This is a genomic window from Virgibacillus siamensis, assembly GCF_039522605.1.
In the GTDB taxonomy this organism is placed as follows: Bacteria; Bacillota; Bacilli; order Bacillales; family Amphibacillaceae; genus Lentibacillus; species Lentibacillus siamensis.
On sequence record NZ_BAAADS010000012.1, the window covers coordinates 149358 to 264700 of the forward strand.

The following is a 115343-nucleotide window of genomic DNA, read 5'->3' on the forward strand; positions in this document are numbered from 1 at the left end:
CCAGTGATTTCCGGGGCGATCCATCTTCTGCAATGCTGGAAGTTTTGGATCCCGAACAAAACAGTAATTTCAGTGATCACTTTATTGAGGAAACATATGATTTATCCAACGTGCTGTTCGTTGCAACAGCGAATTATGTTAACAATATACCGGGACCGCTATTAGATCGGATGGAACTCATTTCCATTGCGGGGTATACTGAAGTGGAAAAACTGCATATTGCAAAAGAGCACCTGCTGCCAAAACAATTGAAGGAAAATGGCTTAAAAAAAGGGAATTTGCAGGTACGTGATGATGCATTATTGAAGTTGATCCGCACCTACACGCGGGAAGCGGGAGTCCGCGGGCTTGAACGCCAGCTTGCAACAATTTGCCGTAAAGCTGCCAAAATAATTATATCAGGTGATAAGAAGCGTGTAATTGTAACGGAAAAAAGTATTGAAGATTTACTTGGCAAACCACTGTTTCGCTACGGAAAAATGGAAGAGCGCAATCAGGTGGGAGCAGCTACTGGGCTGGCTTTCACTGCAGCGGGCGGCGATACGCTGTCAATTGAAGTTTCTCATTATCCGGGCAAAGGCAAGTTAACACTTACCGGTAAACTTGGAGATGTAATGCAGGAATCGGCGCAAGCAGCCTTTAGTTATATCCGTTCACGTTCGGATGAGTTGAATATCGATTCCGATTTTTATGAGAAGTACGATATTCATATCCATGTTCCTGAGGGTGCGACACCAAAAGATGGTCCGTCAGCAGGTATTACGATGGCTACTGCACTTGTTTCGGCGTTGACCGGCAGAGCTGTTAAGAAGGAAGTTGCCATGACTGGTGAGATTACACTAAGGGGACGTGTGTTGCCGATTGGCGGCTTAAAAGAAAAGTCACTCAGTGCACATCGGGCTGGTATTACAACAATCATCATTCCGGAAGAAAATGAAAAAGATATTGAAGACATCCCGAAAAGTGTCCGGGACGATCTGACTTTTATTGAAGTTAATCATCTGGACCAAGTATTGAAGCATGCGCTGATGGAGGAGAAAAATGAAAGTAACTGATGCAGAAATTGTGATTAGTGCAGTAAGCAAGAAACAGTATCCATCTGAACATATTCCGGAAATTGCCCTTGCTGGTCGGTCCAATGTTGGGAAATCTTCATTTATCAACAAATTGATTAATCGGAAGAATCTTGCCAGGACCTCATCAAAACCTGGAAAGACGCAAACATTGAATTTTTATAAGATTAATCGGTCTTTCTATTTTGTTGATGTACCAGGTTATGGATACGCTAAGGTCTCTAAAAAGGAACGGGAAAAATGGGGACATATGATGGAGGAGTACTTTGAAACTAGGGAAATGTTAAGAGCAGTTGTCTTGATTACTGATATACGCCATGAACCAACAAGGGATGATCAGCAGATGTATGATTTTCTAAAGTACTATGATCTTCCTGTTATCGTTATTGGCACGAAACTGGATAAGATTGCAAAAGGCAAGCGGGTAAATTATTTGAACCGTACAAGGCAGGTGCTGGAAATGGAAGCAGAAGATGTTGTGATTCCATTTTCAGCCGAAACCGGCGAAGGAAAAGATGCTGCCTGGAGTAATTTAAAGCAGTATATTTAATCATAAAAAAACGAACCTTCCAGTATTAATGATGGAAGGTTCATTTTTTCTTTTTCAACCAATAAACTCCAAGTCCAATTAAAAATAATGGCCAAAAGGATTCCAAAACTGCAGTAATATCATAAACCCAATCGAACTTCCCCGGTAACTTAAATGAGAAAATGAACATAATTGCCAGACCAATCAGAATAACTCCCATTACAAACCCTTTTCTCGTCCGAATTGCTCTTACAATAAAGGCAATACCCACGATAAGCAAGTAGACAGCCCAGTGATCGATCCAGAATTCGTAGTGTGTCATCCCGTGGAAATGGATGCCGATTCCAAGAATTAAGGTTCCGCTGAACAAATGCTGATAATCGTTTGTTGTGTAACTGTATAGCAGCAATGCCAAGCCAATAATAATCAATAATGTTGGCCATGAATAAAAGTCGGTAATAATTGGTATTTCCAGTTTGCGAAGCAGAAAAAAGATACCCACCCCAATTAACAAATATGCAGCGAATGTATTTCGTTTTTTCATGTCAAAGCCCCTTTTCGTGGTGGTTGTACAGTAGTCAGATTGTTTGCTTCTGATAAATCCGTATGATAGAGTACAAACGAGTTATACTACATGATATACGAATTATCTTATCATTTTGTTTCAGTCTGTTCACAATTTTTGACGATAGACAGAGCTGTTCATGTTATAATAGGCAATGAATGTTTAAACGTTTTGGGGGTATTACTTTGCACATACTTAAAGTCGGAATTAATTACAAATCAGCCCCTGTAGAAATAAGGGAGAAGCTTACTTTTTCCGAAGAATCAATGGATAAAGCAATGCTGTTATTAAATGAGCAAAAAAGTATATTGGAAAATGTGATTGTTTCCACTTGTAACCGTACAGAAATTTATGCGGTAGTGGACCAGGTTCATACAGGACGTTATTACATTAAACAATATTTGGCAGATTGGTTCCAAATAGACAAGGACGAATTCACCTCATACTTGAAAATATCAGAAGGTGATGGTGCGATTGAGCACATTTTGCGTGTTGCGACTGGTCTTGATTCCATGGTGCTTGGCGAAACGCAGATTCTTGGTCAGGTGAAACAATCATTTTTAACTGCACAGACGATGGGGACAACTGGAACGGTATTTAATGAGCTGTTTAAACAGGCAATTACTTTTGCAAAACGTTCTCATAAAGATACAGCAATCGGTGAGCATGCTGTATCAGTAAGTTATGCAGCTGTTGAACTTGCCAAAAAAATCTTTGGTGACTTGCAGAAAAAGCATGTTGTTATTCTTGGTGCCGGAAAAATGGGTGAACTGGCAGCAAAAAATCTTCGCGGTTCAGGAGCAAATCGCATCACAGTTGTTAACCGGACATATGCAAAAGCAGAAGAATTGGCAGTGAAATTCGAGGCGAAAGCGGAACAAATGAACAAGTTACATGCAATTCTTCAGGATGCTGATATTTTAATCAGTTCAACCGGATCTGACTCTGTAGTACTGGAAAAAGAAACAATTAATTCAATTCAAAAGAAACGCAAAGGAAAACCGCTGTTTCTTGTGGATATTGCCGTACCAAGGGACTTGGATGCAGCGATTAGTGAATTGGATAATGTATTCCTGTACGATATAGATGATTTACAGCATATTGTGGACGAAAATCTGAGAGCACGAGAAACGGCAGCGGAAAAAATTGCGGTTATGCTGGAAGCTGAAATTGTGCAGTTTAATGAATGGCTGCAGACGCTTGGCGTTGTTCCAGTTATTTCAGCGCTTAGGCAGAAAGCATTGTCAATCCAGGCAGAGACAATGAAGAGCATTGAACGGAAAATGCCTGAATTAAGTAAACGCGAGAAAAAGGTCCTGAACAAGCATACGAAGAGCATCATTAATCAGCTTCTGAAAGAACCAGTTACACAGGCGAAAGAACTGGCAGCAGAAAAGAATAGCGATGAGTCACTGGATTTATTTGTACGGATTTTTGGTATTGAGTCTGAAGTGGAAGAAGAAACAGTTAAGCAGACACAAAAAAATTCAATGAAAACGGATAGTGTATCCTTTCGTGTATCAGAAAATAACCCTAGCACAGTAAAGTGAAAGGATTCCAATTATGCTTGAATCAAAATGGGTTTATGAAATTATTCTAATTATTTACGGATTAAGTCTGGTTGGATACTTTATAGATTTTATTCAGCGTAACCGGAGGGCAAACAGGATTGCCTTCTGGTTACTTAGTATGGTGTGGCTTTTTCAGACAATTTTTCTCGTAACAAATATCTTTTTTGAAAACAATTTCCCTGTTCTGACCCTGTATGATGGATTGTTTTTTTATGCATGGGTTCTCGTGACGTTTTCCGTAATTATCAACCGGTTGTTCCGGGTGCAGTTTATTCTCTTTTTTACCAATCTGGTTGGTTTTTTTGTCTTTCTATTGTATGTTTCTACGAGGGCACAGACATACTTGCAGGATCAGGGAATTCAACTTGTGCACGAAATACTGATAACCCATATTACCCTGGCGATTGTTTCCTATGGCTTTTTTACATTATCGTTTCTTTTTTCGTTGATGTATTTGATTCAATATAAATTTTTGAAAGAGAAGAAAGGTCTCAACTGGATGTGGAGACTGGGAGACCTGCAGCGGCTGGATTCTTTTTCGTTTATTGCCGTAACATTGGGTGTTCCCCTTCTTACAATCGCTATTATCCTTGGCGTTGTCTGGGCATATGTCGCAAATGCCGAATTTTACTGGTTTGACATGAAGACGATCGGATCGCTGTTCGTTTTAGCAGTCTATATCTTGTACCTGTTTCTCCGGCTTGGAAAGGGTCAGCAGGGCAAATCCATTTCCATGTACAGTACTGCGGCATTTTTAATATTGTTAGTTAATTTCTTTTTATTTAATGTACTTTCCAATTTCCATTTTAATAGTTTTCTTTAGGAGGATTCCAATGCGAAAAATAGTTATCGGATCACGAAAGAGTAATTTGGCATTAACCCAGACAAACTGGGTGGTAGAGCAGTTAATAAAAGCTGGTGTTCAAAATGAATTTGAAGTGAAAAAGATTGTAACAAAAGGTGACAAAATACTGGATGTTACCTTATCGAAAGTAGGCGGAAAGGCCTTATTCGTTAAAGAAATTGAACAGGCGATGTATAACAAGGAAATAGATTTTGCCGTTCACAGCATGAAAGATATGCCTTCCGAAATGCCTGAGGGTCTGAATATTTCAACAGTTCCTGTCCGGGAAGACCACCGGGATGCATATATTTCAAAGGATAATGTTGCATTAAAAGATCTGCCTGAAGGTGCAATTGTCGGGACGAGCAGTCTCAGGCGAAAGGCACAGATTCTGGCGGCCCGGCCGGATGTGGAAGTGAAATGGATTCGCGGGAATATCGAAACAAGGATAAGAAAATTGGAAGAAGAGGACTATGACGCAATCATTCTGGCAGTCTCCGGTTTAAAACGTGTTGGTTTGAGTGAAGAACTTATCACCGAATATCTCGAACCCGATGTATGTGTTCCCGCAGTTGGTCAAGGTGCATTGGCCATCGAGTGCCGTGAAGACGACAAAGAACTTCATCAGCTTTTGAGCGTCATTAATGATTCGTTGACCACGACAACGGTTCAGGCGGAACGTACTTTTCTGAATTTGCTAGAAGGAAGCTGTTCGGTGCCAATTGGCGGTCATGCCCGGATGGATGACGATGAGATTGTCTTAACAGCAATGGTAGGAACGCCGGATGGTCAAACTATTTTGAAAGAGGAAGTGCGTGGTAACGATCCGACAGCAGTTGGAAAGGAAGCTGCCGAAAAAATGATCAGCCGGGGCGCCAAGGATATTGTCGATGCTGTAAAAGAGGAGTTGGATAACTAATGTCGGCTGCTCTTCATGGAAAGAAGATATTGATTACCAGGGAAAAAAAACAGGCCAGGGAATTTTCCGAAAAAGTTTTACAAGCTGGCGGCATACCTGTTGAAGTTCCCCTGTTAAAAATTTCATGCATGGAGAATGATAGTACGAGGCAGCTTCTTGACGGTGTGACAACATACAACTGGATTTTTTTTACAAGCGCGAACGGTGTTGACTGTTTTTTTAAACGTGATGGCTGGAAAACAATCAAAGATGAAACCAGAATTGCAGCGGTGGGCAATAAAACAGCTGGTAAACTGGAAGACTATGGATACCGGGTTGATTTTATTCCCACCACATATAACGCTGAATCTATGACAAATGAATTTCTTGAACAAGACAGCTTGAATGACAGCCGGATGCTGCTTGTCCAGGGAACGAAATCGAGAGACATATTGCCTAAATGGCTCACTGAGCAGGGTATTCGGTTCGACACAGTGGTTGTATATGAATCGTTGTTTGAATACGGGAGCAAGCAACATTTAAGCAGGGCGCTAGCCGGGGACAGTATGGACTTCATTACGTTTACAAGTCCATCAACAGTTGATGCATTTTTGGAAATGAATGAAGGGCGCGTACAAAAGGGCAGTGTTTATGTCTGCATTGGGACGACAACCAGTGACCATGCGAAGGAATCAGGGTTTGAAAATATTTTAAGACCGGATGAATTTACAATTGATGGAATGGTACAATGTATGAGTGATTATATTGCAGTGAAAGGATAGGTTCAGATGACAGATAAATATGATTTTAAGCGTCACAGAAGATTGCGTTCATCAGCAGCAATGCGGTCAATGGTTCGTGAAACACAGCTGCAAATGGATGATTTTATTTATCCGATTTTTGTTGTGGAAGGAAATGATATTAAAAAAGAAGTACCGTCCATGCCAGGTGTTTTTCAAGTATCGCTTGATTATGTGAAGGCAGAGATGGAAGAACTGCAGTCACTGGGGATAAAGGCTGTCATGGTGTTTGGTGTGCCTGCAGAGAAAGATGAGCAGGGCACTGGAGCATTCGCTGACACCGGGATTGTCCAGGAAGCCACCCGGCTCATTAAACGCGAAGTGCCAAGGATGCTTGTCGTTGCTGACACATGTCTTTGCGAGTATACATCACATGGACATTGCGGCGTCATTCATAACCATGATGTGGACAATGATGCGTCACTTGAATTGCTTGCCAAAACAGCTGTATCACAGGTCGAGGCAGGCGCTGATATTATTGCTCCTTCCAACATGATGGATGGGTTTGTAACAGTTATCCGACATGCGTTGGACGGGGCAGGATATCCGAACGTTCCGATTATGTCTTATGCTGTTAAATACGCTTCAGCATTTTATGGACCTTTCCGTGACGCCGCGGACAGTACGCCACAGTTTGGAGACCGCAAAACGTATCAGATGGATCCCTCCAATCGCCTTGAAGCAATACGGGAGGCGGAGTCCGATATGGAAGAAGGAGCCGATTTTCTAATTGTGAAACCAGCCATGTCGTATCTTGACATTGTTCGCGATGTAAAAAACAATTTTAATGCACCTGTTGTTGCGTATAATGTCAGTGGTGAATATTCCATGGTTAAGGCAGCAGCACAAAATGGCTGGATTAATGAAAAAGAATTAGTTCTCGAAAAACTGACCGCGATGAAGCGGGCGGGGGCAGATTTAATTATTTCGTATTTTGCCAAAGATGTAGCCAAATGGCTTGGTGAATAAAATATTATAGTGTTGAGGTGATGGTAAATGAGCTTTGACAAGTCACATGATGCGTATAAAGAAGCAGTTGATCTCATGCCTGGAGGAGTGAATTCTCCTGTACGGGCATTCAAATCGGTTGGCATGTCACCTGTTTTTATGGAGTCAGGTAAAGGATCAAAAATTGTCGATATCGATAAAAATGAGTATATTGATTATGTATTAAGCTGGGGGCCCTTGATTTTGGGACATGCGGATGACCGCGTTGTAACCAGTCTGAAGGATACAGTGGAAAAAGGTACGAGCTTTGGTGCACCGACAATAATTGAAAACAAACTCACACAACTGGTGATTGATCGAGTTCCATCCATTGAAATGGTACGTATGGTAAACTCTGGTACAGAAGCTACGATGAGTGCAATCCGTGTTGCACGGGGATATACAGGACGTGACAAGGTTTTAAAATTCGAAGGTAATTATCACGGGCACGGGGATTCGCTTCTGATTAAAGCAGGGTCTGGTGTGGCTACACTTGGGCTTCCGGATAGTCCGGGTGTTCCTGAATCGATTGCCCAGAATACGATTACTGTTCCTTATAATGACATAGAAAGTGTTCGCTATGCATTTGAGCAATTTGGCGATCAGCTTGCTGCAGTAATAGTAGAACCGGTTTCAGGCAATATGGGAGTTGTTCCGCCACAGGAAGACTTTTTGCAGGAATTACGGAAGGTCACTGAAGAAAATAGCTCATTGCTTATTTTTGATGAGGTAATGACTGGTTTCCGTGTCGGCTATAATTGTGCACAAGGATTCTTCGGTGTTACACCTGATTTAACATGTCTTGGAAAGGTAATTGGCGGTGGACTGCCAGTAGGCGCATATGGCGGTAAACGGGAAATTATGGAAAGGGTTGCCCCGACCGGATCAATTTACCAGGCTGGTACGTTGTCAGGAAATCCGCTTGCAATGACAGCCGGTTACGAAACATTGCGTGCAATGGATGAGTCGTCCTACGAGCAGATAAGCGAAAAAATAGATAAACTGGTCGAAGGATATAAACAGGCAGCAATCGACTTTGACATTCCGCTCCATATCAATAGAGCAGGTTCAATGGTCGGATTTTTCTTCACAAATCAGCCGGTAATCAATTTTGAAACAGCCCAGACCTCTAATCTTGATTATTTTGCACAATACTACCGAAGCATGATTGACGAAGGAATTTTCCTCCCCCCATCACAATTTGAAGGGTTGTTTTTATCAACCGCCCATACGGATGAAGATATTGAAAAAACAATCGCAGCAGTCCGCAAGGCATTTGAAGCAATCGAAAAATAATACCGTTACGTATTCAGGCTATCCCAGTACGGGGTAGCCTTTTATATTGTCCTGAAAATTACCAGCCGCTGAATTCCTTGAATCCACCAAACATGGTCATGACCCCGCCGAATGAGAGTATGGCTCCGCTGAACAAAACCCAAAACCCGCCGTATGCCGTTACTAATTGCTGCTAATTCACGTGTTTTATCTTTGATAATCTTACAAAGATATTTTTAAAGTGGGTTAATTATTTCAGCAAAATGAATAACTGCAGAATATGTTTCATATAGATGAATAAGACATATAAGCATATGGAATATATGTTGAAGGGAGGAATTCACTTGACTGATGATCAAGCAGTGTTTCGTTTTGATTTGAATGAATCACTTTATTTTGAAAAAGGACAGGAAGTTTCAGAGATTATGGGAGTTTCACTGGAACCGGACATCTCCATCCAGCCGTTTCATGACTATATTTCAATTAGGGGAGTTATTGAACTCCATGGTACTTATAAGCGGGTTCCGCTTACAGAAGAGAATGATGAGACTTATAATCTGGATGATTATCATTCCAAGAGGTATGTTGAGAAAGTTGTGGAATTGGAAGATGATCAATCAGAGTTTCTACACAGGTTCCCGGTTGAAATCTCTGTTCCTGTTAATAGGGTTAACGATTTAAACGAAATTACCGTTGATATTGAATCTTTTGATTATGAAATACCGAATCAGACCCAGATGAAGTTAAGCTCAACGGTTGAAATTCATGGAATTGATAATCCGCAGCAGGAATCCACCATCCATGAGAAAGAAGAAACAGCTTTTCTGCAGCGGGAGGATGAAACATTTGAGTTTGACATAAAAGAAAAAGCAAACGATGAAGAAATGGCATCTGATGCTTCAGAAGATTTTGCTTCTGAACTTCCGCAAATGCCAGAGGAAGAACCGGCGAATGAAACCGAGGAAGAAGAGGAGCGCTGGAAGAAGAAAAAATCCCAGTCTCTCGCGGAATTTTTTAATAAGGAAACAAACGAGGAAACAAAGAAGGATAGCCAGCAGGAAGATACTGCACCGGATGTTGAAATTATGGAAACTGCCGATTCGTCAGAAACATCGGAAACACAAACAGAGGATCTGGAAGATGTACGCTATCTGGCAGATGTGTTTCGGACCGAGGAAGGGGAACAATATACAAGTATGCGCTTATGTATTGTTCAGGAGACAGATACGGTTGAAACAATAGCTGACCGGTATCAAATATCTGCCGGACAATTGTTGAAACGGAACCGTCTGAGTAACGAGGATCTGAAAGAGGGACAATTACTGTATATTCCATATCGAAAAAATTAGAATTCTGATGCCCCTTGCTGCTGCAGTAAGGGGTTGTTGCTTGCAGCTGGATATTATTGCAGTATAGTCAATGGTTTTAAAGTTTCCATTATTTGGTGGTGAAATGTAATGAAAAGCATTAGTAAAGCAATCAGTGCATACAACGTGTACCCGGATGATTTCACGAAGGTAACGGACCGTTTATATCAGGTGGGTACCGGCCGGCAAAAATATGCGTTAAAACAAAGCGGTATGAATAAACAAGCGTTATCCGTATGGAAGGATACGTATCGCCTTGCGTCTAAATATAATATAGAATCGATACTTCCTGTATACTTAACCAAGCATTCCGCCCCGTACACAATACAAAATGATGATATCTGCTATCTGTCCCCGTGGATTCCAAATAAATTGAAAGATGATATGGAAGTCATACGAATAATGGCTGAATGTATTGCCGAAGTACACGCCAAAACAAAAAAGGCCTATCGGGTGGAGACAGCACCAATTATTAAAACATTTTCCAACTACCGGAGGCAATGTTCCGCAATGCATCAGGATTTATTGAACTATGTGGAAATGTTTGAACAAAACCGGTTCATGTCACCGTTCGAATTACAAGTTTGTACCCATTACCGTCTATTAAACGACGGATTTCAGGAACTGGACTGGAAAATTGAACAATTTTGTTCTGAACTAGATGATACGAGTGAATGGAGTTATAGTCTGTGTCATGGGAACTTGAATGAATCACACACATTACACGGGGACCGACCTTACTTAATAAACTGGGAAAATGCTTTTTATGATAATGCAACAACTGATTTAAACCAATTTTTCAGTCACCATGTACGCTATGACTATTATTCCCCCGAAAAATTAATGGACTGTTTTTCCGTTTATAATTCAGGCAATCCACTGAAACAGCAGGAGATGCACTTGCTCGCTATATCCGCGTTGAATCCGCAACATTACATAAAGACGATTGCCGATTACCATGACCGTTCCTCTGAAGATACAATGGTTCACCAAACGAAGCAACTTGAAAATTCATTTCGTCAAATCAAATTCGGATTATATTGTTCAAAGTGGCTGGAAACACATAGTACTGGTGACATTACGGATGACAGTTAGATCCACTCAAGATAAAACGCGATAAATATACCGACCAGTATCCCAAGCAGGAATACATCAAATGTTGTTGGGAAAAATAAGGTCCGGATTAATTGGAAAATCAGAATTGGGAGTGTAACTCTTTCACAAATGATAATGCATTTCCTGGCCCAGGGAGGCAGCCGGTAACGATAATATCGTGCCATAATGATCACTTCTTTCGTATCTTTTTAATAGTATATGATTAACCATCGTCCGCTTGTGCATTTACATCCAAAACGATCGACTATGACTTCAATTTATTTCAAATTTTTATAAAACAAGGAAAAAGTGGCCGGTTAACGAGGGCAAAACAGTTGATTTTATTGGACATAACCGATAAAATAAAATGTAATAGTAAAATGCAGTGACAGGGAAGAGTACAGAATAGTTACTTTGCAGCGAGGGAAACAGCTGGTGAAAGTTTCCCAGGTTAATTATTTTGGAAGGTCGCCCTTGATGCAGCCTCTTTGAACAGTTCCTTACTAAATAGAAGAGTGCCGGCTATTGGCCGTTACCCATAAATGAAGTGCACAGACTTTCGTTTGTGAACAAAGGTGGTACCACGGAATATAAATCCTTTTCGTCCTTTTTATATGGATGAAAGGGATTTTTTTAATATCTTGACAAGGAGGCAGGTAAAATGAGTGATGAACCGAAAACATCGATGTCATCGAAGTATAACCCACAGGAAATTGAGAAGGGCCGGTACCGGTTCTGGGTTGATGGGAAGTTTTTTGAAGCTACGGGAGATGAGGCAAAGGAGCCATTTTCAATTGTTATTCCGCCTCCGAATGTTACCGGTAAGCTGCATTTGGGCCATGCTTGGGATACAACCATGCAGGATACAATCTCCAGAATGAAACGCATGCAGGGATATGATGTACTGTGGCTTCCAGGAATGGATCATGCGGGAATTGCAACCCAGGCCAAGGTAGAAGCGAAATTGAAAGAGCAAGGTAAAAACCGTTATGACCTCGGACGTGAAAAATTTCTGGATACAGTCTGGGACTGGAAGGAAGAATATGCTGATTTTATTCGCTCGCAGTGGGAAAAACTTGGCCTGGGCCTTGATTATTCCCGGGAGCGTTTTACATTGGATGATGGTTTATCAGCAGCAGTCCGCGAAGTTTTTGTAACGTTGTATGAAAAAGGGATAATTTATCGGGGCGAATACATTATCAACTGGGATCCGGATACGAAAACAGCACTTTCTGATATTGAAGTTATTTATGAAGAAGTTCAGGGTAAATTTTATCATATGCGCTATCCAATTAAGGACAGTGATGAGTCGATTGAAATCGCAACAACGCGCCCGGAAACAATGCTAGGAGATACTGCCGTTGCTGTACATCCGGAAGATGACCGTTACAAGCATCTGATTGGAAAAACCGTTGTACTGCCGATTGTTGGACGTGAAATGGAAATTGTAGCGGATGATTATGTGGATATGGAATTGGGGTCTGGTGCAGTTAAAATTACTCCGGCACACGACCCGAATGACTTTGAAATTGGAAACCGGCACAACCTTGAACGTATCCTCGTTATGAATGAGGACGGATCGATGAATGAAAATGCCGGTCAATATAAAGGGCTTGACCGATTCGAATGCCGGAAGCAAATTGTAAACGATCTGCAGGAGCAGGGTGTTTTATTCGAAATAGAAGATCATACGCACCAGGTGGGACATTCTGAGCGAAGTGGTGCAATAGTTGAACCATATTTATCAACACAGTGGTTCGTTAATATGCAGCCATTAGCTGATGCAGTTATCAACTTGCAAAAAGGCGAAGGGAAAGTTAACTTTGTTCCGGAACGGTTTGAGCGAACGTATCTTCATTGGATGGAAAATATCCGTGACTGGTGTATTTCCCGGCAGTTATGGTGGGGACATCGCATTCCGGCCTGGTACCATAAGGAAACAAATGAGTTGTACGTAGGCAAGGAAGCGCCCCAGGATATTGAAAATTGGGAGCAGGATGAAGACGTATTGGATACGTGGTTTTCATCTGCATTGTGGCCATTTTCCACGATGGGATGGCCAGCAGATACGAAGGATTTCAAACGATATTTTCCAACCGATGTTCTTGTAACAGGGTATGACATTATTTTCTTCTGGGTAGCAAGAATGATTTTCCAATCAAAACAATTTACCGATGAACGTCCGTTTAAAGATGTGCTGATTCATGGGCTGATTCGTGACGCGGAAGGCAGAAAGATGAGTAAATCGCTCGGTAATGGTGTTGATCCAATGGATGTCATTGATAAGTATGGTGCTGATTCACTGCGCTATTTCCTTTTAACCGGTTCCACCCCCGGTCAGGATTTGCGCTTTCATTGGGAAAAAATTGAATCAACCTGGAATTTTGCCAATAAAGTATGGAATGCTTCCCGTTTTTCCTTAATGAATATGGAAGGCTTCACATACGAGAATATTGACTTGTCCGGTGAAAAGTCATTGGCAGATAAATGGATATTAACAAGGTTAAATGAAACCATTGAACAGGTTACGAGGAATACGAATAAATATGAATTCGGTGAAGCAGGCCGGTATCTGTATAACTTTATTTGGGATGAGTTGTGCGACTGGTATATTGAAATGGCTAAACTGCCATTATACGGTGATGACGAAAAGCAGAAGCAAACAACTCAATCGGTTCTGGCTTATGTACTGGATCAGACGATGCGCATGCTGCACCCATACATGCCATTTATTACAGAAGAAATCTGGCAGCAGCTGCCACACCAGGGTGAATCGATTACGATAGCTGCATGGCCGGAAGTGCGGGAAGATTTCCATGATGAAGCGGCTGCTGAAGAAATGAAACGTCTCGTTTCCATTATTAAGTCAGTTCGTAATATCCGCGCTGAAGTGGATACGCCAATGTCAAAACAAATCAAGCTGTTAATCCAGACGGAAAATCCTGAAATCAAAGCAGAATTGGACAACAACCGTCATTATCTTGAACGCTTTTGTAACCCAAGCGAGTTATCCATTAGTACATCCGTGGATGCTCCTGAAAAAGCAATGTCAGCCGTTGTAACAGGTGCCGAGCTGTTCCTGCCGCTTGAAGGTCTGATCGATTTTGATAAAGAAATCAGTCGTCTGGAAAAGGAACTCGATAAATGGAACAAAGAGGTTGGCCGTGTTCAAAAGAAACTTGCGAATGAAGGATTTGTAAATAAAGCACCAGAGGCACTTGTTGAGGAAGAACGAACAAAAGAACGGGATTATAAAGAAAAGCAAGCAAAAGTAAAAGCACGACTTGAGGAGTTAAAAGCATAGAAATATATATGGGTTGTTTATGAGGTTTGGTTGGAAGTAAATCCTGTAAGAGCATGTATTGAATAATATTAATCAATACATGCTTTTTTGTTGTCCAGGAAATTATAAAATTTTGTAGATGTGGATAATGCACTTGCTCCTAATCAGCCACGTCCAGCTCCAGCGCCCAGTGACTAGCAAACTTCACACTTCCTCACTACGATAAGTCAACATCGGTTCGCTTTCAGCTCACCGTGTTTCCTTTATCTCATTGCGGAGTGCTCCAGTTTGTATTAAAGACACTTGAAGGAAAAACGGTAAGTCTTTCAGATTTTCGGGGCAAACGTGTTATTGTCAATTTCTGGGCTACATGGTGTCCGCCATGCCGAGCTGAAATCCCCGATTTTCAAAAGCTGTATGAAAAAAAAGATGTGAAAATTCTAGCGGTGAATTTGACGGATACGGAAAAAAGCAAAAAGGATGTAAGTACATTCGTAAAAGAATTTGAAATGACATTCCCTGTTTTGATGGATGTGGATTCTGATGTTGCTGAAATGTATCAGGTACAGGCATATCCGACTTCTTATATAATTGATTCCAGTGGTCACATACAATATAGGGCATTAGGTGCAATGAATTATGAACTTATGATTCAGGAACTTGCAAAGATAAAGTAGATAAACTTTTTATAGTAAAAAATTTGAATATATGTTTGACAAAATACATATGGGGGTATATAGTCTTACTAGAAGGGTTCAGCAAAGATGCGAGCCCTATTATTAAACAATAATAAATACCCATACAGGTATATGTAAGTGAAAGAGGGGGTGATCAATCAATAGAGGGTAATAAGAAAACTACATTTGTTCGCATATAAGTATAAAACCTTCTTCCTTATAGTGTGGTTGCAGCCAACGTTGGTGTGGCAGAAGAAAACAATGTCAGTTTATTTAATTACCCCTAGCCGTTTGTACTAACAGTTTAAAGTGGTCTGAAGATAGAAATATTTTAGGAGGATAATCAAAAATGAAAGAAATTAAAACAAACGAACTGGCAGAAAAAGTAAAAGGTGGAAGTGAAGTAAATATTATCGATGTACGGGAAAAGGATGAGGTCATACAAGGAAAAGTCCCTGGTGCAAAACATATTCCGCTTGGGGAGGTACCAAACCGTTTTGGTGAATTGGATAAAAGTCAACATTATTATTTGGTTTGCCGCTCAGGTGGTCGAAGTGGCAAGGCGTGTGAATTTCTTGAGAATCAGGGATTTGATGTGACGAATGTTGATGGTGGCATGCTCGCCTGGACGGAAGATGTGGAGTAATGAAGGAGGTATTGTTTATTGACACCAGCAGCAGATAAAATGTGTTGCCGGGTATGGCTGAACGGAATGGCTCGACAGAAAAATACACGAAATAATTCAAGGAGGAACAAACAATGAAAAATAATAATACACGAGTAGCGATAATAGCAGCAAATGGAGGTATGTTCGACGCTTATAAAGTATTCAACATAGCAACGGCAGCCGCAGCATCCGACAAAGAGGTGGGGATATTCTTCACATTTGAAGGACTGAACCTGATTCATAAAGAAACTCATAAAAAACTGCCGATGCCGGAAGGAAAAGAACACTTTCAGGAAGGTTTTGAAAAAACGAACGTTCCATCTATCAGTGAATTACTTGAAATGGCCCAGGAACTTGGAGTGAAAATGATCGGATGCCAGATGACTATGGATGTTATGAATTTGGAGAAAGACAATTTTGTGGAAGGCATTGAAGTCGGCGGTGCAGCGTCTTTTATTGAATTCGCTAAAGATGCTGATATTTCACTAACATTTTAAACAGCGGGAGGTTAATGGAATGACTAAGAGTATTACAACAAAAGAACTGGCAAAACGTATTGTCAACCGCGAAAAAATGCTTCTATTGGATGTCCGGAACAAGGATGAGTTTGATAATTGGAAAATAGAAGGGGACAGTGTTGAAATAATTAACGAACCTTATTTCAATTTACTCGATGGGGTTGATGCTATCGCGGATAAAATAAACAAGGACCAGGAAGTAATCGTGGTTTGTGCCAAAGGCGGATCATCAAAAATGGTCAGAGATCTGATGGAGGAAGAAGGATTCACCAACGTTTATGATCTGGAAGGTGGAATGAAATCCTGGAGTGAACATTTGGAGCCGATTAAAATAAAAGACTTGAATGATGGTGGAGCTCTTTATCAATTTGTCCGCCTGGGCAAAGGTTGTTTGTCATATATGGTTGTTTCCAATGAAAAAGCAGCTGTAATCGACGCTAATCGTATGACGAATATCTATGAAAAGTTTGCTGAAAAGAAAAATGTTTCAATTGAGTATACTGTTGACACACATTTGCATGCTGACCATATTTCAGGGAGCCGTCAGCTAGCAGAAAACTCCGGTGCAACGTATCTTTTTCCACCTAAGGATGCTGAAGAAGTGATGTTTGACTATACACCACTTCAAGAAGGTAATGATTTAGCAGTCGGTAAGACTACCATTGAGGTTCAGCCAATTTATTCACCGGGTCACACTTTCGGAAGCACATCTTTGATTATTGATGATAAATACTTGCTGACCGGGGATATATTGTTCGTGAAATCCATTGGACGCCCTGATTTGGCTGGGAAGGCTGAGGAATGGGTTGGCTATTTACACGAAACCTTATACAGCCGCTATAAGGAATTGTCAAAAGACTTGATTGTATTGCCTGCCCATTATTCTTTTGTGGAAGAGCTTGGTGAAGACGGCAGTGTTCAGGCGCGATTGGGAGACCTGTATGAGCGTAACTCAAGCTTGCGGGTGGAAGATGAACAGGGGTTTCGTAAAATGGTGACGGAGAATCTACCCCTTCAGCCAAATGAGCATGATAATATCCGTCAGACCAATATGGGTAAGATGAATCCGGAAGAAGAGAAACAGCGTGAAATGGAAACAGGACCGAATCGTTGTGCGGTGCACGGCTGATATATCATGGATGACAGCCTTGTATCGCTCGAAAATAGCAGAAACGAAGGAGGAAATAATGATGGAAGCAGTTAAAGTATTGGATGCTAAAGGAATGGCATGCCCGATGCCGGTTGTAAAAACTAAAAAAGCAATAGAACAAATTGATTCAGGTGAAATTCTGGAAGTGCATGCAACAGATAAAGGATCTAAAAGCGACTTGGCAGCTTGGACAAAATCTGGAGGCCATGAATTGGTCGATCAAACGGAAGAAGGAGACGTCCTGAAATTCTGGATTAAAAAAGCCTAGCGGGAGGATACTTTGTCAGGGCTCCCTTTTTTTGCGAAGGGAAGTTGGTTATGGAATACGGTTTAATGGTTATTATCATTATTTTTCTTATCGGCTTTGTCGGATCTTTTGCTTCGGGAATGGCAGGCATCGGCGGAGCAATTATTAATTTTCCAATGCTGTTGTATATCCCTGCCGCTCTGGGGGTGACGGATTTCAGCTCCTATGAGGTATCCGGAATCACTGCTGTCCAGGTGCTGTTTGCTACCATAGGTGGTGTTTGGGGATACCGAAAAGGAGGTTATTTAAACAAAATTGTCATTGCTTACATGGGAATCAGTATATTAATTGGGAGTTTTGCCGGAGGTTATATATCCTCCCATATGACGGAGGGAGGAGTTAATTTTGTATATGGCGTATTGGCATTACTTGCTGCCTTCATGATGTTTGTTCCTAATAAAGGATTAAATGAGACAGCTTTTAATACAGAGAATTTCAATAGGTGGATTGCTGCTGCTCTGGCATTGTTTGTAGGTGTCGGCGCCGGAATTGTTGGTGCCGGAGGGGCATTCATTTTGGTGCCGATTATGCTGGTTATTCTGAAAGTCCCGACGAGGATGACAATTGCATCATCATTGGCGATAACATTTCTCTCATCCATTGGCTCAACTGCAGGTAAAGTGTTGACCGGACATGTATTGTTTGTTCCGGCAGTTATTGTAATTATTGCCAGTTTAATTGCATCCCCGCTCGGTGCAAAAGTCGGTAGGCGGATCAGTACGAAATTATTACAGCGTATCCTCGCCATATTAATTCTGGCAACCGCTATTAAAATCTGGCTGGATTTTTTAAATTAGTTTTTTAAAACAAGCTGCGTTAATGGAAATGGTAAATGATGCATCATGAAAGGAGATTGAAGCTGATATAGAAAATAGACATAAAGGCTTGGCAACTGCCGGGATTTCTAATTAATATTAATACCCCTGTGTGTATAATGGAGTCTGTGAAAACCTTATGTTATGATGGGCTTAGCAAAATTCGTTTATGTGAAAAATAAATGAAGTCTGAAGAAATGGGGTGACCTAAAATGGAATATGATGATCAGGTGAAAAACAGAATAAAACGTATTGAAGGTCAAGTCAGGGGATTGCTAAAAGCAATGGAAGAAGGAAAGGAATGCCGAGACGTAGTGAACCAGATGACAGCCGCCAGAAATGCGCTCGATCGGACAGCCGCGTTGATTGTCAGCAGAAATCTGGAAGCGTGTATTCGTGAGGAGAAAGAATCCGGCAAAAGTTCAGAAGACCTTATTAAGGAAGCCGTAAATTTGCTTGTAAAAAGCCGGTGACTGACCGCTGAAAGAAATGGATAGCGTGAAAGGAGATAAAAAATGACTGATAAACGTTTTAACCCGGAAAAGGCACATAAGCTGATGAGTGCCGATCGCAGACAAAAGTTACCGCCTGAGGAGGTAATAACATACTTCAATTTAGATCGAAATGACAGGGTAGCTGATCTTGGTGCAGGTACAGGATACTTCACCATTCCTATGGCAAAACGAACAAAAGAGGTTTTTGCAGTAGATATTGAACCAAAAATGTTGGGACTGTTGAAGGACATTGCTGGGGGAGAGCAGGTTGATAACATTCACTATGTTGAAAGCGACTTGGATCATATTCGACTGGATGACAATTCTGTCGATAAAGTTATGATTTCATTCGTTATTCATGAGGTGCCTGATATCAATCAGACACTCCGCGAAATAAAACGGATTTTGATACCGGGAGGACAGCTGTTCATGATTGAGTGGGAAGCCGTTGAAACGGAATCTGGACCGCCATTGGATCACCGAATTCCTTCTGAGGATATGCTAAGGTCATTGGATAATAGTGGCTTCGAGGCGGAATCGATTCAATTGAACCCGGAAAATTATGCATTCAAGGCTCTGTCCAAATAAATATCTGATAGGCAATGGAGGCAGTTGATTTAATCACGCCTTCATTGCCTTTTTCTTTTAAAACTATTATATTCATCAAATTTTCACATTGGCCGTGTAATATTTGGTATGAGTACGATTGGGAGGAATTATTCATTGGTGATAGCAAGTAAATTAATGTCAATCGGGATCATGGTTTTCAGTATCGGGATTGGATTTATTACGTTGATTATTTTTGGCGGTTTGATAAAGGAGCAACGGAAACTTTATCTGGAGGAAATGCTTTCACAGTTTATTAATCTGATTCTCTTTGTCTGGGCAGGAAAAATCATATTAAACTTTTCTGTTTTCATTACGGATCCTATGTCTGTACTGGCATATCCCAGTGATTCAAATTCATTTTATCTGGCCGTATTTTTCAGTGCAGTTCTGTTTTTTTATAAGTCTTCAAAGTGGGATTTGGATACGCTGTTATTCCTGGAATCTATCCTGCTTGTCTTATTGATGGCGTCATTTACATATGAATTTATCCAATACATATGGTACGGCAATCAATTTGCATTCGGGTATCTGATTTTACTGGCTGTTCTCTTGCTGGTGTTTATTTTTTCCCGGAATCGTTTCACACCGGCTGCGTTAATCCTTGTTATATTGACGGTCTGGTGTCTTGGAGTGTTCTTATTGTTGTTTATTCAGCCATTTGTTACCGTATTTGGATACATGATTACGCCATGGTTCTTGGGTCTTTTATTCGTTGGCGGTTTTTCATATATTTTTATTGTAAAAGAAAGAGGAGATAATAATGGGTGGAATTGAAGCAGATACAATGTTAGTTGTCGGAATGTTTTTGGCGGTAGGCGCAGGTGCTTTGTCCTTTTTGTCACCATGTGTGTTACCTATTTTCCCGGCTTATATGTCGTATATTACCGGAATCAGTGTGAAAGAATTGCAAGGCGGCAAGAATACGAAAGTACGCCAGAAGCTGTTAACTCATTCGCTCATTTTTCTGTGTGCAGTTTCCCTGGTATTTATCAGTTTGGGCGCAAGCGCTTCCTTTTTAGGACAATGGGCGCAGGACTTGCTTGTGGGTGAATCCGGACTGCTTATTCAGCGAATTGCAGGAATCTTAATTATTGTGATGGGATTTTTTGTTGCTGGCTGGATTACCATTCCATCACTGATGAAAGAAAAACGATATCAGTTTTCCAAAAGGCCGGCCGGATATCTCGGAACATTTTTTATTGGATTGGGTTTTGCGGCAGGGTGGACGCCATGTATAGGACCGATTTTCGGATCAATTTTGCTTTTGGCTGCAAGTAATCCCGGTCAGGGAGTGTTTTACACGATCATGTATGTAATTGGTTTTTCGTTACCGTTTCTGTTGTTGACGTTTTTTCTTGGTTCAACTAAATGGATTGTCAGACACAGCCAGATGATCATGAAAGTAGGGGCAGTAATTATGATAATTATGGGTCTGGTGCTGTTTTTTGGACTGATGCCGCGTATTACTGGTTTTCTGCTTGATCTGGTGGAAGGTACATGGTTATCTGAATTAGGATAATAAGGAGGACAATGATTCGTGAAAAAATCAATTTTTGTTGTGATAATTGTTGGAATGTTCGTCTGGGCAGTCTATGATTTTGCAAGCTCTACGGAAGAAACAGCTGAACCATCAACTGAAGAGGCTGCATCTGGTTACCAATCTGAAACGGATACCACTTCGTCGAGGGAATCTGCAGAAGGAGCTGAAGAAACCGGTGTAGTCGGCCTTGATGTGGGAGATATTGCTCCGGATTTTCAGTTGAAAACACTGAAAGGGAAAAAGGTAAAACTGTCTGATTACAGGGGCAGTCCAGTCATGCTTAATTTCTGGGCTTCGTGGTGTCCTCCTTGCCGCGCGGAAATGCCGGATATGGAAAAACTTCATCAAAATAAAGACGTAACCATTTTAGCAGTTAATCTTACAAAATCGGAATCCGGTAGGGGGGACGTGAAGGATTTTGTACATAAATATAATGTAACCTTCCCGATTTTGATGGATGAACAGGTAGAGGTTGCGGCAATGTACCAGATTCGACCGATTCCCACTACTTTTATGATTGATTCTGAAGGAATAATCCGGTTTAGAGCATTTGGTGCAATGAATTATGAATTTATGGTTCAGGAGCTTATGAAAATGAATTAATTCCTGATTATAGTACAATTGAGCTTGAGGTGGTCTGGTGAAACAAACGATTTTGGTGATTGAGGATGACAAGATGATTCGTGAACTAATAACGATTTATCTGAGAAAGGCGGGATATGAAGTTGTTGAAGCTGCTGATGGAGAAAAAGCCAGACAAGTTTTTTTGACGTATCATCCATGTTTGATTGTGCTTGATTTAATGCTTCCGAAAATGAGCGGTGAAGCATTCTGTGAATGGGTGAGAGAGCAGGAGCGGAATGAAGTGTCCATTATCATGGTTTCCGCAAAGGCGCGCACAAATGATAAAATCAACGGATTGAAAATGGGGGCGGATGATTATATTACGAAGCCTTTCGATCCGGATGAACTGGTTGCACATGTTGAAGCTGTCTTACGAAGAACGGGACAATTTTGCCAAAAAATAGCGTATGGGGGACTATGTATAAAGCCGCGCAAAGGCGAAGTATTGCTTTTTAACAAACAAGTGCAGTTGACGAAACACGAATTTAATTTGCTCTACTTTTTTATGGAGAATCCAAATGTTGTCCTATCAAGGGAAGATTTGATTAACCAGTTGTATCCATATGCCGATAAGTCAATACTGGACCGTACAATTGATGCACATATCAAAAAACTCCGGGAAAAAGTTGAAGACAAGCCGTCGCAGCCTAAACGAATTCTGACTGTAAGGGGAATGGGGTATAAATTTGCCGATGAATAAATTTGGAAAATCGTGGTTGCCAAAACAATTCCTGTGGCGGTTGTCCATCACCAATATGATTGTGATAACGGCATTCATCTTACTTAGCGGATGGTCCATTTATAATGCGGCCTGTTCGCTGGCTGATGGATTGGGCGCGATGAATGAACAAAAGCAGGAAAGGTTTAACGCCATCCTTTTTCAGTATCTGTGGATTTTCAGTGCTGCTGCAATCGTAACAGGAAGTTTGATTCATTTTTATATCACAAGAAAATTAATTGGGCCAATACGAAAACTGATTGAGTCCACCAAAAGTATGAAAACAGGACACTATCCGGAACAAATCGAGGTGAAATCCAAGGATGAAACCGGACAGTTAGTTGGACATTTTAATGATTTGGTTCATCAGTTAAAAATGAATGAACAGCATCGCCAAAAAGTTATTTCAGACTTGTCGCATGAGTTCCGGACGCCATTATCTAATTTAAATGGTTATTTGAATGCATTAAGCAAAGGTGTGATTGACGGCGATGCAACATTATATCAGTCACTCTATGAAGAATCAAATCGGCTTGCTGGCATGGTTAAGCAGTTGGAGCAATTAAAGGAGTGGGACTATATTTCAAATCAAACATTTTTGGAAAAAAAACCAGTTGACATGAATCTTACTCTCACACAATCAGTTGAAATGTTTTATTGGAGACTGGAAAATGCGGGCATTTCAGTGGATGTGCATGCAGATCATGGTGTTGTCAATGTGGATAATAGTGGTATATCGCAGGTTATCGATAACCTGCTTGATAATTCTGTTCTATATTATCATGGGACTGGTCCGATTTTTGTTGAAGGGAAAAAAATGGACACGGAGTACAGGGTGTCAGTGGCTGGTCCGGGCCAATCGATTTCTGTTGAAGACCTGGACAGGATTTTTGAACGGTTTTACCGGACAGATAAATCCAGAAGTTATTATACAGGCGGAACGGGACTGGGTCTTGCTATCTCAAGGGAAATAATTGAACATCACGGCGGAAAAATGGGCGTACAGTCAAAGGAGGATGTCCATACGTTTTGGTTCAGACTCCCCCTTTGGAATCATTAGTCGTTCGTACGCAGCGTCCTTTGCGGCGATAACCCGTTTTTAATATGGGAAACATACTTTTCCAAAATGTTACGATCACTGATAGCACTCAACGTACGTGATCCGACTACATCTTCTATTTCATTGAACAGCAGACTTCCACTTTTGGTAATCAAAAAGTCAATCCCGACCATTCCGAAATCAAAGTAATTAATTATAGTTTGAATCATTTCCAGTTCATTAGTCCTTAATGGGTACCAAGAGGCAGATCCACCCAATTTGAAGTTTGAACGAAAGTCTGTGGAACTTTCCCGCAATACGGCGCCAACTACCTCTTTACCGACCACAAAAACCCGGACATCCTTGCCAAATTGAATGGAATTGGTTGACTGGACAATGGTCTCACTTGATAGAAACGTTGAAAAAGCAGCTTCCCATTCCCGTCTGTTGTCAATCTTATATACCTGCTGGCCGCCACGTCCGTCAGCCTCTTTTAATACAACCGGAAAGGAAAAAGGTGACATCTGGGGCTTAATTCCCTTCTTAAAGAAGACGGTATCGGTCATAGGAATCGAAAGTTTATTTAGGTGAAAATGGGTTCGTGCCTTATTGTTGCATATTTCTGACACTGCCGATGAATTATGTACCTTTATTCCCAATGATTCCAGAAATTTGCTGAGTAACGGATCTATTGTACGGACAACGGCAAAATCCGGAATTTGTACAGGTTTATAATTGACTAGAACCCTTTGATGGTTATCGATAATACCTGTAGTAATCTCTTCCCGCATAATTAATCGTAAAGATAAATCCTGTTTGTTTGATTCATGAATAAACCATTCAATAAACGGTTTATTCTGATCAGCATCCTGTTTGCGGTAAATTAACCAGCCCTGTTTATTCATTTTTTCCCCTGCTTTCTATGTCCTTAAGAATATGATCCATCATTGAGTCGGCAACATTAATACCGGTACAATCATAAATATTGCGAATGTGGGCATTTGAGTTTATCTCACAAATGAGTGGATTTTCATTGGGTCCAAATAGTAAGTCGATCCCGGCAAACGCTGCACCGATAGCTCTTGCGGCAGCAACCGCCAATTTTTTTTCTTGTGCCGATGGTTGATATGACCGCATTGTTGCCCCAGCGGTCACATTGGCACGGAAGTCGTCCTTTGCATGTCTGGTCATAGCCGCGACAACTGTATTACCAGTAACGTGAATTCGAACATCTTTACCATAACTGGTTGAGACGAACTCCTGCAGAACAAACGGTTTTCCTTGCAGTTCCGTTAATTTAGTATACATTTCCTGTTTATTATGTACGAGGTAAACCTGTTCACCGAATGATCCAAAGGCCTCCTTAATAATCATGGGATAACCCAATTTGTTGATCGCTTCATTATAATCATTTGGGTCAAAAGCCGCCGATTGTGCAAACATTTTTGGTGCAGTAACAGTTTTTGGAATCGGCAATTTGTGAGCAGCCATTGTTTGATATGCAGCAATTTTGTCGTCACTGATTTCAATTGTCCGCGCACTGTTAAACACACGGATACCCATTAATTCAAGCTGCCGTGCCAGATAGATATCTTTATCCGTGAAAATAACAAATTCAGGCAAATCTATAGTTGAATGGCGGATAATTTCCAGAGTGTTGCGGGTTAAATATGTTAGTACCTCATTATTTTTGATGATTTTTGTTTGGACTTCCCGTCGTGCTGCAGCGGCCTGAATCCATTCAGCAAAGTCAAGAAACTTATTTCCTGGTAAATACCCATTGTAAATAATCCATCCCCGTGGGTTCATCGTAAAATTTTCCTTTCTCATATTCAATTTGATTTTTTTCATTGATATACTTATTCTAGTGTTTATGATACTAAAAGAAAAGCGGTGTACATTTATGTTCAGTGACTTTCAGCAGGTAGAGGACTTTTTTGACGAAAGAAAAATATATGGAATGAAACCGGGCTTGGATCGCATACGAAAACTTCTTCAAATGTTGGGGAACCCGCAAAATAAAGTCAGGGCAATACATGTTGCAGGTACTAATGGGAAAGGTTCGACAGTCTATTTTTTAAAAAATGCATTAATCGCGAATGGGTATAATGTCGGTGTGTTCACATCCCCAAGTCTGGAGGGAATAAGAGGACATATTATGAAAAATGATGCGATACTCCCGGAAGCTGATTTTATTGAGGTAATGAATATAATCCTTCCGTTTGTTGAAAAATTGGATCAGGCAGATAATTACCCAACAGAATTTGAGATTATTACAGTCGCAGCATTGATTTACTTTGCGGATAATGTTGACATCGCACTGATTGAAGCTGGAATGGGTGGCAGAATGGATACGACAAATTGTTTTATCCCGATGATATCTGTGATAACAAATGTCGAAGAAGATCATATGGCGTTTCTTGGCAAGACAAAAAGTTCCATTGCCTATCATAAAGCAGGAATTATTAAGGAATTTAAGCCAGTAGTAGTCGGAGAAATGGATACGGATGCCTTGAAAGTTATTGAGAAAGAAGCAATGGAAAAAAAGGCACCGGTTTATCAGTTTTTGCGGGATTTTAATTACTTACTTACAGAACACCACCTGGCCGGAATGTCATTCGAATGGATTAAAAATAGTGGATCCAAATGGAACGTAACGCTAAATATGGACGGCGAACATCAGGTGAAGAATGCATCTCTCGCCATCATGGCGCTTACCGAGCTTGAGCAGTGCGGGTATGAACTGGATTGGCAAAGATGTCTGCTGGGACTTTCCCGTACAAGGATTCCCGGCCGTTTTGAGCATATCTGTCCATCGATGGTACTGGATGGAGCACATAATCCTGCAGGTATAGATGCGTTTATCAGGACGCTTTCGAAAGACAATACGGAAAACAAACATCTGATATTTGCAGCTTTTCGTGACAAAGATTTGAGTAAAATGCTTGGAAAACTCAGCGCTCACTTTTCGACAGTGACAGTAACAACCTTTGTTCATCCAAGGGCAGCTTCTTGTAATGAACTGCTGACAGCTTCCCATCAAGACAATTTGAAAGTGATGGGAAACTGGAAAGAGGCTATTGACTTAATACCGGAATCGGATCCGTCTTCCTGCTGGTATGTGACCGGGTCATTACACTTTATTGCCAGCGTACGAAATTATGTAGTTCATAAGCAGGAATATCAGCAAAGATGGCAGAATGTATAATTTGTCCATTACAATCATATTCTGTTGAGAAGTTTTTTGGTAGAGTGACAAATATCATCTTACTTTTTATACCTCCTGTGCTAGAGTTAAACAAACTAGCATATGGAGGGGAATTGATTGGGTAAAGATAAACCAATAATCATATGGATGAATGGAAAAAAGACGCGGATGGCACGTAAAGATAATTCTGCAGAAAATGAGACAGACAGACAACTCCATAAAAAATATGCTGCTGCGGCTTCTGAGGACTCAGACGAAGCAGACCAAATCCCTGCTCTTGTCCGTAAGCAAACTCCGGAACACGGACATTTCTTTCAGCACAAGAACAAGTTCAGCGCTTTTAAACCTTTGCTTATTGCTATATTTTCTGCATTGTTAATAGGAACTGGAATGGGGATTTTTATGCTGAATATGTTTGTCGATATTGACAATAGCTTGGCGCAGCAAAATGACGGAAATTCCATGCATGGCTTGGCAGCAGGAGATAATGAAAATGGAAGTGAAAGTGCCGACACGGCAGGTACTGTAGAGACAGTTAAGCCAATTAGTGCCTATGTATTGCAGGCGGGGGTGTTCAGTGACAAGGAAAATGCCCGTGTAATGGCTGAATCTTTCAAAGAGGCCGGATTTGCTGCCATGATCTGGAAAAAGGACAGCCAATACTTTGTGTTTTCAGGGATTGCAAGTTCTGAAAGTGAGGGTGAACAGATTGCGGAAAAATTAAAGTCGAATAATCTTGAGGTCTATGTAAAAAAATGGACTACTGATGAATTTAAAATCACAATGAGTGATTCGACAGCTGATTGGCTGCACAAGTTCCGACAGCAATGGAACTCGTCTGTGGAGGCGTTAAGCACAGGGAAAACCGTATCAACAGCTAAATGGAATGATCTAATGGCAGCGGGTCCGGACAATAAATCTGCTGTTGGTAAGTTTGTGCAACAGGCTGGGAAGAATCTTGACTCATTATCAGATGGTGACTGGGGAGGACATGCAGCAATGCTGCGTTTGTGGGAGGGGCTTGCTTCCTTGCCGCAATAGGTTCAGTTTTTGTCAGTTGTTTGTACGAATTGGTATATTTGTATTTTGGCAGGTGGGAACGGTTCGAAAACGCTTTTTCCTTCCTGAGAAATTTTCGTTATGGCCAGCTGCTTATTACTGGAAATCCTAAAATCATAATTTGTCCGGGGTGTGCAAAATAGGTACTATTAAGCTAACCATACGCGAGGAGGATAAATTATGACATCATCAACGATTATGATCAAGGATGTACCAAAAGAAGACCGTCCCAGGGAACGAATGCTGAAATTGGGTGCAGGTCATTTATCAAATCAGGAGCTTTTGGCTATTTTATTGGGGAGCGGGACAAGGGAAGAGTCCGTCATGACTTTATCCAATCGGCTGCTGATGCATTTTGAAGGGCTAAACTTATTAAAAGATGCAACGATTGAAGAGTTGACGTCCATCAAAGGGATAGGAGCCGCCAAAGGGGTCCTGCTATTGTCAGCAATGGAACTTGGCAGAAGGATGAGTCAATATAAACCTAACGAAAGATATGTGATTCGCTCACCTGAAGATGGCGCAGATTATATTATGGAAGAAATGCGCAATCTTAATCAGGAACATTTTGTTGTCCTTTTTCTAAATACTAAAAATCAGATCATTCACCGGCAGACTATTTTCATCGGCAGTTTAAATGCTTCCATTGTTCATCCCCGTGAAGTATATAGGGAGGCGGTAAAACGCTCCGCTGCCTCTATTATTTGTGCGCATAATCACCCTTCCGGCGACCCCAGCCCCTCCCAGGAAGATATTCATGTTACAAGACGTCTTGTCGAATGCGGTAAAATGATCGGTATTGAATTACTTGATCATTTAGTGATTGGCGACCGGAAATTTGTATCTTTAAAAGAAAAAGGTTATCTGTAAACACTATCTATTTTCGTGATTTTTTCGTATAATTGAATAGAGTAATGACATGATGGCGCCAGTTTTCTGAGGAAAATGAAATTGGCGCTTATTATGATTGAAATTATGTCTGTTATCATGTGTTTATAAAAATGTCATATATCGATTCCGGATTGCATCGATCAGGATTAATAGATATAGTAAACATTACATAAAACTAACGAATTCGTTTTTTGGAAAGGAAGATTTTTTTTGGGAAGATTCAGTTTATCTCAGGATCTTGGGATTGATTTGGGAACAGCCAATACACTTGTGTTTGTTAAAAATAAAGGTGTTGTTGTACGAGAGCCTACTGTTGTGGCGAAAAACATGCAGACTGGTGATATTGAAGCGGTGGGAAGTCAGGCACGAAACATGATCGGAAGGACTCCGGGGAATATTTCCGTTGTGCGTCCGATGAAGGATGGCGTCATTGCTGATTATGATACAACAGCAATATTAATGAAATATTATATAAAAAAAGCGATGAAGAACCGCTCATTTTTCGCCAAAAAGCCGAATGTTATGATATGTGTTCCATCAGGAATAACGATGGTAGAAGAAAGAGCAGTTATTGATGCAACAAAACAAGCTGGAGCAAAGGATGCATTTCCCATTGCGGAACCTTTTGCTGCAGCTATAGGTGCGGGGCTTCCTGTTTGGGAGCCAACCGGCAGTATGATTGTTGATATTGGTGGTGGGACAACTGAAGTAGCCGTTATTTCACTGGGCGGAATTGTGACAAGCCGTTCAATCCGCAAAGCCGGTGATAATATGGATGAAGCAATCACTTTTTACATCCGAAAACATTATAATTTGATGATTGGAGAGCGCTCAGCAGAGTCAATAAAGATGGATCTTGGTACTGCTGGTGAAGTGACGGAAGATATTGAAATGGATATTAGAGGTCGTGATTTGCTTACGGGACTTCCAAAGACGATTACGATCACTGCAAAAGAAATTGCAGTTTCGTTGCGGGATACAGTGGAATCGATTGTCAATGCAGTCAAAACAACCCTGGAAAAAACACCTCCAGAATTGTCTGCGGATATTGTGGAACGCGGTATTGTATTATCTGGAGGCGGGGCTTTATTGCGAAACCTGGATAAAGTCATCAGTGAAGAAACAGAGATGCCGGTATTTGTTGCCGATGATCCATTGGACAGTGTAGCTATCGGAACAGGTAAATCTTTGGAATACATTCAGCACTTCCGCTCCCATCCGAATGTATCTTCGCGCACGACAGAGTAGGAAGGTGTCTGTATGCCATTTTTTCAAAAAAAACGATTATTCATCCTGCTTATTGGTATTATTGTTCTTGTTGCACTAATCGGATATTCCTTGCAGGACAAACGGAATTTGACAACTCCGGAGCAGTTTATAAAGGACACTGTTGGATGGGCACAAAGTGTAATACATACACCGGTGAATTTTGTAACAAATATTTTTACCAATATAGACGACCTAAAAGACACGTTTGAGGAAAATAAGGTATTGCGTAATAAACTGGCACAGTATAAAACGCTGATTTTTGAGGTGCAGGAATTAAAAAAAGAAAATAAAGAACTCCGGAAGATGCTCGATAAAACGGAGTCGGGTTCAATCAGGGACTTTAATCCGATTCAGGCAACCGTCCTTTCACGCTCTCCTGAACGATGGATTGAGCATGTCACCATTAATAAAGGTAAACAGGACGGTGTAAGGGAAAACATGGCAGTGGTTACTGCCGGTGGAATGATTGGAAAAATACAATCTGCATCACAGTTTACCTCTACGGTACAGCTGTTGACCGGTTTTGATCAGTTTAACCGGATATCAGCAACCATATCACGTAAAAAAGGTAACGATGTTTTTGGTCTGATTCAGGGGTTTGATAAGGAATCAGGTAACTTGCTGTTTAAAGTTATCGAAGAATCTGAGAAGAACCTGAAAGAAGGAGAAAAAGTGGTCTCCTCAGGTATGGGGGGAGTGTTTCCGGCTGGGCTGTTTATCGGCACAGTTCAGGAGGTCAAACCCGACAAATACGGGTTGACCAAAACTGCTTTGGTTAAGCCGGCTGCTGATATGTATGAAATTAATAATGTCATTGTTGTTGATCGTGTTCTTGAAGAACATGAAAGTTCCAACCAATCAGGAGAGGAGGAGGAATAATGAAACGGTTAATTATTCCTTTCATCCTGTTTCTGCTGTTTATAATGGAAGGTGTAGCTTTGGAGTTGCTTCCTGCTTCTCTCGTAACAGGTGATATTGTAATTGTACCTCACTGGATCCTGGCTTTTCTGGTGATGATGGCTGTTTTCCATGATCGGGAGAATACGTATATGTCCATCTTGTACGGTCTGATTTTTGGATTTTTGATTGATATAGTTTATACAGGTGTATTAGGTGTTTATATGTTCACGTATGCTGTTGTAATCTATATCGTTCATGGCCTGACCAAACTGCTGCATGCTAATATATTCGGTGTAACGGTGCTTGGAATAGTAGGGCTGGTACTTGCGGAGGCCTTGATAAATGTTGTTTTTTCATTTGTAGGGCTGTCTGAAATGGAGTGGAGTATGTATTTAGTATATCGGATGCTCCCGACAGTATTGGCCAATTTGCTGTTTCTGCTGCTCGTGTACCCTTTTATGAGTAAATGGCTTGTTGATTGGCAGCAGGACAACTTACGCGGTAATTCCGTTTATTTATGACTGACCAGGTCTTTAATGAGGTGAAATTGAATGCCGGAAAATAGGCAAATGATATCGATTAAAGGAACCAACGAAGGACTTACATTATTTATAAATGATTCGTGCTCCTTTGATGAAGTAATGGATGAACTGAAAGAAAAACTATCGGTTTATCAGCCAAATGATGATGAACCGGAAGTAGCTGTCACAGTAAAGTTAGGTAATCGCTACCTGAACGAACAGCAAAAAAACCAAATAAATGAATTAATCAGCAAAAATAATAATTTTATCGTCCAGGCTTTTGATTCTGAAGTTGTTCGGAAAAATGATGCCATCAGCTGGAAGGAAGAAAGTGATGTCAAAACAGTCCACCGTATTATCAGATCCGGACAGGTTTTAGAGGTAACAGGTGATTTATTGTTGATAGGGGATGTTAATCCCGGCGGCAGTGTGGTGACGACCGGTAATGTTTTTATTATGGGAAACTTGCTGGGAATGGCACACGCTGGGGCAAATGGTGATCAAAATGCGGTGATTGCGGCATCGTACATGAAGCCTGGACAATTGCGTATTGCTGATTATATAAGCCGAGCTCCGGATTACGAAACGGAGGGTGTATATATGGAATGCGGTCTTATTGATGAAGTCCAGGACAAAATAGTCATTGACCGGCTGCAGGTTTTGTCGCGAAAACGAAAAGATTTAAGCGGGTTTGAAAGGAGAATTCAGAATGGGTGAAGCAATCGTTATTACTTCCGGTAAAGGCGGAGTCGGTAAAACGACGACAACCGCCAATATCGGTACTGCATTGGCGTTGATGGGCAAAAATGTTTGCTTGATTGATACGGATATCGGCCTGCGGAACCTCGATGTTGTTATGGGCTTGGAAAATCGAATTATCTATGACATAGTCGACGTTATTGAGGAAAGGTGCAGGCTGAAGCAGGCTTTAATTAAGGATAAACGGTTTGAGTTTTTGTCACTGCTTCCTGCTGCACAGACAAGTGATAAATCTGCAGTAACATCGGACGGCATGCGAAAGGTTGTTGATCAGCTTAAACAGGAGTATGATTATATCGTAATTGACTGCCCGGCGGGAATTGAGCAAGGGTTTCAAAATGCGATTGCCGGTGCTGATCAAGCTATTGTAGTAACAACACCTGAAAAATCCAGTGTCCGGGATGCGGATCGTATTATTGGATTACTGGAAAATGCAGATGTTGAATCTCCAAAACTGGTAATCAATCGAATCCGAAATCATATGATGAAAAATGGAGATATGATTGATATTGATGAAATTATCCAAATTTTATCAATCGATCTAATTGGTATCGTTGTTGATGATGATGAAGTAATAAAGGCATCCAACAGCGGTGAACCGATTGCATTTCAACCCAATTCAAAACCCTCTATCGCATATCGGAATATTGCGAGGCGGATTTTGGGAGAAACTGTCCCGCTTCAGTCCCTCGAAGAAGAAAAGGGAATGTTTAAAAAAGTAAAAGAGTTTTTCGGGATACGTTCATAATAGAAATGATGAAGGTTTGGGAAAAGATCTTTATTAAAAGAGAAATCGACTTAGCTTGAAATGGTTTATCAAGCCGCTTCGGAAATATAATTCGCTTTTACTGCCAGCATAAGTGGGATATTAGCTCAAGAAAAATCACTTTCGCTGTGTTTTCATTTCCGGGGGCGGCTGCTGAACCTTCTTGTGCTCTCATGTTGGCAAAGGTTTTGGTGAAGCAGCACTTCACACTGACACACTGCGAAGTCTCATCTAGACGTTAGCCCCCTCCGTGTTTCCTCAGCTAAATTTTAGTATAGTCTGTTTTTTTAGGTTACACATTTTGGTTTTTCTCCATTGTATGTTTTTCTATCATATCTTATTTGCTTGTCTCATAAACTTTACAAAAGCTTGGTGAGGGTTGTGAGGAATATGAGCAAAGGGATTAAGCAAGTCAGAAAATCGATAAACCAGCGTAAGCGGATGCGAGGGCTGAAGCAACAAGACGGGGTATCATCAAAACCGGTTGTTCCGCCATTTCCAGAGGAGGAAGAGAAACATGGGTATCTCCCGATGTTTCATGATAGCACAGCGAAAAACTGGTCATCGGGGAAGGCTGATAAGCGGATTTCGGCCTTTGTTGTGAAAGCGATGTTTTCTGTTATGCTGTTTATGGCGGTTGCCTTGTTATTTAGGGTAGAAGGTGAATGGTTAACCGAACCAAAAGAATGGACAAGCAGTGTCCTGACCGAAGAATTTCCGTTTGCCAGTGTAAATAACTGGTACCAGGAAACATTTGGCCAGCCTATGGCGGTAGCTCCAAATCAGCAGACGGTGGAGTCTGGAACATTACCACTTGCAATGCCTGTGGCTGGAAGTGTTTCTGAGTCATTTCGGGAAAATGGGACTGGCATTATGATTAAACCCGGTGAGCAGACGGAAGTTAGTGCCTTACGGGAAGGAGTGGTGATTTTCGCCGGGAATGATACCGAAACAGGGAAAACGATCATTGTTCAGCATGCAGATAACAGTAAAACAACGTATGGGTATTTGAGCGAAATAAATGTTCATTTATATGAACCTGTGGATGCAAAGCAAAAACTTGGAACATTTAAACCGACCAGCGAGAAAAAGACAGTTTACTTTGCTATTGAAAAAAATGATACATTCATTAATCCGGTACAGGTGATTAAAGTTGACGAGACTTCATAACTTATTTCCGGAAATAAGATTGCATCCAATTTTATTAGTCTTTATTATTATTTCATTTCTGACTGGTACATTCGTTTCGTTATTTGTTATTATGACAATCGTTTTGATCCATGAACTGGGTCACTACTTGATGGCGGTCTTTTTTAAATGGCGGATCAGGAGGGTGATGATCTGGATATTCGGTGGCGTGATGGACACGGATGAACATGGAACAAAACCATTGTATCAGGAAATACTTGTGACTATCGCGGGTCCTTTTCAGCATGTACTTATCTATTTGCTGCTGCTGTTGTTTTCACAACTGCAATTCATACCACATTCACTTGTTGAATTGGCGTCTTTTTATAATACCATTATCCTGTTATTTAATTTACTCCCGGTCTGGCCGTTGGATGGTGGAAAACTTTTATTCCTGTTCCTCTCATCCGGACTTCCATATCGGAAAGCATACAATTGGGTAATACTGTTTTCCATGTTTGTATGTATTCTTGGAATAATTGTTCAATTGTTTTTGGTTTCTTTTACGCTTAGTTCCTTCGTGTTGTTTCTGTTTTTGCTGATGGAAAACAGAACAGACTGGAAACAGCGGTATTATGTATTTATACGATTCTTGTTAAGAAGGTATTATGGTCAAGCCTATGTGAACGGAGTTTTGCCGATTGAAGTCCCGCACACTTGCGGGATGATGAACGTCTTCAGCAGGTTTCACCGTGAAAAAAAACATTCCATCTATATTACATATCCTGGGTCAATGCGCAGGTCAATTGATGAAATGGACTGTCTGTACAGTTACTTTCATGAACGAAACTTTCGTAAAACGATCGGGGAAGTGACCAGCAATCATAGTTAAATGATTGCGTGCTGCATCTTGACAAGTGCTTTCACAACATGGTAATATCAATACGTTATTCATCGTAGTACCAGTGCTACAACCGCACAAAGCAGGTTATTAAATTCGATGCTTCGAATACCTGTAATGGCGAGTCTGAGTTAATTAAGGAGGTGCAGGTATGTACGCGATTATCGAAACAGGTGGTAAACAGGTAAAGGTTGAAGAAGGACAGGAAATTTACGTTGAAAAAGTTTTAGCTGAGGCAAATGACGCTGTAACTTTTGATAAAGTTCTTTTCATCGGTGGAGACGATGTGAAAGTCGGAGCTCCTTACGTAAGTGGGGCAACTGTCACTGCTAAAGTTGAAAAACATGGCCGTCAAAAGAAGGTTACTGTTTACAAATATAAGCGCAGAAAGAACTATCATCGTAAACAAGGTCACCGTCAGCCGTATACTAAATTAGTAGTTGACAAAATTAATGCATAAAGGTTCTCACGTATGATTAACGTAACTGTATTTCGAAAAAATAACCAAATATCAGGTTTTGAATTATCGGGACATGCTGACAGTGGCCCATATGGTTACGATCTCGTATGCGCAGGGGTCTCAGCGGTTTCGTTTGGTGCGGTGAATGCAGTTATGGAAATGACCGGTGTTGAGCTGGTAATTGACCAGGGAGCTGAAGGTGGGTATCTCCAGGTTATTATTCCTGCAACAATTACGACAGAACAAATGGGAACCGTTCAGCTCTTATTTGAGGGGATGATTATTTCCCTGGAAGCAATTGTACGAGAGTATCACCAGTTTATTGAAATTCACAATAATGAAGGAGGTACACCAAATGCTACGTCTTGATTTGCAGTTTTTCTCCCAGAAAAAAGGTGCCGGCAGTACTAAAAACGGTCGGGATTCGGAATCAAAACGCCTTGGTGCCAAACGTGGCGATGGTCAGTTTGTAACAGGTGGATCGATTCTTTTCCGTCAACGCGGAACAAAAATTTATCCAGGTACAAATGTAGGCCGTGGCGGAGATGACACACTGTTTTCCAAAATTGATGGTGTCGTTAAATTTGAACGGTATGGACGCGATCGCAAAAAAGTCAGTGTCTACCCGGCTGCTAAAGAAGCATAGTTTTAAGAAAAACGTAAAAAACTCCAGCCAGATGGTTGGAGTTTTTTTACTGGGCCCTTTTAGTTGATAGTGCTACATTTGCTCAAAAAACTATCGCAGCGCCTTCTTTTTATCGCGGGTAAGTGCCGAGCCTTCTCAGCTCGCTCCTCGCTTAGCTTTTTTCACGCAGAAGTCTCGCATATTCCAACGGCTGGTTAAAAGGGTTTGACTTCTTACTTGTACAATTTAAATTGATTTTGGTACGGCGGGTTTTTCCAAATGTACGGCGGCAATTTGCCTTTATACGGCGGTTTCGTGCCAAAGTACGGCGCGATTCCACTTTTGTTCGGCGGATTTCCGGCAGAGTACGGCGGTGGATAAATGAACAAGTTCCAGCGCAGGTGATTTCACACAATCAGCATAGCTTTACTTTTGCGTTTTATAAATATTGTTTAATAACAACATCTTTTTGAAAACTAGCCGTTTACAATAATCAGCATTTATTAATTTATTGATTTTCATTTCGTTTATTTTCTGCTATACTCATCATACTATTGGGGGACGAAAAATGCATGAGGAAGATGTAGTCAATATTTTACGGCATTACCGGCATGATCTGATGAATCATCTTCAGATTGTACAGGGATATTTAAGTATGGATAAACCGGAAAAAGCAAAGTCGAAAATGGAAAAATTAATGAAACTTTTGGAAGAAGAACATAAGCTTGTTAACTTAAACCTGCCAAAGTTTGCTTTATGTCTGCTTCAGTTTAATACCAATTATCAGAATTTCCGTTTAGAATACCAAATACATACGAATAGACAAGATTTACGTTTACTGGATAATATTCTTGTTGAGCAATGCCAGCAAGTTATGGCCAAGGCTGTTGATGCAGCTGATGAAATGGAACTTTACACGGTGAATTTGCAGTTGAGTGAGCTGAACAAGCAAGGCCAGTCAGGTGTTGAAGTGAATTTTTCATTCCAGGGAAACTTTAAAAAGGAAATACAAATAAAAGGTACAGAAACTATGGATCTGACTATGAGCCGGACAGATGAAGGCGTTGTATGCACGTTTCAGATTCCATGCGATTGAGGTGATCATCTATGTTTGTCGATCAGGTTAGTGTATTTGTGAAAGCAGGTGACGGAGGGAACGGCCTTGTTGGTTACCGTCGCGAGAAATATGTTCCTAAAGGTGGACCTGCTGGCGGAGACGGTGGAAATGGCGGTGATGTGATGTTTAAAGTCGATGAGGGATTAAACACATTAATGGATTTCCGTTATACGAAACATTATAAGGCGAAACGCGGAGAAAATGGCATGAGCAAAAATCAGCATGGTAAAAATGCGAACCCGTTAATTGTTTCTGTGCCACCAGGTACCACTGTTTTTGATGAAACTACCGGGGAAGTAATTGCTGACTTAACCGTTCACGGCCAAGAAGCGGTGATTGCCAAAGGTGGTCGTGGCGGTCGTGGCAATTCAAGGTTTGCCAGCCCTAAGAACCCAGCACCGGATTTTGCTGAAAATGGTGAACCAGGGATTGAACGAAACATAAAAGTAGAGCTGAAATTAATTGCAGACGTTGGACTTGTTGGCTTTCCAAGTGTTGGAAAATCAACCTTGCTGTCAGTTATGAGTGCAGCAAAACCTAAAATTGCGGATTATCATTTCACAACATTATCACCGAACCTTGGTGTTGTTGATGCAGGTGATCAGCGGAGTTTTGTCATTGCCGACCTTCCCGGATTGATTGAGGGTGCACATCAAGGAGTTGGTTTAGGCTATCAGTTCCTGCGTCATGTGGAACGGACAAGGGTTATTCTTCATGTGGTGGATATGGCAGGTACTGAAGGAAGAGACCCTTATGATGACTATTTGAAAATCAATGAAGAATTGTCAGCCTACGATCCGAAGTTATTGGAACGTCCACAAATTATTGCTGCCAATAAAATGGAAATGCCCGGCGCAGAGGAAAATCTTTCTGCGTTCAGGTCAAAATTATCCGAAAACTATCCTGTTTTTCCGTTATCCGCTTTTACAAAACAGGGATTGCGCGACATGATATATACAATATCCGATACACTGGATACTATTCCGAAAAAAGCGCCTGAAGTGGATGATACAGATGAAAAAGTTGTTTACCGGCATAAGAAAGAAGAAGTTCCGTTTGTTATTTCACGAGATTCGGATGGAGCATATGTGTTATCCGGGGCTAAGATTGAGAAATTGTTTAAAATGACCGATTTCTCTAGAGATGAAGGCGTACAACGGTTTGCCAGACAACTTCGCGCAATGGGTGTGGACGATGCGCTGCGAAAACAAGGCGCAAAAGATGGTGATACCATTCGACTGATGGATTTTGAATTCGAGTTTATCGAGTAATATTACACATGGTAAAGAGGGGAACAAATTGGAAAGTATAGGATACTTAGGTCCAAAAGGGACATTCACAAAGTTAGCGGTCGATTCAGCTTTTAATGGGGGAGAAAAATTTAGCTTTGAAACAATTCCTGAATGTATCGATGCTGTCGGGAATGGTCAAATCGATATTGGTGTCGTTCCACTTGAAAATGCGATAGAGGGTACGGTTCAATTAACGGTTGATTATCTCGTTCATCAAGTGAGATTACCAATTTTTGCAGAAATCGTTGTACCCATCCAACAGCATTTACTTGTTAATTCAGAATTTACCGGTGACATGGATGATATAACGGAAATTCATTCGCACAGTCATGCCATTGCTCAGTGTCATCAGTTTATTCACAGCTTCCTGCCTGATGCTAAGCTTAATTTTACAACATCAACAGGCAGCGCAGCCGAATTAGTAAGCCATGGCAACGCGAATATGGCAGCTATAGGAAATAAGCTGGCAGCTCAGGAATACGGTCTTCAGCTGTGGAAGGAAAATATTCATGACTATCCGAATAACCATACAAGGTTTGCGGTCATTGCAAAAGATGAAAATCTGGTACGAATAAATCATGAAGTGGATGCCGAAAAAACCAGTATGCTGATTACCCTTCCCAGTGATTATGCAGGAGCTTTATACCAGGTTTTGGCGGCGTTTGCCTGGCGAAAAATGAATTTGTCCAAAATTGAATCAAGACCGATGAAAACCGGTCTGGGAAATTATTTCTTTATTGTCGATGTTAATCAGCCGTACGATGATGTGTTATTTACTGGGGTGAAAGCCGAACTGGAAGCGCTGGGATGCAAGGTGCAAGTCCTTGGTACCTATCCGGTTTATGAAATGAATTTATAGGAATTGAGCGCCGTTTGCTCCATTAATTGGAGTAAGCGGCTTTTTTTGCTCATAAAAATCAGTTAGTGTTTTAAAGTTAATCTGGCATCTCTGTACACGTTTTCATATATGGATAAATTTAAGTTCAACATTTATCACGAAATGCATATGTTGGTAATGAGTGTTTTGCCTAATGAGACAGATTTTGAAAGGAGTATGGTTAAAATTGAAAATTCATATCGTTCAAAAGGGAGATACACTGTGGAATATTTCCCAGCAATATGGAGTAGATTTTGAAGAAGTGAAGAGGCTTAATCCACAGTTATCCAGTCCCGACATGATTATGCCTGGTATGAAAATAAAAATTCCCGGAACATCGAAGGCAGTAAAAAATGACAGTGGAAAAGGAACTGAAATGCCCGAAACGAAACATCCTTTTAAGGACACATCCCCCATGCCAAAACCCGTAATGAACAAGGGGACCGAACAAGAGCAGGCAAAGATGAAGCCGGAAATACCTAAAAAGCCCGAAATGCCTGAGGAGCCTATGATGCCAACAAAGCCGATGAAACCAATGCAAATGATGGATCAGGATTTTTACAATTATACCACGATTAATTTTCCGGAGATGTCCGAAAATCCTCAGCCTAATAATCAGCCAAAACAGAATGCTCAAATGCATATGCCTCCTCAGCCAATGCCAATTCAAGTGGTTCCGGTTTGTTGTTATTGTCATCAGCCATGTTGTCCACCGCCACCAATGCAGCATGGACCACAGCATGGACACAAAAAAGGTGGTTGCGGATGTGGTGGACCAAAACCACCCCATTTCAGGAATCAAATGGAATCATATCATGTTCCAAATGAAAGGAAAATGCCAGTAGGTCCAATGGAAAATCCTTATATGAATTACAATAATTTATACGGGGCACCGTTTGCTTCACCAGATGATCGTAATTATACGGATTTAAACAAAGAAAATATGCAGCGTGATCCAATAGGCCCTAATGGAAATATGCCAGTTCCAGAGCCGCCTGAATTTGGAACAATGGCAGCATATAATTTCCGGGAAGATATGAATGAACCTGAAGAATAAATGGATATGCTAAGGAGACGAACCGTTTCAAATCGTCTCCTTTTTTAGCAAATAAGAAAAAGTAAAGCGTTCTTTATTGGGCTGGTGATAACCACGGTTTCTAATGTTCAAGGGCTAATATATTTTTAAATACACAGCTTGCATGCTAAAATTATGATAATCACAAATTATGGTAATAGGGGAGTATGGATAAGTGGAACAAAATGTGGAAGCAATTGTGCAATGGTTAAGATACCAAATAAATGAAACTGGTGTGAAAGGTTTGTTGGTGGGTGTCAGTGGCGGTCTTGATTCAGCTGTGGTAGCTGCCCTGATTCAGCGAGCTGCACCGGACAATTCTTTGGGAGTACTTATGCCATTAAAAAGTAGTCAGGAAAGCATAGAACATGGTAAAAAGGTAATTGACAGTTGTGGTATTAACCACCTGACAGTTGACCTTGCCGAAACGCATAACGTACTGTACTCTTCCATTAAGGAACAGGTCCAAGAAAGAAATGAGTTTAATAAAAAAAATGATCAGCTGGCTGATGCGAATTTAAGAGCCCGTCTGCGAATGAGTACGTTATATACCTTGGCAACAAATTATAACTACCTTGTGGTTGGAACGGATAACGCCTCTGAGTGGTATACAGGTTATTTCACAAAATATGGTGACGGCGGTGTGGATATTTTGCCGATTGTTGAGTTTACCAAGCAGGAAGTACGTGAAATGGCATCATATCTGGAGGTACCTGAGGAGATTGTACACAAGCAGCCAAGTGCTGACTTGTGGGAAGGCCAGACTGATGAGGATGAAATGGGTACATCCTATGACACTATTGACGCTTATCTGCGGGGGGAAGAAATACCGGAACAGGATAAAAAAAGAATTGAACAAATGCATATCCGTACCGAACATAAACGCAGGGGTGCCAAACAGTTTCATTTAAAAAAATAATTTAACGTGTATGAAAAAATTTCTCTTATACAAACTGATGATAAGGGAGGTTTTTTTATGTGGATGAAAACTCTAAGCACGCTATTACTTGCAACCATTCTTGCAGGCTGTGCTGGAATAACTGATAATGCAGCTGATAATGAAGATGACTTAAGTTCAGAACCTATTCATTATGAAACGGAAAATGAACGTAATGACCGACTTAATAATGGACCGGACAGCATTGCTGAGCAGGGAGGTTATGAACAGAGTGACCAGGACAGGTTGAATATGGGAGACAGGGATGCCCAGACAGATTTATATACAAATGAATTTACAATGTCGATTTCTGAGCAACTGAAGCAGAATAAGAATATAAAACAAGCTCAGGTAACAGCTACAGATAAAAAAATCGTAGTTGGTGTTCTGCTAAATGAATATGCTCCTAAGGGGATGAAGCAATCCATTAAAAAAGAGGTTAAACAAATGGTGCCTGAGCGAAAAGTAGTTGTTTACACCGATCGGATATATTGGGATAAAATGCGGGATGAAGATGCAGAGCCTGATCAGCTGAATGGTGACGTGGAAGAATTTATAGATGAATTTTTCAACAGGGAACGCGATTGATCGTACGCATTTTTCTTTCGTGCAGGCATACGGGTCATAAGGCGGCAAAAAAGAGTTGCTGCCTTTTTTAATTTGCCCTTTTGATTATGATGGAAATAAGCCACCTTTATTGATTGGCATTTTTTTGGTATAGTATAAAAAGAATTTATCCTCGGTTTACAGTTTGATTCCTGCTTCTGAATAAATTGGAAAGATGGAGCAAGTTACGAATTAATCAGGGATGAAAAACCCGTTCAGGGAAGCTTCACTTTAATTAGAGAGGAGAATGTCCAATGGCTGGTCATTCTAAATGGAAGAATATACAAAGAAGAAAAAATGCCCAGGATGCAAAAAAAGGAAAAATTTTCATGCGTCATCAGAAGGATATATATACAGCAGCAAAACAGGGCGGTGGAGATCCGGATACGAACCCCTCATTACGCTTGGCTGTTGATAAGGCAAAAGGTGACAATATGCCGAATGATAATATTGACCGTGCAATTAAAAAAGCGACCGGGACACTTGATGGAGCTAGTTTTGAGGAATTAAACTATGAAGGATATGGTCCGGGAGGTGTTCCGGTTATTGTTCAGGTTTTGACCGATAACAAAAACAGAACTGCTGCAGAAGTCAGACATGCATTTAAGAAAAATGACGGAAATCTAGGGGAAAATGGCAGTGTGTCGTTTATGTTTGACCGGAAAGGATACATTGTCATTACAAACGAAGCTGGTGCCATTGATGAGGATGAGATCAGTCTAGAGGCAATTGAAGCTGGTGCAGATGACATTGTCACACAGGAAGACGCATATGAGATTTATACGGAACCGGAAAATTTTTCCGATGTGTGTGATCAGTTACGTGGAAGCGGCTATGAACTCGAGGAATCGGAAATCACAATGTTCCCCCAGACCTTCAGCACACCTGATGAGGACGACTACAATAAGATGCTTCAGTTAATTGACATGTTGGAAGACAGTGAAGATGTCCAGGATATCTTCCATAATCTGGAGGACACAGAATAAATCTAGATGAAGACTTCCATTTTTTATCGCGTGATAGGAGATGGAAGTTTTGATTTATTACAATATCCAGAGAGTAAAAGTTATGCTTAACCTTATATGGGATACTTTTGTTCCGCTATAAGACAAGGCGGGTGCCGAGTTTTTTAAATGATGGACAGGAATAGTTATGTTAAACTGAAGTTAGGAATGTAAAAGGGGAAGGTGTCATGATAGCATATATACGAGGTGTTTTAACAGCTGTCCACGATGAGGCAGTGATTGTGGATGTACATGGGGTTGGGTACGAAATTGTCTGTGCCAATCCTTTTGTGTTTCAGCATTCTTTAAATAATGAAATAACTATAAATACATATCATTATGTCCGGGAAGATATTCAAATGCTGTACGGATTTAAAAACGAAGATGAAAAATATTTATTCACCAAACTCATTTCTGTGTCCGGAATTGGACCAAAAGGTGCATTAGCTGTTCTGGGAAGTATTGATGTCGGTGGTTTTGTTGAGGCAATTGAGCGTGAGGACGATAAATTTCTGACAAGCTTTCCGGGAATTGGCAAAAAAACAGCACGGCAGATCATTCTTGATTTAAAAGGAAAACTGCATTCCTTTGTGACAGCTCCTGTTCATTCGACTGAAATGGAACAGCCGTCAGAAGCAGGCTCAAAAGGGTTAGAGGAAGCGCGGGAAGCCTTAAAGTCATTAGGGTATACGGACAGGGAAATAAAAACGGTTATTCCAAAATTGCAGTATGAAAATGATCATAACACCGATGAAATTGTCCGAAAAGCATTGGCACTGTTAATGAAAAATTGACAAAGGGGGAGATGGTGATGGATGAACGTATGGTAACTGGTGAATTACAAAATGAGGATTCAACTGTCGAGCTCAGTCTCCGTCCTGTCAATCTTAATCAGTATATTGGCCAGGAAAAAGTCAAAGAAAATTTAAGCATTTTTATCCAGGCAGCCCGAATGCGGGAAGAACCATTGGATCATGTGCTGCTATATGGACCGCCCGGGCTTGGGAAGACTACACTTGCGGCAATCATTGCCAATGAGATGGGGGTTCAGTTTCGTTCCACTTCCGGTCCAGCTATAGAACGTGCTGGCGATTTAGCAGCAATCCTGTCGTCGCTGGAACCTGGAGATGTCCTGTTTATTGATGAAATCCATCGTTTACCAAGATCTGTAGAGGAAATCCTATATCCGGCAATGGAGGATTTCTTTTTGGATATTGTAATCGGAACAGGACCAAGCGCACGATCGGTTCGGATTGATCTGCCGCCCTTCACGCTTGTAGGAGCAACGACCCGGTCAGGATTACTGTCGGCACCGTTGCGTGATCGATTTGGGGTCCTCAGCCGGCTGGAATTTTATGAAACAAAAGATTTGTGTGCCATTGTTGAACGGACAGCAGAAATATTTGATACAACCATTACAAAAGAAGCAGCATCTGAAATTGCACGCAGGTCAAGAGGTACACCAAGAATTGCCAATCGGCTCTTGAAACGAATCCGGGATATTTCACAAGTGAAAGGTGAAATGGAAATTAGTCTGGAAACAACAAGTGTTGCATTGGAGATGCTGCAAGTGGATAAAGCAGGCCTTGACCATATCGACCATAAACTGTTGAACAGTATTATTGACGGATTTCAGGGCGGCCCTGTTGGTTTGGACACAATTGGTGCAACGATTGGTGAAGAATCGCAAACAATTGAAGATGTATATGAGCCGTATTTATTACAAATTGGTTTTTTGCAGCGAACACCAAGGGGAAGGGTCGTAACAATAAAAGCGTACGACCATCTTGGAATTCAAAGGAACGATGCATAATGCAGGCTGGAAAGCTGTTTATTATTCTTGGCATTGTTTTTTTACTGATCGGAATCATTTGGACGTTCATCGGGCGTTTGCCTGGTGACATCAGTTTTAAAAAAGGAAATGTTTCCTTCCATTTTCCAATTATGACTTCGATAGTTGTCAGTATTATACTGTCACTGATTTTTTACGTTTTAAGTAAATTTCGTTAAGAAGGTAAGGAGAACAGCATGAACATAGAAGATTTTGATTTTGATTTGCCAGAAGAACTGATTGCACAGACGCCGTTAAAAGACCGGGCATCATCACGGCTGCTCGTATTACACCGTAATGATAAACGAATGGAACATCAGCATTTTACAGATATCAAAAAGTATTTAAATCCGGGAGATTGTCTCGTATTGAATGATACGCGGGTGTTGCCGGCAAGACTTTATGGTGTGAAAGAAGATACCGGAGCTAAAATAGAGATATTGCTTTTGCATCAAAAAGAAAATGACACTTGGGAAATACTTGCGAAACCAGCCAAAAAGGTGAAAGAGGGGACGACTCTTATCTTCGGCGATGGAAAACTTCGTGCAACATGTACCGGCATTTTGGAACATGGCGGCCGTATGATGGATTTCGAATATGAAGGAATCTTTTACAGGGTACTTGATGAGCTGGGGGAAATGCCGCTTCCGCCTTATATAAAAGAACAGTTACCTGAAAAAGAACGGTATCAGACGGTTTATGCAAAAGAGGAAGGTTCGGCTGCAGCTCCAACTGCAGGCTTGCATTTCACCAATGAGCTTTTGGACGAGCTGGAAAACAAGGGGATTGTCATAACGTTCATTACACTTCATGTCGGATTAGGCACCTTTCGTCCGGTAAGTGTTGATAACATTGATGATCATACCATGCATTCCGAGTATTATCACATGACAGAGGAAACGGCAGATACACTGACAGAAGTAAGGGAAAATAATGGCCGGATTATCTCAGTCGGTACTACGTCAACCAGGACATTGGAAACCATTACGCGGGACAATAACGGAAAATTTGCTGAATCGAGCGGATGGACAGACATTTTCATTTATCCACCATATGAATTTCAGGCCATTGATGGTTTAATCACCAATTTTCATTTACCGAAATCAACCCTGATTATGATGGTAAGCGCACTTGCGGACCGGGACAGTATTCTGCACGCGTATAATGAAGCGGTAAAAGAAAGATACCGATTTTTCAGCTTCGGTGATGCGATGCTAATTTTATAGGAAAAGGAACGAAATGACATGACAGCAATTACGTATGAACATATCAAAACATGTAAACAGACTGGAGCCAGGCTTGGTAAAGTCCACACCCCGCATGGATCATTTGATACGCCGACTTTTATGCCGGTTGGTACACTGGCAACGGTCAAAACGATGAGTCCGGAAGAATTGCAACAAATGAATGCCAATATTATTCTTTCCAATACGTATCATTTATGGCTGCGTCCCGGTGAGGATATTATCAGGGAAGCTGGCGGGCTTCATAAATTCATGAATTGGGATGGTGCAATTTTAACGGATTCCGGCGGTTTTCAGGTATTTAGTTTAAGTGAGATGCGTAATATTAAAGAAGAGGGTGTTCATTTCCGAAATCATTTGAATGGCGAGAAATTATTTTTGTCTCCAGAAAAGGCAATGGAAATCCAAAATGCCCTCGGTTCTGATATTATGATGGCATTTGATGAATGCCCCCCATACCCTGCGTCATATGATTATATGAAGGCATCAGTTGAAAGGACGTCACGCTGGGCTGAACGCTGTTTGGAAGCACACCAGCGTCCGGAAGACCAGGGGTTGTTCGGGATTATACAAGGAGGTGAGTATGAAGAGCTGCGAAGGCAGAGCGTGGCCGATTTGACGTCGATGGATTTTCCGGGCTACGCGATTGGCGGATTGTCGGTGGGTGAGCCAAAGGATGTCATGAATCGAATGCTGGAATTCACCACGCCGCTGATGCCGTCGGACAAGCCAAGATATTTGATGGGGGTGGGATCACCTGATTCATTGATAGATGGTGCGATCCGCGGGATTGATATGTTTGATTGTGTGCTCCCGACACGTATTGCGCGAAACGGGACATGTATGACGTCAAACGGAAGACTAGTCGTTCGTAATGCAAAATTTGCCCGTGATTTCAGCCCGATAGATGAAAATTGTGATTGTCATGTATGTGAAAATTATTCACGGGCGTACATCCGTCATTTAATTAAATGTAATGAAACATTCGGATTCAGGCTTACCACTTACCATAACTTATATTTTCTGTTAAAATTAATGGAGCAAGTACGAACAGCAATTTCTGATGATCGTCTTGGCGACTTTAAAGAAGCATTCTTTGAACAATATGGCCTCAATCGGCCGGATGCAAAAAACTTTTAGGAAAGGGGGAATAGATACGATGGATATGCTTATATCACTATCACCAATTATTTTGATGTTTGTGATTTTTTATTTTCTGTTGATTCGTCCGCAGCAAAAGCGGCAGAAGCAGGTAAAGCAAATGCAAACTGACCTGAAAAAGGGGGATGAAGTCATTACAATTGGCGGATTCCACGGGGTAGTACATGCAATTGATGAAAATACAGTGGTAATTCAGGCTGCGGGGGAAAACACTAAACTCACGTATGACCGGACTGCTATCAGAGAGGTAAAAAGCTAATACTTTATGATCGTACGTACATAAAGGAGATAAAAAAAGCGCAGCGACTGTTCACATATGAATGTTGAACATGCACTGCGTTTTTTCTTGGTTGATAAAAAGGTGGTAAGCTTTAGGACATGTATGAAATGTTTACTCTTCCTGTCCGCTGGTCATATTCACGCCAATCATTCCACCAAGTAAAGCTGCTAAAATATAACCAAGGTGATGAAGTGTTTGCTGCAATGAAAATGACTGCTCGTAACCAAGGTATTGAATTAGAAACGTGAAAAGGGTAAATCCAAGACCGGTTATCCCACCAATCACCCAGCCTTTTTGCTTGCTCTTAATACCGGATACGATCCCGCCGATAAACAGGCAAATCAATCCGGCAATTAAGGTGGTCCATGATAATGCCGCTCCATCCATTTCCGTAAATCGAAGCAGTAATGCAAGAATTACACTTGTTAAAAGAATCAGACCAAGTACGACGACCCATCCATACAGCAGTGCTGTAAATTGCCGTTTTCGAATATGAGTAACCCCCTTTTAATATTCTGTATAAAATAGAGACAGAAGAATCTGTCCATTTATTAAATTTTATTCGGACAAGTGAAAAATAGACTGAAATTTTTTTGGACGTCCGTGCATATATATGTATGAAGCAATGATCCTATTATTGAAAGAGGATGCTCTTATGGACGTTCTGCTCGCAACAGTTATCTTTATAATCAGCTATGTTTTTATCATGACGGAGAAGTATAACCGCGCAGTTATTGCAATGTCAGGTGGTATCCTGCTGCTTATATCCGGTATTTACTCGTTGCATGATATGTTTCAGACCTATATTGACTGGAATACGATTGCGTTATTATTTTCCATGATGGTTCTTATTTCCATTACGGAACGAACAGGGTTGTTTTCGTTCATGGCCATTCGTTTTGCCCAAAAAGTCCGTGGATCCCCTGTACCGCTGCTGATTGGTGTCGGAATGTTAACCGCATTTGGTTCAGCTTTGCTGGATAATGTCACAACAGTACTTATTTTTGTCCCCATCATCCTGAAAATCACTAAAGAATTGCAGCTGCCATCATTTCCTTATCTGTTGATGATTATTTTCAGTTCCAATATTGGCGGAACTGCTACCCTAATAGGTGATCCGCCGAATATTATGATTGGACAGGCGGTTGACCATCTTACTTTTTTATCATTTGTAAATCATTTGGCTCCGGTCGCCGGTATTATCTTTGTCGCAATGGTTTTTATGCTGTATATGCTGTTCAGGAAGTCACTGAATACCGGAAAAGCTAATGTGAGGAAATTGCTGGAACTTGATGCATCAGAATATCTTGTCAAGTCACCGATGCTTTATCAATCGATAACAGTATTGTCGATGACACTGCTTGGATTTCTTCTCCATTCCTTTCTTCATATCAATTTGACGATAGTAGCCATCAGTGGAGCGGTATTATTGCTGTTGTTGACGGAAAAGGAACTGGAGACGGAACAGATTTTCAAACAGGTTGAGTGGGTTACTTTATTTTTCTTTATTGGTTTGTTTGCATTGGTGGGCGGACTTCGCGAGGTTGGAATTATTGATGAATTGGCCAGGTTAATTGTATTGTTTACGGATGGTGATTTTTCAAAAACTGCACTGTTGATTTTATGGGTCTCGGGATTGTTTTCCGGTGTGGTGGATAACATTCCGTTTGTTGCGGCAATGATTCCGGTCATTCAGGAATTTGAAACATATGGACTCGTCTACCTTGATCCCATTTGGTGGTCGTTGGCACTAGGGGCCTGTCTAGGGGGGAATGCAACGCTTGTCGGTGCATCCGCCAATATTGTTGTAGCAGGCCTTGCGGAAGGAGAAGGCGAAAAAATTTCATTTATCCGCTTTATGCTGTATGGAATCCCGTTTGTTATCTTTTCACTGGTTATATCAACGGTTTACATTCTTGTCCGGTACTTAATTCCGTATATGTCTGGCGGGGTATAACATCGGGTTATGGGTCAATTTGAAAACAAAGCAATGCTCGAATTAAAAGCAAAGCGTATGTGAGGTTGTGTGGAGCGATGCAATAATCCATTAGACAATAAAACGGTGGATGATCGCAGTGTTTTAGAAACAAAAATAACGCCATCTGCTGGCGTTATTTTTTACGTGAACCATTTTTGCAGTAGGGGAATTTGTTTTAACTCTTCCTTGGTTATAAACTTTAGTGCAAACAATAACCCGATATAAACGAACCCAAGAACTGTAATAATAATAATAAACAATAGCAGGTTCGACTCAAGTCCGGAATAAATGTTCTTCAGTGTATTGCCTGCGAACCAGGTTAAAAATAGCAACATAGCCATTTTCAGTAAATCTATTATAGGTATTTTAAATCTGATCTCTTTATACAGGCTGGCGAGATGCAGAAGTGTTACCAATACGACGCTGACTGACATGGCAATCGCTGCTCCCATAATGCCAAATTTCGGATTGGATGCAAGAAAAAACAACACCGTGAATTTTATTGCTGCTCCAATCAGACTGTTCCACATAGCCGGTTTTGCCAAATCAAGTGCTTGCAGTGCGGATTGCAATGGCGGCTGGAGATAAAGTAAAATGAAAAACGGCGCCATTAAAATAAGAAACCTGCTCGCGTCACTGGTTCCATACATAAACGTCAAAATCGGAATGGAAAATAGTGATAATACAATTGTTGCGATCGCCCCCGAGGCAAATGAGATGCGGATTGATTGATGGATCCGGTAATGAATCAGAGTTTTATTATAGTTGGCATCTGCCTCTGAAATGGCTGGAATCAGCGCAATGGAAAGTGACCGTGTTATAAAAGTCGGCAGCAATAATAAAGGCAGTACATACCCCGTTAACTCACCATATTGTTTGGTTGCCAGGGCGGTTGATATCCCTGCCAGCATTAAACTTTGGGAAACGATGATCGGCTCCAGAAAATTGGAAACGGAATCAATGATTCTGCTGCCTGTGCTGGGCAGTGCAATTGAAAAGAGTTCTCTAACCGTTTCTTTGCTGGATTTTACGTATTTCATGAATTTGTGGCGTACCTTGACGATCTTCTTGCGCCTGAATAAGTAGATCATGAATAATAAGGAGGCCAGTTCGCCGATAATGACACTGAACATTGCTCCCGCGGCGGCATATTCAACTCCAAAAGGCAACAGTAGTTTTACAAACAATGCAACACAGGTTATCCGGACAACCTGTTCAATGACAAGTGCATAGCTTTGGGGTTTCATGTTTTGTCTGCCTTGAAAATAACCCCTTAATACAGAAGAAATGGCTATGATTGGGATAATCGGACTGATTGCTAATAAGGGTAACAACGTACGTTCATCAGTTAATAAGGTAGACGCGATAAAAGGTGACGCCAGAATCATCCCGATTGTAAAGATGATACTGGTGATACCCGTTATTACCAATGAAATGACCAGGATGCTTTTTATTTTCTGTTTATCCCCCCGTGCCTCCGCTTCGGCAATTCGTTTGGAAATGGCTACGGGAAGTCCAAATTGTGTCAAGGTAATGACTAGAAATAGGGTCGGCAGTGCCATCATATACAGGCCGATACCTTCTTCTCCCATTAATCGGGCAACCACCAGACGATTGATGAATCCAAGCAGCCGGGTAATCATACCGGCAATTATTAAAATAATTGTTCCCTGTAAAAAAGTTTGTTTGGTCAATATTGCCGCCCTGCCTTCTCAAAAAATAAATTTTCATATACAATGATATATATGCAAAGAAGTGGGCCAAGCATGACAAGCTTTAATTATTTGCTGTGGGAGGGATTGGATGGAAACCTTGAAGACGGTGCGTGAGTGGAGAAATGAACTGGAAATGGCACTTGAATGTAAAAAAAACGAGTTTCAGATGATGGGGTATCAGCAAGCTTCCACGAACGATATTTGGAAATGTCTCGAGGAAAAAGTGTGGAAAGGTAATCCACAAAAGCGGTTATATGAAGTGGTTCAGGATATTTTCCATTTGGCGTCCAACATATACATGAGCTATTTGACCGTTAATGCGTATCAGGATGATGATTTAATGGCGTCGATTGCAGCTGTTACCAACGTAAATAACGATGCAAATAAGGAATGATTACATACTGACGTTTGACCCGCGTGGATTTTAAGGGAGGCATTTAACAGATGAAGAACAGAGGCAGAATCGTTGCCTTTTTTCTGATCGTTATCGTGTTTTTGGGTACGATTGGAACAACGATAACCGGAATAACGAAAGATATAAAGCTGGGCTTGGATTTGCAGGGCGGTTTTGAAATCCTGTATGAAGTTGAACCAGTTGAAGATGGAGAAGAAGTGGACAGGCAATTGCTTGAATCAACAGTCCAGATCCTTAATGAACGTGTTAACAGTTTGGGTATCAGTGAGGCAAACATAAATATTGAAGGGGAAGATCGGATTCGTGTACAGCTTGCCGGTATCAAGAATCCGGAAGAAGCACGGGACATACTTTCCACTTCAGCCCGGCTCTCGTTTCGTAATGTTTCTGATAAGGAATTGCTGAATGGATCGGATATAAAAGAGGGCAGTGCCCAGCAAGACTTCAGTCCCCAGACGAATCAGCCGATTGTTACGCTGAAGCTGAAGTCGGCTGAAAAATTTGGCAATGTCACAAGTAAGCTGAAAGGCAACGCTAATCCAAAAACGCCTTATCCGGATAATCTGCTCGTGATTTGGATGGATTATCAGAAAGGGGACGCTTTTGCGGATGAATGGAAAAAAGAAGATTCGAAATACGTCTCCGCACCGGCAGTTGACCAAACACTTAATACGACAAATGTCATGATTAGCGGCGATTTCACCGTTGAGGAAGCACAGCGGCTGGCTGACATTATTAATGCCGGTTCACTGCCGGTAAATATGAAGGAATTATATTCCACCACAGTTGGTGCGCAGTTTGGTGAACAGGCATTGGATAAAACCGTGTTTGCCGGTATTATCGGCGTAAGTATTATCTTTTTATTTATGATGATTGTGTACCGCTTCCCTGGTGTGATCGCAGCGATTAATTTGACAATTTACATCTATCTTATTTTACTGTTCTTTGAATTAATGAACGGTGTTCTGACATTGCAGGGTATTGCTGCCCTCATACTTGGTGTCGGTATGGCGGTGGACGCAAATGTCATTACCTTTGAGCGGATTAAGGAAGAATTGCGTGAGGGTAAATCTGTTCTTGCATCATTTAAAGCGGGAACAAGCAACTCATTAAGGGCAATTATCGATGCCAATATTACGACAATGCTTGCGGCAGCCGTGTTATTTATTTTTGGTACAAGCTCCGTTAAAGGGTTTGCTACCATGCTCATTCTCAGTATTCTGGTGAGTTTCCTGACAGCAGTATATGGCACAAGACTGCTGATGGGATTGTGGATGAGAACTAAACTGCTGAAAAACCGACCAGGCTGGTTTGGTGTCAACAAGAAAGATATCAAAGATATTTCCGATACGAAAGAAAGAGAACCAAAATTGTTTAATCGCGAATTAAACCCAGTGAAGCATCGTAAAAAGTTTTTTATTGCTTCATCGATTATGGTTATTCTTGGGGCGATTTCACTTGGAATTTTCCAGCTGAATCCGGGGATTGATTTCACAGCAGGTTCACGGATCCAGATTAATGCAGATAATTCTTTAAATGCGGAGAATGTGGAAGAAGATCTGGACCAATTGGGAGTAAACCCTAAATCTGTTGTACTATCCGGTAACGACACAACGGCTGTTGCACGGTACGATATAGTTATTAATGAAGATAAAATTGCTGAGATTCAGGATATGTTCAGTAAAAATTACAATGCAGATACAAGTGTCAGTATTGTTTCGCCGATTGTCGGGGAGGAACTTGTTAAGAATGCATTGTATGCACTTGGAATTGCAGCAGTCGGTATGATTATCTATGTTGCATTCCGATTTGAAATGTTTTTTGCGGTGACTGCAATCATCGCCCTGTTGCATGACGTCTTCTTTATTTTGGCGATATTCAGCTTTACCAGGATTGAGTTTGATGTCACCATTGTAGCTGCGGTATTGACGATAATCGGGTATTCGATCAACGATACGATTGTAACTTTTGACAGAATACGGGAAAATTTACAGAAAAAGAAACGGGTCAAGTCATTTGGCGAACTTGCAAAAATTGTTAACAGGAGTCTTGTTCAGACACTTACCCGAAGTATCAATACAACTGTTACCACAATGATTGCTGTACTTGCCTTCCTGTTCCTAGGCGCACAGTCGATATCCGGTTTTGCGATTGCACTTGCAGTCGGGTTAATTGCCGGTACGTATTCGTCACTGTTCATTGCATCACAACTATGGCTTGTATGGAGAGGAAAAAATATAAAGGAAAAACCTGTTGTTTTTGCCAAGAAAAAACGCACAGAAGGACCTCAGGTATAATAAAGATCCCGTGTCATTTATTCGTGACACGGGATTATTTAAATTGAGCTTAACCAGCCACGTCCAGCGACAGCGATTAGCGGCAAGTTATTTAGATTAATTCTGAAGCGGCGTTTTCAGATTAGATTCCATTCAAAGCGGGTAATTTAGTAAAATAGCTTGTAAGTGAAGGAGGAACTTCAGATGAGGGGACAATCGTATGTTATTCTAGCCATTATTTTCGTCATTATCATTGCAATTTTTGCCGTTATTAATGTGGAACCGGTGGAAGTGAATTATCTCTTTGATACCGGACAAGCACCGTTAATTTTAGTTATTTTATTTTCGGTACTGATGGGTTGTGTGATTGCAGCTGCTGTTGGTCTGGTTAAAATCATTCATCTGCAGCGGGAGAAAAAATCATTACAGCATGAAAACAATCAACTGAAGGAGACGTTAAAACAACATAACCTTTTGGATACGGATAAGAATGATACTACTAAAGAAAGAAAAAACGAAAAATAAACCTGATTGCTACCCTTGACTTACTTTTGTATAATAGGAAAAGTCAGGGGTGAATGTATGTTACAGAGCATGATGAAATGGAAATATAGAGAAATGATTGATGTTCCAGCAAGCTTGGAATCAAATAATATCTCCCCGCTCATTAAGGAACTGCTTGTACAGCGAGGGATTACAACTGATGAATCAGCACAGGAGTTTTTATCTCCTGACCTGAATCAATTAAACAATCCACGGAATCTGGCCAATATAGAACAGGCAGCTGATCGTGTCCATCAGGCAATTGCACATAACGAACGAATACTAATTTATGGTGATTATGATGCGGACGGTGTCAGTTCCACAACACTGCTTCTAAAAACGATGGAAGAACTTGGGGCAGATTTCGATTATTACATACCAAATCGCTTCACAGAAGGATATGGACCGAATGAGAAAGCCTTTCGTGAAGCTGCCCGTAATGGTGTTCACGTCATTATTACGGTTGATACAGGAATTGCTTCAGTAAATGAGGCAATGGTTGCTAAAGAATCAGGTATTGATTTAATCATTACTGACCACCATGAACCACAGGAACAGCTTCCGGATGCATTTGCCATCATTCATCCGAAATGTTCACCTGACTACAAGTTTAAGGAGCTGGCAGGTGTTGGCGTAGCCTTTAAATTTGCACAGCAGCTTTTGGGATATTTCCCCAACCAATTTCTTGATCTGGTAGCAATCGGAACTATTGCAGATCTTGTTCCGCTAAAGGATGAGAACAGGATTTTTGCATATTACGGCTTACAGTCACTGACGACTGCCAAACGTCCAGGTCTGAACGCTCTGAAGCGTGTGTGCAATATAAATGGTGATGTAAATGAAGAGGATGTTGGTTTCTCAATTGGACCAAGATTAAATGCGGTTGGAAGGCTTCAGGATGCTGAGCTGGCTGTTCAATTGCTGCTGACAGACGAACCGGATGAAGCGGACGACATTGCTGACATGGTGCAGTCGCTAAACAGGGAACGCCAGAAGATCGTAAGTAATATTGTCCAGGAAGCTAGACAAATGATTGATCCAATGGAAGATCAGGGAGTAATTGTTGTTGCGAAAGAAGGCTGGAATCAGGGTGTTTTGGGAATTGTAGCATCAAATCTGGTTCGGAAATATGACCGCCCGGCAATTGTTTTATCTATTCTACCGGAAACGGGACAAGCAAAAGGATCAGCAAGAAGTATTCCCGCTTTTAATTTATTTGAAAACTGTATGGAACTCCGGGAATTGTTTGCCGCTTTTGGAGGTCACTCCCAGGCGGCAGGAATGACAATTCGGACAGAAAATGTACAAACGCTCCGTGATGAATTAAATCGATTAATAAATCAGCAGCTTTCGGAAGAAGACTTTACACAGGAACTGGAAATCAGTAAAACGATCGCACTTCCTGAGATGAACGAACTGCTTGTTAATGAGATTTCCCAGCTGGCCCCTTTTGGCATGGGTAACCCGAAACCGATTTTTCAATTAGACCATCTACCGATAGACGCCAGACAAATTGGCAGCAGAAAGAACCATTTGAAAGTTCAGTTCAGACAGGAAAATATGTCGATTGATGGTATCGGGTTTGGACTTGGCCATTTGTATCCGTTTATTTCATCCGGTACTGATATTTCTGTGGCCGGGGAGATTGGGATCAATGAATGGAATGGGAATAGAAAGGTTCAATTAGTCATAAAAGATATGAAAATTGAAGGTAAGCAGCTGTTTGATCACCGGGGCAGGAAGCAGATTGATATTGCGCCATTCGTCGATGGCAAGGCTTCTCATCTAGCCGTATTTAATAAAATTCCTGATGAGAGAAATTATATACCGGAAGAGATCAGGTGTATTACATACGAAACAGATATAGACAGTCTCGGTAAAGAAGATACGGTCTACTTGTACGATCTGCCGGAAAATTTAAACACACTCCGGCAGTTAATTGAAAAGATTGATCCGAACAATTTACATGCATGCTTTTATTTGAACAATAGTGCATACATGAATCATTTTCCGACCCGGGATGACTTCAAATGGTTCTATGTGCTTGTTATGAAGAAAAAGGAAATAAATCTGAATGATAATGTTGATATGATTATGCGCGCGAAAAATTGGACGAAAGAACAAGTTCTGTTCATGTCTGACGTGTTTTTTGAATTAGGTTTTGTTAGAATGGAAAAAGGTATTATAACGATTAATTCCAATCCGGTAAAACGTGATTTGACGGAATCAAGTGCGTATCAAAAGCGGATAAACCGGGCTGAAATTGAGAAGGTACTGTACTATTCCAAATACGAGGAATTAAGAAATTGGTTTTTGAGTTGTGTACAGGGTTGCGACATATCCAGGGAGGAAGTAGCAAATGGACTATAAAAAATATATTAAAATTGTGGAAGATTGGCCGAAAGAAGGAATTCAATTTAAGGATATCACGCCATTAATGGATAATGGTCCTGCATATAAATCTGCAGTGGATGAGATTGTGAAATATGCCCGTGAACGGGATATTGATCTTGTTGTAGGACCTGAAGCTAGAGGGTTTATTATCGGATGCCCTGTATCCTACGCATTGGAGAAAGGTTTTGCTCCGGTTCGAAAAGAGGGCAAATTACCGCGTGACGTAATTAAGGTTGATTATGGATTGGAATACGGACAAAATGTACTGACCATCCATAAAGATGCAATTAAACCTGGGCAGCGGGTGCTTATTACGGATGACTTGCTTGCAACAGGTGGTACAATAGAAGCAACCATTCAATTAGTAGAAGAGCTTGGAGGCGTTGTTGCCGGCTGTGCTTTTCTTATTGAACTATCCTATCTGAACGGTGCGGAAAAGCTTCGGGGCTATGATGTATTGACACTAATGAGCTATTAAATCAGATAGTGAACAGGTCTGACATATTGTCAGGCCTGTTGCTTAACTTTATAAAGCCAGAAAGTTGAATTTTTTAAATGACCTTATGAGTAAACTTGAACTTTTGCCATGATTGGTGAAAAGCTTCTAATATTATTTGTTTTTTTGTTTCATTTATGTAAAAATTTCGATACAAGAAAAATGTATTCTCTGCATCAGGTTAAGGTAAGGTGATTATATGGCAAAGGAAGATATTCTGACAATTGAAGATGTGTTGAACAAGGCTCGCCGTTATCTTGCCGAGGATGATGTGAAATTTCTCCAGCGTGCATACAATTATGCTGCGAAAGCACATGAAAATCAGTTCCGAAAATCCGGTGAGCCTTATATTATTCATCCTGTTCAGGTTGCCGGAATCCTGCTTGATCTGGAAATGGACCCGGAAACTGTAGCAGGCGGATTTCTGCATGATGTCGTAGAGGATACTGATGTCACAACGGAAGACCTTGAAGGGTATTTTAATCATGAAGTCGCTATGCTGGTGGATGGTGTAACAAAACTCGGGAAAATTAAATACAAATCAAAAGAAGCCATTCAGGCTGAGAATCACCGGAAAATGTTTGTGGCAATGGCAAAGGACATACGGGTTATTCTGATAAAACTTGCTGATCGTTTGCATAATATGCGTACATTGAAACATCTTCCTCCCCAAAAACAGCGTCGGATTTCCAATGAAACATTGGAAATTTTTGCCCCGTTGGCACACAGGCTGGGAATATCCACGATAAAATGGGAACTGGAAGATACGGCATTGCGTTATTTAAATCCGCAGCAGTATTACCGGATTGTCCAGTTGATGAGACAGAAAAGGGAACAACGGGAATCTTATATTGATGAAGTTATGACGGAGGTCGGGCGCCAGCTGAAAGATGTCAAAATTGAAGCTGACATTTCCGGCAGGCCAAAGCATCTATACAGTATCTATAGAAAAATGGCAAAGCAGAACAAACAATTTAACGAAATCTATGATTTGCTGGCTGTACGGATTATTGTCAATAATATTAAAGATTGCTATGCCGTTCTGGGGATTATTCATACATGCTGGAAGCCGATGCCTGGCAGATTTAAAGATTATATTGCTATGCCTAAACCTAATTTATATCAATCGCTTCATACAACGGTAATCGGACCTAAAGGCGATCCGCTCGAAGTACAAATCCGTACGAAGGAAATGCACGAAATTGCGGAATATGGTATCGCGGCACACTGGGCTTATAAAGAAGGGAGCCGTGTGTCAAAGGATAAAAAATCGTTTGAAGAAAAGTTGACTTGGTTCCGGGAAATACTCGAATGGCAAAGTGAAACACATGATGCTGAAGAATTTATGGAGACGCTAAAAGTGGATCTCTTTTCCGATATGGTCTATGTTTTTACTCCTAAAGGTGATGTGATTGAACTTCCATCCGGTTCTGTTCCGATTGATTTTGCCTATCGGATTCACACGGAGGTAGGGAATCAGACGATCGGGGCGAAAGTAAATGGAAAAATGGAGCCGTTAGACTATCAGCTTCATAATGGAGACATTATAGATGTAATGACTTCGAAACATTCGTATGGTCCATCACAGGATTGGCTGAAAATCACGCAAACTTCCCAAGCCAAAAGCAAAATTAAACAGTTTTTTAAAAAGCAACGCCGGGATGAAAATATCGGTAAGGGCAAAGAGGCGGTTGATAAGGAAATTCGGGCTCTTGGTGTTGAGCCTAAAGAAGTGTTAACGCAGGAGAACCTCAACCGTGTATATGAACGTTTTAATTTTGTAAATGAGGACGATATGTACGCCGCTGTTGGTTACCAGGGAATAACGGCAGCTTTAATTGCAACACGTCTCACCGATAAACTTCGCCGGACGAAACAGAAGGAACAGAATCTGGAAGAGACGCTGGAAGAAGTGAAGAGCGAAACCACGTTTAAAAGGAAACAAAAACGGGATTCCGGTGTCCGGGTTGCGGGTGTCGATAACATGCTTGTACGTTTGTCAAAATGCTGCAATCCTGTCCCCGGTGATAAGATTGTTGGATACATCACGAAAGGCAGAGGGGTCTCTGTTCATCGGTCTGACTGCCCGAATATTCAATCAGAGGAGGCCCAACAGCGTTTTCTTCATGTGGAATGGGAAAATAATCAAATTGAGAAAAAACAATATCATGTGGACCTGGAAATTTCAGGTTATGACCGGCGAGGGTTGTTAAATGAAGTTTTGCAGGCTGTAAATGAAACAAAAACAAATATTACCCATGTTAATGGCAAATCAGATCGGAATAAGATGGCAACCATTCACATTACAATTCTTATTCATAATACGAGTCATTTACGAAGGATTGTTGATCGCATTAAGCAAATTAAAGATGTTTATACGGTTACACGTACAATTCAATAAACAAAGTACTTTAGACAAAGGGGTACCATGCAATGAAGGCAGTAGTACAATTGGCAAATCATGCAAACGTTTCTGTTGAAGATAAACTAACCGGAAGTATTGATTTTGGGTTTGTTGTTCTGTTAGGAGTGACACACGATGACACAGAAGCGGATGCGCAATATTTAGTGAATAAATTAGTTCATCTGCGGATTTTTGCTGATGAAAATGGAAAAATGAATCGATCATTGAAAGATGTCAATGGCGATGTTTTGTCCATTTCCCAATTCACACTTTTCGCTGATACACGTAAAGGCAGACGGCCGAGTTTTGTACAGGCAGCGAAGCCGGACCAAGCATTAGAACTTTATAATTATTTTAACCAACAGATTGAGGAACAGGGAATTCATGTCGAGACAGGTGAATTTGGTGAAATGATGGGCGTGCAATTGACAAATGAGGGACCTGTCACGATTATTCTGGACAGTAATGAAAAATGAGAAGTTAAGTTCAATAAAAAGATGACCACTATTTTGTATATACAAAGTAGTGGTCATCTTTTTATGTTGGACGATAAGTATCTTTTTATTTAAAAGCATTAACCGCTGCTTCGGCTACTTGGACATCCTGTGGGACTGCTCCGCCGCTGACGCCTACAGCACCTACCACTTTTCCGTCCTTTTTCAGTGGGATTCCACCACCGAAAACGACAATTTTTCCCTGATTCGTTGTGTTAAGGCCCCAAAGCTCTGCATTAGGAACGGTTGCTTCTTCCAGGTTCGATGTAGGCATTTTGAGGGCTACTGATGTCCAGGCCTTATTCCAGGCAATATCCACACTTGCAAGCCATGCATCATCCATTCGGTGAGCTGCGATCAGATTTCCGCCATCATCAAGTACTGAAATGACCATTTGCACCCCAATTTTATCCGCTTCTTTTTCAGCGCTGTCAATCAGCTTTTTTGCTATTTCTAAATTTAAATTGTCCATTTCAACCATCCTTTCTGTCATAAACTTGTTCCTTTTCATTGGAGGGTTTTCCCATTTTATTATGAAACAAAACAAGATTCTATTAAATTTTGGGAATAAATTAAATTTTTTAGTTTTATAAGTCAATATCAGGGTAGAGGATGAAGAGGGTCTTTGTGACCTGTTTACACATAACACATGAAGGAGGTTTTTTTGTTGGCGGATAATCGTGGTGTAGTCTACACAGGAGAGGGGAAAGTGGAAGTACAGGATATCGCATATCCTGATTTGGTGCTGCATGAAGGACCGGGAGTGCCAAAGTCCAATGCGGGCAGGAAATGCGAACATGGGGTAATTCTCAAAAATATCGTTACCAATATTTGCGGCAGTGATCAGCATATGGTTCGCGGTCGTACTACTGCCCCGTCAGGTCTGGTATTGGGACATGAAATTACCGGTGAAGTGATTGAAGTTGGGCGTGACGTGGAATTCATCAAAAAAGGCGATATTGTTTCTGTACCGTTTAATGTTGCTTGTGGGCGTTGTAAAATGTGCCAGCGTCAGGATACACATATCTGTCTGAATGTTAATCCGGAACGACCGGGCGGTGCATATGGTTATGTTGACATGGGCGGCTGGGTAGGCGGCCAGTCTGAATATGTGATGGTTCCGTACGCCGATTTTCAGCTGTTGAAATTTCCGGATAAGGACAAAGCCATGGACAAGATTCTTGATCTTACCATGTTATCGGATATTTTTCCCACGGGCTACCATGGTGCCGTCAGTGCCGGTGTGACTACAGGTTCAACCGTTTATGTTGCAGGTGCAGGGCCGGTTGGACTGGCTGCAGCACATTCAGCGCAATTACTTGGTGCAGCAGTGGTTATTGTTGGTGATTTGAAAGAAGAACGGCTGAAACAGGCAAGAAGTTTTGGCTGCGAGACGATTAACTTACAAGAACATGACGATGTTGGCGAACAAATCGATCAAATTCTTGGTGTTCCTGAAGTGGATTGTGCCATTGATGCAGTCGGTTTTGAGGCATACGGACATGGAACAGATCATAAAGATGCGCCGGCGACAGTACTTAATACGATGATGGATGTTGTTGAGGCGGGTGGAAAATTTGGGATTCCAGGTTTGTATGTGACGGAAGATCCAGGTGCAAAAGATGCGGATGCAAAACAGGGATCATTAAAAGTCCGATTTGGATTGGGATGGTCAAAAGCACATTCATTTACTACGGGACAAACTCCTGCAATGAAGTATCAACGTCAATTAATGAATGCCATTCTCGGTGGAAAAGCGGATATCGCAAATGTCGTGAATGCAACTGTAATATCGCTTGATGAAGCTCCACAAGGTTATGCAGATTTTGACAGCGGTGTTGCGAAAAAGTTTGTCATTGATCCCCATGGAACGTTAAGCAAACATTGATAAAAAGTTTAATTAGAAATACACTTTACTTTGAATAAGAAAAGGAAGCCGTGGCCGATTCTGTACGCTCGGATGGGCCGCAACAAGCAAAGGTTTTGTCCAAAATTGGATAAGCCTTTGCTCGATTTTTGGCGAGTACCGTTATGAAAAAATGTCATGCATTCATACCATCCAAATCAGCAGTAAATCGACTAATATATCGTCGCTCTCTTTTGAGGAATGCCAGCAAGTTCATAATTTCAGTTTATTGATTTCTGAAGTACCGGTTCAGTCCATTGACAATGCCGGAAACAATTTTTTTCTGATAGGCACTCGTTTGCAACAGTTTTTCTTTTTCTGAGTTGGAAATAAAACCCAATTCTAATAATGTGGCAGGTTTGAAATTTTGCCTGATAACCTGGTAATCCGCAAACTTACTGCCCCGGTTTCGCGCCCCCGTTTCCTTACTCACTTCCTCTATTACATAACGGGCAAGATCCTGATATTGATCATGGTAGTAATAGGATGAAATACCAGTAACACTTGGCATTTCTGGGAAGCTGTTGTAGTGAATACTGATGAAAGCGTCTGTTTGATTCAGATTCGAAAGGCTTGTCCTGCTTGCCAGTGAAACAAATTCATTTTTTCCCCTTGTCACCTTTACCTTGGCTCCAAGCACTGTCAGCTCATGTTTCAATTCTTTCATGGTTTTGTATGTGAAACGTTTTTCATATGTTCCGTCTGCTCCAATAGCCCCTGTATCCCGCCCACCGTGTCCGGCATCGAGGATAATGGTTTTGTTTTTAATGGAGTCGTGTGAATCAGAATGTTGGCCATTCAGGATATCCTTCAGTATGAAACCAGTTAAGCCGTCATTGGAAATCTCATACCATTTTTCTGTTTCCGATATAATTTGAAACTTCTCATTTTGTTCAGCAAATCCGACAATATCAAAGGTGGTGGCAGGACCACTGCGAAGATGGACATTTTCTTTGGATAAGGTAACTGTTTTTCCAGTCTGGATGGATTGTTTCTTGGCTGAGTAGGATTGAATCGTGACATATTGTGATGCAATCCAGCCTTTTTGACCCTGAAGCCTGATTTGTATCCATTTATCTTGTTGCTGAATCATGGGGTAGACATCTCCTGAATGGACTTGTGTAATCATTTCATGTTGTGTTCCCGGCCCGTTACGCACATTCAGGATATCCGAGTTAACAACCACAGAAGCATTTTCTTTTGATGCTGCCATTGAAAAAATAAGCAGACCTGTAATGGACAAAACGAAAATCAATTTTTTAATTGGCAACGAACCTCCTCCATCTGTCTGTTTTACCTATGATAATAAATATTTGATAAATAGGCAAAACTAATGGAACCAAGGGAGGAATGTACTGTGCGTTATCACGAAAAACAATGGAATGCAACAATGAATAATCATGATATGTTTGGTGTCAACTTGCACCATTTTATGGAATTGGAGAAAGATCATAACCACATGGAAATAGCTGAAGAGTTCGGAATTTCAGTGGGTGAAGTGAAAATGTTGAAGAAAAAGATTGTTCGCTCTTGACATTAACATGCCAAGCAATTATGATAATAGTCATATTAAATGATCAATGAATAAAACCGGTGATGGAAAGAGTAATTGAAACCCACGTGGAAAGAGAGAAAATGTCCCAGGCTGAAAACATTTTTGCACGATGCTTCAATGAAAGACATTCCTTAGGCTTTGTACTGAAATACGGATGTAGGTACAAACGTTTTGCAGGCGTTAACTGTGCAGAGTGGATGCAATGGCATCAACCAGGGTGGCAACGCGGGTAACTCCCGTCCCTTTATTATAAGGGACGGGAGTTTTATATTGGTAATTAATTTGTGTATAGGGGATGATGAAATGAGTTTTAAAGCGCCAAGAGGTACGGTTGATATTTTACCGGAAGAATCGGTTAAATGGGACTATGTTGAAAAGCAAATTAAGGATATATGCAGAAGGTATCATTTTGAAGAAATACGAACGCCGCTGTTTGAACATACAGAAGTTTTTCAGCGCGGAGTCGGTGATTCCACGGATATCGTCCAAAAGGAAATGTACACGTTTGAAGATCGCGGCGGCAGAAGTCTGACATTGCGCCCGGAAGGAACTGCTTCTGTCGTCCGGGCTTTTGTTGAAAATAAATTGTTCGGTAATCCGATTCAGCCGGTAAAATTATTTTATTTCGCTCAAATGTTTCGCTATGAACGACCGCAGAAAGGGAGAATGCGCCAATTAAATCAATTTGGTGTCGAGGTACTGGGCAGTGCGAACCCGGCAGTTGACGCAGAAGTAATTGATTTAGCCATGACTTGCTACAAAGAGCTGGGGTTAACATCATTGAAACTTGTTATCAATTCACTAGGTGACCAGGAAAGTCGATCCGATCATCGTCAGGCGTTGATTGACCATTTCACACCGCACAAAGACGAACTTTGTAAAGATTGTCAGACCCGCTTGACCCAAAACCCAATGCGGATTCTTGACTGCAAGACGGACCGTGATCATCCGGCAATGAAAACAGCTCCGTCGATTCTTGATTATTTGAATGATGAATCAAGAACGTATTTTGAACAGGTTCAGGGGTATTTAACAAGTATGGGAATTGAGTATGAAGTGGATCAGAATCTCGTTCGCGGATTGGACTATTACAATCATACTGCGTTTGAAATTATGAGTGAGGCAGATGGATTTGGGGCTATTGCAACGCTGGCAGGCGGTGGCAGGTATAATGGTCTTGTTGAGGAACTTGACGGACCGGCAACCCCCGGAATAGGGTTTGGTATGGGACTTGAGCGTTTATTGATGGCATTGGAAGCGGAAAATCAGGATATCCCGATTGATAAAAGTCTGGACTGTTTCCTTGTTGCCGCGGGAAGTGAAGCTGATAAACAGGCAATGAAGCTTATGCACAGCTTGAGAGAAAATGGGATTCAGGCTGATAAAGATTATCAGGGGCGTAAAATGAAGACCCAATTTAAAACAGCTGATCGCCTAAAAGCAAAATTTGTGCTGGTTATCGGTGACGATGAACTCGAAAAGCAAATCGTTACTGTAAAAGATATGATGACAGGTGATCAGAAGGAAATCCCTATGGAAAAACTGGATGAAACGATGCAGCAGTTATTGACAGGAGGCAAATGATATGACGGAACGTATTTTAAGTGGAACATTAACCCAGAAAAACGTGGGCGAAAAAGTGCTGTTAAAGGGTTGGGTGCAAAAACGACGTGATCTTGGCGGATTAATTTTTATCGACTTGCGGGACAAATCTGGTCTCGTTCAGGTAGTGTTTAACCCTGACAATTCCAAAGATGCCCTTGAGACAGCTGAAGCCGTACGAACCGAATATGTGGTTGAAATAACCGGAGAAGTAGTGAAACGGGATGAGAGTACTGTCAATGATGTAATGGCAACCGGGGAAATCGAGGTAATGGCAGATCGGCTTATTATTTTGAATAAGGCGAAGACACCGCCATTTCTTATCCAGGATCAATCTGATGTAACCGAGGACATGCGCCTGAAGTATCGTTACATTGATCTGCGCAGAAATGTTTTGCAGGATACATTTAAATTGAGACATCAAACTACACAATCAGTAAGGAAGTTTTTGAATAGCCAGGAATTTTTGGAAATGGAAACGCCCATTTTAACGAAAAGCACACCTGAGGGGGCCCGTGACTATCTAGTTCCAAGTCGTGTGCATGAAGGTGAATTTTATGCATTGCCACAGTCTCCGCAACTGTTTAAACAGCTGATTATGATGGGCGGATTTGAAAGGTATTATCAGATTGCCCGCTGTTTCAGAGACGAGGATCTCCGTGCTGACCGTCAACCGGAATTTACCCAGATTGATATTGAAACATCTTTTATGACCAGTGATGAGATAATGGAAATGACGGAAAAAATGATGAAACAGGTTATGAAAGAGGTTAAAAATATCGATATTGAGACACCATTTAAACGAATTCCATATGACGAAGCAATGGCACGGTTTGGTTCGGATAAACCGGATACGAGGTTTGGAATGGAGCTGATTCATGTTTCTGATATACTGGCAGATTCATCGTTCAAGGTTTTTCAGAGAGCCATCACTTCCGGCGGGAAAGTCTGCCTGTTGAATGTAAAGGAGCAGGCTGATAATTATTCGAGAAAAGACCTTGATAAATTGACCGATTTTGTGAAAGTTTATGGTGCCAAAGGATTGGCTTGGCTGAAGACAGAAGGAAATGATCTGAAAGGTCCGATTGCGAAGTTTTTGACCGAAGAAGAGAAGGCCGGCCTGATGGAACGGGCAGATGCATCTGATGGTGACCTGCTGCTGTTCGGTTCAGATAACACATCTGTTGTATATGATGCGCTGGGAGCGTTGCGTCTTAAACTTGGCCGGGAACTCGGTCTCATCGATGAGAGCCAATTCAATTATTTATGGGTGACAGACTGGCCGCTGCTTGAATATGATGAAGGTCTGAATCGGTATACTGCCGCGCATCATCCTTTCACAATGCCTGTGGATGAGAATATTGAAAAACTGAAATCCAATCCGGAAAGTGTTCGCGCGAATGCATATGACCTCGTATTAAACGGATATGAGCTTGGTGGAGGATCATTGCGGATTCATAAACGGGAGCTGCAGGATACCATGTTTGATGTTTTAGGGTTCACGAAAGAAGAAGCTGCAGAGCAATTCGGATTTCTGCTGGAGGCATTGGAATATGGAGCGCCGCCACATGGAGGGATAGCGTTGGGACTGGATCGGATTATTATGCTGCTGGCTGGAAGATCCAATTTACGGGATACGATTCTCTTTCCGAAAACCGCTTCAGCATCTGATTTACTTACTGATGCTCCCGACGAGGTCAGCCCAGCACAACTGGAAGAACTCGCTATTCAAGTTGACTTAAAAAATGATTAGAATGTGGCAATGTTGTATGAATGTAATTTTTGTAATCAATCCATTAAATTTAGAATATTGAAAAACGAAAATTACTATGGTAAAATGGATTTACAGTTAAAGAATGACGATAAGAAATCCTGATGTGTGCGTCTACTAAAATCGTTTTGACCGAACATCTATATACACGGGAGCCTGCAAAGTTTCCGTATTGCGTGCACGCCTCATTCGAGGAAGCATAATAAATATGGAGCAGGGCACCCACCTGCCGAGAGCGGGATCAAAACTTGAAAGGACGGCACGATTGGGATATGAAAAAACTCTTCTGCAGATAGAAGAGTTTTTTCTTTGCAGTTAAAAAAGAATAAAATCCATTCTTACTGCATAAGTGCAACTATGGCTGTCACCTAAAGGCTTTGAGATTCACTTTGACTTTCGCCATTATTGGCGATAAGTCAAGTTCATCTAATCTCATTGCGGATTAAGGAGGATCGGCTAACACCGCCGCGTTGCGCGGCAACGCCGACCCACACTAAATGGCAGGGCGCAGTTTGTACGTCGCTAAACGGGCGTTTCCGCTTTTGTTCTTGCATAGGAAACTATAAAATTTAATGCTTGTGGATAATTTTTATATTAATGAAAAGCCACGTCCGGCTCCAGCGCCCAGCAACTAGCAAACTTCACACTTCCTCACTACGATAAGTCAACATCGGTTCGCTTTCAGCTCACCGTGTTTCCTTTATCTCATTGCGGAGTGCTCCAGTTTGTACGTTGCTAAACGGGCGCTTACGCCTTTGTTCTTAGTATGCTATGTTTTCTAGTTATTGGAACTGTTTGCGACCTGTTGAAGATTGCCGTTCTTGTCCATTTTAAATGATGGTGATGTGAATGATCCCTGGTCCTCTAAAACTGTCATTTTTCTGGCGCGATCCATAATTTGCATGAATACCTGATAATCCTCTTGTACAGCTGCAAATTGTTTTTCTGTTTCAGCCAGTTTATTTTCCAGTTCCTCTACATGGTCCCGTAACATTTGGTTTTCTTTTTCAGTCTGTTCCAGTGATACTTTCGATTGATTGGAAGCATGATAGTCTTTTTTCAGTTTGGTTAAATACTGGATGACAGTATCCATGCTGAGTTCCGGTGTTTCTGATTTCTGTACGTCATTGTTTGTGACAGCAGTACGATGCGGAATAGCTGCAACTGTTTGTTTTGTGTTTGTTGCACTTACAGCCTGCGCACGTTTTTTCTCCTTCCGCTGACGTTTTGCTAGGTCGATAGCATTTTCATATTTTTCCCGGACTTCTGCGTTCCATCGAAATCCGCAGGCGGCTGAAGTCCTGTTCAGTTGATCTCCTACTTCTTCAAATGCATTTAATTGTGTGCTTCCTTCTCGTATATGGCGTAAGACCGTTTCTGCCAGTAACAGGTCATCTTCGTGTGACCAGGCATCCTGTCTGACTTTAACCATTTTTTCATCTCCTTTTCCAAATCGGCATGTATACATAGATTTAAATCTTTATGTCTATTGTGACCGGTATGAAAAGGATTTATACGTCTACTATCTAGTATTTGTTTGAGTCCGACTGAATTTTATCATAAACCTGTTTGAGAGCCCGTTCAAATTTGCCTGAGTCCTTTGGTTGGTAGTAGTGTTTGTTTTTTATAGAGTCAGGCAGATATTGTTGTTTCACCCATCCATTATCGTAATTGTGCGGATATTTGTACTCAACTCCCCGTCCTAATTTTTTGGCGCCCTGGTAATGGGAATCTTTCAGGTGGGCGGGAACATCGCCGCTTTTACCATTGCGGATATCGGATAACGCTTCGTCAAGTGCTTTATATGCCGTGTTCGATTTAGGTGATAGGGCCAGTTCGGTAATAGCTACCGATAAAGGTATCCTTGCCTCAGGAAAACCTATCCGTTCAGCAGCCTGGACAGCGGCAAGTGCGCGCGGACCAGCCTGTGGGTTCGCCAGACCGATATCTTCATAAGCGCAGACAATCATGCGCCGTGCGATACTGTCCAGATCACCAGCTTCAATCAGCCGTGATAAATAATGCAATGCCGCATTGACATCGCTTCCTCTGATGGATTTTTGGAAGGCTGATAGGACGTCATAATGTGCGTCACCGTCCTTGTCATGGGAGAAACTCTTTTTCTGCATACATTCTTCCGCAATGTCCAGGTTAAGGACAATCTTACCGTGTTCATTTTCAGGTGTTGAATAAACAGCAAGTTCCAGGCCATTGAGCGCAGCGCGCAGGTCGCCGGCTGAGGCAAACGCAAAGTGATCGAGTGCTTCATCTGACAGGTTAATAATGCGGGATCCAAACCCGTTTGTCTCATCGGTTATGGCACGCTGAATTGCTGTTTTAACCTGTTCGACAGTCAGCTTATACACCTCAAAAAGATGGCATCTGCTTCGGATTGCTGGGTTGATCGAATGGTATGGATTACTCGTTGTACAACCGATTAAGGTAATTAAATTACTTTCGATATGGGGCAACAGAAAATCCTGCTTTGCTTTGTCCAGTCGATGCACCTCATCCAGAACCATCACGGATTGTCCCGTCATTTTCGCTTCTTCGACTGCAATTTCCATATCCTTTTTTTTGTCTACAACGGCATTCAGTATTTTAAATGGAATATTCAAGCTTTTAGCAAGTGCAACGGCCATGGAAGTTTTGCCTGTGCCTGGCGGGCCGAATAAGATCATGGACGCCAGACGATCCGCCTGAACCATACGATGTAATATTTTGCCTTCATTAACCAAATGTTCCTGGCCGATAACGTCATGGATACTGGCTGGACGCATTTTATATGCAAGTGGTTGTTGACTCATTCTAAATCTTCCTTTATTTGAGAATAATAGTTTGTACATCAGTGTATTGCTGAAATTCCTGAAATGCAAGGTGGTTGTCATTCATGCTATAATAACATGTATTGTAATATAGAAATAATGAAAGCAATTGGATTATCTTAAATAAGAGGTGTCATTATGAAAATTTCAACAAAGGGAAGATATGGGCTCACCATCATGATCGAATTGGCCAGAACGTATGGTAATGGACCAATGTCATTAAAAGCAATAGCACGGGAGAAGCATTTATCGGAGCATTACCTGGAACAGCTGGCAGCGCCACTCCGCAATGCCGGTCTAATTAACAGTGTCCGTGGGGCCTATGGCGGATATGTTTTGGCAAAGAAGCCTGGGGACATTAAAGCTGGAGATGTTATCCGTGTACTGGAGGGCCCTATCTCACCGGTTGAAGGAATAGAGGATGAAGAACCCGCGCAGCAGGCGTTGTGGATCCGGATACGGGATGCTGTACGGGATGTTTTGGATACAACAACATTGGACGATTTAAAAAAGCATCAGGACGACAAATTGCAGGATGCTTACATGTTTTATATATAATTACTTTGAAATGGAAAGGGATTGGAACGATTGGACTATATTTATTTGGACCATGCTGCAACAGCTCCAATGGATTCACGCGTTACGGAGGCGATGGTTCCCGTTATGGATGGGGTTTTTGGAAATCCGTCTAGTGTTCATTCTTTTGGAAGAAAGGCTCGGCAGCAGCTGGATGAAGCACGGCGGGTCATAGCCGGAAGTATTCATGCGAATGAAAAGGAAATCATTTTTACCGGTGGTGGCACGGAAGCTGATAATCTGGCACTGATTGGAACTGCGCTTGCCAACCAGTATAATGGCCGTCATATTATCACGACAGAACAGGAGCATCATGCTGCATTGCACACAGCTCACTATCTGGAAAGCAGAGGGTTTGATGTGACATATCTGCCGGTAGATGCATCAGGTGTGGTTTCACCGAATGCTGTGAAAGATGCACTTACAGATGAAACGATTCTGGTATCGGTGATGTATGTAAATAATGAAACGGGTATGATTCAGCCTGTTAAAGAAATTGGTGAAATCGTGTCCGGGCATCAGGCATATTTTCATACGGATGCTGTACAGGCCTATGGTTTGCTTGATATTGATGTCAATGAAACTGGCATTGATATGCTTTCGGTATCGTCACACAAAATAAGCGGTCCAAAAGGAATTGGCTTCTTATATGCTGCGGATGATGTAAAGCTTGATGCGATACAGTATGGCGGTGAGCAGGAGCGTAAACGCCGGCCGGGAACGGAGAATGTTGCCGGGGCTGTCGGGTTCCAGAAAGCAGTTGAAATTATGATGGATAGCAAGGGCGATCGAAACAAACTGTACGCTGAATTTAGAGACCTGTTCATAAATGAATTGACCGAATCAGGTGTACAATTTGAAGTGAATGGTACCGCTGAAAATGCAATTAATTCCATTATGAACATCAGCTTTCCGGGAACAAATGTTGAGTCCATGCTGACCAACCTTGACCTCGAAGGAGTTGCAGCATCAAGCGGGAGCGCATGTACAGCGGGATCGGTTGAACCTTCCCATGTTTTGACTGCTATGTACGGAGAGAATGATAAACGCACAACAAATTCGATTCGGTTCAGTTTTGGAATTTATAATACGAATGAAAATGTGAAAAATGCAGCTGGACGTGTTGCAAAAATTGTTGAACGATTGACAGCAAAGGAGGTGTAACAATGAAGCGTAAAGAAGATACACGAGTAGTTGTCGGTATGAGCGGGGGAGTGGATTCTTCGGTTGCGGCACTATTGCTGAAAGAACAGGGCTATGATGTTGTTGGAATTTTTATGAAAAACTGGGATGATACGGATGTAAATGGTGTTTGTACAGCAACCGAAGATTTTGATGATGTAGTCAGAGTCTGCAATCAGTTGGATATTCCATATTTTGCGGTTAACTTTGAAAAGCAGTACTGGGATAAGGTGTTCACGTATTTTTTGAATGAATATAAAGCGGGCAGAACGCCGAATCCGGATGTGATGTGCAATAAGGAGATCAAATTTAAAGCATTCCTTGATCACGCATTATCCCTGGGCGCGGATTACCTGGCGACAGGACACTATGCACAAGTAAGGAAAAACAATGGCAGATATGAAATGCTTCGGGGCATTGATGACAATAAGGATCAGACATATTTCCTGAATCAATTGACGGAAGATGTTCTTGAAAAAGTAATGTTTCCCCTTGGACATCTGCAAAAGCAAGAAGTACGTGAAATTGCCAAAGAACATGACCTGGTTACGGCAACAAAGAAAGACAGTACAGGAATTTGTTTTATCGGAGAACGCAATTTCAAGGAATTTCTGAGTGAGTATCTGCCAGCACAGCCAGGACTGATGAAAACTTTATCAGGAACTGAAAAAGGCCGTCACGATGGATTAATGTATTATACTATTGGCCAGCGTCAAGGCTTGGGAATAGGCGGTTCCGGGGATCCATGGTTTGTGGTTGGCAAGAACTTGGAAGAGAACGTGCTTTATGTTGAGCAAGGTTTTGAGAATGATAAGCTTTATTCAGACGGGCTGTTGGCGACGGATGTCAACTGGATCGGTGATAAACCAGCCGAATCGTTTACATGCACCGCTAAGTTCCGTTACCGGCAGAAAGACAGTGAAGTTATCGTATATCCACTTGATGATGGTAACGTGGGCGTACAATTTAAAGGTACGCAACGAGCTGTTACACCTGGACAGGCAGTCGTATTTTACGATAAGGAAGTCTGTCTGGGCGGAGGTACTATTGATGAAGTAATCAAAAATGATATTTCATTGGATTATGTTGGTTAACATTTGAGGTTGGGATAAAAGTGCGTTATCAAATAAATTCGAATTAACTTGAAGTGGTAAGCCCAGCCACTCCGGAAATTTCTTGTATAATTCGTCTTTTGGGTTCTATGTCCCAGAATGTATTTATGATTGATTAAGTAGAGCCTTTTTTAACAGAAAATCAATTCAAAACCGGAAAGGGCTGGATATGATGGATAAGACAGAGCGAGCAATTGAACTGATGAAGGAACAAAAATATGAGGAAGCGGCAGAAATTTTTAATCAGGTGATCGAGGAAGATCCGGAAGAACCGCTTGGCTATATTAATTTTGGCAATCTATTGCTGCATATTAACGATTTGGAACGGGCGCAGCGTTTTTTTGAAAGAGCAATTGAACTGGATGAGTATGCTGCAACAGCCTATTATGGGCTTGGTAATATTTATTACGAAGAATCATTGTATCCTAAAGCTCAGGAAAACTTTCAAAAGGCGATTGAAATCGGATTATTGGAGGCCGACGCCTATTTTATGCTTGGGATGACCTTTTACCATCAGGAGCATTTCAAACTGGCACTGCCATATCTGCAACGGGCGACCGAACTTGACCCGAAAGATGAGGAAGTACTGTTTCAGTATGGATTGTCACTTGCACAAAGTGATCATCTCAAAGATGCTAAAGGGGTTTTTGAAAACGTACTGAAACTGGGAGCGCAGCATAGCGATGCACACTATAATTTAGGTGTGATTGCTTTATATGATGAAGACCTTACACAAGCTTTGGAGCATTTTGATGCAGCATTGGAAATCCAGCCGGAACACACATTGGCAGCCAACGGAAAAAAACAAATTGAAGCATTATTAAACGATTTGTAAGATAGCGGGGTAATGTCAATGGCAGCAGACAGCCAATTAGATCATGAAAAAGGATATATCAAGGGAGAGCTCCTGTACACGATTTTTCAAAATGAGCAGGAGCATTTTTCGATTGCAAAAATAAAGGTGCATGAGACAAATGAGGATTTTCAAGCGAAAGACATCGTGATTAAAGGCTATTTCGCTAAATTACAGGAGGCTACAGTCTATCTTTTTTATGGCACGTTCGAACATCATGTGAAATTTGGCATGCAATATAATGTGCGTTCCTACCAGACGTTTATTCCGGATACGAAAGATGGGCTTACTGCCTATCTTTCTAGTGACTTATTTTATGGAATCGGCGAAAAAATCGCTGAGAAAATCGTTGGAAAGTTAGGTGAGAGTGCAATTTCTAAAATCCTGAATGATGCAGATGTTCTAAAGGATATTCCTGGTTTGAAGCCGGATAAAAGGGATTTTTTGGTCAAAACACTGCAGGAAAATCAGGGGTTTGAACATGTTGTTGTATATCTCGCTAAATATGGCATCGGGCTGAAATTGGCGCAAAAAGTGTTTCAGGAATATAAAGAACGAGCAATTGAGGTGTTGGAAAATGATCCATATCAATACGTGTTTGATATTGAAGGTTTCGGGTTTCGAACAGCCGATCAGATTGCCCGGCAAAATGGTCTGCCTCTGACACATCCCAACCGTATTTCGGCAGGATGTATTTATGTGTTGCAGAAAAATATTCAAAATGGACATGTCTATCTTCCGCTTGATATCTGTATTGATCAGGTGATGGAATTACTTTTTGACCGGCACCAGCCGCTTACATATGAAAACGTTTCGGAGTTATTGATGGAATTGAACAAAACGAAAAAGGTCATCATTCAAGATGGCAATGTCTATCTGCCATCACTTTACTATGCTGAAGATGGTTTTGCTTCAAGTATCAAACGATTGTTGGAAAAACCGGTTGAATCTGACACGACAACGGCAGAATTGATGAAAATAATCGGCGACATTGAGGAAACGGAAATTTTAAGTTATGGCAAGGAACAATATGATGCGTTAAGCAAAGCACTGGAATCAAAATTAATGATCCTGACTGGTGGTCCGGGGACAGGTAAGACCACCGTCATCAAAGGAATATTAAAGGCCTATGCATCGATTCATCAGATGTCAATGGATACAAACGATTATGATGCCGAAACAGATTTTCCTTTTGTTTTAGCAGCCCCGACAGGCCGTGCTTCCAAACGATTAAATGAATCTACCGGACTCCCAGCTGTTACGATTCATCGTTTGCTGGGCTGGGATGGACATAATGGATTCAGTAAGAATGAAGATGAGCAGTTGTCCGGTAAATACCTGATTATTGATGAGTTTTCAATGGTTGATATCTGGCTGGCTAACAGTTTGTTTAAAGCAATTCCGGATGATATGCAGGTATTGGTTGTGGGCGATGAAGATCAGCTTCCATCGGTTGGACCGGGTCAGGTGTTGTCAGATTTGTTAAGCAGCGGATTGATTCCATTTGTGAGTCTGAATGACGTGTATCGGCAAAAAGAAGGGTCAAAAATTATTCAGCTTGCACATTTAATAAAGCATGATCAATGTAATACTGATTCGTTGGCCAATGATAAAGATTTCAGTTTTATTGGATGCAGGGAATTTCAAATGATTGATGTTATTACGAAAGTGTTCACCAGCGCCCAACGGAAAGGAATTGATCCAAAAACTATCCAGGTTCTTGCTCCGATGTACCGTTCACAAGCGGGAATAAATGTGATAAATAGACACCTGCAGGAACTTATCAATCCCAGAAAGGCAACGAAGCGGGAAGTAAAAGCAAATGATGTGATATTCCGGATTGGTGATAAAGTCATTCAGCTAGTAAACCAGCCGGAAGATGGCGTATTTAATGGGGACATTGGTGAAGTTGCTGCTATTTTTGAGGAAGATGAGAATAAGGATCATGTTGAACAAGTGGTTATTACGTTTGATGGAAAAGAAGTGGTATATGAGCGCAAGGATTATATCAATTTGATGCACGCTTATTGCATATCTATCCATAAATCCCAGGGCAGCGAATTTCCCATCGTTATTTTGCCGGTTGCATCCGGTTACAACCGCATGTTAAGGAAAAATTTGTTGTACACAGCCATTACCAGGAGTAAGCAATCATTGATTATCTGCGGTGAACAACACGCATTTCTAAAAGGTGTTCGTACAAAAGACACCAACAAGAGGTTTACATCTTTAACATATTTACTGGAAACTAGACTGAATGACAGTCTGCCAGATCCGGAGAACGAATCGGCGGAAGAAGAAATAACGCCGTATGATTTCATGTGAAAGTGAGGTATATTTTTTTTGTTTCGGGCAACGCTAATTAGAAAATCTTGGCATTCGCCCCGTCTTATAGCGAGTGCCGAAGTTTTTCTTATAAGGTCGACCATGACCCAATAGTTTTTGACGTTATAAAATAATGGTCAAAGGAGCTTTATTATGTTCGAATGCCCGAATTGTAATGGGAAGGATTTAGGTAAAATCGGTACACAGCAATATTATTGCTGGAATTGTTTTATAGAGTTGTCTGTTTATGAAAATGAACTTATGGTTCATCAGGTGGAATCAGATGGATCGCTAAGTTCATTGGATGACTTGTTTACCGAAGATGAACGGAAGATTCAATGGTAGCCCTTGGCAATGAATATTGTTTTTATTTATGCTGAGGAGGAATTGCATGCGTATAACAAAACTGTTGAATTTATTTCTGGCTTCCTTGACTGGAATAATCATCCTATTATTTGTCTTTCTGGTTATTAAACTGTTCCCATTTATTGGAGCTGTTTTATCTTTTCTTTGGCACATTACCACTCCGTTTTTGACAGCTGGACTTATAGCTTATCTGCTGTTCCCGGTCATCCGCAAAATGAATCAGTATAATATGCCAAAATGGTTGGCAATACTGGTGATTTACGTGGTGTTTTTCGGTGGAAGTGCATATTTGATTTACCGAGTTTACCCTGCAATTGTACATCAGCTGGGCGAGTTGAAAGAACAATTGCCGCATCTTTTGAAAATGTATCGTGAATTTGTTTATTCACTGTATGAATATACGGCTTTTTTACCAGAACATGTCCATGATAAAATGGATGAGCTTCTGTTTGAAATGGAAACTTATGTTGAAAATCTGCTTACCAATCTGGTTCGGGGATTCACAAAAATTTTTGACATGATCATCCTGTTAACTGTAATTCCAGTCCTGGTATTTTACTTTTTGAAGGACTTCTCAAAAATGAAGGAATTTATGAAAAGGTGGGTTCCAGAAAAATACAGAGATGATTTGAGTCAATTTGTCCATTCATTGGATGATAGTCTTGGCAATTATTTCCGCGGACAGCTTCTCGTTTGTCTAGTTGTATCAATCGTTGCATTTGTATTTCTCTATTTTTTAAATATTAATTATGCCCTGCTGCTTGCTGTTTTCATTGGCATAACGAATCTAATTCCTTATTTTGGACCCATTATTGGGGCAGTGCCTGTAGTTGCGATCACCGCTGCGACAGCATCGGAACTGGTGCTTGTGGTTATTATCGGTTTATTTGTCATCCAAATTATTGAAGGGAATTTGCTGACCCCGTATGTTATGGGGAAAAGTATTCAGATTCATCCGGTGGCAATTATTTTTGCCTTACTGGTTGGGGGTGAATTTTTTGGGATTATCGGAATGATTTTGGCTGTTCCAGCTCTAACCATTCTGAAAGTGTTTTTTGAACAGATGACAGTTCTCAGTCGAAACCATTGACATTTCCGAATTGTTTTCTTATAATATCGCATAACTGATAAATACAGGAAGACGTTGAAGACAAGAAGTACATGATACCATTTTACAGAGAAAGACTTCCATTCGGCTGTAAGAGGTCTTAAATGAAAGATCATGGAAAGCTATGTCGGAGTGCGGTTAATCCCCGCCGGTTTCAAACCGTTAGCATGGTTAAGCGATGAACAATTATTTGTTCATAATTAGGGTGGTACCGCGATCAATCTCGTCCCTGCAACATTGCAGAGAGGGGATTTTTTTAATAGCTTCAGAAGTCTTTTACGGATGGTTTACCTTTAAAAAACTTTGACACTCGCTATAAGCCAAGGCGCATGCCGGTTTATACCAATGGAATAAACTGCAGAAATGGAGGATGAAATGTGAAACAACTAACATCAGCTCAAGTAAGGCAAATGTTTTTGGATTTCTTTAAAGAAAAAGGTCATGGCGTTGAACCTAGTGCATCACTTGTGCCAAAAGAAGACCCGACGTTACTTTGGATCAATAGCGGTGTTGCGACGCTTAAAAAATATTTTGATGGTCGGGTAATCCCGGAAAATCCGCGCATTGTGAACGCACAAAAATCAATCCGGACAAATGATATCGAAAACGTCGGATTTACCGCACGACACCATACGTTTTTTGAAATGCTCGGGAACTTTTCAATCGGTGACTATTTTAAACAAGAAGCTATTGAGTGGGCATGGGAATTCCTGACAAATGAAAAATGGATTGGCTTTGACGCTGACCGCCTGTCGGTTACGGTTCATCCGGAAGACGATGAAGCGTACGATTTATGGAAGCATCATGTCAAAGTTCCGGAAGAACGAATTATTCGCCTGGAGGAGAACTTCTGGGATATTGGGGAAGGTCCGAGTGGTCCCAACACCGAAATTTTTTATGATCGCGGTGAAAAATATGGGGCCGATCCAAACGATCCCGAGCTTTATCCGGGTGGCGAGAATGAGCGGTATCTGGAAATATGGAACCTTGTATTTTCCCAATTCAACCATAATCCGGATGATACGTACACACCATTGCCAAAAAAGAATATTGATACGGGTATGGGACTGGAACGGATGGTTTGTGTTATTCAGGATACCCCGACAAATTTTGAAACCGACTTGTTCATGCCGCTTATTCGAAAAACTGAACAACTTTCAGGCACATCATACGGTCGTAGTGAGGAAGCGGATACTGCTTTTAAGGTAATCGCCGACCATATACGGACGGTGACATTTGCCATTGGGGATAATGCAGTCCCATCAAATGAAGGCAGGGGTTATGTGCTAAGAAGGTTATTGCGCCGCGCAGTTCGTTTTGCCAAACAAATCGGTATTGATAAACCATTTATGTATGAGCTGGTTCCAGTGGTGGGGGAAATCATGGAAGATTTTTATCCTGGGGTTGTGAAACAGCACGAATACATCGAAAATGTTGTAAAGGCTGAAGAAGAACGCTTCCATGAAACATTAAATGATGGCTTGGAAATTTTAACAGCAATTATGGAAAAAGAAAAACAGAAAGGAAGCAATGTTTTTCCTGGAACAGAAGTGTTTCGGCTTTACGATACGTATGGTTTTCCAAAAGAATTAACGGAGGAATATGTGGTCGAAGAAGGGTTTACCATTGATGATGAAGGATTCCAGCGTGAAATGGAATTGCAGCGTGACCGGGCCCGCAAAGCCCGTCAGAAAACGGATTCTATGCAGGTTCAAGATGGTGTCTTAGGTGAGTTGGATACAGAAAGCTCCTTTATTGGTTATGCATATGGTGAAGCAGAAACTTCCATCACCGCCATCGTCTCAGGAAATCAATTCGTGGAATCGGCAACTTCGGGTCACAACATCCTTGTTACGTTGAAGGAAACGCCTTTTTATGCAGAAAGCGGTGGTCAGATTGCCGATCAGGGTTGGATTTATACTGATCGTTTTTCAGGATATGTTGAGGATGTACAAAAAGCTCCAAAAGGCCAGCACATTCACAAGGTAAATGTGAAAGATGGTGAGATTCATGTAGGGGATTCAGTCAGGGCTATTATTGATGATGATTTCCGCAAATCAATTATTAAAAATCATACGGCAACACACCTTCTGCATCAGGCATTAAAAGATGTTCTGGGTGATCATGTCAATCAATCCGGGTCGCTTGTTACGCCGGATCGGCTTCGCTTTGACTTTTCTCATTTCGGCACGGTGGAGCCTGAACAGCTGGAAGAAATTGAACAAATCGTAAATAATAAGATTTGGGAGTCCATTCCCTTGGTAATAGAAAATATGAAAATTGATGAAGCCAAAGAAATGGGCGCAATGGCGTTATTCGGTGAAAAATATGGCAATATTGTCCGTGTTGTGCAAATAAGTGATTACAGTATTGAACTGTGTGGTGGTTGTCATGTTGCGAACACAGCGGAAATCGGACTGTTCAAGCTTGTAACCGAAACCGGTATTGGTGCAGGAACAAGACGAATTGAGGCTGTATCAAGTAAAAAGGCGTATGAATATGTGAATCGTAAACTTCATCTGCTTCGTCAAACTGCACAGTTGCTGAAAACAAACGAGGAGGATGCACCTAGTCGTGTGGAAGGGCTTTATCAGGATATTAAGACCTTGCAGAAAACAAATGAATCTTTGAGTGCTAAATTATCCAATGCAGAAGCGTCATCCATCCTTGATAAAGCGGAGCAGATAAATGGTGTTAGCGTATTGGCTCAAAAAGTCAGCGTTAAAGATATGAATCAGCTGCGGAACATGGTGGATGATCTGAAGCAAAAAATGGGATCCGGCGTTATTCTTCTTGCGGCTGAAAGTAACCAGAAAGTACAGTTGGCAGCAGGTATATCCAAAGACCTTATGGAGCACGGACTACATGCCGGTAATCTGATTAAGCAGGCTGCGAAGCTATGTGGCGGTGGTGGAGGCGGCCGCCCGGATATGGCACAGGCAGGTGGGAAAAATCCCGAAAAGATTGATGAAGCACTTTTATTTGTTCAAAAATATGTTAAAGATAATACAGAAGAATAATCTCTTACTTTTAATCTGATAAAAAAACATATAATATTAAGGATAAACATGTTAAAATGATGGATGAAGGTAAATTATGGAACGAGGTGTCACTATGAGCTCTACTGATAAAACAATGAAGTTTAACTTTTCAGAAGAACCTTTTGATCAGGATATCAAGGAAATACTGCTGACTGTCCATGGTGCCCTTAAGGAAAAAGGTTATAATCCGATTAATCAGATTGTCGGCTATTTATTATCCGGTGATCCTGCATATATACCGAGATATAATGACGCCAGAAATTTAATCCGTAAAATTGAACGTGATGAGGTAATTGAGGAACTGGTTAAATTTTACCTTGAAGAACAGCGCGGGGAAAGCTGAATGAAAATCATGGGTTTGGATGTCGGCTCCAAAACGATTGGTGTTGCTGTCAGTGATGCGTTTGGCTGGACCGCACAGGGTTTAACAACAATCAGGTGGGATGAACGGGATATTCATTCCGCAGATAGTGAGCTGAAGCAAATTATAGCAGAACACAATGTTGAAAAAGCTGTTGTGGGATTACCCAAACACATGAATGGAACTATTGGTGAACGTGGAAAAGCTTCAGAAGGTTACGCCAAACATTTCGAGAAAGCACATGGTATCAGTGCAGTTCTATGGGATGAACGGCTAACGACGATGGCTGCTGAGCGTGTTTTGCTGGAAGCGGATGTGAGCAGAAAGAAAAGGAAAAAGGTAATCGATAAAATGGCAGCCGTAATGATACTACAAGGGTATCTTGATCAAGCCCAGGAAACGAGGTGACAAAATGCCACTGGATGAACAAGAACGCATCATTATTCCCGATGAAAATGGGGAGGAGCATCTTTTTGAAGTATTGTTTTCATTTGATGTTGACCAGACGGAAAACTCCTATATTGCTGTAGTGCCGGTTGAGCAAAAAGATGATGATGAAGTTGAAGTGTATGCATTCCGGTATGAAGAAAAAGAAAAGGATGACGATGATCTTTCACTGTTTGCCATTGAGTCCAACGAAGAATGGGAAATGGTGGAGGAAATGCTAAACACACTGGCCGAGGAAGAAGACAAAGATCAGTAATTGCAGAAACCAAATAACTGATTACTTAGCCGACGTCCGGTAAAGATGTCGGCTCTTCTATTATTTCTAGATATTTTCTATTTTTTTTAGTATAATTAACCGGGTGAAAGGGGGATACCCAATGAGCAAGGATAAAAAGCCCCGGAAATATAGAGACAACCTTATAATGCGCAGTGAAGAATCACGGCTTGTCCGAAAAATTGTCGTTCTCATAATTGTGGCAGTAATTCTTATTCTGGTTGTTGGTGGTATATCAGGTTATATGTACATTAAGTCAGCATTGCAGCCAGTAAATCCTGATAGTGAAGAGAAGGTAAAAGTGGAAATACCAATGGGTTCCTCAACCTCCGATATTGCATCTATTTTAGAGGAAAACGGTATTATTAAAGATGGTCGGGTATTTCGTTTTTACATAAAGTTTAATAATGAATCCGATTTTCAAGCAGGTAACTATACGTTTTCACCTTCAATGGAAATTGATGAGATCATAACGGCGCTTAAGAAAGGCAAAGTTATGCAGGAGCCGCTGGTAAGAATCACAATTCCTGAAGGTCAAACGATTAAACAAATGGCTGAAATTTATTCGGAAAAGCTTTCATTTAGTAAAAAAGACTTTTTATCGAAAGTTAATGATCGGGATTATATTGAATCATTAATTGACAGATATCCCTCAGTATTGACCAAGGATATACTGAACCCGGATATACGAACTCCACTGGAAGGTTATTTATATGCGGCAACCTACAATTTCTATACGAAAAGCCCAAGTGTTGAATCGATCGTGGAACGAATGCTGGAGAAAACTGTTGCTGTTGTAACGCCATACCTGAATGAAATCTCAGAACAGAACTTAACCGTGCATGAAGCAATGACAATGGCGTCGCTAATCGAAAACGAGGCCAGTTCGGTGAAACAACGCAAAAAAATCGCTGGCGTATTTTATAATCGACTTGATAAAGGCATGCCGCTTCAGACTGACCCGACTGTGTTATATGCGTTAGGTGGACATAAAGAAAAAGTATTATATAAGGATTTAAAAATTGAATCTCCGTATAACACCTACCATGTTGATGAATTACCGGTTGGACCAATTTCCAACTTTGCCGAAAGTTCGTTAAAGGCAACAGTGAACCCGGAAAAATCAGATTATCTGTATTTCCTGCATGACGATAAGGGGAATATTCATTACGCCGAAACGATAAAAGGGCATAAAAAACATAAGAAGAAATATATAGATTAAAATAATACAGGTCTAAACAAAAGACTCTGGTCTTAGTGGCATTGTACAGCTGCAAATACAGTATGTTCGCAATGTTCGCAGCTTAGAAAGTATAAAACTTGCTTACTGCATAAGTGCAACTAAGGTTGTCACCTAAAGTCTTGGTGACAACCATGTTTTCTAATAACGGATTATCCGATACAGGATGAGACAAACAATCGAGGGAAGTGTGAAGTGTTTTCACATTTCCAGTTTTTTTAAACATCTTTATTTTTGAATCAAGGAGTGCGGCTGACCATATGGATGAGAAACAAGTACAATATTTACAGCGAATGCTGCCACCTGCAGATAATTGGGTTCGTGACCTTGAAGAAGAGGCTATAACAGATCATGTTCCAATCATGGACCAGGTTGGAATGAATTTTGTGATGCAGCTTATCCGGCTGACTAAACCAAAGCGAATTTTGGAAGTGGGCACTGCCATCGGGTATTCGGCGATGCGTATGGTGGAAGCAAATCCGGAAACTTCGGTCGTAACCATTGAAAGGGATGAAGTTCGGTACAACCAGGCTATTGACAATATTAATAAAATGGATATGGGAGACAGCATTCAAGCAATTAACGGGGATGCACGTGACGTAATAAGAACACTAATTGCTGATGAATCCTTTGACATGGTATTTATTGATGCAGCAAAGGGTAAATATAAATGCTTTTTCGAATTGTCAGCACCGCTTCTTTCTGAGAATGGATTCATACTCTCTGATAATGTATTATTTAAGGGGTATGTTGCAGATGCGGAAAAAGAGCATCCCAAATTTCAAAAGCTAGCCCGGAAACTTCGGGATTACAACGATTGGCTGATCCGTCACCCGGATTTTGTTACATCCATTGTACCGGTTGGTGATGGGGTAGCTATCAGTTATAAAAAGTGATGGAAAGGAAATGAAAGGTTATGTCTGAAAAACCTGTTGTTATAGGAGTCGCAGGTGGAAGCGGCAGCGGAAAAACAACTGTTACCCGTTCTATCTGTCAGCGATTTGCTGATAAGACCATCCTTGTTATTGAACAGGATTATTATTATAAAGATCAGAGTCATTTGCCGTTTGAAGAAAGACTGAATACAAACTATGATCATCCGCTCGCATTTGATAATGATTTGCTGATTAGTCACCTGCACGATTTAATGAATCAAAAACCAATTGAAAAACCTGTTTATGATTATAAAGTTCACACGCGTTCCGATGAAGTTATTCCGGTGGAACCAAAGGAAGTTATTATACTGGAAGGAATTTTAATCTTGGAGGATCCACGGCTGGTTGACTTAATGGATATCAAGGTGTTTGTGGATACCGATTCCGATGTACGTATCATCAGGCGCTTGCTGAGAGATATTAAAGAACGCGGAAGAACACTGGACTCGGTTATTGATCAGTATATTAACAATGTACGACCAAGTCATCTGCAATTTGTTGAGCCAACAAAGCGGTATGCAGATATCATTATACCGGAAGGCGGACAAAACCATGTCGCGATCGATATAATGGCAACGAAAATAGAAAATATCCTAACCAAAAATCGGCAAAATAAAGAATGAAAAGGTATTGAAAACTTAAATAAAATCTGCCATAGTAGGGTTTAGTAAGTATTGTAGGAGTAATACTGGTTGTATTAGAAAAACTTGGTATTCTTCAAGCTTTATGGTGAATGTCATAGTTGCGCATGCAGGAAGAACGGACTTTATTTTTTCCTAATAAAAAGGTGCTGCTATTTCTTTACTTGCATCGAATATGTATTTGCTTATTCCAGGTTTATGTAAAGTTAGGTGTATGATGATAAAGGAGTGTATAATATTATGGCTACGGAAAAAAGTTATTATATGACAGCTGAGGGAAAAGAGAAACTCGAGAATGAATTGCACTATCTAAAAACAGATCGCAGACAGGAAGTTGTGGAAAGGATAAAGGTTGCGCGCAGTTTTGGTGATCTATCCGAGAATTCCGAGTACGATGCAGCGAAGGATGAACAAGCATTTGTTGAAACACGCATCTCCCAAGTTGAAACGATGATTCGAAATGCGGTTATTATTGAGAATGACAATGAGAATCCAAACATTGTTTCACTTGGAAAGTCAGTCACTTTTAAAGAGCTTCCGAATGGTGAAGAAGAAACATATACGATTGTCGGAAGCGCAGAAGCAGACCCTTTTGAGGGAAAAATTTCAAATGATTCACCAATGGCTAAAAGTTTATTGGGGCATGAAATCGGTACGGAAGTTTCAGTAACAACACCAGGTGGCGATATTCAGGTGGAAATAATTAAAGTTGACTAACGCAATCTTAAACGGAGTGAATCATTCATTCCGTTTTTTCGTTTGTTAATAAAGTGTTATCGTATATGCTAGGGGCGAAAATTCATCCCTGGCATATAATTTTTTGTGCGAAATATGATATTATAGTAATGTGCAGTATGGGAGGGAAGAAACCATGTCTGAAAATGATAATAATTCACGAGTTGACAAATTTGATAAACGAAGAAAAAATACTAAATCGCTGACTATCTTTACGGTGTTTGGAAGTATTCTCCTGGTAGTTTTTATAGCATTGCTGGTATTCGGCGGCGGAGATAACCAGGATATGGCAGATGAGAGCGAGACAAATCAGGCCGCAAATGATTCAAGTGAAAGCAACAATAATAACGATGGTTCCACTTCGGACGGGCAGAAGGAAAACAGTGCAGGGAATGACAGTAATTCCGGGGATGAAAACAGTGATGAATCATCATCAGATAAGGATGAACAGCAAACAAATAACGATGAAGTGAAGAAACAGGAAGTGGAATCATCAGACGATAATGTGGTTAAAGCATATACCGGGAACTGGCAACCGGTAGGAACAGAACAGACAGGACCACATACGACGAATTATAATGAAGGGTCACAGGATAGGGTTGAAATGCGTAAGGCCATTTCAGTGGCAACTGACCTGAATCAGGACAGCTTGACCATGTGGTGGATCGAACGAAATGGTGATCAGAAAGTAGTGGTAACTGCTTCTGATGCGAATGAAACAAAAACATATCGCGTTTATATGACATGGGTTAATGATGAAGGCTGGAAACCGACAAAAGTGGAAGAGCTGAAAGAAAATGATCAGAAATACAGATTTGAATAATCAACCGCTGTGAAATGGGGGCATACAATGACGATTGGAATTATTGGCGCAATGGATGAAGAAATAGAAATGTTGAAAGATCATATGACAAACAGGCGGGAATCAACGGTCGCTAACTGTCTGTTTATTGAAGGGAAATTGCTTGGGCGGAATGTTGTACTGCTTAAATCGGGAATTGGCAAGGTGAATGCGGCGATGGCTGCAACTATTATGCATGAAAGGTTTACCCCGACCCATGTTATCAATACTGGGTCAGCCGGCGGATTTGCGGATTCGCTTCAGGTAGGTGATATCGTCATATCTTCAGAGGTAGTTCATCATGATGTGGACTGTACGGCCTTTGATTATGCTTATGGACAGGTACCAGGGATGCCTGCAGTCTATACACCTGATAAATCATTGGCAGCGAAAACGGCTGGGGCAATGAAAGACTTGGGAGTGCGGTATACAGAAGGAATCATTGCAACCGGTGATTCTTTTATGTCTGATGCTTCCAGGGTTGCATCTATCAAAGACCGGTTTCCCACGATGATAGCCGGAGAGATGGAGGCGGCGGCGATTGCACAAGTCTGCTATCAATATGGAAGTCCTTTTGTAATTATCCGTGCATTAAGTGATATTGCGGGAAAAGATTCATCCACTTCCTTTGATGCATTTTTGGAAACTGCTGCAGAAAATGCAGCCAAATTGATTATGAAGGTCATTCCGGCTGTCTGAGATAGAAAGGTGAAATAGGACTGGGGCAAAGCAAATGAGCTGATGTCCCACTTATGCTCCAAAGTGAAAGCGAAGTATATTTCCAGGGCGGTAATGTTCACCGTTTCTGTTTAGTTCAGTTTTTCTTTTAAGCAATACTTTTGTCCCAGTCCTTTTTGCTATCAGGCGCTTTTGGTTTTCAACCTCTTCTTTCTTTACGGAAATATTCATGAAATACTTTCATTAAAGCCCTTTTTTCAATTCTGGATACATAGCTTCTGGAAATGTTAAGCATCTGAGCAATTTCCCGCTGTGTCATTTCATTATGGTTGTTGAGTCCATAACGATACAGAATGACTTCTTTTTCACGTGCATCCAGTATTGCTAAGTACTCGTTCATTTTGTCAATCTCCATATTTAATTGAATGTATTCAATTATATTTTGGTTTTCTGCTTCCAGAATATCAATGAGACTGATCTCATTTCCTTCCTTATCCTGGCCGATTGGGTCATGCAGTGAAACATCCTTCCTCACTTTTTTTAAAGCCCTTAAATGCATCAGGATTTCATTTTCAATACAACGAGCAGCATAAGTCGCCAGTTTTGTTCCTTTATCGGTTGAGTAGCTTTCGATTCCTTTAATCAGTCCTATCGTACCGATGGAAATTAAGTCTTCCATGTCTTCGCCGGTGTTTTCGAATTTTTTAACGATATGTGCAACAAGTCTTAAATTATGCTCAATCAGTTTGTTGCGTGCATCATGACTTCCATTTTGCATTGCTTCGATATACTTTGCTTCATCTTCCGGGGGGAGCGGTTGAGGAAATGCGTGATTCTTTACGTACGACACAAAAAATAAAGCTTCTTTAATTAATAACGCAAGGACACTTAAGATCCCCGACAATCGTAGCCACCTCCTTAACGGGCAAGTTGGGCTTCAGCCCATATAACATCTTTATGAAGGCGGAGGTGCTTTTGTGTCTGTCCTTATAAAAACGCAGTAGAAAATTCTCCATATTTACGATTGGCGGGTTCATTCAAGGCATCATCATCTACATTTTGTATAATAAAAAGCCGGCTATGTATTATAGCCGGGGAATCAATGCTGCTTCGTATGTTTTTGTATTGCTTCCTCATATTCATCCCGTCTGTTCTTAAGTACCGGTTTTATGCCTTTCCGATGAGCGGCACGAGCAATCATATGACCGGAAACCGGTGACGTCAGGAGAACAAACACAATTGCCAACAATAATTTGCCGCTGACAATACCATCTGTTATATACAAATAGAGTGTTGCACCTACCAAAATGCCAGCCACTCCAAGTGTAGAGGACTTTGTCGCTGCATGCAGCCTGGTAAACACATCGGGGAAGCGGATAATTCCAATTGATGCCGATACCATAAAAAAGGCGCCCGACAAAAGAAATACGATGATTATTATATTCGTAATGATGTCAATCAGTGTCCCGATCAATAATAACACCCTTTTCTATGTATTTTGCAATGACAAGTGTTCCGATATAAAGTAAAATCCCGATTAATAAGACTACATCATTGAATTTGGTTGTTGCCAGTAAAATAGATAACAATGCGGCAAGACCGACCAGGTTTATTCCGATTGCATCAAGAGCTACTGCCCGATCGGCATTGGTGGGACCTTGAACAATCCGAATCAGGAGCAAAATCAGCGAAACAGCTATTAACATCAGGCTGACTTGTGTAGCAATTTCAATTATATTTTGTGTAACCTGAACTATTCCGTTCACCGTGTCACCTCCATAATGGCTTTTTCAAATGTATCTTTAATGGAACTAATTTCATCATTAATATCATCGATGTCCATTGCATGAATGTAGATATGGGTATTGTCCTCCGATATAGCGACAGATAAGGTGCCTGGTGTGAGTGTAATCAAGTTGGCCAGAAGCGTAATTTCCCAATTGCTTGTCAACTCGGTTGGCAGGGCAAATATTCCGGGCTCAAACTCTGGTTTTGGATTGTAAACGAGTTTGACAATATCAATATTTGAAATGATCAATTCCTTAATAAATAACATGATCAACATCAAAATTTTATAAACCCGTTTCAGATAAAATGTATCCGGTATAAAACGGTTTAATAAAAATAATAAACCTAAACCAAGAATATAGCCCGTTACAAAACTGGCTGCAGTAAATGTTTCACTTAGAAACATCCACATTACTGCAATTATTAAATTTATTAATATTTGAAAAGCCATCTGATTTTCACTCCTTCAGTACGGAATCGATATAAATTTCCGGGTCAAGCAAATAGGCAGAGATATTTTCGATAGATGGGTAGATGAATTCTGCACCTACACCAAGGAAAACTGATATCGCTACTAAAAACGCGATTGGTCCAATTAATCCTTTTGTTGGCTTTGGTTTAAATGATTCATCTTTTACACCCCAGAAACCTTTAATAAATATTTTCATAATGGAGTAAAGGATTAGCAGACTGCTGATCAGCGCAATAATAACAATGGCAATTTCATCACCTGATAATGCCCCGGTAAGCAGGAGCAGTTTCCCTATAAATCCGCTAAATGGCGGTATTCCCGCAAGAACAAAAGCGGATATAAACAGAAGCCAACCCAAGACTGGATAATAGTGAATTAACCCGCTGAACTTCCTTAAATCGGATGTTCCTGCTACATATGCAACCGTGCCGGCAATAAGAAATAATGCGGCCTTAATAATCATATCGTGAACCAAATAGTAAATAGATCCACTGACTGACGTTTCATTGAAAACACCGATTCCCAAAATGATAAACCCAATCGCCGGTATAATGTTATAGGCGATGATCAATTTAATATTATTTGTTGATAATGCTCCAATCACACCAAAAATCATCGATAATCCTGCAATCCAGATAAAAACTTCATGGGTAAGTTCAATTTTATATACAAAAATTAATGAAAATACCCGGATAATGGAGTAGATCCCGACTTTGGTAAGCAGGGCACCAAATAATGCTGAAATAACTGGATTCGGTTTAACATAAGGACTAGGCATCCAATAATACAAAGGAAATAATGCCGCTTTTGTGGCAAAAACAAAGAATAACAGAATTCCTATTGTTGTCAGAATACCTTGTTGATCGACTTCCTGTACGCGCAATGCAATTTGTGCCATGTTGACGGTGCCAACCGTTGCATACAAGAAGGCAACAGCGGTTACAAACAGGATGGAAGAAAATAGGTTTATTAATACATATTTTATCGATTCCCTTAGTTGAACTTTATCGCCACCCAGGACAATTAGTGCGTAAGAAGCCATTAACAGCACTTCAAAAAACACAAACAAGTTAAAAATATCTCCTGTCAGAAAGGCACCCGAGACCCCGGTTATCAGAAAGAAGAAGAAGGAATAAAAATAATACTGTTCTTTTCTGTCTGAAAGGGAGTGAGGCGCAAAAAATGCGCATGCAGCCGCAATGATGTTCGTGGTAAATACCAGCAGGATAGACAGTGAATCGGCGACCAGAATAATGCCATATGGTGCCGGCCATGCCCCGGTTTCCAGAATGATGGAGCCTGTGGTATAAACTGTAAACAGGACATAACCGGACACCAGCAGGTTAATTGTAATGAACACTTTTGCCAGTGAACGTACAAGTGTTAGTTTTTTTGGGAAAAATGCCAGTATAATCCCTGAAAGTAATGGAATGATGATTGGCAATACTGCTAAATTACTCATGTTCGTTACCCCTTAATTCTTCCATATTATCTGTATTATTTTCATTTGCTGTCCGGTAAGCAAGCACTATGACCAGACTGGTAACTCCAAAACTGATTACGATGGACGTTAGGATCAGTGCCTGCGGAAGCGGATCCACATAGTTTTCAACACCTTCTGTCAAAATCGGCGGTTGTCCGCGTTTTAGTTTTCCCATCGTCAGTATGAACAAGTGTGCTCCATGTGATACGAGCCCAGTACCAATAACAATACGCAGCAGCTGTTTTTGCAGCAGATTGTAGATGCCTGTAGCAAATAAAAGTCCGGCGAGAATTGATGTGATAATTTCCATTTATTTCGCCCCCTTATTATTTTTCAAATTGATGAGGCTGAAAATAGCCAGTGCAGCGATGCCAAGTACAGTTATTTCGAATAATGTATCAAGTCCGCGCATATCGACGAGGATCACATTAACAATGTTGTCCCCTCCGCCAAGTGAGTGCGATGTCTTAATAAAGTATTCTGAAATGGTTCCAAACCAGTCCGTACTGTGTGCGGAAATACCTATCAGCGTCAGAATGGAACCAAATCCGACTGAAATAATCGTATTAACCGCTTTGGATCCTGCAGTTTCGCCGCGGTCCCGCATCATAGGCAGATGATAAAAGCAAAGTAGGAATAATACGACAGTAACTGTTTCAATGATCAGCTGTGTCAGGGCAAGGTCAGGTGCCCTGTATATAACAAACAGGATGGAAATTCCATAGCCGACAACACCGAGCAACAAAATAGCTGACAGGTTACGCCTTGCAAAGATTGTCGCAATTGCGGAAACCGTCATAACGATCGTAACGGCAACTTCAATTGCTGTTACTGGAGCAAGATCATTGAAACGGATGGTAAAACCATCGGTAATTATCATAAATGCATACGTAACTATGCAAGTTGTTCCCAAAATAATCGCCATATACAGGCGCAATGATCCAGTCATGTAAAAGTTTGTAACCTTGTTAGAATAAACATCGGTTTTATCCAAAAGGGAGTCGTATAGTTTATTGGCACTCAGTTTCCCAGGCAAGAAATTGTAAACACCGCTCCATTTGTTTCTGGTTAGAACTAGTATTGCGCCCAGTCCTACCACACCCAGGGACATTAGAAATGCAGGTGCATTCCATCCGTGCCAGAACTTAACATGGGTAACAACTTCATTTCCAAATACAGCTTCAGCCGCATGCGTAAGAAAAGTACCGTTGACAGCATTCGGGAAAATCCCGATTAAAATTACGCCAAGCACCAGAATAAGTGGCGCTGCCAGCATTCCAAAAGGTGCTTCATGTGGTTTCTTTGGAAGTTTGTCCATTTGTTTGCGGCCGGTGAAAATGCCAAAAAAGAAATACAGTGAATACACAAACGTGAAAATACTTCCTAACACTGCCAGGTAAGGAATGGCCTGCGCCAGCATGTGTGCCGTACTGCCGACTCCTTCCGATAAGTCCAGGGAAGATCCGAAAAACAACTCCTTGCTGTAGAAGCCATTAAGGAATGGCAGCGGAACTCCCGCCATGGAAAATGTGCCAAACAGCGCCAATGTTGCTGTCATCGGCATTAGTGTCAGCAACCCGCCCAGTTTCCGAATATCTCTTGTGCCTGTTTCATGGTCGATTATGCCGGCAACCATGAACAGACTGCCTTTAAATGTGGCATGGTTTAAAATATGAAATACCGCTGCATAAACGGCAACTTGTGTGCCAAATCCAAGCATGGCCATAATCATACCAAGCTGACTTATAGTGGAAAATGCCAGAATTGCTTTTAAATCCGTTTGTCTTACCGCCATATAGGAGCCCCAGCAAAGGGTGACAATCCCCATAATGCTTACGATGATCAGGAACCATTCATAGTTTGAAAAAATTGGTGAAAAACGTGCTACCAGGAACAGCCCGGCTTTAACCATTGTGGCTGAGTGGAGGTAGGCACTGACCGGTGTTGGTGCTTCCATCGCATCAGGCAGCCATATGTGGAATGGGAATTGTGCCGATTTTGTAAATGCCCCCAAGAGGAGAAAACCAAGAATCAAAGGCAAATACGGACTGTTTAAAATGATATCTGTTTGATCAATCATCGCCTGAATGCTTGCAGTACCTGTTATCACGTATAACAGTATAAACCCGCCGAACATACTTAATCCGCCGAAGATGGTAATCAGCAGGGATTTTAATGCCCCGTATCTTGACCGTTCATTAAAATGCCAATAGCCGATTAACAGGAATGATGAAATGGATGTTAATTCCCAGAATGAATACAAAACAAACACATTATCTGACAAAACAATTCCCAGCATTGCGGACATGAACATTAATAAGTAAACATAAAAATGTCCCAATCGTTCTGATTTATCCAGATAATAGATTGAATATAAAACAACAAGTGCCCCAATACCACTGATTAACAGGGCAAAAAGTAGACTGAGTCCATCAAGATAAAAATCAAAATTGATATGTAATGATGGAACCCACTGATAAGTTTGTCTGACAGGAGAAAAACCGTCTCCTACAAAACGAATGAAGTACAGAAAAATGAAAAAGGGAATAAAAAAAACGAAAATACCAGTATGAATTTTATGTTTTAGTTTACTTAATGCGGGAATAAAGCAAGCTAGTAAAAGCGGGATAAGTACTATGTAAATCATCTGATGTTTTCCTCCTAAAAAGGGATGTTTATTTTTTATAAGTAATAGTGTTTAGAATATCTTACAGTTGATTATTGACCTGGGAAAACGATTATAAAAAAATATAATTCACCAAAATCAGCTTACCATAAACTTAAGCTGGATAAAATAAAAAAACCCTATCATTAAAATGATAAGGATCAGATTTCATCAACCTGTATTTTTAATTTTGTGTGCCAGTGATCGATTATTGATTTCCTGTTTAATAAGATAAACAAAATCAGGGCTTAAATTTAATTCATTTGCTTTATGATACGATTCAAGCAGCAGTTCATCTGACAAATGTTCCAAAAATACAGCCCCCAATCATGTACAGATAGGTTATTTGTTATTATTTAATCTACCATGAAATGATAGCCTGGACAAGGCTTCAGTTATCTACAAAGGGTTGTAGATAACATGTGTATAAAAAGGAAATATCTACGAAAAATGTTGATTTTTCAGTGTGGATAATGTGAATAAAGTTATCCACAATTCGAAATTTGAAGGAAATTGTCGAACGGTTTTTGACATATTTGACTAATATTATGACATAAAGACGAATTACGTCATTGTTCGTTAACGGTTTAAGAACATAAGCAGCTGCTTAGCTGGATTAACTACTGCATGGAGAGAAGTAATGGATGAGGTAGGTTTTTTAGTTCCCGATAAGTTGAACTAACATTTAGAAGGGGAAACCACTCCTCTAAATGAAAGTTTCACTTTACCGCAGTTTGACGGGCAGTAATCCCCCCCGCCAGAGTATCTAAAGATAGCTTGGATAAATTTGGTGTAAACTGCCCGTACAAGCCCGATAAGTTCAACTAACATTTAGAGGGGAAAACCACCCCTCTAAATGAAAGTTTCACTTTATATTTATGGAAAGTTATTATACGATTGAGTTATACTGTTGAATTGTGTATATACATACAGAATTTTTGCAAGTCATAATGAGGTGTGATCAGTGCTGAAGAAGTTTTTGCCGAATGAGCATGTGAAATCCATTTTTGATGTTCATCCGGTTGTTTTGCGGAAAAAGGGTATAAAAGGGATTATAACGGATTTGGATAATACCTTGGTTGCCTGGGATGTCCGTGATGCAACACCGGAAGTGATTCAATGGTTTAAACAGATGAAAGAACACGATATAAAAGTTACCATTATCTCAAATAATAAACAGGAACGCGTCAAAATTTTTTCCGAACCGCTGGACACTCCATTTGTCTTCAGTGCCAGAAAACCGTTAAGTCATGCATTTAAAAGTGCTGCCAGGGAAATGAATGTAAAAAAAGAGGAGGTCGCTGTTATCGGCGATCAACTTTTGACAGATGTATTGGGCGGAAATTTTGCGGGATTTTATACCATTTTGGTTGTCCCAATCGTAAAGACAGATGGTAAACTAACCCGTATTAATCGTAAAATAGAGCGAAGAATTTTAAGTTATATGCGGAAGAAAGGAAAAATTACCTGGGAGGAAGAATAAATGGAAGAATTAATTTGTCAAGGTTGTGGAGCCCAAATTCAGACCACAGATCCGGACCAAATTGGCTATACACCGAAATCGTCGCTTGATAAAGAAGTCGTCCTTTGTCAGCGGTGCTTTCGCCTGAAACATTACAACGAAATTCAGGATGTTTCGGCAACAGACGAGGATTTTTTGCAGATGGTCAGTGAAATTAGAGAAAAAGAAGGAATCGTCGTTCATCTTATCGATATTTTCGATGTGGAAGGAAGTATGCTGAAAAGTCTGTCAAGAATTATCGGAGATAAGCCGGTAATATTGGCGGGCAATAAAATGGATTTGTTACCGAAGTCCACAAACAAGCGAAAGCTAACGCAATGGCTGAGATCCAAGGCAAAAGACGTTGGTTTGATTGTGGAAGATGTATTTCTTATTTCCTCTGTTAAGGGATATGGTTTGAACGATTTAACCGAATCCATTGAATTTTACCGTGGCGGAAAGGATGTTTACATCGTCGGGACAACAAATGTTGGTAAGTCAACATTCATTAACCGGCTGATCCGACAGACAACTGGTGAAGATCATGTCATTACGACATCTTATTTTCCGGGAACAACGCTGGGATTTATCAGCATACCGCTTGATGACCAGTCATCCTTGATAGATACACCGGGTATCGTAAATCATGAGCAGATTGCCCACTATATTTCGGATAGTGATCTGAAAGTTATAACTCCAAAAAAAGAAATTAAACCGAGAGTATTTCAATTAAATTCCGGACAATCACTGTTCTTCGGTGGTCTCGGGAGGATTGATTTCATTAAAGGAGAACGGCAGTCGTTTGTTTGCTATTTCGCAAATAGTTTATCCATTCACCGTACAAAACTGGAAAATGCGGATAATTTGTATGCCGAGCATAAAGGGGGGCTGTTGTCTCCACCGGAAGCGGAGTCAATGGAAAATTTCCCGGAATTGAAAAAAAGCACCTACAGGATCAAAGAACAGAAAACAGATATTGTGTTTCCGGGGCTGGGATGGATCAGTTTGCCGGATGGAGAGGCAACTGTGGCTGCATACAGTCCCAAAGGTGTTCACTTATCATTGCGAAAATCATTTTTTTAGGGGGGAGTTACTTTGACATATCAATTAGGCCTGATTGGATATCCCATTCATCATTCACTTTCCCCATGGATTCATCAACAATTCCTGGCAAAATCCGGTTTGGAAGGGACGTATTCCATTATGGAAATCAGCCCGGAAGACTCATTTGAAACCGAATTGGGGAAATTAAAACGGAAAGGTCTGTCGGGTTTTAATGTAACGTTGCCATTTAAAAAAAAGATCATCCCCTGGCTTGACGGGATAGATCATCATGCTGAATCAATTGGGGCAGTTAATACAGTAGTGGTTAAGGATGGAAAATGGATTGGCTATAACACGGACGGAATAGGCTACTTTACTGCTTTGAAAAACAAATTTCCCGAACTTTGTGCTGATTCGGATATACGCATCATGATTATTGGAGCAGGCGGTGCGGCACGAGGCATCTATTACAGTCTGATAACGAATGGCTTTTCCCATGTGGACATAGCAAACCGTACCAGGGATAATGCAAAATCAATCGCGGATCTCAATAATTCAAGCAGAAGCTCTGCTGTATTTAATTTGTCCGACGCGCAGAACAATATCGGTAATTACGATCTCATCATTCAAACATCCTCAATTGGTATGAAGCCGAATGAAGGACGTGTTATAGTATCGGCAGAAGACGTAAAATCCGGTAGTGTCGTCAGCGATATTATTTACCAGCCAATTCATACAACGTTTCTTACACAGGCAGAACAGGCTGGGGCATATATACATTATGGACATACAATGCTGCTCTACCAGGCACAAGCTGCATTTCAGTTATGGACAAACCAGCTGGTTCCTGTCGGTAAAATGGATCAGGAGCTGCAATCTATTCTGGAAGGAAGATAACATGTTAACAGGTAAGCAAAAAAGATTTTTAAGAGCGGAAGCCAATACGATGAAGCCTATATTTCAAGTAGGAAAAACCGGTGTGAACGACAACATGATTACCCAAATTGATGAGGCGCTGGAAAAACGGGAACTTATTAAAGTCAGTATCCTGCAGAATTGTCTTGAAGACAAGCATACAGTTGCAGAACAGTTATCCAGTGGAGTTCAAGCGGAAGTTGTGCAGGTAATTGGAAACAATATTATTCTATACAAGGAATCGGAAGAGAATAAACATATTCAGCTTCCCTAAAGGAGACTCCCTATGAAACGTATTGGCATTTTAGGTGGTACGTTTGATCCGCCGCATATGGGACATTTAATTATAGCAGAAGAGGTTCGGAAGGCAATGGAGCTTGATGAAATTTGGCTGATTCCATCATTCGAACCACCACATAAAGACAGAGCCAAAACAGAAAGTACAAATCGGGTGGAAATGGTACGACTGGCCATCCAGGGGAATTCGGCATTTAAAATCTGCACGATAGAGGTAGACCGTTTAGGGAAATCATACACATTTGATACAATGGAGGCGTTAAGGTCAGAATTTCCAGAAGTTAGCTTTTACTTTATTATTGGGGCTGATATGGTGGAATTCCTGCCACACTGGGAAAATATTGACCATTTGATGGATCTTGTGAAGTTTGTCGGGGTACAGCGCAACGGATATCAACTGGAAACTGACTTTCCTGTAGAGGTGGTAGATGTGCCAATGATTGAAATATCTTCAACGATGATTCGACAACGGTTGTCCAATCATGGTTCGGTGAAATATCTCGTGCCTGATATTGTTGAATCTTATATAAAGGAGAACCATTTATATGAAAATTGATGAAGCTGTTGAAATTGTAAAACCACACTTGACGAAGAGCAGATTTGAACACACACTTCGGGTTGCGGATACAGCAGTGGAACTTACGGATGTATTCGGAGGGTCACGAGAAAAGATTGAACTTGCAGCAGTTTTTCATGATTATGCAAAATGCAAGCCGGCGGAAGAAATGAAACAGTTTATTCTGGAGTGTGATGAATTGCCAAATAATCTGCTGGACTATCACCATGAACTATGGCATGGTCCAGTTGCATCTGTTTTGATTGACCGCGAATATGGAATAATCGACGATGAAATAAAAAGTGCCATTTATTGCCATACGACAGGGAAGGAAAAGATGAGCAGAATGGACAGGATTATTTTTGTTGCAGATTACATTGAACCAGGCCGGTCATTTCCTGGAATTGATGAGGTGCGTAAGGCTGCCAGGTATGATTTACAACTGGCTTCCTGGATGGCATTGCGGAATACGATTCAGTTCCTTGTAAGCAAAAATGCTACAGTCTATCCAGACACATTTTATGCATATAATGAATTAACAAGACAAATTAATGGGGGTTATTAATTTCATGAATAATAATGAACTTGTGCAAAGGGCTGCAACTGCATGTGAAGACAAACGCGCGATGGATATTGTAGCATTGGACATGAAAGATGTTTCACTGATGGCAGATTATTTTCTTATTTGTCATGGAAGCAATGAGCGGCAGGTACAGGCAATTTCCAGGGCGATTAAGGAATCAATGGATGAGATAGATGTTTCCATCAAACGTTTGGAAGGTTATGAGCAAGCACGCTGGATTCTTGTTGATCTTGGTGATGTGGTGTGTCATATATTCCACAAGGATGAACGCTCTTACTATAACCTGGAGCGTTTATGGGGAGATGCATCCAAAATTGAACTGAATGTCGGTCAGAGCTGGTAATATGGAGGCTTATCATCAACTTGCAACTTTATATGATAAATTGATGGGTGATGCGCCATATGAACAATGGATTGATTTTGCTGAGAAAATATTCGGTCAATCAGGGAAAGATATAAAGACCATTGCGGATTTGGGCTGCGGAACAGGGCAAATAACAACGAAACTTGCTCAAAACGGATATGAAGTTTCTGGAGTAGACTATTCCGTGGATATGTTAAGTATTGCCAGAAAGCGAGCGGATCAGGAGAATGTATCCATTCAGTGGATACATCAAGACTTACAGCAGTTGGAAGGTCTGTATAATCTCGATGCTGCGATAAGCTTTTGTGATGTTATGAATTATATAACGGAAGAAAATGCGCTGCGCAGTGTATTTCATCGGGTTGCTGCATCGCTGAAAACAGGTGGTCTGTTCATGTTTGATGTGCATTCAGTTAATAAAGTCGTACAGTTTTATGTAAATAATACCTTTGCCGATGTTCAGGAAGACGTCTCATACATCTGGTTCTGCACTGCCGGGGAAGAACCAGGTGAAATGTATCATGATCTTACATTTTTTGTTTCCGATGGTAAAAAATATGATCGTTTTGAAGAATTTCATCATCAGCAAACGTATTATGTTGATTTTTATAAAAAACTTTTAGATGAAGCCGGTTTTGAAATTTCCGGTTTGTACGGGGACTTTTTAATAAACTCTGATTTTAATGAAGAACAGGTAGAACGAATTTTTATTATCGCTGAAAAACAGCCGGAGAAATAACAATTTCCGGTTGTTTTTTTAAAAAGAGGATTTTTCGGATTAGTGTCGAATAAGTAATTATTATCTTTTTCCCTCTATTTTCCCTGAAGGATGTGAAAAGCGGTGCTCGACTTCCTCAAGAAAAATTCCCCCTTTATCGTAATCGGAGTCGTAATTGTTTTCATTTTTTTTATAAATAATGATAAAGTGAAAGAAAATGATGCCCATTCCAATGAAGTTTCTCTGCAAACACAATCTGCTGATGAGATAAAGGAGAAAAGTGTGTCTTCCATGGCCGTTGTTGATGTCAAGGGCTCTGTTGTGAATCCCGGCGTTTACGAAGTCAGTTTGGATTCACGGGTGAATGATGTTATTGCACTTGCGGGCGGTTTCACAAAACATGCAGATCAGACTATGGTAAATCTCGCACAAAAGGTGCAGGATGAAATGATTATCCTAATTCCAAAAACCGGAGATTCAACTGTACAAGCAAACCAAACCGGCGGCAGCGGATCAGAAAAAATAAGAATCAACTATGCCTCACAGGAGGAGATTGAAACATTGAATGGAATTGGTCCGTCGAAAGCACAGGCTATCATCCAGTATCGGGAAGAATTTGGACTGTTTCAGTCAACGGAGGATCTGCTTGAAGTTCCTGGGATAGGCGAAATTACGCTTCAAAATTTAGAAGATAGCATCCAAATTCCATAATAAACAGAATTAATTAAAGGTGGGATACATAATGGAAAGAATCTCCTGGAATCAATATTTTATGGCGCAAAGTCATTTGCTTGCATTAAGAAGCACCTGTACACGACTTATGGTCGGAGCAACCATTGTCAGAGAGAAGCGAATCATTGCTGGTGGGTATAATGGCAGTGTTTCCGGAAGTGTTCATTGTATCGATGAAGGCTGTTATGTCATTGATGGCCATTGTGTTCGAACCGTGCATGCTGAAGCAAATGCATTGCTTCAATGTGCCAAGTTTGGTGTACCGACTGAGGGAGCCGAGATTTATGTAACACATTTTCCCTGTCTGCAATGCTGCAAGCAAATTATCCAGGCAGGAATCAAGAGGATCTATTATGCAACCGATTATAAAAATCATCCTTATGCCAGGGAATTATTTACTGATGCCGGCGTAGAAACTGAGAAGGTTGAACTGTCAGCGATTGCGCTTGACACCCAGTTTAAAGAAAAAGAACAATACATCAACCATCTGTTGAATGAACTGCATAATCAAACGGATGACAATGAAACGTATGACGAGTTGAAAGCTGAAGCGAAATCACTATTTAATATATAGGTGACCGGTGTGAAAGGGTATTGGCATTTTCCCGCACTGGCAGCAGTAAGCAGTTTCCTGGCGATTGTCATCCAAAGTGAAGTGATTGTCATATTTTTCTTCCTTTGGCTGGCAATCATGTTGTACGGAGGACGCATGCCGATAATCCCGGTTGTGTTGTCAATTATATCTTCTGTCTCTTTTTATTTTTGGATTCCGGATCTTGCTGAACTTACTGTAACTGAAAATAAGATGATTAATGAAACCATAGAGATAAGTGGCCGAATCTCAGGACCTGTTCATGAAACGGATCAAAAAGTTGATTTTATATTCAATCAGTATAAGACAAATACGAAATACCAAGCCGTATATTTTAAAAATGGGAATAATGGAGACTTCGGCAATTTTAGATATGGTGCACAATGCACAGTTTCCGGAACTCCGGAATTACCATCCACTGCCAGAAATCCCGGGCAATTTGACTACCGGAAATTTCTTCTCTCCAAAGGAATCACACACCAATTAATAATCGCATCACTTACTGACGTGGAATGTGATGGAGCTTCCCTTTTTGACAACTTATATGAAATTCGCAGCAATTTGATTGAATATGTAACCACCAATGTAAGCCCTGCTACCGCAGCTTGGATGAACGCCCTGGTACTAGGTGAAGATTCACAACTTAATGAAGATACAATCGCATTATTTCAGCGTTGGAATTTGTCCCACATTCTGGCCATTTCTGGCCTGCATATCGGATTGATTGTCGGTCTGGTATATTTTCTCCTTGTTAAGCTTTCCGTTTGCACGAAAGAGAAAGCACAATCCATTATTATTTGTTTTCTGCCGGTATATGCATTTCTTGCCGGGGGTGCACCATCCGTCTGGCGGGCAAGTATGATGGTTGTGCTGTTCCTCTTGTTTTCCAGAGTGGGATTAAAAATTAGTGTGACAGACGTATTAAGTATTGTTTTTCTTGCGTTGATTATTTTCAACAGATTTATTGTCTACAGTGTCGGTTTCCAGCTGTCCTTTCTTGTCACATTTGGTTTATTGCTTTCCAGTCGGTGGTTTTTGCAGTCAAAGTCGGGTCTTTGGACAGTATTGAAAATCAGTTTTGTTGCTCAAATGCTGATCCTTCCACTGCAAATTATATATTTTTCAAACTTCCATCCGTTGTCCATCCTGGTAAACCTTGTCGTTGTTCCGTATTTTTCCTTTATTGTGATTCCGTTTTTGTTTGTGATGATGCTTTTGTCTCCATTAGCGATTTTCACCCCTATGATGGATCGTGTGTTTTCAAGTATTCATCCGATTGTTATCGGATTAATTTCCAAAATAGATCAAGTTGCTTATTTTCCGTTTGTAATCGGTAGTTTTTCATTGTTTGCTTCTGCTGTGTATTATTTGGTGTATCAGGCATTTATGCATAATTTGCAGGTCGCCAAACTGAAACACGCTTTTCGATACGGATGTTGTTTGACATTGCTGATCATTATCGTCGCCATCAGACCTTATTTTTCACCGGTTGGGAAAGTAACGATGCTGGATGTTGGGCAGGGAGATGCGATGGTAATTGAATTACCATATCGCAAAGGAGTTATTATAATTGATGCCGGAGCTAAAATGTCTTTTGAGAACAAGCAGCCTACAGATGCCGTTTACCAGCAGATCATTAAGCCATTTTTATATGAAAAAGGAATCCGTAAAATTGATGCAGTATTTATCAGTCATGCGGATACGGATCACATGGGCAGCATTCCATTTCTTATAAAGGAAATGAATGTCGAAAAGGTGATTGTCAGTAACTATTACGAATTTGATCGAACAATGCTTAAACTGCTGGAGTCGTCTGACACACCAGTGATACGGGCTGGATTTGAAGAGGCTGTTACCGTAGGGCGGCAGTCATTTCAAGTGCTTTCACCGGATTCAGATCGGGGAACAACGAATGAGAACTCGCTTGTGCTGTACAGCATCATTGGCGGGAAATCCTGGCTGTTCACTGGAGATATAGGCAACGAAACCGAAAAGGACATCATTTCCAATTACCCCGATTTAACAGTTGATGTGCTGAAAGTGGCCCATCATGGCAGTGATTCATCGACTGATCCGGTTTATTTAAATCAAATTCAGCCAACGGTTGCCATGATCTCAGCTGGAGTAAATAATTCATATGGACACCCGCATGATGAAGTGCTTACGGAATTAGAAAAAGTAAAATCGATTATAATCAGAACCGATAAAAAAGGTGCGATTCAGTATATTTATGAGGATGACAATGGAACATTTATGACTTACTTGCCATAAGCTGAAGCAGATGACGGTTACTTCATCATAAGAAATAATAAAAGAGACTGGAAATTATCCGTCTCTTTGTGCTTCGGGCTTTATTTACATGGAAGCGCTACATTTTCTCAGGAACCTACAACACTTATGGTTACACCAATTGCAAATATCAGGACAAAAAACACGAATGAGAATGTGAAGCCCTTAATTGAATCAACAACATCATTGTTTTTGGATTGTACATCTTTTTCAAATTCGTTCATATTTACCCCTCCTATACAAATTTAAGTATAAATGAATTACATAAAAAAATCCACCGAAGATTTATACGCAATGAATTCCCACCAATATTAGAAAGAGTTAACATCTATACTTTTCGGCTTGATGGTCAACCTATAAGTACATTCAAATATCGTTTGAAATGCAGTTCCTAGGGCTGGATTTTGAACGTTTAAATAGATCATGGAGGGAAATTGCAGCTCCAATTTTCCTCCAGTTTTTTTATGAATTGCTTGCTATCCATCTTTGAACGATTTACGATTAAATATATCGTAAATTGGGGTGAAATGCATGACATATACTGAAGTTTTGCGGCAGACTAAAAAGAAGCAAATCGTACCAGCATACTTATTATACGGAACCGAATCCTACTTCATTCAAAATATACTTAAATCCATTACAAAAGCGGTTATCCCTGATGATAATAACGAAAATTTATCGGTATATGATTTGGAGGAGACCCCTGTACAGGAGGTGGTTACAGATGCTGAAACGTTTCCGTTCTTCGGTGAAAAGAAACTGATTATTGCACATAATCCATCGTTTTTGAAAGCGAAACCGGACAAACTTCCTTTTGAGCATGATCTGGACAGGCTAGCGCAATATTTGGAACAGCCGGTTGATTTTTCTGTGGTTGTGTTCATCGCACCATATGAAAAAATTGATACACGGAAAAAAATCAGCAAGGCCTTTAAAAAAAATGGAACCGTAGCAGAGTGTATGCCTGTAAAGGATTATGAAATTGGAAAATGGATTGAGGACCTTGTTAAAAGCATGAACATCACCATTGATAAGAAGGTATTTGAGATATTGGAAACTGAGTTATCCAGTGACTTGCATTTGCTGCAAAATGAAGTAACCAAACTCGCCTTGTATGCAGGAGATGGCGGACATGTAACTGCAGAATCGGCAGAAAATCTGATATCCCAATCCACCAACAATTCGTCATTGCGACTGGTCGATGCAGTAATCGAAGCAAATTTGCACAAAGCAATTTTCATATATAAAGGTCTGGAAAAAATGAATGAAGAGCCTATTGCAATGATTGCGTTATTAGCATTTCAGTTCCGCACGATTCTTCGGGTTAAACTTCTTAAACAAAAAGGATACAGTCAATTCCAGATGCAAAAACAGCTTTCCGTTCATCCATATGTTGTTAAAATTGCCATGAACCGGGAACGCCAATTTTCAGTCAGGCGACTTGAGGAAATTATGGATAAGTTAACAGAAGCGGATGCGTCCATCAAACGGGGGCAAATGGAGAAAGAACTTGCTTTCGAATTGTTGCTGTATGAAATTATTCAACCAGCGTAATAATTTTTTGGTTGTCGGTAAGTGGAAGATACAGTGGCTGAGGGTCTAACAAAGACGAGAAAACATAAAAAACGATCCTGTACAAGGGATCGTTTTTTATGTTTATTATGCACCAAGCTGGTTAACCTTTTTAGTCAATCTTGATTTTTGGCGGTTTCCATTATTTTTATGGACGACACCCTTTTGGATTGCTTTATCAATTTTCTTAACTGCCAGGTTCAATGCAGGTTTTGCATTTTCCGCATCTTTTGCCTCAATTAATTTCTCGACACGTTTGATTTGGGTACGCATATCCGATTTGAACTGCAAATTTTGGTCATGTTTCGTTCTATTCGTATCTACGCGTTTTATTGCTGATTTAATATTAGCCATTGTTTCACCTCCTAAAACAACAACGTTTCATTATTTATGAACAAATGACATTTTACCAAAGGAAGACAACCTTTTCAATAGCTGCATTACAACATCGCTGTATGTTTTCATGCTTAATGGTTAAGTCTATTTCATAGAGGAAATTAATCCTGGTGAGAAGGAGTCTTTATGATGAGTAATGAAGAATATCAGGTAAGAACAGATTTGGCTGTCGAAGCGAAGGATATGTATGTGGAAAAAGAAGAAAATAAACAACAACAGGAAATAAACGGAGTTACGGTAAAAGAACGCGAAGAAAGCAACATCCGCATATCAAATGTTGAGGTGGATGACGAAGGGTCAAAGCTTATCGGTAAGAAGCCCGGAACGTATATTACCATCTATGCGGACGGTGTAAAACGACAGGATACAAAACGACAGGAAGCTGCTGCAAAAATATTCGCAGAGGAACTGAAAAAACTTATTGACGAGGAAGGTTTACCGGCAAATGCAAATGGATTGATTGTGGGTCTGGGAAACTGGAATGTTACCCCAGATGCACTCGGACCAATGAGTGTGGAAAAAGTTCTTGTAACCAGTCATTTATTCCAAATGGATCATGAATCGGTGTCTGATGGGTATCGACCTGTTGCAGCAGTTACTCCAGGGGTAATGGGAGTAACGGGGATGGAAACAAGTGATATCATTTTCGGGATTGTAGAAAAATTCAATCCGGATTTTGTGATTGCTATTGATGCGCTGGCGTCCAGGTCGATTGAACGGGTTAATGAGACAATTCAGATTGCCAATTCAGGTATTCATCCGGGATCGGGTGTTGGCAATAAACGAAAGGAACTGAGCAAAGAAACATTGGGCATACCAGTATTTTCCATAGGGGTCCCGACCGTAGTGGATGCTGTGACCATTACCAGTGACACGATTGATTATCTCTTAAAACATTTTGGACGCGAATGGCGGGAAAAAGACAACCCGTCCAAGTCACTTACCCCCGCTAGCATGACATTTGGTGATAAAAAATTTACGGAAGATGATTTACCTGATGACGAACAGCGAAAAACTGTTTTGGGTATCGTTGGTGGGCTATCAGAAGATGATAAACGAGCATTGATTAAAGAAGTGCTCACACCTATCGGCCACAATCTGATGGTTACACCCAAGGAAGTAGATGGATTCATGAAGGATATGGCTACACTGCTTGCCACCGGTTTAAATGCTGCCATGCATGAAAAAGTTACTGTTGAAAATTTTGCGTCGTACACGAGGTAGGTTTTTCCCTGCCTCGTTTCTCTATTAATTCTGTTAATTCATCAGAATGTGTTCTAGTTTCTGAAGATATTTCATAGATTTTACTATGAAAGAGTTCTTCAGAAGGAGTGGAACTAAGATGTCAGGAAACAGACCGGATCATAAAAACCGGAGAGGGTTTAAGCAGTTATATAAAAGAAGTGGCGTTTATGTGATTTCATTTCTTATTTTATTCGTTGTTATTGGCCTGCTGACAACAGTTGCCCCGGCATATCGTATTTCATCGGAAACAATATCCGATTGGACGAGTGAGATTGAAAGCACAACGTTTTTATATTTGCTGGGAATGGAGAACCGGGCGTTCAGGGAGGCGTATCCGAGTGACAAACCATTACCTGACTTGCCGGACACTTTTTTCCAAATGGCAACTAGTATAAAGCCGAACGATCCTAGAAGTCTGCTTGGTAAGGAAATTCCAGGCATGACGAACTTTGCATATGAAATAATTGTGGCAGGTGAAGGGACAAATTATACGAATCTGCCAATCGAATCGTCACCGCCAGTTGATGAAGCGCTGGAAGACAGAAAAGCGGTTGTAAGCGAATCGGAAAAGAACAAAGGTTCAAAAGACGATAATAAAAAAGATGAACAGCATTCTACCGGTAATAGGGAAGTTGTTTTTCTTTACAATACACATAATACCGAATCCTTTTTACCGCACTTGCCCGGAGTCAAGGACAAGGATTTAGCCCATCATAAAAAAGTAAATGTTACAAAAATCAGTGATTATTTAGCCAAAAAACTAGAGCAGAATGGTATTGGTACAACGGTTGCTGATGAAAATATAATGGGTATTTTAAATGAAAAGGGCTGGGAATACTGGCAGGCATATGATGCATCACGAAACGTGGTGAAAAAGGCTTTTTCCCAAAATAATGACTTGCAATACGTTATCGATATACATCGTGACGGTCAGTCAAGGGACATAACAACAACAGAAATAGATGGAAAGACTTACGCCCGCGTTATGTTCGTTGTTGGCGGGGAATTTGAAGATTACAAACAAAATCTTAAATTGGCGGATAAACTGCATAAGCTTATTGAAAAAAAATACCCTGGTTTGAGCAGAGGATATATCGTTAAAAAAGGTGAAGGCAGCAATGGAGTATACAACCAGGATTTATCAGGAAACGCACTCCTGATTGAATTTGGCGGAGTTCATAATACGATGGAGGAATTACACCGTACTGCAGATGCGGTAGCAGATATTTTTAGTGACTATTATTGGGATGCTGAAAAAGTCAGTAACCCGAAATAACTGGTGAAGGAGGTTGTCAACATGCGTTCGATTTTGGTTCTATTGTTATTGGTTGTTTTCTTTTTGACGGGATTAGTGCTTGGCATGGATCGCGGCGGTGAAACCGATATGCGGCAGGAGGACACAGTAAAACAGAAACAATTAAAGGATGTACAGGTTGTAAAAGTCAATCAACGGACAACAGATGAAAAAGTATTGAAAGCAGAACAACCTCCCAATTTAACGCAAAAAATAGCCAGCTTCCTGGAAAGTACGGTAAAAGGATTCTATAACATTGTAGTTGACGTAATTTACGGATTTATTCACGTTTTATTTGACTAGGATTAATGAAAGTTCTCAAAAAAATTTTGCTGCCTGTTAACCACGTATTTGAACTAAACTGCGAATTAACTGCTGGAATGTTTTCTATAAGCATGTCCGCTTCTCACCCTGCCGTCCGGGATCGTCCGTTTTTCTACAACGATTTTGATTCAATAGCGATCTTTTTTGCGGGGAGTGTAACACCACTGAATTTGCTTGCAATACGACGAGCACAAGGAGGCTCATCAGCCGCCCATGGTAAAGAAGACACAGCAAAAGTGATTTTCTTGAGCTGATGTCGCACTTATGCTGAAAGTGAATGCGACGTGTATTTCCGCAGCGGTGGTAGAACATCATACTATGTCGCAGTTTATGCATTTTTCGTCAAACAAATTTTATAACGAAAATAACCTTCAGAAAATGTTAAAGTTGCTGAACTCTTCATGTGGAAGACGGCTAATTATGGCATTTTCAAATGGGTGTTTCCGCTTTTGTTCTTGAATGTAAGTGGTGCAATTGCTATAATCAATCCTAGCTGTTGACGTCTGAAAGCAAACTATTTTATAGATACGTAGGAGTGAACGTCACGAATGGTTAAAAAACAAAGTCACGTGCGGAATTTTTCGATTATAGCACATATTGATCACGGTAAGTCCACATTGGCTGACCGGATTCTTGAAAATACCAAAGCATTATCACAACGCGAAATGAAGGAACAATTTCTGGATGCCATGGACCTGGAGCGTGAACGCGGTATCACAATTAAGCTCAATGCTGTTCAACTCCATTATGATAGTAAAAGTGGCGAAGAATATACGTTTCATTTAATTGATACACCGGGACATGTCGATTTTACATATGAAGTTTCAAGAAGTCTTGCCGCGTGTGAGGGAGCAATTCTGGTTGTTGATGCGGCACAGGGAATAGAGGCTCAAACACTTGCAAATATCTATTTGGCTTTGGATAATGAATTGGAAATTATACCGGTCATTAATAAGATTGATTTGCCAAATGCCGATCCTGACAGGGTGGCTCAGGAACTGGAAGATGTGGTTGGACTTGATAAAGACGATGTTATTCTTGCTTCGGCTAAAGACAATATCGGGGTTCCGGAAATTTTGGAGCGTATAATTGATACGATTCCTGCACCGTCCGGAAATGATGCAGATCCGTTAAAAGCTCTCATATTTGATTCCTTATATGACCCATATCGGGGAGTAATTGCTTACGTATGTATCAAAGAGGGTTCCGTGAAAATCGGCGATAAAATCAGGATGATGGCTACCGGAAAAGAATTTGAAGTAAATGAAATTGGTGTGTTCACACCAAAACCGGTTGCCAAGGATGAATTAACTGTTGGAGACGTTGGATTTCTGACAGCATCGATTAAAAATGTGGGAGACAGCCGTGTCGGGGATACGGTCACACTTGCTGATAATCCTGCAGATCAACCACTTCCGGGATATCGCCGGTTGAACCCAATGGTGTTTTGCGGATTGTTTCCGATTGATTCAAATAAATACAATGATTTGCGGGAGGCATTGGAACGGCTGGAGTTAAATGATTCATCATTGCAATATGAGGCAGAGACATCGCAAGCACTGGGCTTTGGTTTTCGCTGCGGGTTTCTGGGCTTGTTACATATGGAAATCATTCAGGAGCGGATTGAACGGGAATTTAATATTGAATTAATTACGACTGCACCGAGTGTAATATATGAAGTGGAACAGACCGATCATGAAACGGTCGAAGTTGATAATCCGTCAGTGATGCCGGATCCGCAGCTGATCAGTGAAGTCAGAGAACCATTTGTAAAGGCAACAATCATGGTACCGAACGATTTTGTCGGTCCAGTAATGGAAATCGCCCAAAAAAAACGCGGGCAGTTTGTTGATATGGAGTACCTTGATGAAATTCGGGTTAATATTGTTTATCATATTCCACTTTCCGAAATTGTCTATGACTTTTTTGATCAGCTGAAATCACAAACGAAGGGATACGCTTCTTTTGATTATGATTTGATTGGTTACAGAACGTCCAACCTGGTTAAAATGGACATATTGTTGAACGGGGATACAATTGATGCCTTATCATTTATTGTTCACCGGGATTTCGCCTATGAACGTGGGAAACATATAGTCGACAAACTGAAGGATCTTATTCCAAGGCAGCAATTTGAAGTACCGGTTCAGGCAGCTATCGGTAATAAGATTATCGCGCGTTCGACGATAAAAGCAATGAAAAAGAATGTTTTATCCAAATGTTATGGCGGCGATATTTCCCGTAAACGTAAACTTCTGGAAAAGCAGAAAGAAGGAAAGAAACGGATGAAAATGGTTGGGTCTGTCGAAGTGCCTCAGGAAGCGTTTATGGCAGTTCTGAAGATGGACAATGATTAAGACGGACGGGAAACAGAGTTGAGTATTGTTCAGCCACCGGGGTTTCTTCGGTGGCTGAATGTATTGGGAGAGGATAAGATGGTTAATTCCGTTTATATCCATATACCATTCTGCCAGCAAATTTGTCATTACTGCGATTTTACGAAGTTCTTTTATAATGAAAGATTGGCTACAGAATATATGGAAGCACTGACAAACGAAATCAACACTAACATTCATGGAAAGAAGCAAAAGGTTAAAACAATTTTTATTGGCGGGGGAACACCTACAGCGTTGAATATGAAGCAGCTCCGTTCGTTGCTGGAGCTTATTGATCATAAATTTGACGTCGCGAATTGTGAGGAATACACAATCGAAGGAAATCCGGGCGACTTTGAGGTAGAGAAAGTCAGGCTGCTGAAAAGTTATGGCGTGAACCGCATTTCATTGGGGGTACAGGTCTTTGATGATCAGATGCTTGAAGAATTGGGCCGTCTGCACAAAGTAAAGGATGTTTATCACACAATCAACCTGCTGCAGCGAAATGGTTTTTCAAATATCAGTATTGATTTGATTTATGCATTGCCGAATCAGACGGTGGATCAGTTTCAGAAATCACTCGAAGAAGCTGTCTCATTTGATCTCCCGCACTATTCGACGTACGCATTGCAAATTGAACCCAAAACCGTATTTTATCAGCGTCATAAAAAAGGGAAACTGCACCGCCCGCCGCAGGAAGCAGAAGTCCAGATGTATGAAATTCTAAAAAGCACGATGCGGGGGAATAATATCAACCAGTATGAAATCAGTAATTTTGCGAAGAACGGGTTTGAAAGCAAGCACAATCTGACCTACTGGAACAATGAGCATTATTATGGGTTTGGCGCAGGCGCACACGGGTATCTGCCTGGGAGGAGAACCGGAAATATCCGTCCGCTTCCCGCTTATAACAAGAAGGCCATGAGCGACGGAAAACCGATATTATCAATAGAGGAAATCGGGCTGAAAGAAATGGTGGAAGAAGAGATGTTTCTTGGATTGCGTAAGTTGAGCGGGATTAACCAGCAGCATTTCAGGGACAAGTTCGGTTTTTCCTGTGACAGCTTGTATGGGGGTGCTATTTCAAGTCTTGTTAAAAAAGGATGGCTTGCTGAACAGCAGGGGAATTATTGCCTGACTGACGATGGGCTTTTATTCGGAAATGAAGTGTTTGCGGAATTCCTGCTTGAGGAAGAAGATTTGAAGCTTGTCCGTTGACAAAAAAATACGGATTTGATAATTTATTATTAGCATTAGCACTCGGTGATTGAGAGTGCTAACAGAGGTGATCATCATGTTAACAGAAAGACAATTAATGATTTTGCAGGTCATTATTGATGATTTCATCGAGTCAGCACAGCCGGTTGGTTCACGTGCGATTTCCAAAAAGAGCAATATTTCTTTCAGTTCAGCAACCATTCGAAACGAAATGGCAGATTTGGAAGAAATGGGATTCCTGGAAAAAACACACTCATCGTCTGGGCGAGTTCCTTCTGAAAAAGGATATCGTTATTATGTAGATCATTTAGCAGCACCAAGAAGTTCGGGGAGTGATACCAAGCTCATTCATAATTCAGTTCAGGACGGATTTTTCGAATTTGAACAGATTGCACAAAAATCTGCAGAAATTCTGTCTGACATTACGAATTATACGTCAATCATTTTAGGCCCGGAAGTACTGGATACTAAACTGAAACAATTGCAGATTGTTACACTGTCAAAGCAAAACGCGGTCGTCATACTTGTTACGGATAACGGCCATGTTGAGCATCGGTCATTTTCCATACCGGAAGAAATTAGTTCATCCGATTTGGAAAAAATGGTTAACATTCTCAATGATCGTTTACGCGGTGTACCACTTATTCAACTGCCGGAAAAGCTTAACTCTGAAATTGTCATGTTGATGAAAAGATATATTTCAGATTTTGAAAAATCGTTTAATTATATAAAGCAGGCATTTTTTAATGAAAATCCAGTCAAATTATATTTTGGTGGTAAAACCAATATTTTAACACAGCCTGAATTTAATGATATTAATAAAGTTCGTTCATTTTACTCCATGATGGAAAATGAAAATGAGATCGCCAGGCTGCTTAAAGAAACGCATAATGGGATTAAAGTTACGATTGGTCACGAAAATAAAGCGGATGCCATAAAGGATCTCAGCCTGATTACTGCAACGTACCAGTTGAACGGCGAGCAGATGGGAACCATTGCAATCATTGGACCGACACGCATGGAGTATAAAAGGGTAATAAGCCTGTTAAATACATTGTCCCATGAAATGTCTGATGCTTTATATTTGTGGAATAAAAATAATGAATAATACTGCTACTAAAAGGGTACATCGATTTGGTGGGACTTCTCCCATCAATTCTTCATGTGTATAAAATTAAAGGGTTATATTGTTAAAATATAGTCCATCATGAAATTGAGTTATGCAGGAGGTGGCTAAAGAATGGATGAAAACAAGGAAAAAACGGTTAACAGTAATGAGGCTGAAGAAATGGAAGCTCCAGAAACAGCTGAAACTGCTGAAGTAATTGATAATCCGGAACAGGGACAGGATGACCTGCAGCAACAGCTTGGATCGGATGAGAGTGAAATGGAGGATTTGAAAGCTGAAATCAGTAAGCTGAAACAGGATAAGGATGAGTTTTACCAGCGAATGCTGAGAACACAGGCTGAGTTTGAAAACTTTAAAAAACGTTCCCAAAAAGAAAAAGAAGCGGAGCGAAAATATAAAGCGGAGGCACTGGCAACTGAATTATTGCCGGCTATGGATAACTTTGAGCGGGCATTGCAGGTTGAGGTTACAGATGCTGCTGAGGGTTTCATTGATGGCATTTCAATGGTCTACCGGCAAATAAAGGATGCATTAAAGGCCAATGATATTGAGGAAATCGAATGTGTCGGTAAAGAATTTGATCCAAATCTTCATCATGCTGTCATGCAGCTGGAAGATGAGGAAATGGAATCGAATATTGTTGCAGAAGAGTTGCAAAAGGGCTATATGCTTAAAGATAAAGTGATTCGACCTGCAATGGTTAAAGTAAATAAGTAACAGAATAGCAGTTAAGGAGGAAATGTTTTATGAGTAAGATTATTGGTATTGACTTAGGTACAACAAATTCATGTGTATCCGTTATGGAAGGCGGGGAAGCTGTTGTAATCCCCACCCCGGAAGGTAATCGGACTACACCATCAGTTGTTGCATTCAAAAATGGTGAGCGTCAAGTAGGTGAAGTTGCGAAACGTCAAGCAATAACCAACCCGAACACCATCCAATCTATTAAACGTCATATGGGTACTGACTACAAGGTGAAGATTGAGGATAAAGAATATACACCTCAGGAAGTTTCTGCAATTATTCTGCAGCACATTAAATCATATGCAGAAGATTATCTAGGTGAAGAGGTTAATAAAGCCGTTATCACTGTTCCGGCATACTTTAATGATGCTGAGCGTCAGGCAACAAAGGACGCAGGGAAAATAGCGGGTCTTGAAGTAGAACGAATCATTAACGAGCCAACCGCAGCAGCGCTGGCATACGGAATTGACAAAGAAGACCAGGATCAGACTATTCTTGTTTATGACCTTGGTGGCGGTACATTTGACGTATCAATCCTGGATATCGGCGAAGGTACGTTTGAAGTTGTTTCGACTGCCGGTGACAACCGCCTTGGTGGTGACGATTTTGATGAAGTGATTATTGATCATATGGTGAAAGAGTTTAAAAAAGAGAATGGCATTGACCTTTCACAAGATAAAATGGCAACACAGCGATTGAAAGATGCAGCTGAAAAAGCGAAGAAAGAATTGTCAGGTGTGGCACAAACACAAATTTCATTACCATTTATTACGGCTGGGGAAGCTGGTCCAATGCATTTGGAAATGACGATGACTCGCGCGAAATTCGAGGAGCTTACGACAGAATTGGTTGAACGTACAATGGTTCCAACCAGAAAAGCATTAAAAGATGCTGATTTGTCATCCAATGACATTAACCGGGTACTTCTCGTTGGTGGCTCAACACGTATCCCTGCTGTACAGGAAGCAATTAAACGCGAAACCGGCAAAGAGCCATCCAAGGGCGTTAACCCTGATGAAGTTGTTGCACTTGGTGCTGCAATTCAGGGCGGTGTACTCCAGGGTGATGTAAAAGACGTTGTATTGCTTGATGTTACACCACTTTCCCTTGGTATTGAAACAATGGGAAGTGTTACAACAAAACTGATTGAACGAAATACTACAATTCCAACAAGCGAATCTCAAGTATTCTCAACAGCTGCTGATAATCAAACTGCAGTAGATATCCATGTGCTTCAAGGTGAACGCGAAATGGCGGCGGATAACAAAACATTAGGCCGTTTCCAATTAACGGATATACCGCCGGCACCAAGAGGGGTTCCACAAATTGAAGTTTCATTTGATATTGATGCAAATGGTATTGTAAGTGTTCGTGCAAAAGATAAAGGAACGAATAAAGAACAATCCATTACGATTAAATCTTCATCCGGTTTATCTGACGAAGAGGTAGAACAAATGGTAAAAGATGCTGAGGAAAATGCCGAGGCAGATCAGAAGCGCCGGGAAGAAGTAGAACTTCGCAATGAAGCAGATCAGCTTATCTTTACAACGGATAAAACGATTAAAGATCTCGGCGAGAATGTTTCCGAAGATGAAAAACAAACAGCTGAAGATGCCAAAGAAGAACTGAAAAAAGCTATTGAAGCTGACGATTTGGATCAGATTAAAGAGAAGAAAGATGCACTTCAGGAGCAGGTTCAGCAGCTTTCAGTGAAAATGTATGAGCAGATGCAGCAGGAACAACAGGCACAGCAGGGTTCTGAAGAGGCAGACTCAGGTTCTGCAGACGATGTAGAGGACGCTGATTATAAAGATGTTAACGACGAAGAAGACAAGAAATAAGGATAGCATCCATTAAAAAATAGTCAAAGTCAGGATTCTCTTGGCTTTGACTTTTTTTCTGAAGACTGATTTTCCAATACTTTCATGGAAAAATCAGCATAGAATACAGTGTTTGTTTGCTATTAAGCCGAATATAATGGTAAGATAAATTTTATGCAATAGTGTATCGGGAGAGTGATTTTTAAGTGAGTAAGCGCGACTATTATGAAGTACTTGGAGTCGAAAAAGGTGCTTCAAAAGATGAAATTAAAAAGGCCTATCGAAAGCTGGCCAGAAAATATCACCCGGATGTAAGCAAAGAGGAAAATGCATCCGATAAATTTAAAGAAGCAAAAGAAGCCTATGAAGTTCTAAGTAATGAGCAAAAACGTTCGCAGTACGATCAATTTGGCCATGCAGGTGCCCAAGGCCAAGGGTTCGGCGGATTTGGCGGCGGTGCACAGGACTTTGGTGGATTCGGCGATATTTTCGATATGTTCTTTGGCGGTGGGCGAAGACGTGATCCAAACGCACCGCAACAGGGTGCAGATTTGCAATATTCCATGACGCTTGATTTTGAGGAAGCAATCTTCGGTAAAGAAACAGATGTCAAAATACCAAAAGAGGAAAAATGCGATACGTGTGATGGATCAGGTGCCAAACCGGGTACAAAGGCAAATACTTGTTCGCATTGTGGCGGTTCGGGTCAGCTGAACATGGAGCAGAACACACCGTTCGGCAAAGTTGTTAACCGACGTGTATGTCATCACTGTAATGGCTCA

120 protein-coding genes, 1 other RNA gene, 1 pseudogene and 4 other annotated features (2 of these 126 cut by a window edge) are annotated in these 115343 nt (G+C 40.9%); of the genes and pseudogenes, 102 read left to right on the forward strand and 20 right to left on the reverse strand.

From position 1 onward, the window contains the following. Nucleotides 1–1055, forward strand: the final stretch of a protein-coding gene (lon, locus tag ABD010_RS08845; protein ID WP_343812190.1) for an endopeptidase La. 1276 nt of this gene lie to the left of the window's left edge; the window shows 1055 of its 2331 coding nt (coding positions 1277–2331); its start codon lies off the left edge, out of view; the stop codon is at nt 1053–1055. Continuing rightward, entirely contained in the window at nt 1042–1623 is a 582-nt protein-coding gene (gene yihA, locus ABD010_RS08850) for a ribosome biogenesis GTP-binding protein YihA/YsxC (protein WP_343812192.1), read from the forward strand. Before lon ends, yihA begins: the two co-directional genes overlap by 14 nt. 40 nt (nt 1624–1663) lie before the next feature. On the opposite strand, the gene ABD010_RS08855 is transcribed toward yihA, so the two are convergent. Continuing rightward, the gene (locus ABD010_RS08855; RefSeq protein ID WP_343812194.1) at nt 1664–2146 is read right to left on the reverse strand and encodes a LiaI-LiaF-like domain-containing protein; all 483 of its coding nucleotides are present in this window, start codon (nt 2144–2146) and stop codon (nt 1664–1666) included. Between the two features lie 206 nt (nt 2147–2352). Between ABD010_RS08855 and hemA the strand changes: the two genes are divergently transcribed. The 8 genes from hemA to ABD010_RS08895 all read left to right on the forward strand — a co-directional run bounded on the left by hemA (nt 2353) and on the right by ABD010_RS08895 (nt 11004). Then, entirely contained in the window at nt 2353–3717 is a 1365-nt protein-coding gene (hemA, locus tag ABD010_RS08860; protein ID WP_343812196.1) for a glutamyl-tRNA reductase, read from the forward strand. A gap of 13 nt (nt 3718–3730) precedes the next feature. Continuing rightward, nucleotides 3731–4561, forward strand: coding sequence for a cytochrome C assembly family protein (locus ABD010_RS08865; protein ID WP_343812198.1), 831 nt, complete (start codon nt 3731–3733; stop codon nt 4559–4561). 10 nt (nt 4562–4571) lie between these two features. Beyond that, on the forward strand, nt 4572–5501 hold the full coding sequence (gene hemC, locus ABD010_RS08870; protein ID WP_343812200.1) for a hydroxymethylbilane synthase: 930 nt from the start codon (nt 4572–4574) through the stop codon (nt 5499–5501). Next, complete coding sequence (locus ABD010_RS08875) at nt 5501–6262, forward strand: uroporphyrinogen-III synthase (protein ID WP_343812202.1); 762 nt, start codon at nt 5501–5503, stop codon at nt 6260–6262. The genes hemC and ABD010_RS08875 overlap by 1 nt, the downstream gene beginning before the upstream one ends. Before the next feature lie 6 nt (nt 6263–6268). After that, on the forward strand, nt 6269–7249 hold the full coding sequence (hemB, locus tag ABD010_RS08880) for a porphobilinogen synthase (RefSeq protein WP_343812204.1): 981 nt from the start codon (nt 6269–6271) through the stop codon (nt 7247–7249). Nucleotides 7250–7276: 27 nt separating this feature from the next. Beyond that, the gene (gene hemL, locus ABD010_RS08885) at nt 7277–8563 is read left to right on the forward strand and encodes a glutamate-1-semialdehyde 2,1-aminomutase (protein ID WP_343812206.1); all 1287 of its coding nucleotides are present in this window, start codon (nt 7277–7279) and stop codon (nt 8561–8563) included. A gap of 323 nt (nt 8564–8886) precedes the next feature. Next, on the forward strand, nt 8887–9891 hold the full coding sequence (gene spoVID, locus ABD010_RS08890; protein ID WP_343812208.1) for a stage VI sporulation protein D: 1005 nt from the start codon (nt 8887–8889) through the stop codon (nt 9889–9891). 108 nt (nt 9892–9999) lie between these two features. Then, nucleotides 10000–11004 carry a hypothetical protein gene (locus ABD010_RS08895; RefSeq protein ID WP_343812210.1) on the forward strand — a complete coding sequence of 335 codons (1005 nt, stop codon included), beginning with the start codon at nt 10000–10002 and terminating at the stop codon, nt 11002–11004. Here the strand turns inward: ABD010_RS08895 and ABD010_RS08900 are convergent. Beyond that, a complete protein-coding gene (locus ABD010_RS08900) occupies nt 11001–11189 on the reverse strand; it encodes a hypothetical protein (RefSeq protein WP_343812212.1) in 189 nt (62 codons plus the stop codon). The two genes, ABD010_RS08895 and ABD010_RS08900, sit on opposite strands and share 4 nt — an antisense overlap. 191 nt (nt 11190–11380) lie before the next feature. Beyond that, nucleotides 11381–11616, forward strand: a binding site (T-box leader). Nucleotides 11617–11665: 49 nt separating this feature from the next. On the opposite strand from ABD010_RS08900, the gene ABD010_RS08905 reads away from it, so the two are divergent. The 14 genes from ABD010_RS08905 to ABD010_RS08970 all read left to right on the forward strand — a co-directional run bounded on the left by ABD010_RS08905 (nt 11666) and on the right by ABD010_RS08970 (nt 23466). After that, nucleotides 11666–14308 carry a valine--tRNA ligase gene (locus ABD010_RS08905; protein ID WP_343812214.1) on the forward strand — a complete coding sequence of 881 codons (2643 nt, stop codon included), beginning with the start codon at nt 11666–11668 and terminating at the stop codon, nt 14306–14308. Between the two features lie 257 nt (nt 14309–14565). Further along, nucleotides 14566–14964, forward strand: coding sequence for a peroxiredoxin family protein (locus tag ABD010_RS08910; RefSeq protein WP_343812216.1), 399 nt, complete (start codon nt 14566–14568; stop codon nt 14962–14964). Nucleotides 14965–15313: 349 nt separating this feature from the next. Further along, nucleotides 15314–15610, forward strand: coding sequence for a rhodanese-like domain-containing protein (locus ABD010_RS08915; RefSeq protein ID WP_343812218.1), 297 nt, complete (start codon nt 15314–15316; stop codon nt 15608–15610). A gap of 113 nt (nt 15611–15723) precedes the next feature. After that, nucleotides 15724–16128: a DsrE/DsrF/DrsH-like family protein gene (locus tag ABD010_RS08920; RefSeq protein ID WP_343812220.1), complete on the forward strand. Its 405-nt coding sequence runs from the start codon at nt 15724–15726 to the stop codon at nt 16126–16128. Nucleotides 16129–16147: 19 nt separating this feature from the next. Then, nucleotides 16148–17278 carry an MBL fold metallo-hydrolase gene (locus ABD010_RS08925; RefSeq protein ID WP_343812222.1) on the forward strand — a complete coding sequence of 377 codons (1131 nt, stop codon included), beginning with the start codon at nt 16148–16150 and terminating at the stop codon, nt 17276–17278. A gap of 61 nt (nt 17279–17339) precedes the next feature. Then, nucleotides 17340–17567 (forward strand): sulfurtransferase TusA family protein, encoded by a 228-nt coding sequence (locus ABD010_RS08930; protein ID WP_343812607.1) that lies wholly within the window; start codon nt 17340–17342, stop codon nt 17565–17567. 50 nt (nt 17568–17617) lie between these two features. Then, nucleotides 17618–18403, forward strand: coding sequence for a sulfite exporter TauE/SafE family protein (locus tag ABD010_RS08935; protein WP_343812224.1), 786 nt, complete (start codon nt 17618–17620; stop codon nt 18401–18403). A gap of 230 nt (nt 18404–18633) precedes the next feature. Further along, nucleotides 18634–18894 (forward strand): metal-sensitive transcriptional regulator, encoded by a 261-nt coding sequence (locus ABD010_RS08940; protein ID WP_343812226.1) that lies wholly within the window; start codon nt 18634–18636, stop codon nt 18892–18894. Between the two features lie 42 nt (nt 18895–18936). Next, on the forward strand, nt 18937–19503 hold the full coding sequence (locus tag ABD010_RS08945) for a class I SAM-dependent methyltransferase (RefSeq protein WP_343812227.1): 567 nt from the start codon (nt 18937–18939) through the stop codon (nt 19501–19503). 138 nt (nt 19504–19641) lie between these two features. After that, entirely contained in the window at nt 19642–20298 is a 657-nt protein-coding gene (locus tag ABD010_RS08950; RefSeq protein WP_343812609.1) for a hypothetical protein, read from the forward strand. Continuing rightward, nucleotides 20285–21043: a cytochrome c biogenesis CcdA family protein gene (locus ABD010_RS08955; RefSeq protein WP_343812229.1), complete on the forward strand. Its 759-nt coding sequence runs from the start codon at nt 20285–20287 to the stop codon at nt 21041–21043. The genes ABD010_RS08950 and ABD010_RS08955 overlap by 14 nt, the downstream gene beginning before the upstream one ends. A gap of 18 nt (nt 21044–21061) precedes the next feature. Further along, on the forward strand, nt 21062–21667 hold the full coding sequence (locus tag ABD010_RS08960) for a peroxiredoxin family protein (RefSeq protein WP_343812231.1): 606 nt from the start codon (nt 21062–21064) through the stop codon (nt 21665–21667). Nucleotides 21668–21704: 37 nt separating this feature from the next. Then, on the forward strand, nt 21705–22388 hold the full coding sequence (locus ABD010_RS08965; protein WP_343812232.1) for a response regulator transcription factor: 684 nt from the start codon (nt 21705–21707) through the stop codon (nt 22386–22388). Continuing rightward, on the forward strand, nt 22381–23466 hold the full coding sequence (locus ABD010_RS08970) for a sensor histidine kinase (RefSeq protein ID WP_343812234.1): 1086 nt from the start codon (nt 22381–22383) through the stop codon (nt 23464–23466). The genes ABD010_RS08965 and ABD010_RS08970 overlap by 8 nt, the downstream gene beginning before the upstream one ends. On the opposite strand, the gene ABD010_RS08975 is transcribed toward ABD010_RS08970, so the two are convergent. Both ABD010_RS08975 and ABD010_RS08980 read right to left on the reverse strand, forming a co-directional pair. Beyond that, nucleotides 23463–24350 carry an ATP-grasp domain-containing protein gene (locus ABD010_RS08975; RefSeq protein ID WP_343812236.1) on the reverse strand — a complete coding sequence of 296 codons (888 nt, stop codon included), beginning with the start codon at nt 24348–24350 and terminating at the stop codon, nt 23463–23465. The genes ABD010_RS08970 and ABD010_RS08975 overlap by 4 nt on opposite strands. Continuing rightward, a complete protein-coding gene (locus ABD010_RS08980) occupies nt 24343–25254 on the reverse strand; it encodes an ATP-grasp domain-containing protein (RefSeq protein ID WP_343812238.1) in 912 nt (303 codons plus the stop codon). The genes ABD010_RS08975 and ABD010_RS08980 overlap by 8 nt, the downstream gene beginning before the upstream one ends. A gap of 94 nt (nt 25255–25348) precedes the next feature. Here ABD010_RS08980 and ABD010_RS08985 point away from each other — a divergent pair, with 94 nt between their 5' ends. The 26 genes and pseudogenes from ABD010_RS08985 (at nt 25349) to yajC (ending at nt 47335) form a co-directional block, all read left to right on the forward strand. After that, nucleotides 25349–26653: a bifunctional folylpolyglutamate synthase/dihydrofolate synthase gene (locus ABD010_RS08985; protein ID WP_343812240.1), complete on the forward strand. Its 1305-nt coding sequence runs from the start codon at nt 25349–25351 to the stop codon at nt 26651–26653. Nucleotides 26654–26770: 117 nt separating this feature from the next. Continuing rightward, nucleotides 26771–27694: an SPOR domain-containing protein gene (locus ABD010_RS08990; RefSeq protein ID WP_343812242.1), complete on the forward strand. Its 924-nt coding sequence runs from the start codon at nt 26771–26773 to the stop codon at nt 27692–27694. Nucleotides 27695–27892: 198 nt separating this feature from the next. Continuing rightward, a complete protein-coding gene (gene radC / locus ABD010_RS08995) occupies nt 27893–28582 on the forward strand; it encodes a RadC family protein (protein ID WP_343812244.1) in 690 nt (229 codons plus the stop codon). 231 nt (nt 28583–28813) lie between these two features. Further along, nucleotides 28814–29851, forward strand: coding sequence for a rod shape-determining protein (locus ABD010_RS09000; protein WP_343812246.1), 1038 nt, complete (start codon nt 28814–28816; stop codon nt 29849–29851). 12 nt (nt 29852–29863) lie between these two features. After that, nucleotides 29864–30751 carry a rod shape-determining protein MreC gene (gene mreC, locus ABD010_RS09005; RefSeq protein WP_343812248.1) on the forward strand — a complete coding sequence of 296 codons (888 nt, stop codon included), beginning with the start codon at nt 29864–29866 and terminating at the stop codon, nt 30749–30751. After that, nucleotides 30751–31293 (forward strand): rod shape-determining protein MreD, encoded by a 543-nt coding sequence (gene mreD, locus ABD010_RS09010; RefSeq protein WP_343812250.1) that lies wholly within the window; start codon nt 30751–30753, stop codon nt 31291–31293. Before mreC ends, mreD begins: the two co-directional genes overlap by 1 nt. A 30-nt stretch (nt 31294–31323) precedes the next feature. Next, nucleotides 31324–32010, forward strand: a complete 687-nt coding sequence (gene minC, locus ABD010_RS09015; RefSeq protein WP_343812252.1) for a septum site-determining protein MinC — start codon at nt 31324–31326, stop codon at nt 32008–32010. Next, the gene (minD, locus tag ABD010_RS09020) at nt 32003–32800 is read left to right on the forward strand and encodes a septum site-determining protein MinD (protein WP_343812254.1); all 798 of its coding nucleotides are present in this window, start codon (nt 32003–32005) and stop codon (nt 32798–32800) included. Before minC ends, minD begins: the two co-directional genes overlap by 8 nt. A 408-nt stretch (nt 32801–33208) precedes the next feature. Then, complete coding sequence (locus ABD010_RS09025; protein ID WP_343812256.1) at nt 33209–33988, forward strand: peptidoglycan DD-metalloendopeptidase family protein; 780 nt, start codon at nt 33209–33211, stop codon at nt 33986–33988. Continuing rightward, entirely contained in the window at nt 33972–34838 is an 867-nt protein-coding gene (locus ABD010_RS09030; RefSeq protein WP_343812258.1) for a site-2 protease family protein, read from the forward strand. Before ABD010_RS09025 ends, ABD010_RS09030 begins: the two co-directional genes overlap by 17 nt. Before the next feature lie 70 nt (nt 34839–34908). Next, nucleotides 34909–34985, forward strand: a sequence feature (ribosomal protein L21 leader region). Between the two features lie 13 nt (nt 34986–34998). Then, nucleotides 34999–35307, forward strand: coding sequence for a 50S ribosomal protein L21 (gene rplU / locus ABD010_RS09035; protein WP_343812260.1), 309 nt, complete (start codon nt 34999–35001; stop codon nt 35305–35307). Between the two features lie 12 nt (nt 35308–35319). Continuing rightward, nucleotides 35320–35676 carry a ribosomal-processing cysteine protease Prp gene (locus tag ABD010_RS09040; RefSeq protein ID WP_343812262.1) on the forward strand — a complete coding sequence of 119 codons (357 nt, stop codon included), beginning with the start codon at nt 35320–35322 and terminating at the stop codon, nt 35674–35676. After that, entirely contained in the window at nt 35663–35953 is a 291-nt protein-coding gene (gene rpmA / locus ABD010_RS09045; RefSeq protein ID WP_343812264.1) for a 50S ribosomal protein L27, read from the forward strand. The genes ABD010_RS09040 and rpmA overlap by 14 nt, the downstream gene beginning before the upstream one ends. 547 nt (nt 35954–36500) lie before the next feature. After that, nucleotides 36501–37028 carry a Spo0B domain-containing protein gene (locus ABD010_RS09050; RefSeq protein ID WP_343812266.1) on the forward strand — a complete coding sequence of 176 codons (528 nt, stop codon included), beginning with the start codon at nt 36501–36503 and terminating at the stop codon, nt 37026–37028. Between the two features lie 11 nt (nt 37029–37039). Beyond that, a complete protein-coding gene (gene obgE / locus ABD010_RS09055) occupies nt 37040–38320 on the forward strand; it encodes a GTPase ObgE (protein WP_343812268.1) in 1281 nt (426 codons plus the stop codon). A 28-nt stretch (nt 38321–38348) separates the two neighbouring features. Further along, on the forward strand, nt 38349–39200 hold the full coding sequence (gene pheA, locus ABD010_RS09060; RefSeq protein ID WP_343812270.1) for a prephenate dehydratase: 852 nt from the start codon (nt 38349–38351) through the stop codon (nt 39198–39200). A 205-nt stretch (nt 39201–39405) separates the two neighbouring features. Continuing rightward, nucleotides 39406–39550 (forward strand): annotated as a pseudogene (gene safA, locus ABD010_RS18355) (SafA/ExsA family spore coat assembly protein); the annotation flags it as partial. 918 nt (nt 39551–40468) lie between these two features. After that, a complete protein-coding gene (gene nadE / locus ABD010_RS09070) occupies nt 40469–41212 on the forward strand; it encodes an NAD(+) synthase (RefSeq protein WP_343812275.1) in 744 nt (247 codons plus the stop codon). Nucleotides 41213–41269: 57 nt separating this feature from the next. After that, entirely contained in the window at nt 41270–41818 is a 549-nt protein-coding gene (locus ABD010_RS09075; protein ID WP_343812277.1) for a YhcN/YlaJ family sporulation lipoprotein, read from the forward strand. A gap of 272 nt (nt 41819–42090) precedes the next feature. Then, a complete protein-coding gene (locus tag ABD010_RS09080) occupies nt 42091–42822 on the forward strand; it encodes a YebC/PmpR family DNA-binding transcriptional regulator (RefSeq protein WP_343812278.1) in 732 nt (243 codons plus the stop codon). A 206-nt stretch (nt 42823–43028) separates the two neighbouring features. Beyond that, the gene (ruvA, locus tag ABD010_RS09085) at nt 43029–43634 is read left to right on the forward strand and encodes a Holliday junction branch migration protein RuvA (protein WP_343812280.1); all 606 of its coding nucleotides are present in this window, start codon (nt 43029–43031) and stop codon (nt 43632–43634) included. A gap of 17 nt (nt 43635–43651) precedes the next feature. After that, a complete protein-coding gene (ruvB, locus tag ABD010_RS09090) occupies nt 43652–44653 on the forward strand; it encodes a Holliday junction branch migration DNA helicase RuvB (protein ID WP_343812281.1) in 1002 nt (333 codons plus the stop codon). Further along, complete coding sequence (locus ABD010_RS09095) at nt 44653–44850, forward strand: DUF2905 domain-containing protein (protein WP_343812283.1); 198 nt, start codon at nt 44653–44655, stop codon at nt 44848–44850. Before ruvB ends, ABD010_RS09095 begins: the two co-directional genes overlap by 1 nt. Nucleotides 44851–44868: 18 nt before the next feature. Then, complete coding sequence (gene queA, locus ABD010_RS09100) at nt 44869–45897, forward strand: tRNA preQ1(34) S-adenosylmethionine ribosyltransferase-isomerase QueA (protein ID WP_343812285.1); 1029 nt, start codon at nt 44869–44871, stop codon at nt 45895–45897. Between the two features lie 18 nt (nt 45898–45915). Further along, nucleotides 45916–47055, forward strand: coding sequence for a tRNA guanosine(34) transglycosylase Tgt (gene tgt / locus ABD010_RS09105; RefSeq protein WP_343812287.1), 1140 nt, complete (start codon nt 45916–45918; stop codon nt 47053–47055). Nucleotides 47056–47074: 19 nt separating this feature from the next. Next, a complete protein-coding gene (gene yajC / locus ABD010_RS09110; RefSeq protein ID WP_343812289.1) occupies nt 47075–47335 on the forward strand; it encodes a preprotein translocase subunit YajC in 261 nt (86 codons plus the stop codon). A 132-nt stretch (nt 47336–47467) separates the two neighbouring features. On the opposite strand, the gene ABD010_RS09115 is transcribed toward yajC, so the two are convergent. Beyond that, nucleotides 47468–47848: a TIGR04086 family membrane protein gene (locus ABD010_RS09115; protein ID WP_343812611.1), complete on the reverse strand. Its 381-nt coding sequence runs from the start codon at nt 47846–47848 to the stop codon at nt 47468–47470. Between the two features lie 163 nt (nt 47849–48011). Between ABD010_RS09115 and ABD010_RS09120 the strand changes: the two genes are divergently transcribed. Beyond that, the gene (locus ABD010_RS09120; protein ID WP_343812291.1) at nt 48012–49313 is read left to right on the forward strand and encodes an ArsB/NhaD family transporter; all 1302 of its coding nucleotides are present in this window, start codon (nt 48012–48014) and stop codon (nt 49311–49313) included. Nucleotides 49314–49474: 161 nt separating this feature from the next. Here ABD010_RS09120 and spoVB read toward each other — a convergent pair whose 3' ends face one another. Further along, nucleotides 49475–51028 (reverse strand): stage V sporulation protein B, encoded by a 1554-nt coding sequence (gene spoVB, locus ABD010_RS09125; protein ID WP_343812293.1) that lies wholly within the window; start codon nt 51026–51028, stop codon nt 49475–49477. Between the two features lie 109 nt (nt 51029–51137). Between spoVB and ABD010_RS09130 the strand changes: the two genes are divergently transcribed. The 7 genes from ABD010_RS09130 (at nt 51138) to dtd (ending at nt 60053) form a co-directional block, all read left to right on the forward strand. Next, a complete protein-coding gene (locus ABD010_RS09130) occupies nt 51138–51443 on the forward strand; it encodes a post-transcriptional regulator (protein ID WP_343812295.1) in 306 nt (101 codons plus the stop codon). A 50-nt stretch (nt 51444–51493) separates the two neighbouring features. After that, nucleotides 51494–53761 carry a protein translocase subunit SecDF gene (gene secDF / locus ABD010_RS09135; RefSeq protein WP_343812297.1) on the forward strand — a complete coding sequence of 756 codons (2268 nt, stop codon included), beginning with the start codon at nt 51494–51496 and terminating at the stop codon, nt 53759–53761. 183 nt (nt 53762–53944) lie between these two features. Beyond that, complete coding sequence (locus ABD010_RS09140; RefSeq protein WP_343812299.1) at nt 53945–54265, forward strand: LapA family protein; 321 nt, start codon at nt 53945–53947, stop codon at nt 54263–54265. A 57-nt stretch (nt 54266–54322) separates the two neighbouring features. Beyond that, a complete protein-coding gene (gene recJ, locus ABD010_RS09145; RefSeq protein WP_343812301.1) occupies nt 54323–56653 on the forward strand; it encodes a single-stranded-DNA-specific exonuclease RecJ in 2331 nt (776 codons plus the stop codon). Further along, entirely contained in the window at nt 56643–57155 is a 513-nt protein-coding gene (locus ABD010_RS09150) for an adenine phosphoribosyltransferase (RefSeq protein WP_343812303.1), read from the forward strand. Before recJ ends, ABD010_RS09150 begins: the two co-directional genes overlap by 11 nt. A gap of 217 nt (nt 57156–57372) precedes the next feature. Then, nucleotides 57373–59574, forward strand: a complete 2202-nt coding sequence (locus ABD010_RS09155; RefSeq protein ID WP_343812305.1) for a RelA/SpoT family protein — start codon at nt 57373–57375, stop codon at nt 59572–59574. A 32-nt stretch (nt 59575–59606) separates the two neighbouring features. Beyond that, entirely contained in the window at nt 59607–60053 is a 447-nt protein-coding gene (gene dtd, locus ABD010_RS09160; RefSeq protein ID WP_343812307.1) for a D-aminoacyl-tRNA deacylase, read from the forward strand. A gap of 85 nt (nt 60054–60138) precedes the next feature. On the opposite strand, the gene ABD010_RS09165 is transcribed toward dtd, so the two are convergent. Further along, nucleotides 60139–60543, reverse strand: coding sequence for a GlcG/HbpS family heme-binding protein (locus ABD010_RS09165; protein ID WP_343812309.1), 405 nt, complete (start codon nt 60541–60543; stop codon nt 60139–60141). A gap of 195 nt (nt 60544–60738) precedes the next feature. Here ABD010_RS09165 and fdhA point away from each other — a divergent pair, with 195 nt between their 5' ends. Next, a complete protein-coding gene (fdhA, locus tag ABD010_RS09170; RefSeq protein ID WP_343812311.1) occupies nt 60739–61959 on the forward strand; it encodes a formaldehyde dehydrogenase, glutathione-independent in 1221 nt (406 codons plus the stop codon). A 244-nt stretch (nt 61960–62203) separates the two neighbouring features. Here the strand turns inward: fdhA and ABD010_RS09175 are convergent, their stop codons facing one another. Beyond that, the gene (locus ABD010_RS09175; protein ID WP_343812313.1) at nt 62204–63247 is read right to left on the reverse strand and encodes an N-acetylmuramoyl-L-alanine amidase family protein; all 1044 of its coding nucleotides are present in this window, start codon (nt 63245–63247) and stop codon (nt 62204–62206) included. A gap of 87 nt (nt 63248–63334) precedes the next feature. On the opposite strand from ABD010_RS09175, the gene ABD010_RS09180 reads away from it, so the two are divergent. The 4 genes from ABD010_RS09180 (at nt 63335) to ssrS (ending at nt 67181) form a co-directional block, all read left to right on the forward strand. Further along, entirely contained in the window at nt 63335–63511 is a 177-nt protein-coding gene (locus ABD010_RS09180) for a hypothetical protein (RefSeq protein WP_343812315.1), read from the forward strand. 50 nt (nt 63512–63561) lie between these two features. Then, nucleotides 63562–63779 (forward strand) — a binding site (T-box leader). 56 nt (nt 63780–63835) lie between these two features. Continuing rightward, nucleotides 63836–65116 (forward strand): histidine--tRNA ligase, encoded by a 1281-nt coding sequence (gene hisS, locus ABD010_RS09185; protein ID WP_343812317.1) that lies wholly within the window; start codon nt 63836–63838, stop codon nt 65114–65116. A gap of 1 nt (nt 65117) precedes the next feature. Then, nucleotides 65118–66887, forward strand: coding sequence for an aspartate--tRNA ligase (gene aspS / locus ABD010_RS09190; RefSeq protein ID WP_343812319.1), 1770 nt, complete (start codon nt 65118–65120; stop codon nt 66885–66887). A gap of 113 nt (nt 66888–67000) precedes the next feature. After that, a non-coding RNA gene (ssrS, locus tag ABD010_RS09195) (6S RNA) lies at nt 67001–67181 on the forward strand. A gap of 502 nt (nt 67182–67683) precedes the next feature. Here the strand turns inward: ssrS and ABD010_RS09200 are convergent. Together ABD010_RS09200 and ABD010_RS09205 are read right to left on the reverse strand one after the other, a co-directional pair. Further along, nucleotides 67684–68337 (reverse strand): RsfA family transcriptional regulator, encoded by a 654-nt coding sequence (locus ABD010_RS09200; protein ID WP_343812321.1) that lies wholly within the window; start codon nt 68335–68337, stop codon nt 67684–67686. Between the two features lie 94 nt (nt 68338–68431). After that, complete coding sequence (locus ABD010_RS09205; protein ID WP_343812323.1) at nt 68432–69712, reverse strand: replication-associated recombination protein A; 1281 nt, start codon at nt 69710–69712, stop codon at nt 68432–68434. A 156-nt stretch (nt 69713–69868) separates the two neighbouring features. Between ABD010_RS09205 and cymR the strand changes: the two genes are divergently transcribed. From cymR to mtnN, 17 genes are all read left to right on the forward strand, one after another. After that, nucleotides 69869–70288 (forward strand): cysteine metabolism transcriptional regulator CymR, encoded by a 420-nt coding sequence (cymR, locus tag ABD010_RS09210; RefSeq protein WP_343812325.1) that lies wholly within the window; start codon nt 69869–69871, stop codon nt 70286–70288. 30 nt (nt 70289–70318) lie between these two features. After that, complete coding sequence (locus ABD010_RS09215) at nt 70319–71470, forward strand: cysteine desulfurase family protein (protein WP_343812327.1); 1152 nt, start codon at nt 70319–70321, stop codon at nt 71468–71470. Between the two features lie 2 nt (nt 71471–71472). Further along, entirely contained in the window at nt 71473–72582 is a 1110-nt protein-coding gene (gene mnmA, locus ABD010_RS09220; protein WP_343812329.1) for a tRNA 2-thiouridine(34) synthase MnmA, read from the forward strand. Nucleotides 72583–72772: 190 nt separating this feature from the next. Continuing rightward, on the forward strand, nt 72773–73435 hold the full coding sequence (locus tag ABD010_RS09225) for a tetratricopeptide repeat protein (RefSeq protein ID WP_343812613.1): 663 nt from the start codon (nt 72773–72775) through the stop codon (nt 73433–73435). Between the two features lie 18 nt (nt 73436–73453). Continuing rightward, nucleotides 73454–75778, forward strand: coding sequence for an SF1B family DNA helicase RecD2 (recD2, locus tag ABD010_RS09230; protein WP_343812331.1), 2325 nt, complete (start codon nt 73454–73456; stop codon nt 75776–75778). Nucleotides 75779–75931: 153 nt separating this feature from the next. Continuing rightward, nucleotides 75932–76123, forward strand: a complete 192-nt coding sequence (locus ABD010_RS09235; protein WP_343812333.1) for a hypothetical protein — start codon at nt 75932–75934, stop codon at nt 76121–76123. Nucleotides 76124–76169: 46 nt separating this feature from the next. Then, the gene (locus tag ABD010_RS09240) at nt 76170–77234 is read left to right on the forward strand and encodes an AI-2E family transporter (RefSeq protein WP_343812335.1); all 1065 of its coding nucleotides are present in this window, start codon (nt 76170–76172) and stop codon (nt 77232–77234) included. Nucleotides 77235–77279: 45 nt separating this feature from the next. Beyond that, nucleotides 77280–77486 (forward strand) — a binding site (T-box leader). 143 nt (nt 77487–77629) lie between these two features. Further along, nucleotides 77630–80272: an alanine--tRNA ligase gene (gene alaS, locus ABD010_RS09245; RefSeq protein WP_343812337.1), complete on the forward strand. Its 2643-nt coding sequence runs from the start codon at nt 77630–77632 to the stop codon at nt 80270–80272. Nucleotides 80273–80366: 94 nt separating this feature from the next. Continuing rightward, nucleotides 80367–80636 carry an IreB family regulatory phosphoprotein gene (locus ABD010_RS09250; RefSeq protein ID WP_343812339.1) on the forward strand — a complete coding sequence of 90 codons (270 nt, stop codon included), beginning with the start codon at nt 80367–80369 and terminating at the stop codon, nt 80634–80636. Then, a complete protein-coding gene (gene ruvX, locus ABD010_RS09255) occupies nt 80637–81062 on the forward strand; it encodes a Holliday junction resolvase RuvX (RefSeq protein WP_343812341.1) in 426 nt (141 codons plus the stop codon). Between the two features lie 4 nt (nt 81063–81066). Continuing rightward, a complete protein-coding gene (locus ABD010_RS09260; protein ID WP_343812343.1) occupies nt 81067–81357 on the forward strand; it encodes a DUF1292 domain-containing protein in 291 nt (96 codons plus the stop codon). Between the two features lie 121 nt (nt 81358–81478). Continuing rightward, nucleotides 81479–82597 (forward strand): endolytic transglycosylase MltG, encoded by a 1119-nt coding sequence (mltG, locus tag ABD010_RS09265; protein ID WP_343812345.1) that lies wholly within the window; start codon nt 81479–81481, stop codon nt 82595–82597. Between the two features lie 278 nt (nt 82598–82875). Beyond that, a complete protein-coding gene (locus tag ABD010_RS09270; protein WP_343812346.1) occupies nt 82876–83511 on the forward strand; it encodes an O-methyltransferase in 636 nt (211 codons plus the stop codon). Between the two features lie 20 nt (nt 83512–83531). After that, complete coding sequence (gene udk / locus ABD010_RS09275) at nt 83532–84173, forward strand: uridine kinase (protein ID WP_343812347.1); 642 nt, start codon at nt 83532–83534, stop codon at nt 84171–84173. A 258-nt stretch (nt 84174–84431) separates the two neighbouring features. Beyond that, a complete protein-coding gene (gene greA, locus ABD010_RS09280) occupies nt 84432–84908 on the forward strand; it encodes a transcription elongation factor GreA (protein WP_343812349.1) in 477 nt (158 codons plus the stop codon). Between the two features lie 154 nt (nt 84909–85062). Continuing rightward, the gene (locus ABD010_RS09285) at nt 85063–85749 is read left to right on the forward strand and encodes a YrrS family protein (protein WP_343812350.1); all 687 of its coding nucleotides are present in this window, start codon (nt 85063–85065) and stop codon (nt 85747–85749) included. Between the two features lie 27 nt (nt 85750–85776). Next, a complete protein-coding gene (gene mtnN, locus ABD010_RS09290) occupies nt 85777–86466 on the forward strand; it encodes a 5'-methylthioadenosine/S-adenosylhomocysteine nucleosidase (protein ID WP_343812351.1) in 690 nt (229 codons plus the stop codon). Nucleotides 86467–86644: 178 nt separating this feature from the next. Here mtnN and sigK read toward each other — a convergent pair whose 3' ends face one another. The 8 genes from sigK to sda all read right to left on the reverse strand — a co-directional run bounded on the left by sigK (nt 86645) and on the right by sda (nt 93165). Then, on the reverse strand, nt 86645–87349 hold the full coding sequence (sigK, locus tag ABD010_RS09295; protein ID WP_343812352.1) for an RNA polymerase sporulation sigma factor SigK: 705 nt from the start codon (nt 87347–87349) through the stop codon (nt 86645–86647). Nucleotides 87350–87544: 195 nt separating this feature from the next. After that, on the reverse strand, nt 87545–87919 hold the full coding sequence (gene mnhG, locus ABD010_RS09300) for a monovalent cation/H(+) antiporter subunit G (RefSeq protein WP_343812353.1): 375 nt from the start codon (nt 87917–87919) through the stop codon (nt 87545–87547). Next, nucleotides 87900–88151, reverse strand: coding sequence for a Na(+)/H(+) antiporter subunit F1 (locus ABD010_RS09305; RefSeq protein ID WP_390351093.1), 252 nt, complete (start codon nt 88149–88151; stop codon nt 87900–87902). The genes mnhG and ABD010_RS09305 overlap by 20 nt, the downstream gene beginning before the upstream one ends. Before the next feature lie 56 nt (nt 88152–88207). Further along, entirely contained in the window at nt 88208–88684 is a 477-nt protein-coding gene (locus ABD010_RS09310) for a Na+/H+ antiporter subunit E (protein ID WP_343812355.1), read from the reverse strand. A 7-nt stretch (nt 88685–88691) separates the two neighbouring features. Continuing rightward, nucleotides 88692–90167, reverse strand: coding sequence for a Na+/H+ antiporter subunit D (locus ABD010_RS09315; RefSeq protein ID WP_343812356.1), 1476 nt, complete (start codon nt 90165–90167; stop codon nt 88692–88694). After that, complete coding sequence (locus tag ABD010_RS09320; RefSeq protein WP_343812357.1) at nt 90160–90498, reverse strand: Na(+)/H(+) antiporter subunit C; 339 nt, start codon at nt 90496–90498, stop codon at nt 90160–90162. The genes ABD010_RS09315 and ABD010_RS09320 overlap by 8 nt, the downstream gene beginning before the upstream one ends. Continuing rightward, nucleotides 90499–92835, reverse strand: a complete 2337-nt coding sequence (gene mbhE, locus ABD010_RS09325; protein WP_343812358.1) for a hydrogen gas-evolving membrane-bound hydrogenase subunit E — start codon at nt 92833–92835, stop codon at nt 90499–90501. Between the two features lie 189 nt (nt 92836–93024). Next, nucleotides 93025–93165 (reverse strand): sporulation histidine kinase inhibitor Sda, encoded by a 141-nt coding sequence (gene sda / locus ABD010_RS09330; RefSeq protein WP_343812359.1) that lies wholly within the window; start codon nt 93163–93165, stop codon nt 93025–93027. Between the two features lie 652 nt (nt 93166–93817). On the opposite strand from sda, the gene ABD010_RS09335 reads away from it, so the two are divergent. The 11 genes from ABD010_RS09335 (at nt 93818) to ABD010_RS09385 (ending at nt 102426) form a co-directional block, all read left to right on the forward strand. Beyond that, nucleotides 93818–94336: a YqeG family HAD IIIA-type phosphatase gene (locus ABD010_RS09335; RefSeq protein ID WP_343812360.1), complete on the forward strand. Its 519-nt coding sequence runs from the start codon at nt 93818–93820 to the stop codon at nt 94334–94336. Further along, nucleotides 94337–95437: a ribosome biogenesis GTPase YqeH gene (gene yqeH / locus ABD010_RS09340; protein WP_343812361.1), complete on the forward strand. Its 1101-nt coding sequence runs from the start codon at nt 94337–94339 to the stop codon at nt 95435–95437. It begins immediately after the preceding gene. A 12-nt stretch (nt 95438–95449) separates the two neighbouring features. Next, nucleotides 95450–96295: a shikimate dehydrogenase gene (gene aroE, locus ABD010_RS09345; RefSeq protein ID WP_343812362.1), complete on the forward strand. Its 846-nt coding sequence runs from the start codon at nt 95450–95452 to the stop codon at nt 96293–96295. 1 nt (nt 96296) lies between these two features. Continuing rightward, nucleotides 96297–96587, forward strand: a complete 291-nt coding sequence (gene yhbY / locus ABD010_RS09350) for a ribosome assembly RNA-binding protein YhbY (protein WP_343812363.1) — start codon at nt 96297–96299, stop codon at nt 96585–96587. Nucleotides 96588–96599: 12 nt separating this feature from the next. Beyond that, nucleotides 96600–97166, forward strand: a complete 567-nt coding sequence (locus tag ABD010_RS09355; RefSeq protein ID WP_343812364.1) for a nicotinate-nucleotide adenylyltransferase — start codon at nt 96600–96602, stop codon at nt 97164–97166. Next, a complete protein-coding gene (gene yqeK / locus ABD010_RS09360) occupies nt 97156–97731 on the forward strand; it encodes a bis(5'-nucleosyl)-tetraphosphatase (symmetrical) YqeK (protein WP_343812365.1) in 576 nt (191 codons plus the stop codon). The genes ABD010_RS09355 and yqeK overlap by 11 nt, the downstream gene beginning before the upstream one ends. Nucleotides 97732–97735: 4 nt before the next feature. After that, nucleotides 97736–98092 carry a ribosome silencing factor gene (gene rsfS / locus ABD010_RS09365; protein WP_343812366.1) on the forward strand — a complete coding sequence of 119 codons (357 nt, stop codon included), beginning with the start codon at nt 97736–97738 and terminating at the stop codon, nt 98090–98092. Nucleotide 98093: 1 nt separating this feature from the next. Beyond that, entirely contained in the window at nt 98094–98852 is a 759-nt protein-coding gene (locus ABD010_RS09370) for a class I SAM-dependent DNA methyltransferase (RefSeq protein ID WP_343812367.1), read from the forward strand. 102 nt (nt 98853–98954) lie between these two features. Then, the gene (locus tag ABD010_RS09375) at nt 98955–99542 is read left to right on the forward strand and encodes a helix-hairpin-helix domain-containing protein (protein ID WP_343812368.1); all 588 of its coding nucleotides are present in this window, start codon (nt 98955–98957) and stop codon (nt 99540–99542) included. Nucleotides 99543–99573: 31 nt separating this feature from the next. Further along, nucleotides 99574–100137, forward strand: coding sequence for a ComE operon protein 2 (locus tag ABD010_RS09380; protein WP_343812369.1), 564 nt, complete (start codon nt 99574–99576; stop codon nt 100135–100137). A 9-nt stretch (nt 100138–100146) separates the two neighbouring features. Next, the gene (locus ABD010_RS09385) at nt 100147–102426 is read left to right on the forward strand and encodes a DNA internalization-related competence protein ComEC/Rec2 (RefSeq protein ID WP_343812370.1); all 2280 of its coding nucleotides are present in this window, start codon (nt 100147–100149) and stop codon (nt 102424–102426) included. Nucleotides 102427–102533: 107 nt separating this feature from the next. On the opposite strand, the gene ABD010_RS09390 is transcribed toward ABD010_RS09385, so the two are convergent. After that, nucleotides 102534–102668: a YqzM family protein gene (locus ABD010_RS09390; protein ID WP_343812371.1), complete on the reverse strand. Its 135-nt coding sequence runs from the start codon at nt 102666–102668 to the stop codon at nt 102534–102536. A gap of 307 nt (nt 102669–102975) precedes the next feature. Here ABD010_RS09390 and holA point away from each other — a divergent pair, with 307 nt between their 5' ends. Next, nucleotides 102976–103998 carry a DNA polymerase III subunit delta gene (holA, locus tag ABD010_RS09395; RefSeq protein WP_343812372.1) on the forward strand — a complete coding sequence of 341 codons (1023 nt, stop codon included), beginning with the start codon at nt 102976–102978 and terminating at the stop codon, nt 103996–103998. A gap of 105 nt (nt 103999–104103) precedes the next feature. Here the strand turns inward: holA and rpsT are convergent, their stop codons facing one another. After that, nucleotides 104104–104370 carry a 30S ribosomal protein S20 gene (gene rpsT, locus ABD010_RS09400; protein WP_343812373.1) on the reverse strand — a complete coding sequence of 89 codons (267 nt, stop codon included), beginning with the start codon at nt 104368–104370 and terminating at the stop codon, nt 104104–104106. Between the two features lie 171 nt (nt 104371–104541). On the opposite strand from rpsT, the gene gpr reads away from it, so the two are divergent. The 10 genes from gpr to dnaJ form a co-directional block, all read left to right on the forward strand. Further along, nucleotides 104542–105636, forward strand: a complete 1095-nt coding sequence (gene gpr, locus ABD010_RS09405) for a GPR endopeptidase (protein WP_343812615.1) — start codon at nt 104542–104544, stop codon at nt 105634–105636. A gap of 118 nt (nt 105637–105754) precedes the next feature. Beyond that, nucleotides 105755–106933: a stage II sporulation protein P gene (gene spoIIP, locus ABD010_RS09410; RefSeq protein ID WP_343812374.1), complete on the forward strand. Its 1179-nt coding sequence runs from the start codon at nt 105755–105757 to the stop codon at nt 106931–106933. Nucleotides 106934–106954: 21 nt separating this feature from the next. Then, on the forward strand, nt 106955–107254 hold the full coding sequence (locus tag ABD010_RS09415) for a hypothetical protein (protein WP_343812375.1): 300 nt from the start codon (nt 106955–106957) through the stop codon (nt 107252–107254). A 5-nt stretch (nt 107255–107259) separates the two neighbouring features. Next, nucleotides 107260–107529: a hypothetical protein gene (locus ABD010_RS09420; RefSeq protein ID WP_343812376.1), complete on the forward strand. Its 270-nt coding sequence runs from the start codon at nt 107260–107262 to the stop codon at nt 107527–107529. A 294-nt stretch (nt 107530–107823) separates the two neighbouring features. After that, nucleotides 107824–109632, forward strand: a complete 1809-nt coding sequence (gene lepA / locus ABD010_RS09425) for a translation elongation factor 4 (protein WP_343812377.1) — start codon at nt 107824–107826, stop codon at nt 109630–109632. 78 nt (nt 109633–109710) lie between these two features. Then, nucleotides 109711–110868: a radical SAM family heme chaperone HemW gene (gene hemW, locus ABD010_RS09430; protein ID WP_343812378.1), complete on the forward strand. Its 1158-nt coding sequence runs from the start codon at nt 109711–109713 to the stop codon at nt 110866–110868. Between the two features lie 76 nt (nt 110869–110944). Then, nucleotides 110945–111976 carry a heat-inducible transcriptional repressor HrcA gene (hrcA, locus tag ABD010_RS09435; protein WP_343812379.1) on the forward strand — a complete coding sequence of 344 codons (1032 nt, stop codon included), beginning with the start codon at nt 110945–110947 and terminating at the stop codon, nt 111974–111976. 132 nt (nt 111977–112108) lie between these two features. Then, nucleotides 112109–112714: a nucleotide exchange factor GrpE gene (grpE, locus tag ABD010_RS09440; protein ID WP_343812381.1), complete on the forward strand. Its 606-nt coding sequence runs from the start codon at nt 112109–112111 to the stop codon at nt 112712–112714. Nucleotides 112715–112743: 29 nt separating this feature from the next. Next, complete coding sequence (gene dnaK / locus ABD010_RS09445; protein ID WP_343812383.1) at nt 112744–114582, forward strand: molecular chaperone DnaK; 1839 nt, start codon at nt 112744–112746, stop codon at nt 114580–114582. Between the two features lie 185 nt (nt 114583–114767). Further along, a protein-coding gene (gene dnaJ / locus ABD010_RS09450) for a molecular chaperone DnaJ (protein ID WP_343812385.1) crosses the window boundary here: on the forward strand, nt 114768–115343 show its 5' portion. It continues 546 nt past the right edge of the window; only the first 576 of its 1122 coding nucleotides appear in the window; it begins with the start codon at nt 114768–114770; its stop codon lies beyond the right edge, outside the window.

Coding starts and splice junctions, on each gene's coding strand:
- yihA (WP_343812192.1), top strand. CDS start 1,042: ATGAAAGTAACTGATGCAGAAATTGTGATTAGTGCAGTAAGCAAGAAA.
- ABD010_RS08855 (WP_343812194.1), bottom strand. CDS start 2,146: ATGAAAAAACGAAATACATTCGCTGCATATTTGTTAATTGGGGTGGGT.
- ABD010_RS08865 (WP_343812198.1), top strand. CDS start 3,731: ATGCTTGAATCAAAATGGGTTTATGAAATTATTCTAATTATTTACGGA.
- hemC (WP_343812200.1), top strand. CDS start 4,572: ATGCGAAAAATAGTTATCGGATCACGAAAGAGTAATTTGGCATTAACC.
- ABD010_RS08875 (WP_343812202.1), top strand. CDS start 5,501: ATGTCGGCTGCTCTTCATGGAAAGAAGATATTGATTACCAGGGAAAAA.
- hemB (WP_343812204.1), top strand. CDS start 6,269: ATGACAGATAAATATGATTTTAAGCGTCACAGAAGATTGCGTTCATCA.
- hemL (WP_343812206.1), top strand. CDS start 7,277: ATGAGCTTTGACAAGTCACATGATGCGTATAAAGAAGCAGTTGATCTC.
- ABD010_RS08895 (WP_343812210.1), top strand. CDS start 10,000: ATGAAAAGCATTAGTAAAGCAATCAGTGCATACAACGTGTACCCGGAT.
- ABD010_RS08900 (WP_343812212.1), bottom strand. CDS start 11,189: ATGGCACGATATTATCGTTACCGGCTGCCTCCCTGGGCCAGGAAATGC.
- ABD010_RS08905 (WP_343812214.1), top strand. CDS start 11,666: ATGAGTGATGAACCGAAAACATCGATGTCATCGAAGTATAACCCACAG.
- ABD010_RS08915 (WP_343812218.1), top strand. CDS start 15,314: ATGAAAGAAATTAAAACAAACGAACTGGCAGAAAAAGTAAAAGGTGGA.
- ABD010_RS08920 (WP_343812220.1), top strand. CDS start 15,724: ATGAAAAATAATAATACACGAGTAGCGATAATAGCAGCAAATGGAGGT.
- ABD010_RS08925 (WP_343812222.1), top strand. CDS start 16,148: ATGACTAAGAGTATTACAACAAAAGAACTGGCAAAACGTATTGTCAAC.
- ABD010_RS08930 (WP_343812607.1), top strand. CDS start 17,340: ATGGAAGCAGTTAAAGTATTGGATGCTAAAGGAATGGCATGCCCGATG.
- ABD010_RS08935 (WP_343812224.1), top strand. CDS start 17,618: ATGGAATACGGTTTAATGGTTATTATCATTATTTTTCTTATCGGCTTT.
- ABD010_RS08940 (WP_343812226.1), top strand. CDS start 18,634: ATGGAATATGATGATCAGGTGAAAAACAGAATAAAACGTATTGAAGGT.
- ABD010_RS08945 (WP_343812227.1), top strand. CDS start 18,937: ATGACTGATAAACGTTTTAACCCGGAAAAGGCACATAAGCTGATGAGT.
- ABD010_RS08955 (WP_343812229.1), top strand. CDS start 20,285: ATGGGTGGAATTGAAGCAGATACAATGTTAGTTGTCGGAATGTTTTTG.
- ABD010_RS08970 (WP_343812234.1), top strand. CDS start 22,381: ATGAATAAATTTGGAAAATCGTGGTTGCCAAAACAATTCCTGTGGCGG.
- ABD010_RS08975 (WP_343812236.1), bottom strand. CDS start 24,350: ATGAATAAACAGGGCTGGTTAATTTACCGCAAACAGGATGCTGATCAG.
- ABD010_RS08980 (WP_343812238.1), bottom strand. CDS start 25,254: ATGAACCCACGGGGATGGATTATTTACAATGGGTATTTACCAGGAAAT.
- ABD010_RS08985 (WP_343812240.1), top strand. CDS start 25,349: ATGTTCAGTGACTTTCAGCAGGTAGAGGACTTTTTTGACGAAAGAAAA.
- radC (WP_343812244.1), top strand. CDS start 27,893: ATGACATCATCAACGATTATGATCAAGGATGTACCAAAAGAAGACCGT.
- mreC (WP_343812248.1), top strand. CDS start 29,864: ATGCCATTTTTTCAAAAAAAACGATTATTCATCCTGCTTATTGGTATT.
- mreD (WP_343812250.1), top strand. CDS start 30,751: ATGAAACGGTTAATTATTCCTTTCATCCTGTTTCTGCTGTTTATAATG.
- minC (WP_343812252.1), top strand. CDS start 31,324: ATGCCGGAAAATAGGCAAATGATATCGATTAAAGGAACCAACGAAGGA.
- minD (WP_343812254.1), top strand. CDS start 32,003: ATGGGTGAAGCAATCGTTATTACTTCCGGTAAAGGCGGAGTCGGTAAA.
- ABD010_RS09025 (WP_343812256.1), top strand. CDS start 33,209: ATGAGCAAAGGGATTAAGCAAGTCAGAAAATCGATAAACCAGCGTAAG.
- rplU (WP_343812260.1), top strand. CDS start 34,999: ATGTACGCGATTATCGAAACAGGTGGTAAACAGGTAAAGGTTGAAGAA.
- ABD010_RS09040 (WP_343812262.1), top strand. CDS start 35,320: ATGATTAACGTAACTGTATTTCGAAAAAATAACCAAATATCAGGTTTT.
- rpmA (WP_343812264.1), top strand. CDS start 35,663: ATGCTACGTCTTGATTTGCAGTTTTTCTCCCAGAAAAAAGGTGCCGGC.
- ABD010_RS09050 (WP_343812266.1), top strand. CDS start 36,501: ATGCATGAGGAAGATGTAGTCAATATTTTACGGCATTACCGGCATGAT.
- obgE (WP_343812268.1), top strand. CDS start 37,040: ATGTTTGTCGATCAGGTTAGTGTATTTGTGAAAGCAGGTGACGGAGGG.
- ABD010_RS09075 (WP_343812277.1), top strand. CDS start 41,270: ATGTGGATGAAAACTCTAAGCACGCTATTACTTGCAACCATTCTTGCA.
- ABD010_RS09080 (WP_343812278.1), top strand. CDS start 42,091: ATGGCTGGTCATTCTAAATGGAAGAATATACAAAGAAGAAAAAATGCC.
- ruvA (WP_343812280.1), top strand. CDS start 43,029: ATGATAGCATATATACGAGGTGTTTTAACAGCTGTCCACGATGAGGCA.
- ruvB (WP_343812281.1), top strand. CDS start 43,652: ATGGATGAACGTATGGTAACTGGTGAATTACAAAATGAGGATTCAACT.
- ABD010_RS09095 (WP_343812283.1), top strand. CDS start 44,653: ATGCAGGCTGGAAAGCTGTTTATTATTCTTGGCATTGTTTTTTTACTG.
- queA (WP_343812285.1), top strand. CDS start 44,869: ATGAACATAGAAGATTTTGATTTTGATTTGCCAGAAGAACTGATTGCA.
- tgt (WP_343812287.1), top strand. CDS start 45,916: ATGACAGCAATTACGTATGAACATATCAAAACATGTAAACAGACTGGA.
- yajC (WP_343812289.1), top strand. CDS start 47,075: ATGGATATGCTTATATCACTATCACCAATTATTTTGATGTTTGTGATT.
- ABD010_RS09120 (WP_343812291.1), top strand. CDS start 48,012: ATGGACGTTCTGCTCGCAACAGTTATCTTTATAATCAGCTATGTTTTT.
- ABD010_RS09130 (WP_343812295.1), top strand. CDS start 51,138: ATGGAAACCTTGAAGACGGTGCGTGAGTGGAGAAATGAACTGGAAATG.
- secDF (WP_343812297.1), top strand. CDS start 51,494: ATGAAGAACAGAGGCAGAATCGTTGCCTTTTTTCTGATCGTTATCGTG.
- ABD010_RS09140 (WP_343812299.1), top strand. CDS start 53,945: ATGAGGGGACAATCGTATGTTATTCTAGCCATTATTTTCGTCATTATC.
- recJ (WP_343812301.1), top strand. CDS start 54,323: ATGTTACAGAGCATGATGAAATGGAAATATAGAGAAATGATTGATGTT.
- ABD010_RS09150 (WP_343812303.1), top strand. CDS start 56,643: ATGGACTATAAAAAATATATTAAAATTGTGGAAGATTGGCCGAAAGAA.
- ABD010_RS09155 (WP_343812305.1), top strand. CDS start 57,373: ATGGCAAAGGAAGATATTCTGACAATTGAAGATGTGTTGAACAAGGCT.
- dtd (WP_343812307.1), top strand. CDS start 59,607: ATGAAGGCAGTAGTACAATTGGCAAATCATGCAAACGTTTCTGTTGAA.
- ABD010_RS09165 (WP_343812309.1), bottom strand. CDS start 60,543: ATGGACAATTTAAATTTAGAAATAGCAAAAAAGCTGATTGACAGCGCT.
- hisS (WP_343812317.1), top strand. CDS start 63,836: ATGAGTTTTAAAGCGCCAAGAGGTACGGTTGATATTTTACCGGAAGAA.
- aspS (WP_343812319.1), top strand. CDS start 65,118: ATGACGGAACGTATTTTAAGTGGAACATTAACCCAGAAAAACGTGGGC.
- ABD010_RS09200 (WP_343812321.1), bottom strand. CDS start 68,337: ATGGTTAAAGTCAGACAGGATGCCTGGTCACACGAAGATGACCTGTTA.
- ABD010_RS09205 (WP_343812323.1), bottom strand. CDS start 69,712: ATGAGTCAACAACCACTTGCATATAAAATGCGTCCAGCCAGTATCCAT.
- cymR (WP_343812325.1), top strand. CDS start 69,869: ATGAAAATTTCAACAAAGGGAAGATATGGGCTCACCATCATGATCGAA.
- mnmA (WP_343812329.1), top strand. CDS start 71,473: ATGAAGCGTAAAGAAGATACACGAGTAGTTGTCGGTATGAGCGGGGGA.
- ABD010_RS09225 (WP_343812613.1), top strand. CDS start 72,773: ATGGATAAGACAGAGCGAGCAATTGAACTGATGAAGGAACAAAAATAT.
- recD2 (WP_343812331.1), top strand. CDS start 73,454: ATGGCAGCAGACAGCCAATTAGATCATGAAAAAGGATATATCAAGGGA.
- ABD010_RS09235 (WP_343812333.1), top strand. CDS start 75,932: ATGTTCGAATGCCCGAATTGTAATGGGAAGGATTTAGGTAAAATCGGT.
- ABD010_RS09240 (WP_343812335.1), top strand. CDS start 76,170: ATGCGTATAACAAAACTGTTGAATTTATTTCTGGCTTCCTTGACTGGA.
- ABD010_RS09250 (WP_343812339.1), top strand. CDS start 80,367: ATGAGCTCTACTGATAAAACAATGAAGTTTAACTTTTCAGAAGAACCT.
- ruvX (WP_343812341.1), top strand. CDS start 80,637: ATGAAAATCATGGGTTTGGATGTCGGCTCCAAAACGATTGGTGTTGCT.
- ABD010_RS09260 (WP_343812343.1), top strand. CDS start 81,067: ATGCCACTGGATGAACAAGAACGCATCATTATTCCCGATGAAAATGGG.
- mltG (WP_343812345.1), top strand. CDS start 81,479: ATGAGCAAGGATAAAAAGCCCCGGAAATATAGAGACAACCTTATAATG.
- ABD010_RS09270 (WP_343812346.1), top strand. CDS start 82,876: ATGGATGAGAAACAAGTACAATATTTACAGCGAATGCTGCCACCTGCA.
- udk (WP_343812347.1), top strand. CDS start 83,532: ATGTCTGAAAAACCTGTTGTTATAGGAGTCGCAGGTGGAAGCGGCAGC.
- greA (WP_343812349.1), top strand. CDS start 84,432: ATGGCTACGGAAAAAAGTTATTATATGACAGCTGAGGGAAAAGAGAAA.
- ABD010_RS09285 (WP_343812350.1), top strand. CDS start 85,063: ATGTCTGAAAATGATAATAATTCACGAGTTGACAAATTTGATAAACGA.
- mtnN (WP_343812351.1), top strand. CDS start 85,777: ATGACGATTGGAATTATTGGCGCAATGGATGAAGAAATAGAAATGTTG.
- ABD010_RS09305 (WP_390351093.1), bottom strand. CDS start 88,151: ATGTTAATAGCTGTTTCGCTGATTTTGCTCCTGATTCGGATTGTTCAA.
- ABD010_RS09310 (WP_343812355.1), bottom strand. CDS start 88,684: ATGGCTTTTCAAATATTAATAAATTTAATAATTGCAGTAATGTGGATG.
- ABD010_RS09315 (WP_343812356.1), bottom strand. CDS start 90,167: ATGAGTAATTTAGCAGTATTGCCAATCATCATTCCATTACTTTCAGGG.
- ABD010_RS09320 (WP_343812357.1), bottom strand. CDS start 90,498: ATGGAAATTATCACATCAATTCTCGCCGGACTTTTATTTGCTACAGGC.
- mbhE (WP_343812358.1), bottom strand. CDS start 92,835: ATGATTTACATAGTACTTATCCCGCTTTTACTAGCTTGCTTTATTCCC.
- yqeH (WP_343812361.1), top strand. CDS start 94,337: ATGGAAGAATTAATTTGTCAAGGTTGTGGAGCCCAAATTCAGACCACA.
- yhbY (WP_343812363.1), top strand. CDS start 96,297: ATGTTAACAGGTAAGCAAAAAAGATTTTTAAGAGCGGAAGCCAATACG.
- ABD010_RS09355 (WP_343812364.1), top strand. CDS start 96,600: ATGAAACGTATTGGCATTTTAGGTGGTACGTTTGATCCGCCGCATATG.
- yqeK (WP_343812365.1), top strand. CDS start 97,156: ATGAAAATTGATGAAGCTGTTGAAATTGTAAAACCACACTTGACGAAG.
- rsfS (WP_343812366.1), top strand. CDS start 97,736: ATGAATAATAATGAACTTGTGCAAAGGGCTGCAACTGCATGTGAAGAC.
- ABD010_RS09370 (WP_343812367.1), top strand. CDS start 98,094: ATGGAGGCTTATCATCAACTTGCAACTTTATATGATAAATTGATGGGT.
- ABD010_RS09380 (WP_343812369.1), top strand. CDS start 99,574: ATGGAAAGAATCTCCTGGAATCAATATTTTATGGCGCAAAGTCATTTG.
- ABD010_RS09390 (WP_343812371.1), bottom strand. CDS start 102,668: ATGAACGAATTTGAAAAAGATGTACAATCCAAAAACAATGATGTTGTT.
- holA (WP_343812372.1), top strand. CDS start 102,976: ATGACATATACTGAAGTTTTGCGGCAGACTAAAAAGAAGCAAATCGTA.
- rpsT (WP_343812373.1), bottom strand. CDS start 104,370: ATGGCTAATATTAAATCAGCAATAAAACGCGTAGATACGAATAGAACG.
- gpr (WP_343812615.1), top strand. CDS start 104,542: ATGAGTAATGAAGAATATCAGGTAAGAACAGATTTGGCTGTCGAAGCG.
- spoIIP (WP_343812374.1), top strand. CDS start 105,755: ATGTCAGGAAACAGACCGGATCATAAAAACCGGAGAGGGTTTAAGCAG.
- ABD010_RS09415 (WP_343812375.1), top strand. CDS start 106,955: ATGCGTTCGATTTTGGTTCTATTGTTATTGGTTGTTTTCTTTTTGACG.
- ABD010_RS09420 (WP_343812376.1), top strand. CDS start 107,260: ATGAAAGTTCTCAAAAAAATTTTGCTGCCTGTTAACCACGTATTTGAA.
- lepA (WP_343812377.1), top strand. CDS start 107,824: ATGGTTAAAAAACAAAGTCACGTGCGGAATTTTTCGATTATAGCACAT.
- hemW (WP_343812378.1), top strand. CDS start 109,711: ATGGTTAATTCCGTTTATATCCATATACCATTCTGCCAGCAAATTTGT.
- hrcA (WP_343812379.1), top strand. CDS start 110,945: ATGTTAACAGAAAGACAATTAATGATTTTGCAGGTCATTATTGATGAT.
- grpE (WP_343812381.1), top strand. CDS start 112,109: ATGGATGAAAACAAGGAAAAAACGGTTAACAGTAATGAGGCTGAAGAA.
- dnaK (WP_343812383.1), top strand. CDS start 112,744: ATGAGTAAGATTATTGGTATTGACTTAGGTACAACAAATTCATGTGTA.